The sequence below is a fragment of the Streptomyces sp. NPDC003032 genome, from assembly GCF_053591415.1.
Genome location: NZ_JBSFTT010000007.1, coordinates 56302 through 171159 on the forward strand (window position 1 = coordinate 56302; position 114858 = coordinate 171159).

Consider the following 114858-nt stretch of genomic DNA (forward strand, 5'->3'; position numbering starts at 1 on the left):
CGCGGTCGATCCACTGGGCGGTCGACTTCCCTAGGTCGGGCGGGCCGGGGTCGGGGGGCGGGGCCGCCCCGGCCGGTATCGCGGTGCAGAGGGCCGCGACGAGCGCGAGGACGATGCCGGTGACCGCCACGGTGCGGTGCCTGAGCTGCTGGGCCATGACCGGGGAACGTACCGCCGGGACCGTCTTGCAGCAAGAGATTGCAAGAATCACCGGCCAAGGAGCCCCAGGAGTCCCGCCTCCACCCTGCCCCGCTCATAAAAGAAGCCAGAAAGAGCCCTGCAAAGCCTTCCGCAAAACCTTGCAAGGCTGTTAACTTCCTGCCAGCCCGGCAGCCGTCGATGGGACGGACGGCACAGCGGGTCCACCCCTCAGGAGTTCACTATGCGACGTGGCATATCGATCGCCGCCGCGGTCTGCGCCCTTGCGCTCACCGCCTCCGCCTGCGGCAGCGACGACGACCAAGGCTCGACCGGCAAGGCCAAGGACGCCAAGGACATCTCCGGCTCCCTCACCTACTGGGACACCTCGGACGCCACGACCGAGGCGCCGGTCTACAAGAAGCTGATCGCCGACTTCGAGAAGAAGTACCCGAAGATCGACGTCGACTACGAGAACATCGAGTTCGCGTCCATCGAGCAGAAGTTCAAGTCGGCCGCGAAGACCGGCAAGGGCGCCCCCGACGTGATGCGCGCCGACGTCGGCCTGATCCCCGAGTACGCCTCGCTGCACTACATCGCCCCGCTGGACGGCACCCTCGCCCTCAAGGGCGGCACGGACGACTTCACCGAGGGCCCGCTGGACACCACCAAGTACCAGGGCAAGACGTACGGCGTCCCGTCGGTCACCGACACCCTCGCGATCCTCTACAACAAGAAGCTCTTCAAGAAGGCCGGCGTCGAGAAGGCGCCCACCACCTGGGACGAGTTCATCGCGACGTCGAAGACCATCAAGAAGAAGACCGGCGTCGAGGGCACCTACCTCAACCCCGACTCCTACTTCCTGCTCCCCTTCCTCTACGGCGAGGGCACCGACCTCGCCGACACGAAGACGAAGAAGATCACGATCAACTCGCCGGAGGCCGTCAAGGCCGTCACCGAGGCGAAGAAGGTCTACGACGAGGCGTCCGCCAAGGTCGACTTCGCCAACGCCTACGACAACATGCAGACCTCGTTCAAGAACGGCGAGGTCGCCATGCTCATCCAGGGCCCCTGGTCCGTCACCGACGACCTCTCCGGCAAGGCCTTCAAGGGCGACGAGGACAACCTCGGCTTCGCCCCGGTCCCGGCCGGCTCCGCCGGAAAGCCGCAGTCCCCCACCGGCGGCCACGACCTCACCGTCTACCAGGGCTCGAAGAACCTGGACGCCGCCTACCTCTTCACCCGGTTCATGACCTCCTCGAAGAGCCAGCAGAAGATCGCCGCCGAGACCGCGACGCTGCCGACGCGCGAGTCCGCGTACACCCCCGAGGTCACCAAGGACGCCCGCATCAAGGGCTTCCACCCGATCATGAAGACCGCGCGGCCGCGCGTGGCGCTCCCCCAGGTCGGCAGCCTCTTCACGCCGCTGGTGCAGCAGTACACCAAGATCCTCCAGGGTGACGTCTCCGTGAAGTCCGGCCTCGACGCGGCCGCCGAGGACTTCAAGAAGCTGCTCCCCGGCTACACCATCGGCAGCTGAGGCAGGCAGAGTTGATCACCGCGCTCCGCCACTCCTGGCAGAAGTACTGGTACGCGTGGGCGATGGTGGCTCCGGTCGTCATCGTCCTGGCCGTACTGGTCCTGTATCCGCTCGGCTACGGCTTCTACCTCTCGCTCACCAACGCCAACGAGGCGAACGTGGCGCGGGACATCGGGGCCTTCCACGCCCCGGCGACGTACAAGATGGTCGGGCTCGACAACTACTGGTCGATCCTCTCGGGCGCGGACGGCGACTTCTACCCGCGCCTGACCTGGACGATCGTATGGACCATCTCCTGCGTCGCCCTGCACATCGCCATCGGCATGGGCCTCGCGCTCCTGCTCAACCGCGAGATGCGGGGCAAGCTGCTCTACCGCGCCCTGCTGATCCTGCCGTGGGCGGTCCCCGCCTTCGTCGGCGTCTTCGCCTGGCGTCTGATGCTCAACTCGCAGTACGGCGTCTTCAACGAGATGATCACGGCCGTCGGCCTGCCCGCCCAGAACTGGCTGGCCACCCCGCTCGCCCAGAAGATCGCCGTCATCATGGTGAACGTCTGGATCGGCGTCCCCTTCAACATGGTGGCGCTCCTCGGCGGACTCCAGTCCATCCCCAAGGAGCTGTACGAGGCCTCGGAGATGGACGGCGCCTCCCCCTGGCAGCGCTTCGTGAACGTCACCCTGCCTGGCCTGCGACCGGTGACCAACACCGTGGTGCTGCTCGGCTGCATCTGGACGTTCAACATGTTCGCGGTGATCTATCTGCTGCTCGGCCAGAACACCACCGGCGAGGCGGACATCCTCGTGACCTTCGCCTTCCGCAAGGCGTTCACCGGAGTGTCCGACTACTCCGGCGCAGCCACCTACGGAATCGTGATCCTCGCCCTCCTCCTCGCCTTCTCGACCTTCTACCGCCGCCGCCAGCTCAAGACCGAGCAGGCCTGAGGGGGCCCGTCACCATGACCTCAGCAACCACCCACTCCCCGGCCCCCACCGGAGCCCTCGCCGACACCCCGGCGCGACCGCGCGCGAAGAAGGTCAGGGCCCGCGACGAGCGCTCGCCGCTCGCCTCTCTGGCGCTGCACGGCACGCTGATCGTGGCGAGCCTGGTCGCGGCGTTCCCCGTCGTGTGGATCCTCTTCATCTCGCTGGGCCCGAAGACGGCCTGGCAGAGCCCCGGCGAGGTGCTCGGCAACCTCAGCCTGGACAACTACGCCAAGGTGCTCACCGACACCGACTTCCCGCACTGGTTCGGCGCCTCGGTGATCGTCGCGGGCGGCACCACGCTGCTCGGCGTGTTCCTCGCGGCGACCGCGGGCTACGCGGTCTCCCGGATGCGGTTCCCCGGCCACCGGCAGCTGATGTGGAGCTTCCTGGTCACCCAGATGTTCCCGATGGCCGTCCTGATCGTGCCGCTCTACGAACTCCTGGCCCGCTTCGACCTGATCGACAACTACCTGGGGCTCATCCTCACGTACGCGACGACCGCGGTCCCCTTCTGCGCCTGGATGATGAAGGGCTACTTCGACACCATCCCGCACGAGATCGACGAGGCGGGACGCGTCGACGGCCTCACCCCCTTCGGCACCTTCTGGCGGCTCATCGTGCCGCTCGCCAAGCCGGGCCTCGCCGTGACGGCGTTCTACAGCTTCCTCACCGCGTGGGGTGAGGTCGCCTACGCCTCCCAGTTCATGGGCGCCGACCATTACACCCTCGCCGTCGGAATCCGTACCTTCGCCACCGAATCCCGGGCAGACTGGGCCATGATGACCGCCGCCTCGGTGATCATCCTGATTCCGGCGACGCTCGTCTTCCTTCTGGTCCAGCGCAATCTGGTGTCGGGCCTGACGGCCGGCGGCACCAAGTCCTGACCCGACCCCTCACCGGCAGACTCCCCGCACTCCTAAGGGACTTCATGACCCAGCACGTCACCGCCGCACCCGCCTTCACCGACTCCGTGCCGAGCCGGGAGTGGTGGCGCGACGCGGTCATCTACCAGGTCTACCCGCGCAGCTTCGCCGACGGGAACGGCGACGGCATGGGCGACCTGCCCGGCATCACCGCCCGCCTGCCGCACCTGCGCGACCTGGGCGTGGACGCCGTCTGGCTCTCCCCCTTCTACGCCTCGCCGCAGGCCGACGCCGGTTACGACGTGGCGGACTACCGCGCCGTCGACCCGATGTTCGGCACCCTGACGGACGCCGACGACCTCGTACGCGAAGCGCACTCGCTGGGCCTGCGCGTCATCGTCGACATCGTGCCCAACCACTGCTCCGACCAGCACGAGTGGTTCAAGCAGGCGCTGCGCGAGGGCCCCGGATCACCGCTGCGCGACCGCTTCCACTTCCGCCCCGGCAAGGGCACCGACGGCGAACTGCCCCCCAACGACTGGGAGTCCATCTTCGGTGGGCCCGCCTGGACCCGCGTAGAGGACGGCTCCTGGTACCTCCACCTCTTCGCGCCCGAGCAGCCCGACTTCAACTGGGACCACCCCGCCGTCAAGGACGAGTTCCGCTCCGTCCTGCGCTTCTGGCTCGACCTCGGCATCGACGGCTTCCGCATCGACGTCGCGCACGGCCTGGTCAAGGCGGCGGGGCTGCCCGACATCGGCCACGAGGAGCAGGTCAGACTCCTCGGCAGCCAGGCCGTGCCGTACTTCGACCAGGACGGCGTGCACGAGATCTACCGCGACTGGCGGCGCATCCTCGCGGAGTACACGCGCGAGGACGGCACCGAGCGCATCGCCGTCGCCGAGGCGTGGACCCCGACCGTCGAGCGCAGCGCCCTGTATCTGCGCCCCGACGAACTGCACCAGGCGTTCAACTTCGAGTACCTGACGACCGATTGGGACGCCGAGGCCCTGCGCGCCGTCATCGACCGCTCCCTGGCCGCGATGAACGCCGTGGACGCCCCCGCCACCTGGGTGCTCTCCAACCACGACGTCGTACGCCACTCCACCCGCTTCGCCGACGGCGACGAGGCCCGCGGACTGCGCCGGGCCCGTGCCGCCACGCTGCTGATGCTGGCGCTGCCCGGCTCCGCGTACATCTACCAGGGCGAGGAGCTGGGCCTGCCCGAGGTCACCGACCTGCCGGACGAGGTGCGCCAGGACCCGGCGTTCTTCCGCTCCGCCGGGCAGGACGGCACGCGCGACGGCTGCCGGGTGCCGCTGCCCTGGTCCGGTGAGCACCCGCCGTTCGGCTTCGGCCCGGCCGAGGGCGGCCCGAGCTGGCTGCCGCAGCCGGCCTCCTGGAAGGACCTGTCGGTGGCCGCCCAGACCGGCGACCCGGCCTCGACGCTGGAGTTCTACCGCACCGCGCTCGCCGTGCGCCACGAGCACCAGGCGCTCGGCGCCGGCCGCGGCATCGAGTGGCTGGACGCCCCCGAGGGCGTGCTCGCCTTCCGCCGCACCCGCGCCGGGGCCACGTTCGTCTGCACGGTGAACCTCACCTCGGCCCCCGCCGCCCTGCCCACTCCCGGCACGCTGCTCCTCGCGAGCGCCGAGGTGACGCCGGGCTCCGACGACACCGTCCTGCCGGCCGATTCAACGGTCTGGTGGGCAGCCTGAGATGCGACCGGTACAGTCCAATCCTGTGACCGCACGGCTAGCCGACATCGCAGCCCAGGCGGGTGTCAGCGAAGCGACAGTAAGCCGCGTGCTCAACGGCAAGCCGGGCGTCGCGGCGGCCACCCGCCAGTCCGTGCTCGCCGCGCTCGACGTGCTCGGCTACGAACGTCCGGTGCGCCTGCGCCGGCGCAGCGCGGGCCTCGTCGGGCTGATCACGCCGGAGCTGGAGAACCCCATATTCCCCGCGCTCGCGCAGGTCATCGGGCAGGCCCTGACCAGGCAGGGGTACACACCGGTCCTCGCCACCCAGACCCCCGGCGGCTCCACCGAGGACGAGCTGACCGAGATGCTGGTGGACCGGGGCGTGTCCGGGATCATCTTCGTCTCGGGTCTGCACGCGGACACCTCCGCCGACATGCAGCGCTATGAGCAGCTGCGGGCGCAGGGCGTGCCCTTCGTATTGGTGGACGGCTTCTCTCCGAAGGTGCGGGCGCCGTTCATCTCGCCCGACGACCGCGCGGCGATGAGCCTGGCCGTGACGCACCTTGTCTCCCTCGGTCATACGCGCATCGGGCTGGCGCTCGGCCCCAAGCGGTTCGTGCCCGTACAGCGGAAGATCGAGGGCTTCGTACGCGCGATGCGGGACCAGCTGGACCTCACCCCGGACGAGATCGAGGCGGACCTCGTCCAGCACTCCCTCTACACCCTGGAGGGCGGCCAGGCCGCCGCCGCGGCGCTGATGGACCGCGGCTGCACGGCCATCGCGTGCGCCAGCGACATGATGGCGCTCGGGGCGATACGGGCGGCCCGCCGGCGCGGCCTGGAGGTCCCGGACGACGTCTCGGTGGTCGGCTTCGACGACTCCCCGCTGATCGCGTTCACCGATCCACCCCTGACCACGGTGCGCAAGCCGGTGCCCGCGATGGGTCAGGCGGCGGTGCGTACACTCCTGGAGGAGATCGGCGGGACCCCCGCCCCGCAGAGCGAGTTCGTCTTCATGCCGGAGCTGGTGGTTCGCGGTTCAACCGCTTCGGCGCCCAGGCGCCCCTAGGGCCGTCCCGGGGCCGGACTCGTACTAGCGGTGTAGAGAATGCGGTCCGGACCCGACCAGGGGATGATCGGTCGGGGGGCGGGGATCTGGCAGACTCTGTGCCTATGGGTGAGACGATCGTGACGACACTTGAGGGCCGGCAGGCCCCCGCTGATTCACCCATCGCGGGCGAGGAAGACGCCCGTAATGGGCGGAATCCGGTGCGTCGTCTGCGCACGCCCCGCCGCCCCCGGCTCTGGTTCGAGATACTGCTGATCGCGGTGAGTTACTGGACGTACTCACTGATCCGCAACGCCGTGCCGGAGCAGAAGGCGCAGGCCCTGCGCAACGCCGACTGGATCTGGCGCGTCGAGCAGGACCTCGGGATCGCCGTCGAGAGAAGCGTCAACCACGCCGTGGACTCGGTGACATGGCTCATCGTCGGCATGAACTACTACTACGCGACGCTGCACTTCGTGGTGACGCTCGGTGTGCTGGTCTGGCTGTTCAAGTGGCATCCCGGGCGGTACGCGGCCACGCGCCTCGTCCTCTTCGCCACCACGGCGGTCGCCCTGGTCGGCTACTACCTCTACCCGCTGGCGCCGCCCCGCCTGATGAACGGCACGACCTTCATCGACACGGTCCTGGTCCACCACACCTGGGGCTCGATGGCCTCGGGCGACCTCAAGAACATGTCGAACCAGTACGCGGCGATGCCGTCGATGCACATCGGCTGGTCCCTCTGGTGCGGCCTGACGATCTTCGCCCTGGCCTCGGCGCCGTGGGCCAGGATCCTCGGCCTGCTCTACCCCACGGCGACGCTCGTGGTGATCGTGGCGACGGCCAACCACTTCTGGCTGGACGCGGTGGGCGGCATGATCTGCCTGGCGTTCGGCTTCGCGGTGACCCGCTTCTGGTACGGGGATCTGCCGTATGCGCTGCCGCGGGAGGTGGCGGTGCGGGGTGAGGCGCCGCTGTGGCCGCGGGTCAAGGTCTAGCCCCTCCGCGCGCGAAAGGGGCCGTATCGGATGCGCCGGTACGGCCCCTTTCGCGTGCCGTGCGTCATCAGACCCCTCGGTACGTGACCCGGCCTCCCGCGACCGTCAGGCGGACCGGCGCCTCGGCCACCTCGTCGGCGGGCGCGGCCACCGGGTCGAGGCCGAAAGCGGTCAGGTCCGCCCGGAACCCGGGCGCGATCCGCCCCGCCACGTCCGCCTCACCGGCGGCGACGGCGGCGTGCGTGGTGCAGCCCTCCAGGGCCATGAGCCCGGTGAGTCCTTGGGCGGGACTCGCCGCACCCCGGGGCACCCGGGCCATGGCCAGAACCTCACGCACGTCGTAGTGGGCGATCGGCCAGTCGGAGCCGAGGGCCACGAAGGCCCCGGCGTCCCGGAGGTCCCGCGTGCGCCAGGCCCGGGCGGCGCGGACGTCACCGAGCCGCTTGGACCACTCGTCGGCGTGGTCGGCGCGAGTGTACGCGGTGTGCGGCGGCTGCATCGAGGCGATGACGCCCAGCTCCGCGAAGCGCGGAATCGTGTCGTCCGGCACGGTCTCGATGTGCTCGATCCGGTGCGCGAGACGGCCGCCCGCGCCGAGTGACGCCACGGTGTCGAGTACGTGCCGCACGGCCGCGTCCCCGATGGCGTGGGTCGCCGTCCGCACCCCGGCGGCGTGCAGCCGCCGCACGGCATCCGCGTACGCCTCGGGCTCCGGCCAGAAGGCGTCCGTGCCCTGACCGTGGCAGTCCGCGTGCTCCAGCCAGGCGGTGCCGCCCTCGACGGTGCCGTCCATGAAGAACTTGGCCCCGCCGACCCGCCACAGCCGCCCGGCCTCGCTCTGCAGGCGGATGATCTCCTGGATCCCGGCCTCCCCCACCCCGGGCATGCACCAGGGGGCGAGCCGCAGCCGCAGCGGCAGCTCGCCCTGCTGCTCGACGGCGGCGAGCAGCTCCGGTACGTCGCCGCCGCCGAGATCCATGACATGGGCGCCGGTCAGCCCGGTGGCCGCCATGGCCGAGAGCAGCTCGACGAGGCGGGCGCGGCGCTCGGCGAAGGAGGGCCGGGGCAGCACGGCCTGGACGAGATCCATGGCGGCGTGCTCGACCAGATGCCCGGTCGGCCGCCCGTCCGCGTCGCACACCACGCTGGCCCGCTGGACGAACTCGCGGGGCCCCTCGACCCCGGCGGCGCGCAGGGCGGCGCCGCTGACCAGGGCGGAGTGCCCGTCGTAAAGTCGGATGAAGGCAGGCGCGCCGTCGAGCACGTCCTCGATGAGCACCCGGTCGACGGCCCGCCCCCCGAAGGCATTGTGATCGAGCCCCCACCCGACGACCCACCCCTCGGCCCGCTCGGCGCCACGCAGCGCACCGCGGAGCGCGTCGAGGTCGCGCACGGCGGAGAGGTCGATCCCGGTGGCCATCTCCAGCCCCCACACGGGGTGGCTGTGCGAGTCGACGAGCCCGGGGGTGAGGGTGGCCCCGGCCAGGTCGATCACCTCGGTGCCGGGTCCGCGCCAGTCGCGTACGTCATCGGAGTCAGCGGAGTCACCGACGGCGACGATCACGCCGTCACGGACGGCGACGGCGGTGGCGCGGGGCCGGTCGGGGTCAAGGGTGAGGACGTGGGCGCCGGTGAGGAGGAGGTCGGCTGGGGGCATGGGGGACTCCGTTCAGGTAGGGGTATTGCGCCCCCAGAGGCGGGGGCATCGAACCCGTCCGTACTGGAGGACGAGGGCTCGGGATATCAAGCCCGTCCGGCGATTGAGGACGGACTCGGCGAAGCCGGTGATCTACGGCGCCTGGAAGGGACCGCCCTACTCCCGCTCCGCAGCGAACCCCTCGTACACCTCGGGCCTGCTGCGGCGCAGCCGCCACGCGAGCGCGAAGCCGAGGACGAGCACGGCCGGGACCAGGGAGACAAGAACCGCGTTCACCAGCGGCGAGGCCCCGGTGAAGAGGTCGACGTGCGTGATGACCAGAACAAGCGCCACGCCGAGCAGCACCGTAGCCACGCCGGGGGCCACGACGGTGCGCAGCACGCCCTCTACGTGGCTGATCCGCCGGAAGTAGCACGGCACGGCGACGGCAGCCAGCAGCTGGAGCGTCAACAGGCCGATCATCCCGGGGGTGTTGACCCACAGCATCAGCTGCTGGTACGGATCCGCGCCGGCTCCGGCGAAGGCGAGGACGACGGCGGCACCGAGCACGGTCTGGGCGGCGCCCGAGACGTACGGCGAGCGGTGACGGGGGTGGATGCGGCCGAACGCCCGCGGCAGAACACCCTCTTCGGCGAGGGAGAGACCGTAGCGGTTGATCGCGTTGTGGAAGGCGAGCAGCGAGGCGAGGACGCTGGTGACGATGAGGACGTGCATCAGATCGGCGGCCCAGGGACCCACGTATGTGGTGATCGCGGAGAAGAAGAGCCCGGCGGGTTCGGAGCCCGCCGCCTTCACGACTTGCTCCTCGCCGAATGCCTGGATGACGGTCCAGACGACGAAGGCGTAGAAGAGGCCGAGGAACGCGACGGCGATGTAGGTGGCGCGCGGAACGGTCCGGTCGGGGTCGCGCGCCTCGCGGCGGTAGATGACGGTGGACTCGAAGCCGGTGAACGCGGCGAAGGCGAAGGCCAGTACGGCCGCGGTGCCGGGCACGAGGACGTTGTGGGGCGCGAGGCTCGCGAGCCCGAGGCCGTGGCCGCCACCCTTGAGGAGGACGCCACCGGCGAGGAGTACGAGGATGCCGGTCTCGGCGACGAGCAGGACTCCGAGGAGTTTCGCGCCGAAGTCGATGGAGCGGTAGCCGCCGTACCAGATGAGCAGCAGCCCCGCGAGGGAGACGGGCAGCCAGGGGACGTCGGCGCCGAAGAGGGCGTGCGTGGTGTCCTGGGTGGCGGTGCCGAGCAGTCCGTAGACGCCGATCTCCATGCCGTTGTAGCCGAGCATGGCGAGCAGCGCGGCGGCGATTCCGGCGGGGCGGCCGAGGCCGCGGGTGATGTACGCGTAGAAGGCGCCGCCGCTGCGGATGTGCCGGCTCATCGTGGTGAAGCCGATGGCGAAGACGGTGAGGGTGATGCCGGCGAGGAGGTAGCCGACGGGGGCGCCGATGCCGCCGAGCGAGATGGCGATGGGCGCGACGCCCGCCATCACGGTGAGCGGGGCCGCGGCGGAGATCACGAAGAAGGAGATGTCGGCGGTGCCGAGGGAGCCGGTGCGGAGCGAGGGTTTGGCCTCTGCGGGCGGCTTCGGGGTGGTGACGGGCATGCGGAGGGAGCCCTTCTGCGGCAGGCGGAGGCGGCAGGCGGAGGCGAATGAGAAACCTAAAGGCTTTCGGTTGCGGCAATGTAGCCTCACCTAGGGCAGTCCGGGAAGACCCACAGACTTCACAGACCCCAGAGACCCCAGAGACCCCAGAGACCCCAGAGACCCCACTGAGAGATCGGAACCATGGGCCGGCCGCGCACACCACTCCTGGACCGGGAGCGCATCACGACGACCGCGCTGGAACTCGTCGACGAGAAGGGCGACTTCAGCGTGCCGCAGATCGCGCGGCGGCTCGGCGTGCAGACGGGCTCGGTGTACCACCATGTGGACGGCCGGGACGGCATCGTCGAGCTGCTGCGGGAGCGGGTCTCCGAGGCGATCGACTCCGCGACCCTCGCCTCGGGCCGCCCCTGGGACGCCTCCCTGGCCGCCTGGGCCCGCTCCTACCGCGCGGCGTTCGCGGCCCACCCCAAGGCGATCCCGCTCCTGACGACGTCCCCGGTGCGTGCCCCACGCGTCCTGGACCAGTACGAGCGCGCGGTGACGCTGCTCCTCGACGCGGGGTTCGCCCTCACGGACGTCATGCCGGTGATCACCGGCCTGGAGAACCTCGTCCTGGGCTCGGCGCTCGATCTGGCGGCGCCGGAGACGATGTGGGTCCTGGCCGACGAGACGGCGACCCCCCGCCTGGCCGATGCCCTCGCCGCGACGCCGCAGAGTCGCGCGGAGCGGGCCTTCGAGCTGGCGCTGACGGGGTTCCTCGCGCACGCGCGGGCCATGCCGACGGCGTAGTACGAGGTGTAGACGGGCGTCAGCCCGTTACGCCGCCGATGAACTCACCCCAGGCGCCGGGCCCCACGGCGAGGGCGGGGTCTTCGGGGTTCTCGGAGTCACGTACGGCGCGGGCGCCTCCGGGGAGGTCGGAGTGCCAACGACTCCACCGGGAGTGCGGCTGCGACGATGCGCTCGAACGCGTCGGTGACGTCCGGCATCGGCCCGGGAAAGCCCACGGCGAGGCGTACCTCGGCGAGAGCGGCAATCTCCTCCGGAGAACGCGTGGTCGCGTTCGCGGCGACGGTCTCGCGCGCGTACGACGCGGTCTGCAACAGGGCCGGGATCACCAGAGGTTCGTAGGCCCTTGACGCTCTCGGCGTCGGATTCCGGCGAGATGTAGTCCGCGCAGCTGTACGGCGACGCCATCCACGCCTGCGGCGACTTCGCGCCGCTGGTCGCGGACATGGAGGCGGGGCGGGGGCCGCCGCTGATGGATCTGCTGGCCCCCGGCTGGGACGTGACACGGACGCCGGTGGGGAAACAGGTCAGGTGTCCGCTGCCGCTCGAAGGACCAGGCAGCTCGCCGTCACCCCCTGCCCGCCGTTGACCACTACGGCATATCCACCCGGCGGGACGCCGCCGGGGCGCAAGAGGTACGCGAGGTTGGCCAGGGCGTCCCCGGCTCCCAGGTGGCCGGTGGACGGATCGGGATTCACGGCACGACCGCGCAGCCGCTCGGGCAGGCCAGGCCGGACATGTGAGTCCAGGAAGGATTCCGCCAGGCGGGGCAGGAGAACACCGCTGATACGGGGATCGCCTTCGTCGAGACCGGCATCGTCGAGTGCCTGACGCACGGCGGTCCCCACATTACGACGCAGTTCCTCCACGCTGTGCAGGGCTTCGAGCAGTTGCTGCGCCGTCGCGTCCTGGGAGCGGACACCGCCCGGTTCCATCATGCGCGGGCAGGTATGACCGCTGGTGGCCAGGGACAGCAGGTCCATCGGCCCCGGGCCCGCGGCCAGCACGGCGGCGGCGGCTCCGTCGCCGAGGACCAGCACCGTCGGGTCCGACCAGCGCTGCTCCCCGTACGCCGCGAAGGTGTCCGCCGTGACGGCCAACGCGTGGCGGGTCCGGCTCTCCACGAGCATGCGTGTCACCAGGGACTCCACTGCGGCTACGCCACCGTTGCACGCTTGGACGACGCCGAGCGCGGGGCAGTCGCCGGTGTCCAGCCTCCTGGCAAGGCGGTGCGGCGGGGAAGGCGCCCCGTTCTTGCTGGTGCGGTCGATCCACGCATAGGCGAGGTAGTCCATGTCCTTCGCCGTGCGGCCCGCGGCGGCGAGCGCTTTACTGGCGGCCTTTTCCGCCATCTCCTCCGCGGTCTCACCCTGTCCGGCCGGCACGGACGCGGAGCAGGCTGGAACGCCATCACTGTCCTGGAGGATGCCGTGGGCGACGGCGTCCTCCACACTGCTGCGCCCCTCGGGCAGCCATACGGCGGCTGAAGCCACACTGACACGGGCGTCGATACGCATCGTCAGACCTTTCGTCGAGTGGGAAATGGCCGGTCAGCGCAGGGGTACAGAGACCGAGGAAGGGGCGGACGGGGCAGACGGGGCGGAGGCCAACGTCATGCCTGCCAGCGGGGGGTTGTCCGACACGTAGTGGCTGTCCGCCGCGTCCACCACCAGGGCGACGCGGTGTCCTGCAGGCACGTCGTAAGCGGTCGGCAGCAGCGGAAAGTCGGCGGTGAACGCGGTCCCCGGGGTCCTGTCGCGGAAGGAGTACGGGGCGTGCGTGATCAGGCGTCCAAGCCCCTGCCGGTCGACGTCGTACAGGTAGGCGACCAGTGTTCCGTCCTGAGCGGTGGGCGTGACGTGGAGCCGGGCCCGAGCGGTGCCCCGCACGTGCTGGCTGCGGGGCGAAGGCGCGGTCTTCCATACGGCCGCCAGGGGGCGCCGCAGGGCCGCCATCGGCACGGGCTGCTGCGCCCCCAGTGCGGCCTGCACATTCTGCTGGAGGGCCGGCACGCCGCTGTCGGCGAGGGAGTCCAGCCCGGTGCTGATGCGCTGCGCCGCCTCGCCGGGCCCGGCCGCGGAACCATCAGGTGAGTCCGCGGCACCGTCGACCAGGCTTCCGGCCGGACCGAGGGTGAGCCCCCGGTGCCGACCGGTCATCGCGGACCAGCCGGAGTGGGGCTCGAACCCGTAGCGGGCGCCGAAGTCGGGTCCGCTGTTGACCGGGCGGAGCTGGACCGGCGCCTCACGGTCGATGCCGTTCTTCTGGTCCTTGAGAAGGTGGTCGAACCAGCGGTGCACGCTGCGGAAGACCTCGTTGGACTGCCAGACAGCGGTGAGTTCCGGTCCACCGTGGTCGCCCGGCCGAAGTTCCAGGCGTTTGACCCCACGGAGGCGGTCGAAGAAGGCCCCCAGCTGGTCGGTCGTGGTGGTCAGGCTGTCGCGCCAGGGCTGGGCGATGAACACCGCTGTGCCGTGAGCGTTGATGCGGTCCACGTAGCTGATCGGTGAGCGGGGCCTCGCCCAAGCGGTCATGGCCCGGTGATTCCGCGTCAGGTAGGAGTGCGCGACATTACCCAGGGAGGGGTCCGGCCGGTCGGCGAGCGACACCCCGAGGCCGATGGCAGGTGCCCCGGTGGTGCGGGTCCCGTTGACGCGCAGCACATCTGCCATGTCGGTCCAGGTACTCATGGCTGCGACCGCGTCGATCCGCGGGTCCGCGGCCGCGGCCAGCAGGCTGGTCCCCGCGCCGTACGAGACTCCGGTCACCCCGATGCGGTGCGGGTCGGCGCCGGTGTGGGCGAGCGCCCAGTCGATCACCTGCGACACGTCCGCGATCTCTTGGGGCCTGGCCACGGCCATCCGGGCCCCCGACGGACCCTTTCCCCGCGGATGGTAGAAGAGGTGCACGTACCCGTCCTCGGCGAGGACTCGCTGCGTCCTGAGGAAGAGGACCTCTCCCCCGACCCCAGCGGCGGGCATGACGATCAGCGGGTGCGGGCCGGGTGTCGTCGGCTCGGCGACCATGCCTCGAAGCCGGGTGCCGTCCGGCATCCGCATGGTCACGGGACGGGTGGACACCGGAGTGGCGGAGGAGCGGGCGGCCGGTGTCGGGTCGCCCGCGGTGCCGGCGGTGGTACCGGCCGCGGTGCCTCCGGCCGACACCGCGCAGATCGCCAGACAGGCGGCAAGGGTCAGGGTGCGCACGCTCCGGCGCGGCTTGAGCGGGGCGGGTGAAGAATCAGGGCGTACCTGGTGGTGTGCGGTGCGGATCAACGCGTGCTCCTGTGCGTTCAGTCGTTGGTGGGAGTGGCGGCGGGCGTGTGCCCGAGGCGGGTCAGGGCGCGGCGGGCCAGGTCGGTCAGGCCGCCGGCGCCGATGATCTCCAGGGCCGGGAGTTCGCAGCCCAGGCGGCGCCGGATGGCCACGACCAGCTCGGCGGCCATGAGGGAGTCGAGCCCCAGCTGGTCGAGGGGGCGGTTGCGGTCCAGTCGGTCCGGGGATGTTTGCAGGACTTTGGCGGTCAGTACGACGACAGCTTCGGTGACAAGTTCCAGAGCCTGTTCGGGATCAGCCTGGGCCAGTTGCTCCCCCAGCGGCTCGCCGCCACCTGTGCTGTCCTGGTGGTCGCGGGCCGCGCGCGCCGCGAAGCGGGGACTGGCGAGGACTGACAGGCCCTGCCGCATCCGGGGCCAGTCGAACCGGCCGACGGCCGTGGCCTCGGCCCCCTCGGCCAGCAGAGCGTCGAGGGCGGTGCACGCTTCGTCAGCGGAAAAGGCGGTGAGTCCTCTGCGTTCCAGGCTGGTGGCCAGCCCTTCCGTACGATGCGCGAAGCCGGTGTCGCCCAGCGCGCCCCAGGCGATGGCCAGTCCGGGGTGTCCCGCACGGCGGCGACTGCGGCTGTGCGCCTCCAGAAAGAGGTTGGCGCCCCCATAGACGGCCTGCTGCCGGTTGCCGATGTGCGCGGCGATCGAGGAACAGGAGACGAAGAAGTCCAACGGCCGGTCGCGGAGATGCGTTTCCAGAAGGAGGGCTCCGTGCATCTTGGGGCCCAGCGCCGCACGGATGCGTTCCTGCCCTCCGGCCAGTTCGCACAGCGGTGCGTCGTCGTAGAGGGCGGCCGCGTGCACGATGCCCTTCAGTGGATGCCCGGTGGTGTCGATCGTCCGCAGGACGTGTTCGAGGGCACTGCTGTCGGTGAGGTCCGCCGAGTGGGCGACGGCGTGCGCGCCACTGTCGGCGAGCGCGTCGAGGAGTTCTCGGGCCCCAGGGGTCCCGGGACCGCGGCGGCCGAGGAGGGCGAGATGTCGGGCGCCGCGGGCCGCCAGGTGGCGGGCGACGGCGGCGCCGAGACCGGTCAGGCCGCCGGTGATCAGATAGGTGGCCTCTGGATCCAGGGGTCCCGGCCGAGGCTGATGTTCCACGGTGGGCGGTTCGTCGAAGGTGACGACGACCTTGCCGATGTGCCGGGAGTGCCGCAGTACCCGGAAGGCCTCGTCCACCTGGGCGGCCGAGTAGGCGCGGTGCGGCAGCGGGGTGCAGGCGCCGGTCTCGATGTCGTGCCAGAACTCCCGCAGACCGGCGGCGCGCAGCGAATGCTGAGCCAGCAGACGCAGCAGGTCCACACCGAAGAAGGCGGTGTTGTGCCGGAAGGCCCGCATCGCCAGGTGGCCGTCCGTGTGAATGTCCCGCTTGCCCAGTTCTACGAAGCGGCCGCCGTCGGCCAGAAGTTCCATGCTGCGGGCGAGCCCCTCACCGGCCAGTGAATTGAGGACGACGTCGACGCCGCGGCCGTTGGTCAGGGTCCGGACCTCGTCGGCGAAGCGCAGGCTGCGGGAGTCCAGCACATGGTCGGCGCCCAGCAGCCGCAGCAGGTCACGTTTGGCCGGAGTGCCCGCCGTGGCGAGCACCCTGGCTCCCCGTTCGCGGGCGAATCGCAGGGCCGCCAGGCCGACGCCACCCGCCGCGCCGTGCAGCAGCAGCGTCTCGCCGGGAGCCAGTCGGGCCACGTCATGCAGACTGTGCCGGACGGTCAGGGCGGCCACCGGCAAGGTGGCGGCCTCCTCAAAGCCCATTCCGTCAGGGATACGGCCCACCAGAGCGCGGTCCACCACCACGTGGGAGGCGAGGCATGCGGACGCCTCCGACATGGCGACCACCCGGTCTCCGGCCGTAAGGCCGGTGACGTCGCCACCGGTACGGATGACAGTGCCGGCGCACTCCAGTCCCAGTCCCGGCCCGGCCTCGGTGTCCGGCTCGGCCCCGGCGGGCAATAGTCCGGTGGCCAGCATGACGTCCCGGTAGTTCAGACCGGCGGCACGCACCTCGACGAGTACCTGATCGGGCCCCGGTGCCGGAAGCCGCTCCGGAACCCAGACCAGGCGGTGCTCCAGGCCGGGGTCACGGAGTTCCAGGCGGTAGGCGCCGTGTTCCGTACCCGCCGTGGCATCAGGTTCCCTGACCGGTCGCGTCCCGGCGGCTTCGCTCAACCGGGGTACGAACCGGCCCGCCCGGGTGAGGACGACCTCCAGCTCCTCGCTCGGGTCCAGCAGTTCCGCGCTCAGCCGATCGGCGTCGGCGAAGGGGTCTTCGCCAGGTTCGAGAGAGATGCATCGGACGGTGATGCCAGGGTGTTCGTTGCCCAGGCACCGGGCGGCGCCCCATGCCGCGGCGTCCCCCGGGTGGCTGGCGGAGTCTGGGGGCGGCGCGATGCCGCAGGGCCGGGTGACCAGCCACACGGACAGCGGCACGGCGGTGTCGTGGTCGAACGCGGAGGCGATGGCGGCGAAGACCGCGGTACGGCGGACCGCCAGGTCGATGGCTGTCTCCGGCCCGGCGACGGCCTGTTCCTCTTCACCCAGCACCAGGACGAGGTGAACCGGTGAGACCTGCCCGTGGAGCCACTCGGTCCAGTGGTCCGGGTCTGTGCTCGGGACGGAGCGGTGCACTTGATGCCGCTCGTCGGCGGCCAGGGCGGCGCACAGCGACTGGGGCAGCGGGGAGGCCGGGGTCTCTGCTGCCACGATCCACCGCACGTCTGCACCCGCGGTAGCCGGTCGCTGTTCGGCGGTGACGCGGTCGGGAGTGCTGCGGGGCGCATGGGTTACGGCTGCACGGCCCGCCAGCAGCAGAGAGGAAGTGCCTCCTTGATCGTCGGTCCTGCGGATGTCCTGGTAACCGCACTCCCTCAGCAGTGCGCTCCACGCGGGTGCACCCAGCAGCGGCGATTCGGGACGCCGGGAGTCGGTGGCGGTGGCGGACCAGAAGCTGTCCAGAAGGCCGAAGCAGAGCGCCAAGAGCGCGGTGTCGTGCTGTTCCAGGGCCATCAGCCGACCCCCCTCGGCCAGCAGCCATCCGACGTGCCCCAGGCTCATCCGCAGATCGGCGGTGGCATGCAGCACGTTGTGGGCGACGACCAGGTCGAAGGCGGCGCCGGTGAATCCCTGCTCGGCAGGGTGGCGGTCGAGATCGAGGCTGCGGCAGTCCAGGAACCGGTGGTCGGAGAAGCGGTCGCGCACACGAGGGAAGAACCCGGCCGAGACATCGGTGAACACGTACTGGGTCCGCTCCGGCGGCAGGATGTCCAGCAACTCCCGCGTAGCGCCCCCGGTGCCCCCGCCAACCTCCAGGACGCGCAGCGCCCGGTCGGCGGGCCAGTCGCGTACGGCGGCGGCGAGCGACTGCCGCAGGATCCGCAGTTGGTCCTGCTGGCCGGGGATCCGGCCGTACAACTCTTCCAGCAGGTGCCGGTCGGTTTCGCCGAACAGCAGATCGAGGGGGTCCTGCGCGCCGCGCAGCACCTCGCTCAGGTGCAGGCCGCACCGCCCGTAGAGAGCGAGGGCGCCCACGTACTGCGGCAGGGCGACGACTGCGGACCGGAACACCTCGTGCGGACGGGGGGTGTCGGTGAGCGACCAGGCGCCGGGCCGACCGGGAACGCGGCGAGCCAGCCCGTGTTCCTCCGACAGAGTCAACAGCAGCGCCGCGAGTTTCCGGTACGCGGGCCGCATGCCCGCCGCCACGAGACGGTCGGGGGCGTACTCGCCGCCGCAGTCGAACCGGGCGAGGGCCGCGGCCGCGAAGTGTGCGCTGACTTCCTTGCAGTACCGCCCGGCCGCGGCGGTGCCCGTGGCCGTGTGGGAGTCGGCGGCCGTCAACGTCACCGAGGCCGGGCGCTCGTCGGCGCGGGAGGGGAGATCGGATCCGTCCGACGGCAGGTGGAGGGAGAGGGCGAGGGGCGGGATGCGCGAGCCGGGGCGGGGGGCGGCGCGCAGCACGGTCTCGTAGCGTTCGACCGGCGTGCCGGTGCGTCCGCCGGCGAAACGGCGCAGTCGGCAGCCCTCCAGTTCGACCGTGACCCGCCCGTCCTCGTCCAGCACGGTCACGTCCCAGCAGACCGCATGTGCACCCGACTTCCGGGAACGCACGTGGACGAAACCAGTGGGAGTCGGGGACTCCCACATGCGCGCGGCCTCGATGAGAGCGGGCAGGTACGGCGCGGACGAGCCGGTGTCGGCGGGGAGCAGTGGGGCTCCGGCCTGCAGTGCGCCGTCCAGCAGGGCGGGGTGGGCGTGGAAGCCGTCGGAGGGCTGATCGAGGCGGTAGGCGGCGAGCACCTCGCCGTCACCCACGCGCAACTGGGTGAGCACCTGGAACGCCGGTCCGTACGGCAAACCGGTGGCCGCGGCCTGGGCGTAGTGGTCCTGTGCCGAATGCCGGCGTGGCAGTGCTTGGCCCAGGGCAACGGGATCGAGCGGGGCGGGGGCGGGGCGCAGCAGCCGCCGGGCGCGTCCCTTCGCGTGGGTGCGCCAGTCACCGCCCCCGCCGCTACGGCTGCTGACGGTCACCGTACGGTCGTCGGCCGACAGGGACACCTGCAAGAGAGTGTCCGGTTCCGCGTCCTCGTCCCGGGGCAGCGTGAGCGCCCGCGTGACAGCGAGGGCGGTGACCTCCACGGGCGTCACCTGATCGTGCTCCCGGGCGGCGGCGAAGGCCGCCTCCACATAGGCGGCGGCCGGCATCACGATGGCGCCGCCCACCGTGTGGTCGGCCAGCCACGGCAGCCGGGTGGTCGCCAGCGGGCAGGACCAGGTGGGTTCGGCCACCGCCATCCTGGTGCCGAGCAGCCGGTGCGCGGGGGCTTCGGCGTCCTCGCCACCGGTCCGGGCCCACCACTGAGGAGTTCCGTTCCAGTGCCGCTGCCGCTGCCACGGGTAGCCGGGCAGGTCGGTCACCTGCCCGGGGCGGGGGAAGTAGCTGTCCCAGTCCACCTGGGCGCCGCAGGCCAGCAGGTGGCCGACGGAACGACGCACGGCGGGGGTGCCCGCGTCGCCGTTCGAGCAGGTGCGCACGACGGTGGCCGGGACGGTCCTTTCGGCGGTCAGCCGCCGCAAGTAGGTGGCGAGTACCGGGTGCGGACCGATTTCGGCGAAGACGTCGCACCCGCTGTCGAGCAGGGCCCCGACGGCCTCGCTGAACAGCACGGGACGTCGCACATTGCGCCACCAGTAGGCCCCGTCCAGCTCCTCGCCGCCCAGGAGGCCGCCGGTCACCGTGGAGGCGAACGGAACGGCGGTGGCCGATGGGTCCAGCCCGGCGAGTGCGGTGAGCAGCGGTTGTTCGATCGGGTCCATCGCCCGGCTGTGGAAGGCGTAGGCCAGGTCCAGCGGGCGGAAGAACACGCCGTGGCCCTTGAGGTTCTTGCCGAGGGTTTCGAGGTCGGAAGCGGGCCCGGCGACGGTCACATCGCGCGGGCTGTTGACCGCGGCCAGTTCCACACTCCCGTTGAAGAGAGCCAGTTCGGCGCGGACGTCGTCCGCGGACAGCCCGACGGCCGCCATCCGTCCCCGGTCGGCGGTCGGCGCCTGTGCGTGGCTGCGGGCGGCCACCACCCGGGCGGCGTCCTCCAGGCTCAGGGCTCCGGCCGTATGGGCGGCGGCGATCTCACCGACGCTGTGACCGACCACGCCGGACGGCCGCACTCCGTAGTGGTCCAGCAGGGCGACCAGGCCCCTTTGCACGGCGAACAGCAGCGGCTGGGCGATTTCGGTGCGTTGCAGATCGGGGGGGAGTTCCTCGGCGGTGAGCCGTTCCCGGACCGACCAGCCCAGGTACGGGGCCAAGGCCGCGTCGGCTTCCTCGACCGCGGTGCGGAAGACCGGTTCCTGCGCCATGAGTTCGGTTCCCATGCCGGCCCACTGCGAGCCGTTGCCCGAGAAGACGAACCCCACTTTCCCCGACCGCGCGCCTTCGACGACGGGCGACTTGCTCAGCTGCCGGCTGCGGGCGAAGAGCCGCAGGGCGTCCGCCGCTTCATCGGGCGTCGTGGCCAGGACGGCGGCCCGCTTCTCATGACGGGTCCGGCGGCGGCAGGCGGTCCAGGCCAGGTCGTAGTAGTTCCGCGGTCCCGCATCGGACAACCGGTCAGCCATTCGCTCGGCGGCCTGGACCAGCCCCTCTTCCGTGCGTGCGGAGACCACCACCGGCAACAACCGGTTGCGGTCCCCCACCGGAGGCCGGGGAAGGGAGACAGGTGCCGCCGAGGTGAGGGCGACATGGGCGTTCGCGCCGCCGAAGCCGAAGGAGTTGACACCCACCACGGGGCGCGGGTGATCCGCGAGCGGTTCGGCGGCCATGGCCGGACGCAGGCGGCTGGAAGCGAAGTCGATGGCGGGGTTGAGGGGCTCGGCATGCAAGGTGGGCGGCACCCGCCGATGCCGGAGCACCAGCACCGCCTTGAGCAGCCCCGCGATGCCCGAAGCCGCCTCCAAGTGCCCGATGTTGGTCTTGACCGAGCCGACCGGCAAAGGTCCGACCGTGCGGTGGCTGCCCAGGGCCCGGCCGATCGCCCGGCACTCGATCGGGTCCCCCACGGGGGTTCCCGTTCCGTGCACCTCCAGGTAGGCCAGGTCGTCGGCGGTCACTTCGGCGCGGGCGTAGACCTGACGCAGCAGGGCCTCTTGCGCACTCTCGCTGGGGAGCGCCAGCGCGCTGGTGCGGCCGTCGCTGTTGACGCCCGTGGCCAGGATGGTGGCGTGCACCGTGTCGCCGTCGGCGAGGGCGTCCTTCAGGCGTTTGAGGAGGATGACGCCTCCGCCCTCGGCCCGGACGTAACCGTCCGCGTCTGCCGAGAACGTGCGGCACCGGCCGGTGGGGGACAGCATGGACGCGGCGGAGAAGCCGATGTAGGAGTACGGGCTGATCAGTACGTTGATTCCACCGGCCAGGGCTGTGCGGGACCGTCCGGCCCGCAGGTCCTCGCAGGCGCGGTGGACCGCGGTCAGCGCGGAGGAGCAAGCCGTGTCGACGGCCATGCTCGGCCCGTGCCAGTCCAGGGTGTAGGAGAGCCGGTTGGCGGTGTTCGTCGCCGCGCTGCCCGCCATCATGTAGGCGTTGATGCTGTCCGGGTCGCTCTGCTGCAGTTCGCCGTAGTCACGGCTGGACACCCCGATGTAGACACCGGTGTCCGAACCGGCCAGCGCTTCACGGGGTGTGCCGGCGTCGTCCAGCGCCTCGATCGCCATTTCCAGCAGGAGCCGTTGTTGCGGGTCCATCCGGGTCGCCTCGCGCGGCGAGATGCCGAAGAATTCCGCGTCGAACCCGGCGACGTCCGTGAGGAACCCTCCGGCGGCGGTGTAACTCCTGCCGGGCCGCCGAGGCTGCCCGCCGGTGAACCGCTCGGCATCGAATCGCTCGGCCGGCACCTCCCCCACCAGGTCCCGACCGTCCAGCAGGGCTTTCCAGAATTGCGGGAGGCTGTTGATACCGCCGGGAAATCTGCACGCGCCGCCCACGATCGCGAGGGGTTCACCGGACGGATTCGTCGCGTTGTCGGGAGAGCCGGTTTTGGGCAGCACAGAGCGCCTCCAGAGCGGAGCAGCATGGAATAGGGAGAGCGGGTGAGGGATCCCGCTAAAAGCGCCTCAAGCGCGGCGCGAATGAGTTCGACCAGTTTCGCGATAATGCGAAATGCCGGTGGGTTGCGATTTTATGACGGGTAGCGGTGAATGCTGCAACTCCAAGCCACCCATGAGGGTTTAGTGTGATATTCGGTGTGCGGGGGCGGTCTCGTTGTCAGGCGCGCCGGAAGGCCAGGACGGTGTTGTGGCCGCCGAAGCCGAAGGAATGACTGACTGCGGCGCCGACGGATTGTGTCCGGGCGGCACCGATGACCAGGTCGACGTCCATCGAGGGATCGGCGGCGGCGAGATTCGCGAGGGGCGGCGCCAGCGACCGCTCGATCGTCAGCACGGTCAGCGCGGCCTCGACGGCGCCGGCGGCACCGAGCGAATGCCCGAGGACGCCCTTGGCGGAGGTGACGCTCGGACCGTGCGGCAGCGTCCGGCCGATCACTCCGGCCTCCACGGCATCGTTGACGACGGTCGACGTGCCGTGGGCGTTGACATGGTCGACCTGCGACGCAGTGAGTCCCGCGCCGCGCAGCGCGAGCCCCAGTGCCTCCTGCGCGCCGCGCCCTTCCGGATGGGGCGCCGTCGGGTGGTGGGCGTCCGTGGCGGAGGCGCATCCGGCCATGACGGCCCGTGGGGTGGCTCCTCGGGCCCGGGCGTCCACCTCACGTTCGAGGACGAGGACGGCCGCCGCCTCGGAGAGGACGAACCCGTCGCGGTCGGCGGCGAAGGGGCGGGAAGCCGCCGCCGGGTCGTCGCGGCGTGAAGACAGTGCGCCCATTCGGTGGAAGCCTGCCACCACAGTGGTGCAGTTGACCGCTTCGGCGCCGCCCGCCAGAACGATGTCGCATGCGTCGGCCAGCAGGAGGGCGCGCCCCGTGGCGATGGCGTCGGCGCCCGAGGCGCACGCCGTCGCCGTGGCCATGCTCGGGCCGCGTGCCCCGAGGGCGAGAGCGATCTCGGCGGCCGGCCCGTTCACCATCATGCGCGGGATGAATACCGGCGAGATCTGCTCGACGCCGTGGTCCCTCAGGCCCAGGGCCGCCGCTTGCCAAGTGGCCGCACCACCAAAACTGCATCCCATGACGACGGCGACCCTCGGGCCGTCCCAGGCATCCGGGCGCAGAGCGGCGCTGTCCACCGCTTCCTGCGCGGCCGTCAGGGCGAGGATCACATGACGGTCGAGCCGCCAGGCTTTCCTCGCACCCAGCACACGCCGGGCGTCGAAGGGTGGTACGGAGCAGCAGAAGTCGACGGGGAGTCCCTGAAGGTCCGGGCTCGTGGCGGCGGTCGGCAGGCCCCTCACGACCGCCTCCCAGGTCTGCTCCGTGCCCACCCCCGCCGGGGTGACCAGGCCGATGCCCGTGACGACGGTCTCGGGTCGGCTCACGGGGCGCCGTGCCGTCGGGAGACGGTCATCCGGTCCTCCAGCACGGCGGCGAGCTGTCCCGTGGACATGGTCGCCGGAACGTCCGTGTCCTGGCACCGCACTCCCAGACGCTGACCCATGACCAGGGCGAGTTCCGCCCGCGCCAGACTGTCCAGTTCCATGTCGCGGAAGGTCGCCTGCGGTGTCACATGCTCCTCGGGCACCTCGAAGTGGGCCGTCAAAACGGTGAAGAGCGTTTCATACGGGGGCGTCACGAATGTTCTCTCTCTTTGATGGGAAAGCCGGATGAAAGCGGCCCTACAGCCGCACGAGCACGATGCCCAGACTGACGCCGCTGGCCGTGCCGATCAGCGGCACGACGTCTCCGGCGCCGACCCGTCCGGATCGCATGGCCGCGGCCAGTTGGAGCGGCAGCGTGGCGGAGGCGGTGTTGCCGTGTTCGGCGATGGTGGTGACGAGCCTTTCCTCCGGAACGCCGGAACGGCCGCAGAACACAGGGATCAGTGAGGTGGCCGCGAGGTGCACGCAGCACAGCGGCGCGTCCCGGGGGTGGTGGTCGACGCGGTCGTGCAGTTCGCTCACCACGGACGTGCTGAAGACGTCGAAGGCTTCCACGAGTTTCGCGGTGTTCGCTTCCAGCCGCGGCCGGCCGCCGCCCGCCTCGTCGAGCGGCAGCACCACGGACGGCCAGGCGGCGGAGTTCGAGAGGAACTCCGCCGCCAGGATGCCGGGTTCGGGAGAGGCTTCCAGGAGCATCGCGGCCCCGGCGTCCGACATGGTGTTCCCAGCGATCGCCTCGACGAATTCGCGGGGCCCGGCGATGTTCCTGCGGTTCAATCGGCTCACCTCCTCGCCGGTGCAGACGAGGACGGTTCGGTAGGCGCCGCACCGGATGAAGGCGTCGGCGACCTGCACCCCGTTGAGGAAACTGTTGCAGGCGTTCTTCACGTCCATGACCGGGCAGGCGGCACCCAGCTTGGCGGCGACGACGTGGGCGGTGGCCGGTTCGACCACGTCCGTACTGGCAGCCGCGAACACCAGCAGGTCGATGTCGCGCACGGATCTGCCCAGGTCGCCGAGCACGCGCTCGCAGGCCGCGACCGCGAGGTCGGATGCCCGCCAGCCTTCCGGCCGCACATGGCGGCGCTCGACGCCGGTGAGTCTCTGGATGAGCCCTCTCGGCACATCGAAATGTGGACTGTGTTCTGCGATGTCGTCTTCCAACTCGGCGGTCGAAAGGATCGTCCTGGGCAGGTATGCGTCAATGCCCGCCAACCGTGCGTACGTATGTCCCACGATTTCCCCATGATGGTTTTGCGGCGCCTCAGTACAGGCGGATTACCCATCTAAGCAGACTCCGGCGAGTATCCGACCAGTACGATAATCACACGAGCCTTAATGACCTTTCATGCCCAACGGCAGGCCGTGAACGCGGAAACGGCGCCCTTGCGTATCGCGCGGAAAATAACACGAACGGGTTTTCCGGGAATGCCCGCCGGACTCGCGCCGATAGTGTGCCGCTCATTCCCGGCAAGCATCCGCAGCGAAGCCGGAAACCCGATCGCAGGAGCCACACATGCGCACTGTCGTCGTCACCGGCGCGACCAGCGGTATCGGCATGGCCACCGCATGCGAGTTGGCTGCCGCCGGCTACGAGGTCATCGGTACCGCCCGCACCCCGGCCAAGGCGGACGCGCTCGCGGCGGCCGCCGAAGCACGGGGGTGTGCCCTGCGCACCGCCGTGCTGGATGTCACCGACAGCGATGCGTGCGACCGCGCCTTCGCCACCATCGCGGCGATGACGGACGGCGGCCCCTGGGCGCTGGTGAACAACGCCGGCGTGGCCTGTGCCGGAGCCCTGGAGGACGTCTCCGAGGAGGCGGCACGCGGCGCGCTGGAGACCAATCTGCTCGCCCCGGCCCGCCTCTCGCGCCTGGTCCTGCCGGCCATGCGGCGCCGGGGAGAAGGCCGCATCGTCAACATCACCTCCCTCGGCGGGCTGCTGGCCCTGCCCATGAACGGCTGGTACTGCGCGAGCAAGCACGGCTTGGAGGCGCTGACCGACGCGCTGCGGATGGAGACCGCCCGCTTCGGCATCCACGTCTCGCTGGTGGAACCCGGCTTCCACGACACCCCACTGGTGGCCGGGTCCGTGGCGGGGTTCCCTTCCCACGGCTCGTCCCCCTACGCCGACGGGTACGCCGCCGTCGAACGCCGTATCAGCGGGTTGAGCCCACTGCCCGGCCCGGAGAAGGTGGCGCACGTCATCCGGCGCGCGCTGTCGACGAGGTCTCCGCGTCGGCGTTACCCGGTCGGCAGGGAGGCCCTGATGACGCGGACCGCCGCCCTTCTCCCGGCGGCGGTCCGCGACCGAGTGCTCCGGACCGCCACCGGCCTCACCGCGGCGCAAAGGTCCGGCACAGCCGTCGGCCGCGACACGCCCTCCGCGGCCGGAACGCCGCCCCTGGCGTGAAACCCGTAACCCGCCACCACTCCGACTCCCACAGACTCCCGCCAGGAAGGCCCGAACATGAGCCCGCAGGATTGCCACAACGAACTCGTCACCCATCTGGAAACGCTGTTCCGCGTTCCGGCCGAGGCCGTCACACCCGACACCACCTTCGCCGACCTCGGCCTCGACTCCGTCGATGTCGTCGAACTGGCGGTCGCCGCAGGGGTCAACTCCGAAGCGGACCTGCTTGCCCACTCGCCCCGTTCCACCGTCGGGGAGATCACGGCCCGCCTGGCGGAAACCCGTGCCGTGGACGGACAGCCGCACAGCGGCAGCGGCCTGCCGGAAAGCCTCCCGGCGTCATGAGTACCCGCGCACCCGCCGTGGCCGTCACCGGCCTCGGCCTCATCACCCCCGCCGGTGTCGACCGGGACGCCACGTGGGCGGGTCTGTCCGCGGGCGTCCGGGTCGCGGCGAAGGACCCGGTGCTCGCCGGGCTTCCGGTCGACTTCTCCTGCGCCGTGCCCGAGTCCGCGGGCGTCGCGGCTCTCGTCCCCGGGCGCGCCCGGCGAATGGACCCCTATTCCCGGCTGGCGGTGCTTGCCGCCCGAGAAGCCGTCGCGGACGCGGGCCTGACACCGCGCGAGTGGCCCGCGGAGCGGGTGGGCGTCGTCCTGGGAGTCGGCAACAGTTCCATGCTGGCTTGGCCAAGTACCTTCGCCCACTTGACCGCAGGACGCCCTGAGCGGGTCGCGCCGACCGCCCTCCCCCGGTCCATGCCCAATACGCCGGTCGCCGAGGTCACGATCGACTTGGCGGCTCGCGGTCCCAGCTTCGCCGTCGCCGGAGCCTGCGCCTCCGGCGGCTACGCGATCGCGGTGGCGTCCGATCTGCTGCGCTCCGGCACCTGCGACATCGTGATCACCGGTGGGGCCGAGTCCGCCCGGTCCACCGCCGCCTCGGCCTGCCTGAGCCAGCTGACCGCTCTGTCGCGGCACCGCCACGACCCCGCGGGCGCGTCGCGCCCCTTCGATGCCCACCGGGACGGTTTCGTGCTCGGCGAGGGCGCGGGCATCCTGGTTCTGGAACGGCTGGAACAGGCCCGGGCGCGCCGGGTGACTCCGCGTGCCCTCCTTGCGGGGCACGGCTCTTCCTCGGACGCGCACCACTATGTGTCGCCCGACCCGCAGGGGGCCGGGGCCGAACGCGCCCTGCGCGCCGCGCTGTCCCACGCCGGGCTCACGGCCGACGACATCGACCATGTCAACGCCCACGCCACCTCCACACCCGTGGGGGACCTGGCCGAGGCACGAGCGCTGCGCCGGGTCTTCGGCGACTGCCCTCCCCCGGTCACCGCCGTGAAGAGCGTGATCGGGCACGCGCTCGGTGGCGCCGGCGGTATCGAAGCCGCCGTGACCGTCCTCTCCCTCCAGGAACAGGCCGTGCCCCCGACCGTGAACCTTGACCGGCTCGATCCCGAAGTGGACCTGGACATCATCCGGGACGAACGCCGTGCCGTGCGCATGCGGTCGGCGGTCAGCAACTCCTTCGGCTTCGGCGGCCACAACGTCGTGCTGGTCTTCAGCGCCGCGTGACCCTCTCCAACGCTCACTTGCGGTGAGGGCGGACACGGGCGGACAGTCCTGACGGCAACCGGGGCAGCCACCAGTTCGCGCGGCCGGTGAGCGTCATCACGGCAGGGACCAGGATGCCGCGCACCAGGGTGGCGTCGACCACAGTGGCCAGGGCCAGCCCGATTCCGATGACCTTCAGCGGTGTCAGACCGGAAGTCGCCAGGGCGCCCACGGCAGCCGCGAAGGTCAACGCGGCTGCCGTCACCAGGCGCCCGGTGCGCTGCACCCCCGTGGTCACGGCCCGCTCGGTGTCACCGAGCTCCGCGTACGCCTCGCAGATGCGCGACAACAGGAACATCTCGTAGTCCACCGACAAGGCGTAGGCGATGACCAGGACGAACACCACGATCGTTCCGTCCAGGTCACCGGTGACGGTGAAGCCGCCCACCAAGGCGCGCAGATGGCCGTCCTGGAAGACGAAGACCAGACATCCCATACAAGCGGCGAGGCTGATCGCGGCGACCACCACCGCCTTCACCGGGATCAACAGGCTGCGGGTGAACAGGGCCAGCAGCACGAAGGTGACGGATGCCACCAGCGTGCAGGCGCCGGGCAGCGCCTGGATCAGCGCCGCCCGGGTGTCGGCCGCGCGGGCCGCCTCGCCGGCCACCGGGCTGCGTCCGGCCGCAGGCAGGTCACGCAGCTCGCGGACCAGCTGCCGCGACACCGGTGTGGCAGGGCCGGTGCTGGAGAAGACCGTCAACAGCGGCCCGCCCGGGGCGAGGTGACGCCGCGCCTGCCGTTCGGGGAGCGGGCCGTGCTCACCTTGTCGGTAGGAGCCGGTGGCGGTACGCACCTCGGCGACGCCCGGCAGAGCCGCGGCCCTGCGGGCGTACACATCGAGATCGTGGGCGCCGGTGTCCCGCGGCAGGCCGACGGTCAACCGCCGGTCCGGGGGATGCGGGAAGTCCTGGGCGATGGCCCGTGCCACGGCGTGCGGTTCACTGTGTGCGGGCAGCGTCCGGGCATCGCTGAGGGCGAAGGAGGCATGCGCGAACGGGACGACGCATACTCCGAGCAGCGCGACGGCCCCCACGGCCCAGGCAAGCGGACGACGGCAGACCGTGCGGGCCACCCGCCGCCACAGCATTCCCTCCCCGGCCGGGCCGGCCGCGCCGCGCAGCCGCAGGTGCGTGAAGAGGTCGAAGCGGTCCAGGTACGGGGCCAGCACAGTCAGCAGGGCGGGCACGACAAGCACAGTGGAGGCGGCCGACAGCACCACCACGCTGATACCCGCCCAGGCAATGGAATGCAAGAAGCCGAAGGGGAAGAGGAAGAGGGAGCACAGCGACAGAGCCACTACACCGGCGGAGGCCAGAACGGTGCGTCCTGCGGCGGCCGTTCCGTGAACGATGGCCTGTGGCGTGGCAAGACCGGTGGCCTGCTCCTCACGGAACCGGGCGACCGCGAACAAGGCGTAGTCCACGGCGAGCCCGAAACCCAGGGCGGTGGTGATGTTGGCAGCGTAGACAGAGACCTCCGTCACGGAGGTGAGCAGACGCAGTACCGCCAGTGTTCCGGCCACCGCGACGGCGCCTGTCAGCACCGGGATCACGGCTGCTGCCAGAGAGCGGAAGACGAACAGCAAGATGGCGGCCGCCAACGGTACGGCGAACAGCTCGGCCCGCAGCAGATCCCCTCGGCTCTGGCGCATGACCTCGGTACTCACCCAAGCCGGTCCGGTGGCCGAAACGGTCAACGGGCCGCTGCGGCCCGTCACTTGCGGCACCAGGGTCTCGGCGGTGCGGCACGCCTGCGCCTCGTCCTCTCCCAGGTCGACTGTCATCAGGGCCGCGCTTCCGTCCCGCGACCGCAGAGAGGCGTCCCCGGTGTTCCAGTACGAGGTCGTGGAGACCACCCCGGGGAACCGTGTGACGCGGCGCTCCAGAACGCGGCTCTGCTCGGCCACCGGCCCGCTGCCGAGTCCGCCTGAGGCATCGGTGCGCACCAGCAGCACCAAGTCCGCGGTTCCGCCCGCATGGTGACGCGAGGCGAGAATGCGGTTGTCCCGCTCGGAAGCCGAACCTGTCGGTACCAGACCGCTGTTGGTGAGCCGGTCCAGTCCGCCGACGCCGACAGCCGCCATCAGGAGGACCGACACCGCTGTGGCGGCGAGCAGGTGACGAGCTCTGTGAACGCACCAATGAGTCAGCGCCAGAGGGGATGCCTTCCGCACGGGTGTCCGCTCGGCCGCCCGCCGGCGATGTGGTCGCAAGAGTGCCAAGACCATGTGCCCTCCGGCCGGACGGAGTCCGGCCGACAGACCGGCGTACCGTGCTCCAACTGTCGCGTCCAGCAACCGCCGTGCCGCGGCCAAGGACACGCCGATGAACCACATGTCCCCCATAGTGATGAGCGGAGAAGCCTTCCAGACGATGGTCGACTTATCGTGGTCGCCGCCGTCACCCGCCGGGCCGCAGCCGGCGGATCTCGGCCGCCCCGTGACAGGAGCGGACCGCGCCTGCCCTGCGGCGGGAGACGGCCGGTCATCACACCCCACGACCAGGTCAGGGATGCCATGCAACGCATCGTCGTCATCGGCGCGGGCCCCGCGGGCGCTTCCCTGGTGGAGAGCCTCGCCGCCCGGCTGCGGGAGCCGTGCGCTCTCACGGTGGTGGACGGCACCAGGCACCTGTGGCGGGGACGGGCCTACCAGCGGGACGACACGCGGGTACTGACGAACATCCCCGCCGCGCACATGTCCGTCCGCGAGGACGACCCCTCACACGCTGAACGCTGGCTGGCATCCCAGCACCCGGGTGCGACGGACGCCGACGGGCTCACCGCCCGCACCCACTACGGCGCCTACCTGGAGAACACCCTTCGGGATACCTGGCAGCGGCTGGCCCGTCGCGGCTGGCGACTACGTCTCGTACGCGAGCACGCGAGCCGCGTGTCATGGAACGGTACGCATCTCACCGTATCCACGGCACCAGGCGCCCTGGTGTGCGAACCCGCCGAACACGTGGTGCTGTGCACCGGTCCTCTCGCACCGGCCGACCCGTACCGTCTGTCCGGCACCCCGGACTATGCCGCCGAGCCCTTCCCCCTCGGCCGTAAGCGTGTGCCGCCCGGCTGCCGCGTAGGCGTCATCGGTGCCGGGCTGACCGCCGTGGACATCGTGGCCTGGCTCACCGCACATGGCCATCACGGACCCATTCGCCTCTTCTCACGCAGCGGACTGCTGCCCGCGGTCCGCAAGCGCCCCGCCGACCACCAACTGCGGCATCTGACCTTGGCTCGCCTCGATGCCCTGGCCGGTTCCGAGGGAACGGTCTCCGAGCGCCGTCTCATGTCACTGCTCCAGGCGGAGCTGACCGCGGCGGGGGTGGACCAGGCGCGCTTGGTCCGCGAGTTCCTCGCCCCCGGACCCCCTGCCGACCGGCTGCGCCGCCAACTGGCGGCTGCCGACGAGGACGGGGACCGGGGCGAAGCCGTGCTGCACAAGGCATTGCCGCGCATCGCCGGCCATGCCTGGAACCTGCTTCCCGACGCCGAGAAGGCGGCCCTGTGGCAGCGCCACCACCGCGCCATCACCAGTCTGTGCTGCCCAATGCCCCGCCACCGGGGCCAACTACTGCTGCGTCTGCTCGATAGGGGCCAGCTGCAGCTGGCCGATGGAGTCACGCGCGTCGAGCCCGGACCGGCAGGAGGCTTCACCGTCCGCGCCCGGTCCGCGCGCGTGAGCGTGGACGTGCTGTTCAACGCCGTCGGCCCGGCGACGCATCGGCCGCCACTCCCGGCGGAGCGAGGCGTCGAAACCCAGTTGGCCAGGGACTTCTCCGCTGGGCACCCGCTCGGCGGCCTGCGCACCGACCCGCGTACACACCAGGTGGAGGGCGTTCCGGGCCTCTATGCCCTGGGGCATCCCACACGCGGGGCGGTGATGTTCCACTTCGGCATGCCCAGCCTGGTCCACCAGAGCGGCTTGATCGCCCGGTGTATCGATCACCACGTCGCGCGGTCAAAGGCGCGAGCAACAATCCGGACGCCCGTGCGTCCGGCGCCCTACCCCCCGTAGAACCGCTCCTCCACCACCGCCCGCGCCCGCCGCGTAATCCGCCGATAATCATCCAGCATGTCCCCGACGTGCCCCGCGTCATATCCCAAGTACCGGCCCACCGCGGCCAGTTCACGACCCCCGGAGGGAAACGTGTCGCCCGCCCGGCCGCGTACCAGCATCACCGCGTTGCGGACGCGCGTCGCCAGGACCCATGCCTCGTCGAGGGTCGCCGCGTCCTCGGCCGGGATCAGGTCCGCCTCGCGGGCCGCGGCCAGGGCCGCGCGGGTGCGGGTCGTGCGCAGGGCCGGCACCGTTCCGCCGTGTTCCAGCTGCATGAGCTGTACGGTCCATTCGACGTCGGAGAGGCCGCCGCGGCCCAGCTTGGCGTGGAGCGTCGGGTCGGCGCCGCGCGGCATCCGCTCCGCCTCCATGCGGGCCTTCAGGCGGCGGATCTCGCGGACCGCGTCCTCGCCCAGCCCCTGCGCCGGATAGCGCAGCGGGGCGATCAGGTCGATGAAGGCGCGGCCCAGCTCCTCGTCGCCCGCGACCGGTTCCGCCCGCAGCAGCGCCTGGGACTCCCAGCCGAGGGACCAGCGGCGGTAGTACGCCTCGTACGATCCCAGCGTACGGACCAGCGGGCCGCTTCTGCCCTCCGGGCGCAGGTCGGCGTCGATCAGCAACGGCGGGTCGGCCGAGGGGAGTTGGAGGAGTCGGCGCATCTCCGAGACGATCTTCGCGGCCGCCTTCGCCGCCTCCTGCTCGTCGGCGCCCTCGCGCGGCTCGTGCACGAAGAGGACGTCCGCGTCGGAGCCGTAACCCAGCTCGTGGCCGCCGAAGCGGCCCATGCCGATGACCGCGAAGCGGGTCGGCAGCGTGTCGCCCCAGCCGTCGCGGACGACCGCGCGCAGGGTGCCCGCGATCGTGGCGGCCGTCAGGTCGGAGATCGCGTCGCCCACCCGGTCCACGAGCGCGCCGGGGTCGGCCTCGGCGGGCCGTTCCTCCGTCCCGTACGAGCCGATGATGTCGCCCGCGGCCGTGCGGAACAGCTCACGGCGGCGCACGCCGCGCGCCGCCGCCACCGCCTGCTCCGCCCCGTCCGCGCGGCGCACCGCCGCCAGGGTCTCCTGTTCCAGCTGGGCGCGGCCGCGCGGCACGAGGCCCCGCTCGTCGCCGAGGAGGGCGACCGCCTCGGGGGCGCGCAGGAGCAGGTCGGGGGCGAGGCGTCCGGCGGAGAGGACCCGGGCGAGGTTCTCGGCCGCGGCGCCCTCGTCGCGCAGCAGCCGCAGATACCAGGGGGTCTTGCCGAGCGCGTCGGAGACCTTGCGGAAGTTCAGCAGGCCCGCGTCCGGATCCGCCGAGTCCGCGAACCAGCCGAGCAGGACGGGCAGCAGCGTGCGCTGGATGGCGGCCTTGCGGGACACGCCCGAGGCGAGCGCCTCCAGGTGGCGCAGGGCGCCGCTCGGGTCCGCGTAGCCGAGCGCGACCAGCCTCTCGCGAGCCGCCTCCGCACTCAATCGCGCCTCGCCGGGGGCAAGTTGGGCTACCGCGTCGAGCAGCGGGCGGTAGAACAGCTTCTCGTGCAGCCTGCGTACCACGGAGGTGTGCCGCTTCCAGGCGCGGTGCAGCTCGGTGATCGGCTCGGTGCGCATCCCCAGGGAGCGGCCGATGCGGCGCAGGTCCGCGTCGCCCTCCGGCACCAGGTGCGTGCGGCGCAGCTTGTACAGCTGGATGCGGTGCTCCAGGGAGCGCAGGAAGCGGTACGCGTCGTCGAGCTGGGCGGCGTCCACCCGCCCCACGTAGCCGCCCGCGCCGAGCGCGTCCAGGGCCGCGAGCGTCGTCCCGCTGCGGATCGAGCGGTCGCTGCGGCCGTGCACCAACTGGAGCATCTGTACGGCGAATTCGACATCCCGCAGCCCGCCGGGACCGAGCTTCAGCTCCCGCTCCACCTCGCCCGCGGGGATGTTCTCGACGACCCTGCGGCGCATCTTCTGCACGTCGGAAACGAAGTTCTCACGCTCGGCGGCGTGCCAGACCAGCGGCGCGAGCGTGGCGACGTACTCCTCGCCCAGCGCGAGGTCGCCCGCGACCGGGCGGGCCTTGAGCAGCGCCTGGAACTCCCAGGTCTTCGCCCAGCGTTGGTAGTACGCGAGGTGGCTGGAGAGGGTCCGCACCAGCGGGCCGTTCCTGCCCTCGGGGCGGAGGTTGGCGTCGACGGGCCAGATGGTGCCCTCGACGTTCGTCTCGGAGCAGATCCGCATCATGTGCGAGGCGAGCCGGGTCGCGGCCCGCAGCGCCTCATCCTCGCCGTCGGCGGCGCCGGCGCCGCTGGTGGCTTTGCCGGTGCCGCTGGTGGCTTTGCCGGTGCCGTCGGCGGCCTCGGCGGCGCCGTCGGCGGCCTCCGCGGCTTCCCCGGCCTCCGTCGCCTCCGCCGCCTCCGCCGCCTCCGCGACGAAGATGACATCGACGTCGGAGATGTAATTCAGCTCGTGGCCACCGCACTTGCCCATCGCGATGACCGCGAGCCTGCACCGCGCGGCGTCGTCGGGGGCCGCCGCGCAGGCCATGGCGAGCGCGGCGCGCAGCGTCGCCGTCGCGAGGTCCGCCAGCTCGGCCGCCGCCTCGGCGACATCGGTGGTGCCGCACACGTCACGGGCCGCGATGGCCAGCAGGCAGCGGCGGTAGGCGACCCGCAGCGAGACGGGGTCGGTGGCGTCGGCCAGGCCGCGCTCGAAGTCCGCGACGCCCGGGTGCAGATCGGCCGACTCGTACGTGGCCAGGGCCCGCCAGTCGCGCGGGTGCCGGGCGAGGTGGTCGGCGAGGGCCTCGGAGGCTCCGAGCACACCGAGCAGGCGGTCGCGCAGCGGCTTGGCCGTGACCAGGGTGTCGAGCAGCTCGCGCCGGCCGTTCCCGTCCTCCTGCGCCTCCACGAGACGCACCAGGCCGAGCAGCGCCAGGTCGGGGTCGGCGGTGGCGCCCAGCGCGTCCAGGAGCAGCGGGTCGGAGCGGACGGCGCTCAGCTCCGGGGCGTCCAGGAACCGCTCCGCCGCGGACGGATCGGTGAAACCGTGCCGCAACAGCCGCGTGAACGTACTGCTTCTGCGCCCTTGCGGCACCGTCATTGTCTCGCGCCTCCGTTCGATCACTCCCGGCCCCGAGCCTACGGCCTGACCGACGCGTTCCGCCCGCGTGACCCCGCCCCACCTGATGTACTGCGGCCCATGGAATACACCCTTGAAGTGATCCCGCTGCCCGTGAGCGACATCGACAGATCCAAGGAGTTCTACCGTGACAAGCTCGGCTTCCACGTCGACATCGACACGGAGGTCATGCCGGGCATGCGCATCGTCCAGCTGACCCCGCCCGGCTCCGGCTGTTCCATCGCCCTCGCCGACACGCTCTGGGACACGATGGACGGGCCGACGCCGGCCGCGGGCTCCTACCAGGGCCTCCAGCTGTGCGTCGCCGACGCGAAGGCGGCCCACGCCGAGCTGGTCGCCCGCGGCCTGGACGTCACCGAGCCGGTGCAGCACGCGCCGCAGGACGGCGGCACGTTCATGTACTTCAAGGACCCGGACGGCAACGGCTGGGCGATTCAGGAGTACCGGGTGCGGGCGACCACGTCCCTGCGGGACGCGATCGTGCCCCGTTAGGGGCGCGCGCGGACGCGTCTGCCGAGTTACTGAGCAGACGCGTCCGCAGCTCTGCTGTGGTTGCTCGCACAGTTCCCCGCGTCCCTGAAGGGGCGCCGCTACAGCACCGGCAGGTTCTTCCGCAGTTCGAAGGCCGTGACCTCGCTGCGGTACTCCTCCCACTCCTGCTTCTTGTTCCGCAGGAAGAAGTCATAGACGTGCTCGCCGAGCGTCTCGGCGACCAGCTCCGACTTCTCCATGAGCGCGATCGCCTCGCCGAGGTTCTGCGGGAGCGGCTCGATCCCCATCGCGCGGCGCTCGGCGTCGGAGAGCGCCCACACGTCGTCGTCGGCGCCCGGCGGAAGCTCGTAACCCTCCTCGATGCCCTTGAGACCGGCGGCGAGCAGCACCGCGTACGTCAGGTAGGGGTTGGCGCCCGAGTCGATCGAGCGCACCTCGACGCGCGCCGAGCCGGTCTTGCCCGGCTTGTACATGGGCACGCGGATCAGCGCCGAGCGGTTGTTGTGGCCCCAGCAGATGTACGAGGGTGCCTCGCCGCCCGCGCCGGCCGTGCGCTCGGAGCCGCCCCAGATGCGCTTGTAGGAGTTCACCCACTGGTTGGTGACGGCCGAGATCTCCGCGGCGTGCGTGAGCAGGCCCGCGATGAAGGAGCGGCCGACCTTGGAGAGCTGGTACTCGGCGCCCGACTCGTAGAACGCGTTGCGGTCGCCCTCGAAGAGGGAGAGGTGCGTGTGCATGCCCGAGCCGGGGTGTTCGGAGAACGGTTTCGGCATGAACGTCGCCTGGACGCCCTGCTCCAGGGCGACCTGCTTCATGACCAGGCGGAACGTCATGATGTTGTCCGCCGTGGAGAGCGCGTCCGCGTAGCGCAGATCGATCTCCTGCTGGCCGGGGGCGCCCTCGTGGTGGCTGAACTCGACCGAGATGCCCATGGATTCGAGCATGGTGATGGCCTGGCGGCGGAAGTCCATGCCCACGTTCTGCGGGGTGTGGTCGAAGTAGCCGGAGTTGTCGGCGGGCGTGGGCCGCGAGCCGTCCAGCGGCTTGTCCTTCAGGAGGAAGAACTCGATCTCGGGGTGGGTGTAGAAGGTGAAGCCGAGGTCGGAGGTCTTCGCCAGGGCCCTCTTCAGTACGTAGCGGGGGTCCGCGAAGGACGGGGAGCCGTCCGGCATCAGGATGTCGCAGAACATGCGGGCCGTGCCCGGGGCCTCCGCGCGCCAGGGCAGTACCTGGAAGGTGGAGGGGTCCGGCTTGGCGATCATGTCCGACTCGTACACCCGGGCGAATCCTTCGATCGCCGAGCCGTCGAAGCCGATGCCCTCGTCGAATGCCTGTTCCAGCTCGGCCGGGGCCACGGCCACCGACTTCAGGAAGCCGAGGACATCCGTGAACCACAGGCGTACGAACCGGATGTCGCGCTCCTCCAACGTACGGAGCACGAATTCCTGCTGCTTGTCCATCTTCCGCTTCCACCCATCCTTGCTGGTCAGGCCACCTGCTCCCGCGCCACGGGACAGCTTGGGCCGCCTCGGGCTCACGAGCATCCCATCACCCGGTTTCGAACGCGTTGCGGACCCCGTGACACCGGGTTCCGAGCCGTGCCGGGTTCCGAGCCGTGCCGCGTACCGCTCTGTGCCCATAGTGCCTGCTGATCGGCTCCTCCGTAACAGCGGGCCGTTGCGGGGACTGGAAGACGCCCTGTGGTCCGGGCCGTCCTCGCCTTACGATCAGCGGACTCGTTCGTCGTCCCGTACGTCCCATTCGTAGAAGGACACATCATGGGTTCCGCCGAGAACACGAGCAACGCGTCCCGCAAGGCCCGGATAGAGGAGATGCGCCAGGCCCAGCGCGCCCGGGAACGCCGGGGCCGCGTCCTGACCGTCACGGCCGGCGCGGTAGTCGTCGCGGCGCTCGGCGTGGGCGGCTTCGTCCTCTTCTCCAAGGCCTCGGACGACTCCTCCGACGCGAAGGCGGGCTCGGGAGCCCGGCCCAAGTACAAGGTGGCCGAGGACGGCGAGAAGGTCTGGGGCAAGCTCGGGCGTACGCACGTCGCCAAGAAGGTCGACTACCCGATGACTCCCCCGGTGGGCGGCGACCACGACCAGGCCTGGATGAACTGCAACGGCGACGTCTACGAGAAGGAACTCCCGGAGGTGAACGCCGTGCACTCCTTGGAGCACGGCGCCGTCTGGGTCACGTACAACGACAAGGCGGACCCCGCCGACCTGAAGAAGCTCGCGGCGAAGGTCAAGGCGACGCCGTACTCGCTGATGAGCCCCGTCAAGGACCAGAAGGACCCCGTCATGCTGACGGCGTGGGCGCACCAGCGGACGGTGACCGGCGCGGACGACCCGAAGGTCAAGGAGTTCTTCGCCAAGTACGTCCAGGGCAAGCAGACCCCTGAGCCCGGCGCCGCGTGCACCAGCGGACTGGCCCGGTGAGGGTTCCGACCGGTCGGCGCCGCACGGACTGGGCCGTCGGCTCCCTCGCGGCGGCCGTCGTCGTCGCGGGCGGCATCACGGCGGCGGTCGCCGCCACGGACTCCGGCTCGGGGGCCGCCGGCACACCGGCGAACTCGTCGGCCGACGCGGGGTTCGCCCGCGACATGGCCGTCCACCACCAGCAGGCCGTCGAGATGTCGTACATCGTGCGGGACCGGACCGACGACGAGGACGTGCGGCGGCTCGCGTACGACATCGCCCAGACGCAGGCCAGCCAGCGGGGCATGCTGCTGGGCTGGCTGGACCTGTGGGAGCTGCCGAAGGTGCCCGACGGGGCGCCGATGGAGTGGATGGGCATGGGCGGCCTACCGCCGGGCGAGGACGGCGCGCTGATGCCGGGAATGGCGACGAACACGGAGCTGGCGCGGCTGGGGAAGCTGGAGGGACGGGAGGCGGAGGTGCTGTATCTGCGGTTGATGACGCGGCACCACCGGGGTGGGGCGCATATGGCGGAGGGTTGTGTGAAGCGGTGCGAGGTGCCTGTGGAGCGGAGGCTGGCCCGGGGCATGGCCGAGTCGCAGTCCTCGGAGATCTCGCTGATGGAGAGGCTGCTGAAGGCCCGCGGTGCGGGCAGGCCGTGACGACGGCGTGCCCGCCGTCCTCCATCAGGGCCGCTTCACCGGCCGCCCCAGCAGGCTGGACATCACCGCGTACGGGTGGGCGGCGCGGTCGCCTTCGTAGGGGAGGGCCGCCTCCACGAGGCTCCGCCTGATGAACCGGTACGGCGTGCTGCCGGCCCGGACCCGAACGGAAGGGTCTAGGCCAGGCGGGCGAGGTCCGCGCGGACGAGGCGGCCGCGGAGGGGTGCTCCGGCGACGTACCGTTCGACCTCGGCGACCGCGTACGCGCCGAGCCGCCGCACCTCGTCCCCCTGCGCCCCCGCGATGTGCGGGGTGACGAGCACGTTCGGGAGGTGCAGCAGCGGGTGGTCCGCGGGCAGCGGTTCGGGGTCCGTGACGTCCAGAAACGCGTCCAGGCGGCCCGTGCCGCACTCCCGCGCCAGCGCCTCCGTGTCGACCAGTGGGCCCCGGGCCGTGTTGATGACGGAGCCGCCGTCCGGGATCAGTCTCAACATGGCCTCGCTCAGGAGACCGCGGGTCTCCGGGAGCTGGGGCGCGTGCACCGTGACGATGCTGCTGCGGGCGCACAGTTCGGGGAGAGCGACCAGTTCCACACCGAGCGACTCGGCCTCGGCGGACGTCACATAGGGGTCCGTGAGCAGCACGCGGTACCCCGCGTCGGAGGCCCGCAGAGCGGCGATCACGCGGCGCCCGATGCGGGACGCCCCGATGACGCCGATGGTGCGCGCGTCACCCCCGGCGCGCTCGGTGAACGACGGCCACCCGGCCGCGTACCCCGCGGCGGTCCGCAGCGCCCCCTTCGCCGCGAACGTGATCGCCGCCAGGGTGAACGACACGACCGGGCCCGCGTTGGCGTCCGCCGCCGAGGAGACGGCGATGCCCCGCTCCCACACCGCCTCCGTCACCATCGTCTTGACCGAGCCCGCCGCGTGGATGACCGCCCGCAGACGGGGCGCGTGGGCAAGGACCTCAGATGTGAGCGGTGGGCACCCCCAGCCCGTGATCAGCACTTCCGTCGAGGCGAGGGCCGCCCGTGACGCCGCGCTGGTGAGCGGTCCGGACAGGACTGAGGGGGCCAACTGCGCGCAGGCGGCGAGCCGTTCGCGCAGATCCGGCGTGAAGACGCGGTCCGCGACCTCGGCGTCCATCGCCAGGGCCGCCATCGGCAGGGCCGCCATGGGTGGCCCACCGGCCCGCCCCGCCTGCTGTGTCCGGTCTGTCTGATCTGCCACGCGTGACCGTCCCTCGTAGTAACCGGTTACTCACCAGCGTCTGGAGGCTAGGACCTCTGGGGTCGGGGGTCAAGAGATCGCCCGGCCAAGGGGGTTGACCAAGGACAGTAACCGCTTTAGATTCCGGGCACCTTATTCCGACGACGGAGGGGCTGCCGTGCCGACGGTGACGAAGGACCGGGCGGAAACCGAGGCGGTGAAGCCGCCCGACAGGCGCGATAGCGGGTCAAGTGGCGGGAAATCGGGGCGCGACACACTGTGGAAACGGTTTCAGCGCACCCGCTTCCTGGTCCTGCTCATGGCGCCGGGGCTGGTGTACTTCCTGGTCTTCCACTACGGCGCCTTCATCGCCAACGCGGTGGCCTTCAAGGAGTACGTCCCCTTCGACGGCCTGTGGGCAAGCCCCTGGGTCGGCACCGCGAATTTCGAGCGCATGTTCGGCGACCGGGACTTCTGGCACGCGACGTGGAACACCTTGTTCATCGCGGTGCTCCAGCTCGTCTTCTTCTTCCCGGCGCCGCTCGCCATCGCCCTGCTCCTGCACAGCCTGACCTCGGACCTGCTGCGCCGCTTCACACAGTCCGTGATCTATCTGCCGCACTTCCTGTCGTGGGTCGTCGTGGTCGCTCTCTTCCAGCAAGTGCTGGGTGACACAGGCCTGTTGAACACGACCCTCAGCGACTCCGGACTGCACACCGTCGACATCATCGGCAACCCGGACGCGTACAAGCCGCTCGTCGTGATCGAGGTGATCTGGAAGGACGCCGGCTGGGGGACGATCATCTTCCTCGCCGCGCTGATGCAGGTCGACGAACAGCTGTACGAGGCGTCGGCCATCGACGGGGCCGGGCCCTGGCGGCGCTTCTGGCACGTCACACTGCCCAGCATCCGGCCCATCATCATCCTGCTGCTGATCATGCGGCTCGGCGACATCCTCTCCGTCGGCTTCGAACAGATGCTGCTGCAACGGCAGTCGGTCGGCCCGGAGGTCGGCGAAGTCCTGGACACCTTCGTCTTCTGGCAGGGCATCGTCGGCGGCGACACCGGATACGCGGCGGCCGCCGGTCTCTTCAAGGGCGTCGTCGGCGCGGCGCTCGTCTACACCGCCAACCGGGTCGCCCACCGGCTCGGCGAGCAGGGGGTCTACAAGTGAGTGCCGGCCACGTCACCAGGCCCGCCTGGATGGAGAAGCCACGGTTCGCGACCAAGGCCGCCAAGGGGGTGGCGGTCGTCGTGGTCCTCGCGCTCGTCCTGATCCCCTTCCTCGTCATCGTCTCGACCTCGCTCGCCTCCAACCGCGAGGTCGTGGACAACGGCGGCTGGGTGCTGTGGCCGAGCGACCCGACGCTGCGCGCCTACCGGACCATCCTCAGCGGCGGAATCGTCACCAAGGCGCTCGGCGTGAGCGTCGGCCTCACGGTCCTCGGCACCCTCTTCTCACTCGCGTGCACCACCTTCCTCGCGTACGCCCTGGCCCGCCCCGGTGTCTTCGGCGGCAAGCCCGTACTCCTGCTGATCCTCTTCACGTTCCTCTTCCCACCCGGCATGATCCCCGCGTTCCTGCTGGTCAAGGGCATGGGGATGATGGATACGTATGCCGCGCTCATCGCCCCCGTCCTCATCAACGTCTTCAATCTGATCGTGCTGCGCGGCTTCTTCCAGGGCATACCCGAGGAGCTGTACGAGGCGGCCCGGCTCGACGGCGCGGGCGACTGGCACATCCTGTGGCGGATCGTGCTCCCGCTGTCGAAGGCGGCTCTCGCCGTGGTCTCCCTCTTCTACGCCGTGAGCTACTGGAACGCCTGGTTCCATGCCTCGATCTACATGGAGTCGGACCACTGGCCGCTCTCCCAGGTCCTGCGTACGTACGTCATCGGCGGCTCCCAGATCGCCGACACGGGCCTGAGCGAGGCCGGCATGGTCTCCGCCCCGCAGACGACGCAGATGGCCGTCCTGGTGATCGCCACTGTGCCGATCCTGCTCGTCTATCCCTTCCTTCAGAAGTACTTCACCAAGAGCGTGCTCACCGGCGCCATCAAGAGCTGACCTCACTGAGCTACGTGAGCTACGTGAGCTACGTGAGCCAGCCGAGCTTTCCCCACCTCGTCGTAACAATCGTCGTACAGAAGGGCTCATTCACGTGTCCGGTTCCTCGATGTCGCGGCGTACGCTGCTCCGCTCCATAGCCGTCGGCGGCGCCGCCCTGGCCGCCCCGTCCGTCCTCACCGCCTGCTCGACCGACTCCGGCGGCGGTGGCAACGTGTCCAACGCGGGCAAGAAGGCGGCGCCCTGGCCGACGTACACCCCCGCCAAGGGTCCCGCCCCCGACCTGGCACCGACCACCGAGGGCGTGCAGGCCGGCTACACGAAGTACCCCGAGAAGCTCGTCCGGGCGACGGCCGAGAAGCCGGGCGACGGCAAGCAGAAGATCAAGGTCATGACCATCACCTACGGCACCCCGCCGAAGCCGGTCGGCCAGAACGAGTACTGGCAGGCGGTGAACGAGGCCCTGGGCGTGGAGATCGAGTTCAGTGTCGTGCCCGACGCGGACTTCCGCGCCAAGATGTCCACGCTGATGTCGGGCGACGACCTGCCCGACATGATCAACTTCGGTGGCGGGTACGTCCTGCCGCGCGAGTCGCAGTTCGTGAAGTCCCGGTGCGCCGACCTGAGCGAGCACCTGTCGGGCGACGCGGTCAAGGACTACCCCAACCTCGCCAACATCCCTACGTACGCCTGGGAAGGCATGGGCCGCATCGCCGGACGCGTCTACGGTCTGCCCGTCGAACGCGCCAAGGTGCAGGGCGCGATGTTCATCAACCGCGAAGCCTTCGACAAGGCCGGTTACCGGCCCGGCATGTCCGCCCCCGACTTCCGGGCGATGGCCGAGGAGGCCTCACAGGGCAGGAGATCCGCCCTCGGCGCCTCCACGGTGGGCTACTTCGGCTACCTCTACCACGCCATGTGGCACGGCGCCCCCAACCAGTGGCAGATCAAGGGCGGCAAGGTCACCGACATGTACGGCACCGACGCGTTCAAGGCCGCGCTGGAGTACATGGCCAAGCTGCGCCAGGACGGCTCGTACAACCCCGACGCCACCTCGCTCTCCCAGGTGGACCTGAAGACGCAGTTCTACAACGGAACCGTCCGCTCGATGACGGACGGCTGGGGCGCCGCCATCTCCAACGCCCAGGGCATCAAGGGCGCGTTCACCCTCGACGTCGCCGAGCCCTACGCGGTCGACGGCGTCACCCCCGTCTACCAGCAGAACCGCGGCTGCTTCGGCTACACCGTCATCAAGAAGGCCTCCAAGGACCGAGTCAAGCTCATGCTTCGCGTACTGAACTGGCTCGCCTCGCCGTTCGGTTCGAAGGAGTACGAGCTGATGCACTACGGCGTCGAGGGCACCCACTTCAAGTACGACAAGGCGGGCGACCCGGTCGCCACGGAGCTGGGCCTCGTCGACTCGCGGACCAACCTGCCCTTCCCCTACCTCATGGACGCGCCGCAGCCGCTGTACTACGCCGGCTTCCCCGACCTCACCGAGCGGCTGCACGCCTGGCAGAAGAAGGTCGTGCCGATGCTGGTGCCCGACGACCACTGGGGCCTGATGTCGAACACGTACAACCGGCAGAGCGCCACGATGGACCAGATCATCACGGACGGCGTCACGGCGGTCGTCGCAGGCCGCAAGAGGCTCTCCGACTGGGACGGCGTCTACAAGAAGTGGCGGTCCCAGGGCGGGGAGCGGTCGGCCGAGGAGTTCCTGGAGGAGTACGAGGCGGCGCGCTGAGGCGGCGGTCAGGAATTGGGGGTCGGGGTCGGGGGTCGGGGTCGGGGGTCGGGCGCGGGATGATGGTCCGGGGTGGTGGTTGTCGTGACGGGGGGCAACTCCGCTCGGGCTCGGCGCTGTTGGCGTCCGGCGGGATACCAGGTGGGCGCCAGTGGCGTTCTGTTGGGTGCTATGCGAGGGAGAGACAGTGGGTGAGCGGGTCACCATCCGCGATGTGGCCGCGCGCGCGGGGGTGTCGGTGGCGACCGTCTCGCGGGTCCTGGCGGGCAACTACCCGACGTCCACGGCGTCGCGCGCCAAGGTGCTGCGCGCCGTCAAGGACCTGGATTACGTCGCCAACGCGCACGCGCGCGCGTTGGCGGGCGCCGGACGCAAGACGATCGCGGTGCTCATGTACGACGTGGTGGGCGCGTTCTACGCGCAGGTCGCGCAGGGCGTGGAGATGGAGGCCGCCCAGCACGGCCGCCTCACGCTCGTCTCGTCCACGGGCAGCGACCCCGCGCGCGAGCTGGCCCTGGTCCAGATGATGCGGGAGCAGGCCGCCGAGGCCGTGATGCTGGTGGGCGGCGTCACGCAGGACGACGAGTACCGGCAGCGGATGGCCCGCTACGCGGAGGTCCTCGCGGCGGCGGGCTCCCGGCTCGTCCTGTGCGGCCGGCCGGCGCCGGCGCCCGACGTGCCCGCGCTGGTCGTCGAGTACGACAACGAAGCGGGCGCCCACGCCGTCACCAGCCACCTCCTGGGCGCCGGACACCGGCGGATCGCGCTGCTCGGCTACCAGCCGGGGAACACGACCGGCGAGGACCGCCTGGCCGGCTACCTCCGTGCGCTCGCCGACCACGGGGTGCCGCGCGACGACGCCATCCTCCACGGGGTCGGCTTCGGGCAGAACCACGGCTACCGGGCGATGCGGGACCTGCTGGACGCGGCGGACGGCCGCCCGGAGTTCACGGCGGTCTTCGCGGGGGACGACCGGGCGGCGGCGGCGGCGATCATCGCGTTGCGGGAGTACGGGTTGCGGGTCCCGGAGGACATGTCGGTCGTCGGCTACAACGACGATCCCGTGGCCGCGGACATCACTCCCGGTCTGACGACCGTGCGCATCCCCGCCGAGGAAATGGGCCGCACGGCGGTCCGCCGCGCCTTGGCCGGCGGGCCGCGCACGGGCCAGGAACGTCACCTTTTGGGGACGCACATCGTGATCCGCGACAGCGTACGGGGTGTGCGGGGCGGCCCTGTTGGGTGAGGGGGCATGTCCCTGCGGGGCGGGGGCTGAGCCTATGCGGGTCGGCGGGGCCGGGGCCTACGCCTGTGGGCGGGACCGGGGATGAGCTACGCCGGCTGGCAGGCTGCGGTCATGCCGGTCCGTCCAAGCCCGCCGCTTCGCGCGGATCCGTCCCACCCACTCACCCGTTTACCCACCCGTTTACCCGGCACCGAGCAGGCACCGTAGGACGGCAGGCGGCTGCCCCTACGGTCCCCGCCCGATGCGGGGCAAACGGGCGGGTGAGTGGGTGACATCCGCCGCGAAGCGGCGGGAACGAGGCCCCACTCGGCGCACGGCAAGGGGGCGGCCGGTGACCAGGAGAGGCTCACCCCGGGCTACGCCGGGCCGCTCACCCGCCCCCGAGCCCCGCGAGAACCGCCCCCGCCACATCCCCCGGCCGATCCCGCATCGGCAAGTGCCCCGAAGGCCGCGTCACGCGAAACCCCCCGCCAAGGCCGGAGGCCAGCCCCCGCTGACGAGCGAGCCATTTCCTCGAACCCCCCGCGTAAGCGGCAAGCACAGTCACAGGTGCCCCGCAAGGCAGAGGAAGGGCCCGCCGCAGCCCCGCCAGCTCCACCGCGAGGTCGCCATACGTCGCGTACTCCATGAGCGCCGCCCGCCACACCCTCCCGGCCCCGTACACCCCGGCCCACGGAGTCGGCGCCACCCGCCGCCGCAGCGCGGGCCCCACCGCCCGCGGCACCCCCACCGCGCACAGAAACGCCCCGCACGCGCGCGTGCCCGCCACCCGCGCCCCGCGAGACACCCGCACCCGGGGCCGCTCCTCGACGCTGGAGTCGACGAGGACGAGCCCCGCAGTGCGCTCGGGATACAGCCGCGCGAACGCCTCCACATGGAACCCGGCAAGCGAGTGCCCGACCACCGTGACCTTCTGCCCGCCGAAACCGACCCCGTCCAGCACCCGCAGAATCCGTTCCGCCTCACTGCGCAACGTGGGCGCCACGCGCGCGTGCCCGCTGAGTCCGAGCCCGGGGCGGTCGAAGCGGACGACGGTCCGGTGCGGCGCGAGCAGCGGCACCACCGGGTCCCAGTCGAACCAGCCGAGCCCGAGCCCGGCGCTGAGCACGCAGACCGGCCCGCTCCCGGTCACCTCGACGTGGTGCGGCACTCCTCCGATGCGTACGAAGGTCATCCGCGCCGCACAGCCGACGACGCGGCGGCGGCCACCAGGGACCACGCGAGGACCACGATCCAGACCGCGATGAACAGCACCTGCAGCCGCTGCCCGACCCCGAGCCCCCACGTCCCGCGCCCCGCCTCCAACGCGGCGACGGACGCCAGCGTCCACCCGGAGGCGGCCAGTTCGAGGACGACGAGGGCCGGGCCGGTGCGCGCGACGGCGGGCCACGCGCCGACACCGCGCCGCGCCGCGACGGTGAGCAGCACCATGCCGAGCAGCGCCCCGCCGACCGCAAGACCGCTGCTTACGGCGTGCGCGGAGTGCGTCCAGGGGACGGCGCCCGCCGCCTCCCGCGCGGCGCACCCGGCGTCGGCGGTCGGCGCGCAGCTCAGCGGCAGCCGCGAGTCGGCAGCTGTGGCCGCCCCGAACAGGGCGATCCCGGCCCAGCCCGCCACGGCCGGGCCTCGACGCGGCAGCCACACCAGCGCGCCCACCGCGCCCGCGAGGACGAGGAGCCCCGCCAGCAGGTCCGCCGTACGGAAGAACGTCCCGTACGGCTGATCATGGGCGGCGAGTTCACTGACGTACGTCTGGAGGGGTGAGAGGCCGGTCGGCAGGAACGCCTCGATGGTCCAAGTGGTGTACAGAAGCGCGCCGAGCAGCAGCAGGACAGGGAGGACGGCGTGGGCGACGACGGGCCGCCGGCGACCGCTGCCGTGCGGGTGCGTCGACTGCAAGCCGCGCGGCTCGCCGAACGCCTCGTCCGTAGTCGTCATACGTTCATGATCACCGCAGCGGTGGCAGCCCGCATGTCGTCGGATACCCGGCGGGGGTAGGGTTTGGCTCATGGTGAGGACGAGCGGCCGCAAGGGCTACGGGCAGTGGCTGCTGCTCGCCGCGCTGCTCTTCGGAATCGTCACCATGCATACGTTGGGGCATCCCTCGGACGGCCACGGAGCCGGACCTTCCGCGTCCGCCGAACAGGCGGCCATCGGGCACGGCGCCCATGCCGAGCAAGGCGCGCATTCCAGGCAAGGCACGTATGCCGGGCCCGCGTCGGAGTCCACGTCGGAGCCGCGCGGCACGACGGGCATGACTGGCATGACTGGCATGACTGGCATGACCAGCATGACTGCCATGACCGGCATGGGGATGGATCCGCTGTCCGTGTGCCTGGCGGTTCTGGGAGCCTTCACGCTCGCACTGCTGGTGCGGGCGGGGCTGTTGAGACCGGGCGGGACACTCGCCCGCGCCCCCGCGACCGGGCACCTTCCGGACGCCCCGCGGCCCGAAGCGCCGCCGCCCCGCGTTCTGCTCGCCCGTCTGTCGGTGCTGCGCATTTAGACCGCGCTCCGGCTGCTTCGCGCTGCCCGGAGGACTCGTGTTGTTCCGGTGGGAACCCACGGGCGTCGAGCGGTGTACCAGAAGCAGCGGACGCGCCCAATTCGCACGCACCACCACGACGAGGTGTCACCCAACCATGCGCCACGAGACCCCACGCACCACTCCCACGACCCCATTCACCCTTCCGACTTCACCCGCCCTTCCAGCTTCACCCGCCCTTTCGACTTCACCCACCCTGTCGAACCCACTCGCCTATTCGACCCCCCACTCCCCTTCGCGCCGCGCCCTGCTCGGCGCCGCCGCTGCTGTCGCCGGAACCGGAATACTGACGGCCTGTTCCGGTTCGGGTTCCGGTTCGGGTTCGGGCGGGCACGGCGGCAGCCATGGCCAGGGCGGCGACGCGTCCGGCTCCGGGGGATACGTGGACCCGGCCGGCCCGGAGGTCGCCGCCGCCGAGAAGAAGAGGGACCGCGGCGGCCGGGTCCGTGAAGTGAAGCTGATGGCCATGGAGACCAAGCTCGACCTGGGCGGCCCCACGGTCAGGACGTGGGCGTATGAGGAAGGGCTCCCCGGCAAGGAGGTCCGCGTCACCGCGGGCGACACCCTCGCCCTGACCCTCGCCAACCACCTCCCCCAAGCCACGTCCCTCCACTGGCACGGCATCGCCTTGCGCAACGACATGGACGGCGTCCCCGGCCTCACCCAGCAGGACATCAAACCGGGGGCGGCCTTCACCTACCGCTTCGCGGTGCCGGACCCCGGGACGTACTGGTTCCATCCGCACTCCGGCACCCAGCAGGACCGCGGGTTGTACGCGCCCTTGATCGTCGAGGACCCGAAGGAGCCGCTGAAGTACGACAAGGAGTGGGTGATCGTCCTCGACGACTGGGTCGACGGGGTGGACGGCTCGACCCCGGACGGCGTGCTCGCGGAGCTGAGCAAGGGCATGGCCGACCACGACATGGGCGGGGCGGGAGCCGGGGACCCGGACGAGGGCGGCGGCTCGGGCGGCATGGACCACGGCGGCCACGACATGTCCAACATGTCGCACGCGGCGGCGCGGACCGCACCCTCCTCGAATGCGAAGTCAAGGCCGAAGCCGGAGCCGGAGCCGGAGCCGGAGCCGAAGCGGACCGGACCCGGACCCGGACCCGGACCCTCCCGGATGATGATGGGCGCCAAGAGCGACCTGCTGGGGGGCGACGCGGGCGACGTCGCGTACCCGCACTATCTGATCAACGGCCGTACGGCGAAGTCGCCCTCCCAGTTCCGGGCCCGCCCCGGAGACCGCATCCGGCTGCGCATCATCAACGCCGGCGGGGACACGGCCTTCCGCGTCGCGCTCGGCGGCCATGAGATGACGGTGACGCACACGGACGGCTTCCCCGTGGAGCACGCGAAGACGGACGCGCTGCTGCTCGGCATGGGCGAGCGGTACGACGTCCTGGTCACCGCCAAGGACGGCGCCTTCCCGCTGACCGCGGTGGCCGAGGGCAAGAAGGCGGCGGCGCTCGCGGTACTGCGCACGGGCGGCGGGGCCGCGCCGTCCGCGTCGGCCCGCCCCAAGGAGCTGGAGGGCCGCCTCCTGACGGCGGACAAGCTGAGGTCGCACGAGTCCGTCGCCCTGCCCTCCCGCAAGCCGGACCGCACGATCAGGCTCCAGCTGACGGGCGGCATGGCCAAGTACGACTGGGCCTTCGACAAGAAGCCCTACTCCCCCGGCCGACGCCATCCGTTGCGCGCGGGCGAGCGGGTCCGCCTGGTCTTCGCCAACTCCACCTCGATGTGGCACCCCGTGCATCTCCACGGCCACACCTTCGCCCTGTCGAACGTGGCGAACGGTCCCCGCAAGGACACCGCGATCATCCTGCCGAACGGCACCCTGACGGTGGACTTCGAGGCGGACAACCCGGGCCTGTGGATGGTCCACTGCCACAACGTCTACCACTCGGAGGCCGGAATGATGACGGTGCTCGGCTACCGCGCCTGACGGCAGCGGCCGCCAGGGCGGAGTCCCGAACCGCCCCTCCCTGACCGCCGCCCTCCCGACCGCCGCCCCTCCCGGACCGCCGCCACCCGGGAGGGGCGTCACCCGGGGCCGCCGGGCATCGCGTCGCTCTGACGATTACACTGGGCGCGTGCCTCAACTACGTCTCGCCCTGAACCAGATCGACTCGACCGTCGGCGATCTCGCCGGGAACGCCGAGGCGATTGTCCACTGGACCCGGCACTCCGCCGAACAGGGAGCGCATCTCGTCGCGTTCCCCGAGATGGTGCTGACCGGGTACCCCGTCGAGGATCTCGCCCTGCGGGCGTCCTTCGTCCAGGCCTCGCGGGACGCGCTGCACGCGCTCGCCGCCCGGCTGAGCGACGAGGGCTTCGGCGAGCTGCCGGTCGTCGTCGGGTATCTCGACCGCACCGAGGAGGCCAAGCCCCGGTTCGGCCAGCCCGCGGGAGCGCCGCGCAACGCGGGCGCCGTGCTGCACAGGGGCGAGGTCGCGCTGACCTTCTCCAAGCACCACCTGCCCAACTACGGCGTCTTCGACGAGTTCCGTTACTTCGTGCCGGGTGAGACGTTGCCGGTCGTGCGCGTGCACGGTGTCGACGTCGCGCTGGCCATCTGCGAGGACCTCTGGCAGGACGGCGGCCGCGTCCCGGCCACCCGCAGCGCGGGGGCGGGGCTGCTGCTCTCCATCAACGCGTCGCCGTACGAGCAGAAGAAGGACGACCAGCGGCTCGAACTGGTCCGCAAGCGCGCCCAGGAGGCCGGCTGCACCACCGCGTACCTCGCGATGATCGGCGGGCAGGACGAGCTGGTCTTCGACGGTGACTCGATCGTCGCCGACCGGGACGGCGAAGTCATCGCGCGTGCCCCGCAGTTCGCGGAGGGCTGCGTGGTCCTGGACCTCGAACTGCCCGCCGCCGCTCCCGTGCCGCCGTCGGGCGTCGTGGACGACGGGCTGCGCATCGAGCACGTCACGCTCTCCGAGGAGCCCGTTCCCGCGTACGAGGCGGAGCTGACGGGCGGGTACGCGGAGCGGCTCGACGACGACGAGGAGGTGTACTCGGCGCTGGTCGTGGGGCTGCGGGCGTACGCCGCGAAGAACGGTTTCAGCAGCGTTCTGATCGGGCTCTCGGGCGGCATCGACTCGGCGCTGGTCGCGGCCATCGCCTGCGACGCGCTGGGCGCGGGGAACGTGTACGGGGTCGCCATGCCGTCCCGTTACTCGTCCGAGCACTCCATCGGCGACGCGGAGGAGCTGGCGCGGCGCACCGGGCTCAACTTCCGCACCGTGTCGATCGCCCCGATGTTCGACGCGTACATGGGCTCGCTCGGTCTCACCGGGCTCGCCGAGGAGAACCTCCAGTCGCGGCTGCGCGGCACGATGCTGATGGCGATCTCCAACCAGGAGGGGCACATCGTGCTGGCGCCGGGCAACAAGTCCGAGCTGGCGGTGGGGTATTCCACGCTGTACGGCGACTCCGTGGGCGCGTACGGCCCCATCAAGGACGTCTACAAGACGTCGATCTTCCGGCTCGCGCGGTGGCGCAACCGTGCGGCGCAGGAGCGCGGGCAGACGCCGCCGATCCCGGAGAACTCCATCAGCAAGCCGCCGAGCGCGGAGCTCCGCCCCGGCCAGGTCGACACGGACTCGCTCCCCGACTACCCGGTCCTCGACGGGATCCTGGAGCTCTACGTCGACCGGGACCAGGGTGCCGAGGCGATCGTGGCCGCGGGCTTCGACCGGGCTCTGGTGACGAAGACGCTGCGGATGGTGGACACGGCGGAGTACAAGCGGCGGCAGTATCCGCCGGGTACGAAGATCTCCGCCAAGGGCTTCGGCAAGGACCGCCGTCTGCCCATCACCAACCGCTGGCGGGAGTCCGCCGCCGGCGAGCCCGCCGCCGGCTGACGTGAGCCCGGACCGTTCTCCGGCGCCGAAGGCGCCCGCCCGGCGAGGGGCAGTGGCCCCACCGCCGGAGGCCCCTCTCAGTGGTGGGAGGGTTCCCGGTGGCCCGCGGTGCCCGAGGCGACCAGGCGTTCGGCGCCGGGCGCCGGCGTACCGCGGCGGTCGACCGCGTAGGCCGCCCCGGCCACCGCGAGGCCGAGCACCGCGAGAACCGCGCCCGTCAGCGCCGGAGACGTCACCCCGAAGCCCGCCGCCAGGGCGAGGCCACCGATCCAGGCACCGCCCGCGTTGGCGAGGTTGAACGCCGCCTGGTTGGCGGAGGAGGCCAGGGACGGAGCCGCCGACGCCTTCTCCATGACCATCAGCTGCAGCGGCGATCCCGTGGTGAACGCCGCCATGCCGAGCAGCGTGACCGCGAGCGCCGCGCTCCAGCCGGTGCTCATGAGGAGCGGGAAGAGCGCGAGGACGGCGGCCAGCGCGGTGAGCCCGCCGAAGAGCGTGCCCCGCAGGGAGTGGTCGGCGAGGCGGCCGCCGAGGAGGTTGCCCGCCGTGGCGCCCACACCGAACAGCGCCAGGAGCAACGTCACGCTGGATTCGGCGTAGCCCGCCGCGTCCGTCAGCATCGGCGTGATGTAGCTGTACGCCGAGAAGAGCGCTCCGAAGCCCGCGACGGTCGTACCGAGCGCGAGCCAGACAGGAACGCTGCCGAGCGCCCGCAGCTCGCCGCGCAGGCCGACCGCGTCGCCGTGGCCGTGGTCGGCGGGGACGAGGAGGGCGAGCGCGGCGATGGCGAAGAGGCCGATCGCGCTGACCGCGAGGAATGTGGCGCGCCAGCCGAGCTGCTGCCCCATCGCCGTGGCCACCGGCACGCCCACGATGTTGGCGACGGTCAGGCCGAGGAACATCAGGGAGACGGAGCGGGCCTTGCGCTCGGGGGCGACGAGCCCGGTGGCGACGACCGCGCCGACGCCGAAGAAGGCGCCGTGCGGCAGACCGCTGAGGAAGCGGGCGGCCAGCAGCGAGGTGTTGTCGGGGGCGACCGCCGACAGCGCGTTGCCGACGACGAAGAGCACCATCAGGCCGATCAGGACGCGGCGGCGCGGCAGCTTCGCGGTGACGGCGGCGAGCAGCGGGGCGCCGATGACGACGCCGAGCGCGTACGCGGAGACGAGGTGTCCGGCGGTGGGGATGGATATGTGCAGGTCGTCGGCGACGTTGGGCAGCAGGCCCATCATCACGAACTCGGTCGTGCCGATGCCGAAGGCGCCCACGGCGAGGGCGAGCAGGGCCAGGGGCATGAAGAAGTACCTTCCACGGAAGCGGGGGACGGGCCGGCGCCGGGTGTGGCCGGCGGCGGGCCGGGAGGGTGAGCGGGAATCCGAAAGTTTACGTACGGAACAAAGTCGCGCGTACCCAGTATTCCGTGAGGTCCTACGACGTCAGGTCGACCCGAGCCGCGATCGGCAGATGGTCGCTGTTCGTCTCCGGGAGCGTCCAGGAGGAGACCGGCTCGACGCCCTTGACCATGATCTGGTCGATCCGCGCCATCGGGAACGACGCGGGCCAGCTGAAGCCGAAGCCGTTGCCCGCCGCGCCCTGCGTGGACCGCATCTGGGAGGTGACCGCGTTCAGGGCGCGGTCGTTCATCGTGCCGTTGAGGTCGCCGAGCAGGACGACCTTGTCGAGCTGCTCGTCGGCGATGGCCTCGCCGAGCGCGTCGGCGCTGTTGTCACGCTGATTGGCGGTGAAGCCCGCGTCGAGCTTGACGCGCACCGACGGCAGGTGGGCGACGTAGACGGCGACCTCGCCCTTCGGCGTGTCGACCGTCGTACGCATCGCGCGGGTCCAGCCCAGCTTGATGTCGACGGGCCTGGTGTCGGCGAGCGGGTACTTGCTCCACAGACCGACGGTGCCCTCCACCGAGTGGTACTTGTACAGGCCCGACAGCGCCTTCTCGTACGTGGGGACGGCGTCCGCGGTGAGTTCCTCGAGGGCGATCACGTCGGCGCCGGACGCGGCGACGTCCTGGGCGGTGCCGGTCGGGTCGGAGTTCTCCGCGTTGACGTTGTGCGTGGCCACGGTGAGGTCGCCGCCGGTGCCCGACTTGTCGCTGATCAGGCCACCGAACGAGTTGAGCCAGACGATCACCGGAAGGAGCAGGGCGATCAGCGCGGTGGCGGACTTGCGCACCACGGCGATGACGAGCAGCACCGGGACGAGGACGCCGAGCCACGGCAGGAACGTCTCGGTCAGACTGCCGAGGTTCCCGATGTCGTTGGGGATCTGCGCGTGGAAGAGCATCACCAGCGCGATGAGGACCGCCGCGCCCGCCGTGACCAGCCCGCGCTTCCAGATGCCCGGGTCGCCGCGCCAGCCGTCGAGCAGGCGCCGGAACCGGGACCCGGGACGCTCGGGCCCCGAGCCGCCGCTGCCCGTCTCCGTCATATACGCCTGCGCCATACCGTCGTCGCCTCACTGCCTGCTGCCGTGCACACCGTTGGTCCGCCCCTGGAAACACTAGGGGATGAACGGTGTCCTCCCTGCCGTCCACGACGGCCGTACAGGCACCAGGACGATCGGGGCGGCGCGGCAGGTTCCTGAACAGGCCGTCATGGCGTGCGCTGTGACGAAACGCGCATACTCACGGCGCGGCGTCCGCGCCGCGCATACCCCGTACCCCGTACCCCGCGTCGCCGCGCTAGCCCATGCTCTTGGCGCCGTCCAGGGACTCGCGGACGATGTCGGCGTGGCCCGCGTGCTGAGCGGTCTCGGTGACGATGTGCAGCAGCACCCGGCGGGCCGACCAGCGCCCGCCCGGCTCGGACCACGGGGCCTCGGGCAGCGGCCACGTACTTCCCAGGTCGGGCAGCGTGGCCACCAGGTCGTCGGTGCGGCGGGCCGCTTCCGCGTACTCGGCCAGCACACCGGCCAGCGTCTCACCGGGCAGCAACCGGAACTCGTCCTGCCGACGGGCCCGGTCCGCGTCGGTCATCGCCATGAAGTCCGGCATCGCCGACGGCCCGCGCAGGATGAAATCCGCCCAGACCCGCTCGACCGCGGTGACGTGCTTGATGAGACCGCCCAGGCACAACTCGCCCGCGGTGGTCCGCAGGCGGGCCTGTTCGTCGGTGAGGTCACGCGTGGTGAGGCGCAGGAAGTGCCGCCGCTCGGCCAGCGCCTCAAGCCACTCGGCACGCTCACCGGTCACGGTCGTATCCGTCACGGTCGTATCCGTCACGGTCGTATCCGTCACGGTCGTATCCGTCATGGTCTCCGCCTTTGCGTGCTGTCGCGTGCTCTTCCGTCGGTCAGGAGCACGCACGCTAGAGGCCATATAGGTCAGATCCTGTCCGCGGGCCGCAGCCCTTCGAGCACGGTGTCGACGATCCGCTCGGGCAGGTCGTCGCCGAGCGGGGCGTCGGGCCGCATGACCGTGCGCAGCAGCATCGGGCCGACGAGGAGGTCGTTCGCCATCTCGATGTCGACGTCCGCGCGCAGCTCACCGCCCGCGACGCCCCGCCGCAGCACGTCGTAGGTGAGGCGGCGACGGGGGTCGACGACCGTGGCGTGGTAGGCCTCCCACAGCTTGGGCAGCGCCTTCATCTGCGCGAAGACGTTGTGCAGCATCGCCGAGGAGCGCATGTTCAGGCCGCGCCGCCGCAGCCCCTCCAGGAGGCAGACGAGGTCGTCGCGCATCGAGGTGCCGGGCAGCTCCGGGTCGGGCTCCTCGAAGACACGCAGGACATCGACGAAGAGGGCTTCCTTGCCGTCCCAGCGCCGGTAGATGGTGGCCTTGCCGACGCCGGCGGTCCGGGCGATCCGCTCGATGGAGAGTTCGGTGAGGGGCACGCCGTCCTCCAGGAGCCGCACCACGCCCTCGATGATGGCCTGCTCCACGGCCTCGCTGCGGGGGCGGCCCCGGCCGCCCTTGGCGAGCGGCACCCCGTTCGCGGCGTGCGCGTCCCCCTTGGCGATGTGGACCACGTCATCTCCGTTCCGTCTGTCTCCGCGCCGGCCGGCGGACCGGCTGCCGGGCCGATTCTCCCTCAGCGCCCGGCGGCGCCCACCGGCTCGGCCTCCTTCTCCTCAGGGCCGGTCTCCGGCGGCGTACGTCCCGGCAGGAACAGGAAGACGACCACCGAGCCGATCACGGCGACGCCCGCGCCCCACAGGGCCGTGACGTGCATGGCGTGCAGGAACGAGTCGTTGGCGGCGGCCACCAGGGGCTCGCCGCGGGGTCCGAGCTTCGCGGCGACGCCGAGGGTGGCCTCGATGGACTCGCCCGCGGTGTGCCGGGCGCTCTCGGGGAGCAGGGTCAGCTTGTCCTCGACGCCCGTGCGGTACGCGGTGGACAGCACCGAGCCGAGGACGGCGATGCCGAGCGCGCCGCCGACCTGCCGGAAGGTGTTGCTCAGCGCGGAGGCGGAACCGGCCTTCTCGCGCGGCAGGGCCTGCATGATCACGACGCTGGTGGGCGTCATGATGTGCGCCATGCCGGTGCCCATCAGGAAGAAGATGACCTCCAGGATCCAGATCGGCGTATCTGCGTCGAGGGTCGTGAAGGACGCCAGCGTCGCCATCACCAGGAGCAGGCCGCCGGTGCACACGGCCCGTACGCCGAAACGGTCGACGACCAGGCGGGCGCGCGGCGCGAAGATGAGCTGGGCCGCGGCCAGCGGCAGCATCAGCAGCCCGGTCTGAAGCGGCGAGTAGCCCCGCACGCTCTGGGTGTAGAAGACCGAGAAGAAGGTCACGCCCATCAGCGCGAAGAAGACGAGCGCGATGGCGCTGATCGCCGCCGAGAAGACCCGGTTCTTGAAGTACGAGATGTCGACGGACGGGTGGTCGCAGCGCTTCTCGTACAGCACGAAGGCGACGAGGACGGCGAGGCCCGCGAGGACGGTGATAAGGACGGCCGGGTCGGTGAAGTCGGCGAGCTGGCCGCCCTTGATGATGCCGTAGACGAGCAGGACGAGGCCGACGACGGAGAGCGCGACGCCGACGAGGTCGATGCGCCCGGGCCTGGGATCGCGCGAGTCGGGCACGAGCCAGACCATCAGGGCGACCGCGATGATCACGATCGGTACGTTGATGAGGAAGACCGAGCCCCACCAGAAGTGGTCGAGCAGCACGCCGCCGGTGATCGGGCCGATCGCGATGGCGAGGCCGACACCGCCCGCCCAGATTCCGATGGCCTTGGGCTGCTCGTCGCGTTCGAAGACGTTCATCAGGACGGCGAGCGTGGCCGGCATGACGAAGGCCGCGCCGAGGCCCATCAGCGCGCGGAACGAGATGAGCTCGACGGGTGAGCCGGACTGCGCGGCGAACGCCGAGCCGATACCGAAGACGACGAGCCCCGCGAGCAGGACCTTCTTGCGGCCGAGCCGGTCGCCGAGCAGGCCCGCGGTGAAGAGCAGCCCCGCGAAGACGAGCGTATAGGCGTTGATCGCCCACTCCAGCTCGCCCTGGGTCGCGCCGATGCCGGTCGGTTCCGGGGTGGAGATCGTCTTGATGGCGACGTTCAGGATGGAGTTGTCGAGTACGACGATCAGCAGGCTCAGCATCAGCACGCCGAGGATCGCCCAGCGGCGCCGGTGCACGGCTTCCGGGATGCGGGGAGGGGTGGGTATGGCGGGAGTTGACATGTGATCCAGCGTAAGCCCATTTCGATACGAGACCGTCTCGTATTGTAATTTCTTTACCCGACTGCCCGACCGCCCGACCGCTCGACCGATGGGCGGCTGGGCGGCTGGGCGGCTCGTCCTGGAGGGCCACTAGCCTCCGGGCGGTACCTGGTGCCACCATGGGAGTGATCCGGGGACGCCGTCAGGGCGCCTCGAGATGACAGAAGGAGCCGTTGCGATGACGCAGCTTTCGGCTGCCCGGAAGAGCGCCGACGCCCAGCGAAGCCCCGACAGCAGCAAGGCGCTGTACGGCGGCAAGGGCACACGGCGCATCACTGTGCGCGACATCACCGCCGCCAAGGAGCGCGGCGAGAAATGGCCGATGCTCACCGCCTACGACGCGATGACCGCGTCCGTCTTCGACGAGGCGGGCATTCCCGTCATGCTCGTCGGCGACTCGGCGGGCAACTGCCACCTCGGGTACGAGACGACCGTGCCCGTCACCCTCGACGAGATGACCATGCTGTCGGCGGCGGTCGTACGGGGCACGAGCCGTGCGCTGATCGTCGGCGACCTGCCGTTCGGCTCGTACCAGGAAGGCGCCGTGCAGGCGCTGCGCTCGGCGACCCGCCTGGTGAAGGACGCGGGCGTCGGCGCGGTGAAGCTGGAGGGCGGCGAGCGTTCGCTGGCCCAGACCGAACTCCTGGTCCAGTCCGGCATCCCCGTCATGTCCCACCTCGGTCTGACCCCGCAGTCCGTGAACACGATGGGCTACCGCGTGCAGGGCCGCGGCGAGGAGGCGGCCCAGCGGCTGCTGAACGACGCCAAGGCCGCGCAGGACGCCGGCGCCTTCGCCGTCGTCCTCGAACTGGTCCCCGCGGACCTGGCCGCCGAGGTCACCCGCTCCCTCCACATCCCGACCGTCGGCATCGGCGCGGGCGCCGAGTGCGACGCGCAGGTCCTGGTCTGGACGGACATGCTGGGCCTCACCGGCGGCAAGATGCCGCGCTTCGTCAAGCAGTACGCGGACCTGCGGGGCGTCATGGCCAACGCGGCGAAGGCGTTCGCGGATGATGTGGTGGGCGGGGGGTTCCCGGCAAAGGAGCATGCGGTCCGGTAGCCGGCGTTTGCCGGCGGCGCTGGGGCGGTGACGTCGCCTTGGCCTGACGGCGCTTGAGCGGTGACGTCGCTTTGCCGGGGCGGTATATGGACCAACGCGGCACCATGGCAGCCCGTCGATCTTCCCCCGTCGGCGGGCTGCCCTTTCTCGCCCCTGGGCGGTCCGGGCGGGCCTTTCGGCTGTCGGCCGGTTCGCCTGCCTGGCCCGCCGCTTCGCGGCGGATTCTCTCCCACCCACTCGCCCACCCGCCCGTTTACCCCGCATCCCGCCGGAGGTGGGATGTCAGGGCTGTCGGTGGGATGTCGGTGGTTTGTCGGTGGCGGATGGCACTGTCTACCTCATGACGCGAATCGACAAGAACCCCGGCGGCGCAGGGAGCGCGGTCACCGTAAGGGGACTGGTCAAGCACTACGGCGAGACCAAGGCACTGGACGGCGTGGACCTGGACGTACGCGAGGGCACCGTCCTCGGCGTGCTCGGACCCAACGGCGCCGGCAAGACCACCCTCGTACGCTGCCTGTCCACCCTGATCACCCCGGACGCGGGCACCGCCTTCGTCGCCGGTTACGACGTGGTCCGCCAGCCCCGCCAGCTCCGCCGGGTGATAGGCCTGACCGGCCAGTACGCCTCGGTGGACGAGAAGCTCTCGGGCCGCGAGAACCTGTACATGATCGGGCGCCTGCTCGACCTGTCCCGCAAGGAGGCCAGGTCCCGGGCCGACGGCCTGCTGGAGCGGTTCTCCCTCACGGAGGCCGCCAAGCGCCCCGCGAACACGTACTCCGGCGGTATGCGCCGCCGCCTCGACCTGGCCGCGTCGATGATCGGCAGCCCGGCCGTCCTCTATCTGGACGAGCCGACGACCGGCCTCGACCCCCGTACCCGCAACGAGGTGTGGGCCGAGGTGAAGCGCATGGTCGGCGACGGCGTCACCGTGCTGCTCACCACGCAGTACATGGAGGAGGCCGAGCAGCTGGCGTCCGAGCTGACGGTCATAGACCGCGGCAAGGTCATCGCCAGTGGCGGCATCGACGAGCTGAAGGCGAAGGTCGGCGGCCGCACGCTGCGGGTCCGCCCGGCCGACCCGCTGGAGCTGCGCCCGCTGGCGAACGCCCTGGACGACCTGGGTCTGACCGGCCTCGCCACGTCGACGGTGGACATCGAGTCCGGCACGGTCCTGGTGCCGATCCTCAGCGACGAGCAGCTGACGGCCGTGGTCGGCGCGGTCACCGCGCGCGGCATCACGATCGGCTCGATAGCCACCGAACTGCCCAGCCTGGACGAGGTGTTCCTCTCCATCACCGGCCAGAAGGCGAGCGCCCCGCAGGACGTCCGCCCCGAACTCGAGGAGGTTGCCGTATGAGCAGCACCACTCTCACGCCGCCCCTCGCCAAGGGGCGGGCGGACGACGCCCGCATCGGCCTGCGCGGCCACGTGCGTCACACCAGCGCGCTGGTCCGCCGCAATCTGCTGTGGATCCGCCAGGACCCGGAGTCGATGTTCGACGCGGTCCTGATGCCGATCGTCTTCACGCTCCTGTTCGTGTACGTCTTCGGCGGCTCGATCGGGCAGGCGCTCGGCGGCGGTCAGGACCAGTACGTGCAGTACGTGGTCCCGGGCATGATGGCGATGATGAGCATGAACATCGCCATGGCGGTCGGCACCGGCTTCAACCAGGACTTCCAGAACGGCATCATGGACCGCTTCCGGACCCTGCCGATCGGCCAGGGCTCGGTCCTCTTCGCCAAGATCGTGGTGGAGGTGATGCGGCTGCTCATCGCGACGACGATCATGATGATCGTCGGTGTCCTGGTGGGCTTCGACATCACGAACTGGGGCGGCCTGTTCGCCGCCGTGGGCCTCTCCGCGCTCTTCGGCACGTCCATCATGTGGATCTTCCTGGTCCTCGGTGTCTCGATGAAGAGCGCCCAGTCGGTGCAGGCCATGGGCTTCCTGGTCCTGATGCCGCTGCAGTTCGGTTCGTCGATCTTCGCGCCGACGCAGTCCATGCCGGGCTGGCTGCAGGGCTTCACCGACTACAACCCGCTCTCCTCGCTCGCGGACTCCGCGCGCGGCCTGATGGTCGGCGGTCCCGTCGCGCACGACGTGTGGGTGACGGTCGGCTGGTCGGTGGTGCTCACGCTGGTGATGGCGCCGATCGCGATCCACAAGTTCCGCACCAAGAGCTGACCGCCGGGTTCATACGGTGCACAGGGCGGCGGCCTCGTCGAGGGTGAGGCCGCCGCCCTCGGCGTACGCGGCCTCGTACGCTGCGTCGCCGAGTGCGGCGCGGGCGAGCCGGGCGGCGTCCTCGTGGATCTCCCGCTCCATCGCGTTCGGGAAGTGGCCCGCCGGATGCTCGCGTTCGGCGACGGCGAGGAGCCGGGCGGCGTCCTCCGCGCGGCTGCCGCCGTCGAATCCGGCCAGTGCGCGTGCCGCGATCCGCAGCTGGACGGCGACGCCCTGCGGCGCGACCATCAACGACAGGGGCGCGCGGGACTCCTCGATGGCGGCGCGCGCGGCGGTGACGCCGTCGGCGCATCGGCCGTCCAGCGTGTCGAGCCAGGCCTGGAGGCCGAGTACGAAGCTGTCGAAGACCGCGTAGCCCACCACGGTGAACTCCTCGCGCAGCCGCCGGACGTGCTCGCTCGCCTCGTCGAGGCGGCCGGTGCGGCCGAGCACTCCGATGAGGAAGAGCCGGGCGGCGGGCACGGCTTCGCCGGTGTGCGCGCGGCCGCTGCCCGCGAGGACGTCGCGGAGGATCGCCTCGCCCCGGTCGAAGCCGTCCGGCGATTCCGTCAGGACCGAGCCGAGGCGGGCCTTGAGCACGGCCGCCTGGCTCTGGGCGCCGAGCCGTTCGGCGTAGGTGACGGCGGCTTCGAAGTCCTCGGCGGCCAGGGCGAACTCGCCGCACCGCTCCCGTGACTCGCCGCGCGCGGAGAGCGCCTCGGCGATGCCCCACGCGTCACCGAGCCGCTCGAAGCCCCGCAGCGCCTCGTCCGCGTCGCGGCTCGCCTCCCCCGCCCAGTCGGCGTGGTTGGCGAGGACGTTGGCGCGCATCTGCAGGGCCGAGGCCAGCTCCCATGCGTAGCCGAGGTCACGGCAGGTGCGGACGGTCTCGTCGAGGGTGGCGCGCAGCAGGTCCGCGTCGCCGCCGAGCATCACGGCGAAGAACCAGAGGCTGCCCGGCATGCGGCAGGTCTGCGGCAGGCCGGGGCGGTAGGCGTTCCTGATGCCGCGCAGCCGCTCCTCGCCCTGCCCCGTCTGCCACGCCTCCATGTCCATGTCCATGCAGGCGAGATCGAGCAGGCGCACTCCGCGGCGCGCCTCTTCGAGGACGTCGGGCCGCATCGGCGGAGGTGCGGCGGTGCACGCCTCGTACAGCGGTGGCACGGGGGCGACGGGTGGGGTGAAGGGGTCGGGGCCGAGGGCCATGACGTCGCGGGACCAGGCGCGGGTCTCCAGGCGCAGGCCGCGGATCTCCCAGAACCAGCACAGCGACAGGACGAGGCAGAGCGCTTCCTGTTCGTCCTCGGCGGCCACGGCGTGCCGCAGGGCGGTGCGCAGATTCTCGTACTCGACTTCGAGGCGTGCGACGGCGGTGAGCTGTCCGTGCCCGCGCAGTTGGGGGTCGGTGGTCCTGGCGGTCTCGCGGTAGTGCACGAGGTGCGCGCGCTCGGCCTCGGGCCGGTCACCGGCCTCGTCGAGCCGTTCGGCCGCGTACTCGGCGACGGTTTCAAGCAGCCGGTAGCGCATGCCCGCGCCGGCCACGGGTGACGGGGCGGCGACGACGAGGGACTTGTCGACCAGGGAGCCGAGCGAGTCGGCTATGCCGTACGAAGAGCTGTCCCTGCCCGCGCAGACCGCTTCCGCCGCCGCGAGGTCGCAGCCGCCCGCGAAGACGGAGAGGCGCCGCAGGACGGCGCGTTCGGGTCCGTCGAGCAGGTCCCAGGACCAGTCGACGACGGCCCGCAGGGTCTGCTGGCGGGGCAGCACCGTGCGGGCGCCGTTGGTGAGCAGCCGGAAGCGGTCGTCGAGGCGGTCGGCTATCTGGCGCGGGGTGAGCATCCGCAGACGGGCGGCGGCCAGTTCGATGGCGAGCGGCAGGCCGTCGAGGCGCCGGCAGATCTCGGCCGCGGCGGCCGGGTCGTCGTCGACGGTGAACCCGGGCCTCGCGGCGGCTCCGCGTTCGGCGAGCAGGCGCACGGCGACCGGTTCGGGCAGCGGCTCGACGGGGCGGAGCAGTTCGCCCGGCACGTTGAGGGGTTCGCGGCTGGTGGCGAGGACCGTCAGGTCCGGGCAGCGGGCGAGGAGTTCGTCGGCGAGGCGGGCGGCGGCCTCCACGACGTGTTCGCAGTTGTCGAGGATGACCAGCATGCGGCGGGCGGCGCAGTGTTCGACGAGCCGGACGAGGGGGTCCTCGCCGTGCCGCTCCGACATGACGCGCATCTCCTCGGCGCCCGCGCCGCGCAGCACGGTCTCGCGGGCGCCGAGCGCGGTGAGCACGGCTTCGGGCACGTCGTCGGGGCCCTCGACCGGGGCGAGTTCGACCAGCCACACGCCGTCCGGGAAGCCCGTGCCGACGCTCTCGGCGGCCTCCTGCGAGAGCCGCGTCTTCCCGGCGCCGCCGGGCCCGAGCAGTGTGACGAGCCGGGCCCGCGCGAGGTCGCCCCGCAGCGCGTCGATGTCGGCCTCGCGCCCGACGAAGGAGGTGAGGCGGGCGCGGAGGTTGCCGCGGGCGCGGGGCACCGGCCCGTCCGGCGGCGCGCGCAGCAGCTCCTCGTGCAGGGCGCGCAGTTCCTCCCCCGGGTCGGTCCCGAGCCGGTCCGCGATGTCGCGTCGTACGCCTTCGTACGCGGCGAGTGCCTCCGCCGGGCGTCCGGCGTCCCGCAGCGCGCGCAGCCGCAGGGCCTGCAGCGGCTCGTCGAGGGGGTGGGTGTCGCAGAGCGCGGTCAGCTCGGGCAGGGACTGTTCCGCCTGCCCCAGGGCGAGGGCCGCGGTCAGTCCGGCGCGGCGGGCGTCGAGGTGGCGCGCCTGCCAGCGGGCGGCGTCCGCCGTGCGGTCCGGCAGGTCGGCGAGAGGCTCGCCGCCCCACAGGGCGAGCGCGTCGTCCAGCAGGGCGGCCGCCTTCGCCGGGTCGCCGTCGGCGAGGGCGCGGCTGCCCTCGCCCGTGAGCCGGTCGAAGCGGAACACGTCTATGTCGTCGGGGCCCGCCCGGAGCCGGTAGCCGCCGTCAACCGAGACGACGGCGTCCGCCCCAAGGGTTCTGCGGAGCCGGCCGACCAGCGCCTGCAGGGCGCCGGCCGCGTCGGCGGGCGGCTCGGCGGCCCATACGTCGTCGACCAGGACCGGCGCGGGCACCGCGCGGCCCGCCCGCAGGGCGAGCGCCGCAAGGAGGGCGCGGAGGCGTGCGCCGCCGACGGGAACGAGGCTCCCATCGGGACGGACAGCTCGGGCCGGACCCAGAACGCGATAACGCACCGCCCCATTGTCCCCGCCCCCGGCGCGAAGCCCCGCCCGGCCCCCGGCCCCCGGCCCCGGACGCCCGGGAGCAAAGCCAGGCGAAGCTCTCATACTCTCCGGAACTCGGCGGCACGTGCGAGACGTTCCCGGCATACACCCACTACGGTCGGGCACACCGCACACTCAGTACAACCCGCACGACCCGTGGCACAAGCATCCCAGGAGACCCATGACCACCGCCCCTCTCCGCGGCAGCGACCGGCGGATCAGTCCCGTGTTCCTCGGGATCGCCGCCGTCACGGCGGTCTCCGGCTGGGCCACCTGGAGCGGCTTCGCGGACTTTCCCGGCCTCGCCGTCTTCTTCTTCGTGACGGGCGCCTGGATCGTCTCGCTCTGCCTGCACGAGTACGCGCACGCCCGCACCGCCCTGCACAGCGGCGACATCACGATCGGCGCGAAGGGCTATCTGACCCTGAACCCGCTGAAGTACACGCACGCCCTGCTCAGCATCGTGCTGCCCGTACTGTTCGTGATCATGGGCGGCATCGGCCTGCCCGGCGGCGCGGTCTTCATCGAGCGGGGCCGGATCCGGGGCCGCTGGAAGCACAGCATGATCTCGGCGGCGGGCCCCCTGACGAACGTGCTGTTCGCGGTGGTCTGCACGGCGCCGTTCTGGCTGGACGCGCTGGACGGCGTGCCACCCGCGTTCCGCTACGCGCTCGCGTTCCTCGCCCTGCTCCAGGTGACCGCGGCGATCCTGAACTTCCTGCCGATCCCGGGCCTGGACGGCTACGGCGTGATCGAACCCTGGCTCTCCCACAAGATCCGCCGCCAAGTGGAGCCGTTCGCGCCGTTCGGGCTGCTCGCGGTCTTCGCCGTGCTGTGGATCCCGGAGGTCAACCACGCGTTCTTCGACGCGATCGACGCGGTCCTGCGCGCCCTCGGCGTCAGCGACTGGGACAGCTACTGGGGCCGGGACCTGTACCGCTTCTGGGGCGGCTCGCAGGAGGCCCCGCCGGCGCTCAGCTCGTAGGCACGGCTCCGTCGCGCCCCGCGTCCCGCTGCATCTTGGCGCGCCGCAGGTAGAACCACGCCATGTTCGACGAGAGACCCGCGAGCAGCACCCACACGATGCCGAGCCAGCTGCCCTGCGCGAAGGAGATCACGGCGGCGGCGACGGCGAGCGCGCAGACCACGAGGGCGTACAGAGCGAGGCGGGGCATGGGGGTCGGCTCCTGTCCGGGTGAAGCGTCTGTGACGTACCCGTCCAGTGTCCCCCATGCCCACGCCCGTCCTACACGTCGGTGACCCGGAGCCCCGCGTGCGCCTTGTAGCGGCGGTTGACGGAGATCAGGTTGGCCACGAGGGACTCCACCTGGTGGGCGTTGCGCAGCCGGCCCGCGAAGACGCCGCGCATGCCGGGGATGCGGGCGGCGAGCGCCTGCACCACGTCCGTGTCGGCGCGCTTCTCGCCGAGGACCATGACGTCGGTGTCGATCTCCTCGACGCCGGGGTCCTGGAGCAGCACGGCCGACAGATGGTGGAAGGCGGCGGTGACGCGGGATTCGGGCAGCAGGGCGGCGGCCTGCTCGGCGGCACTGCCCTCCTCGGGCTTGAGGGCGTACGCGCCCTTCTTGTCGAAGCCGAGCGGGTTGACGCAGTCGATGACGAGCTTGCCGCTCAGCTCCTCGCGCAGGGATTCGAGAGTCTTGCCGTGACCCTCCCACGGCACGGCGACGATCACGATGTCGCTGCGCCGCGCGCACTCCGCGTTCTCGGCGCCCTCGACGCCGAGACCCAGCTCGTCGGCGGCGGCCACGGCCCGCTCCGCCGCACGGGAGCCGATGATCACTTTCTGTCCGGCGCGGGCCAGGCGGTAGGCGAGGCCGCGGCCCTGGTCGCCGGTACCGCCGAGGACACCGACGACGAGCCCGGACACGTCGGGCAGCTCCCAGGGGTCCTTGGCCGGGGCCTTGGCGGGGGCGTCTGCGGAGGTGTTCCGCGCACTGTCTGTAGAGGTCATGGGGCGACCTTAGGCGGTGGCAGAAGTTCCCCCAACGGGATCCGCCGGAAGGTGATCGTCTCGTACGCGCTGAAGTCCCCCGTCTCGTAGAGGAGCCCGACGCTCCCCTCGTCGAGGCGTACGAGATCGGAGTAGGCGGCCGGGAGTCCGTCGACCGTGTGGGCGGGCTGCCAGGTGGTGCCGCCGTCGGTGCTGCGGCGCACGGTCATCAGGGCCCGGAAGCCCGGGTCTGCGGGGCCGGAGAAGAGGAGCACGTCGGGGTCACGCAATTGCAGGACGCTGCCCTCGACGACGGGGCCGGTGAGGGACGCCTGCGGGCGGAAGGGCCGGACGAGGCTCCGGCCGCCGTCGCGCGAGTGGGCGTCGGCGCGGTTGCCCGGTGCCGGGGAGTCGTTGCGGGTGTTGAAGTAGAGGCGTCCGTCGGGGAGTTCGGCGGCGGTGGTCTCGTTCACGTTGATGTAGCCGTTGACGTTGTCGTCGATGTAGCCGATGCGCCAGGTGGTGCCTGAGTCGTCGCTGAGCAGGCAGTGGCCGCCGTTGTACTTGCCCTCGGTGCCGTTGTCGGTGCCGGTCGGCGGCAGCGAGTGGTTGGCGGGGACGACGACGCGGCCGCCGGTCAGCTGGATGGCGTGCCCGGGTGTGGTCGCGTACCACCGCCAGCCCGGCTTCTTCACCGAGCCGGTGATCTCGCGCGGGGCGGACCAGGTGAGGCCGTCGTCGTCGCTGTGCCGCACCCACACGCGCCGTCCGGCGGCCGCGGAGACCTTGCCGCGGCGGATGGCGTCCTCGGTGGCCGCGGCGGCGTTCCTGACGTGGACGAGGAGGATCCGGCCGCTGTCCAGGACGACGGGGGCGGGGTTGCCTGCGAGGTCGGCGCCGTTCTTGCCGACGACCTGGAGCGGGCCCCAGGTACGGCCGCCGTCGGCGGAGCGCTTGAGGACGATGTCGATGTCGCCGAAGTCCTCCTGTGATCCGACGCGGCCCTCGCAGAAGGCGAGGACGGTGCCGGGAGCGGTGGAGCCAGGGGCGGCGGTGGTGACGACGGCCGGTATGCGGAAGCTCGCGTATCCCTCGCGGCCCGCGCGGAAGGGAACAGACGTCTCATAAGTCATCCTCCGCCCTTCCCCACCCAGGGGGAAATCCGGGTGAACTCCCGGTGTCGATTGGCACGTTCGGGCAGGATGCGGCGCCATGGACGCCGTACGGGTGGCGCTGCTGCGCGAAGTGCTCGCGGGGACCGAGTGGCTCGGGGCCACGCGCCGCTTCGCGGGGGCCCTGCGTTCGTCCGTGGTGCCGCACGGCGGCGGGCTCCTCCTTGTGGGCACGCGGGCGTACGAACCCTGGCATCTGACCGCGCACCTGGTGGACGAGGCGGCCTGGTCGGGCACGCCGGAGCTGACACCGACGCTCGTACGGCACCGGGTCCTCGCCTCGGACCCCGCGCACCTGTCGACCGGGCTCGGCCGGATCGAGGCCGTGCGGCGCGGCGAGACACTGCTGGTCGTGGCGCCGGGCACGCCGGACGCGGAGCTGCTCACGCGCGTGCATGACGCGCGGCGGGCCGGGGCGACGGTGCTGGCGCTCGGCTCCGGGGACCGGGACCTGAGCGCTCTGTCGCACGAGGCGCTCGCGGCGCCAGTGGGGTCCGAACTCGACCTGGACACGGTGCAGCACCTGGTCAGCGCGGCGGCCGGGGAGAACGCGCTGCCCGCGGCACGCGGGCGCCGCCGCTTCCGTGACCGGCTCTCCCGCCTCGCCGATCATCTGACGGCACCGCCGCCGATGAGGTGGTGAGCGAGTCGATCGCGGGGCAAACAGGCGGGTGGAGATCCACCCCTACTCCTCCTCGCTCCGCGGGGCCGAGTCATGCCAGCGAGGGTCGTTCTCCCACTCAAGATTCCGCTCCGCGGCCGTCCGCATCGCGTGCTCCGCGTCCGCACGCGAGCCATAGGGCCCCATCCGGTCCTTGCCGGGGCACTCGGGGCCCTCCTCCACCGTCCGGTGCTCCAGGCAGTAGTACCACTCGCCCGGCTTGCCGACCGTCCGCTTCTTGAACAGTGCCATGACCGCCGCTCCTCTCGTCCCCGGTTCCCGTACCCGATCCGGTCCCGCTCTCTGACGCCATGCTGCCCCACGACGGCTGGCTAGACTCGCTGGTATGTCTGGCCAGTCACTGCTCGTTCCAGGGGAGCTCTCCCCCATCCGTTCCGTACCCGGCAACATCAGGCGCCCGGAGTACGTGGGAAAACCCGCCCCCACCCCGTACACGGGGCCCGAGGTGCAGACCCCCGAGACCATCGAGCTGATGCGCACCGCGGGCCGCATCGCCGCCCGCGCCATGGAAGAGGCCGCGAAGCACATCGCACCCGGTGTCACCACCGATGAGCTGGACCGTGTCGCGCACGAGTACATGTGCGACCACGGCGCCTACCCCTCCACGCTGGGCTACCGCGGCTTCCCGAAGTCGCTGTGCAGCTCGGTCAACGAGGTCATCTGCCACGGGATCCCCGACTCCACCGTCCTGAACGACGGCGACATCATCAACCTCGACGTCACGGCGTACATCGGCGGCGTGCACGGCGACAACAACGCCACCTATCTCGTCGGCGACGTCGACGAGGAGTCGAAGCTGCTCGTCGAGCGGACCCGCGAGTCCCTCAACCGCGCCATCAAGGCCGTCAAGCCCGGCCGCCAGATCAACATCATCGGCCGCGTCATCGAGTCGTACGCCAAGCGCTTCGGCTACGGCGTGGTCCGTGACTTCACCGGTCACGGCATCAACTCGTCCTTCCACTCCGGCCTGATCGTCCCCCACTACGACAGCCCGCACGCGACGACCACCATCCAGCCCGGCATGACGTTCACGATCGAGCCGATGCTGACGCTCGGCACGCACGAGTACGACATGTGGGAGGACGGCTGGACCGTCGTCACCAAGGACAGGAAGCGGACCGCGCAGTTCGAGCACACGCTGGTGGTGACGGAGAGCGGGGCGGAGATCCTCACGCTGCCCTGAGCACAGCCCTGAGGTGCCCTGAGACACAGCGATGGTTGCTTGATCCGGGAGCGGGTAGCGTTTTTACCGACAGGACGTCGGGAACCAGTTGACTTAGGTAAGCCTAACTTGCCATGATCTCCCTACGGGTCGCACTGGTTCCCGCCATCCCGTCCCCCCGGCTCCCTGGAGGTCCCTCATGGACACGCCGCTCACGCCGTTCTCGACAGCCATCCGCACCGCGTCACACGAGCAGCACACCGAGGCCGAGACCTCGACCTTCATGAGCGACCTGCTCGGCGGCAGGCTCGGCGTCGACGCGTACGCGCGCTACACGGAACAGCTGTGGTTCGTGTACCGCGCCCTGGAGGACGGGGCCGAGGCCCTCGGCGGCGACCCCGTCGCGGGGCCGTTCATACGGCCCGAGCTGCTGCGCGTGAGCGAGCTGGAGCGCGACCTCGCGCATCTGCGTGGCGCGGACTGGCGCGAGGGACTCACGCCGCTGCCCGCCACGGCGGCGTACGCGGCACGGGTCGAGGAGTGCGCGCGCACCTGGCCCGGCGGCTATGTCGCCCACCACTACACCCGCTACCTCGGCGACCTCTCCGGCGGACAGATCATCCGCGGCAAGGCCGAGCAGACCTGGGGCTTCGCGCGCAAGGGCGACGGCGTGCGGTTCTACGTCTTCGAGGGGATCCCCAACCCGGCCGCGTTCAAGCGCGGCTACCGCGAACTGCTCGACGGGGTCGACCTGGTCGTCGCGGACGAGTTGGAGAGGAAGCGGATCGTGGACGAATGCAAGCGCGCTTTCGCTTTGAATACGGCGGTTTTCCGGGAGCTCGGGCAGGAGTTCCCGCTGAGCGCGTGAGTGGGCTGAGGTACGGGCACGGGGGCTCTGCTCCCGGACCCCCCGCTCCTCAAACGCCGGAGGGGCTTGATCCCTGTCCGAGGCGGACCCTTCCGGCCACCTCGATCCAGCCGTCCGGGCCCGGTGCCGTCAGGATCTGTGAGCCCCGGCCCTGCGTGATGTTGAGGGCACGGCCCAGTTCGTGGGTGAGCAGCAGCGCCGCCGCGCCCGTCGCCTCGTCCTCGTCGATGCCGTCGTCCCGGCCGGGGAAGGCCCTCGCGCGGACCCGCCCGGCGGCCTCGTCCTCCCACGCCCAGGCGTAAAGCCACTCCCCCGGCGGCGGCACGTCGAGCGCGCCCACCTCCGCCGCCGTCCCGTACCTCCGCAGCGTCCTCGGCGGCGCCCACTCGGGGCGCGCCGTGATCCAGCTGAACTCGCCGTCCTGGCGGGCCTCGACCACCCCCGCCCGTGTGACGAGTTCGGGTACATCGAGCAGCCACGCCGTGCCGACGCAGGGGTGGCCCGCGAAGGGCAGGCGCAGCGTCGGGGTGTAGATGTCGATGACGCCCCGCTCGGGGTCGTCGACGAACACCGTCTCGCTGAAGCCGAGTTTGCCCGCGAGCGCCTGGCGGTCCTCCGTGGCACGCATGCGGGCCCCGTCGCGCACGACACCGAGTTCGTTGCCGTGCCGACCGTCGGGCCCGCAGAAAACACGCAGTACGTCGAGTACGTCCAGAGCGTCGAGTGGTTCAGTCACTCCCGCATTGAAGCATCAGACCGCTTCGGCGCCCCGCTTGCGCCGCGCGACGTACACCGCGCCCGCGCCCGCCGCGATGGCCGCGCCCGCCGCGCCGAACAGCGCGGCCGAGGGGACGTCGGAGCCGGTGGCCGCCAGTGAACCGGCATCGCCGGCCGAACCGCCGACCGAGCCTCCGCCCACGGAGCCGGAACCGGTGGTGCCGGTGCCGCCGCCCGCGTCGTCGCCGTTCCGGCCGCCGTCGGTCGAGAGTCCGGCGCCCTCGGAGAAGGAGAGGGCGACCGTCACCGGGTCGAGCTTCTGGCCCGGCTTGTAGATGGAGCCGACGGCGCCGTTGGCGAACTGCTTCGCGCCGGCCGCCGTGAAGACCGCGGGGACCTTGTCGAGCCGTACGACATCGCCCTTCGCCCCGTACGAGGCCTTGGAGAGGTCGAGCGTCGCGAACTTCACGTCGTTGTTGGTGCCCTTGGGCGTGGTGACGTCGACGATCAGGGTGCCCTTGGAGCCGTTCGCCCGCACCTTGAAGTCGCTGAACCTCATGTCGATGCCGTGCGCCTTGTACGCGAAGCGGACGCTGCCGCCGAAGGACGCGTCGATCTTCTTGGCGTCGGAGTCCACGTCCGCCTTGGCGTGGGGGAACGTATAGCCGCCGGTGACCTTCTTGGCGCCGCCCGCGACGGTCACCTTGCCGCCACTGGAGATATAGGTGCGGAAGGTCTTCTTCAGGCCCCAGGAGAGGGTGCCGTCGACGACGTCGCCCGAGGGCCGCTCCGTGCCGGGCTCACGGGTGGGCGTGCCGGTCGGCTTCGGGGTCGCGTCGGGCTTCTGGGTCGGCTTCTGGGTCGGCTTGTCCGTGGGCTTGTCGGTCGGCTTGTCCGTCGGCTCCCCGGGGAGCGGCGCGCCCGCCTTCACCGTGAGCGTGGCCGGGTCGAGCTTGTCGCCTTCCTTGTACATGCCGTTGAACGCCTTGGCGCCGTCCGCCGTGAGTGTCGCCGGGATGTCCTTGAACACCATCGCGCCGCCCTCCCCCTGGCCGGGCCTGATCCCGGTCAGGTCGAGGGCGGCGAGGTCGATGTCGTTCTGGACGGCGCCGTTGAGCGTGACGTCGGCCTTGATGGCGCCGGCGTTGCCCTCGGTGCGGACCTTCACGTCGGTGACGCCGATGTCGAAGCGGTGGGCCGTGGAGGTGAAGCGGACGCTGCCCTTGAAGGCGGTGTCGGTGGCGTGTGTGCCGGTGTCGTATGTCCCCTTGCCGTCGGAGAACGTGAACGCCCCGTTGTCCGCGGCCTGCTGGGCGCCGTCCTTGGCCTCGATCCTGCCGTGGGCCATGCCCACGACGTACTTGCGGAAGGACTCCTTCAAGCCCCACTGCAGCGTGCCGTCCTTGAGCTCCAGCTTCGGCGGGGCGGCCTTGCCGGTGTCGGCGGCGATCGCCGGCAGCGTGAGGGCGCTCGCGCCGAGTGCGACGGCGGTCGCGACGGCTGCCGCGAGAGTGAGGGGACGACGGGTGGCGGCCATGATCAGGCTTCTCCTTGGGGATGAGGGATTGGGGGTGGGGGACGAGCGGTCAGGGGCTTGTGGAGGTGGACGTGGAGCTGGCGGTGTCCTTCGCCGCGCGCTTCTTGCGTACGACTCCGAAGGCGACCGCCGCGGCGAGCAGCACCGCGACACCCGCGCCGACACCGACCGGCACGGCGTTCGACGTGGAGCCGGAGGAGTCCGAGGAGTCGGAGGACTTGGAAGAGCTGGAGGAGTCCGCGGCTTTCTCGGTCCCGCGCTGTGCGGACCCCGCCTGCTTCGGGTCCGGCTCCGCGGACGAGCCGAGGTCGGGCAGCGCGGGCAGCTTCGCGTCGGTGTCGAGGGCGACGGCGAGCGACAGCGGGTCCATGGCGGAGCCCGCCTTGTACATGCCGCCGAACGCCTTGGCCCCGTCGGCGGTGAGCTTCGACGGCACCTCGGTGAGGGAGACGAGTCCGTCCTCCGGCCTCAAGTCACGTGCGGGGAAGGTGATCAGCGGGGCGTTCTTCAGGGTGGTGCCGCGGTCCCCCTTGCTGTCGACGTCCGCCGTGAGCGTGCCCTTGCCGTCCCGCACCTCGACGGCGATCCCGGAGAGCGTCAGGTCGAGGCCGTGCTCGCCGGTGAAGCGGACGGATCCCGCGAAGTCCGCGGCGAGGGTCCGCCTCTTCTCGTCGTACGTCCCCTTGCCCCGGGGGAAACGGAAGAGCGCGCCCCCGTCCTGGGCGCCGGCGGACAGTTTCCACTCGCCCTTGGCGATGGATCCGGTGACGTACTCGCGGAAGGTGCGCCGCACGCCCCAGTCGACGGCGGCGTCCGCGATGCGGCCCGCCTTCGCCTCTTTCCCGCCGCCGCCGGACTCCTCGCGCTCACCCGGCCGAGCGGCCTCGTCCTTCTCAGCAGCCTTGCCGACGAGGTCCGTCGACAGGCTCACCGGGTCCAGCGCGGTGCCCGCCGTGTAGTACCCGGCGAAGGCCCCGGCGCCCTGTGAAGTGAGCGTCGCGGGCAGGTTGTTGAGGGCGATGGGCCCGGCGCCGCCCTTCATGTTGATGCCACTGACATTGAGCGAGGCGAGCGGCACCTGCGCCTTCGTGGTGACCTTGCCGCTGCCCTTCTCCTTGCTGACCATGTCGGCGTAGAGCGTGCCGGAGCCGCCGGAGACCTTCACCGTGGGGCGGCTGATCGTCAGGTCCAGCTCGTACGAGCCGCCCTTCTTGTGCCCGGTGAACCGCACGCCTCCGGAGAAGCCCGCCCTGAACGTCCCGCTCTCGGGGTCGTACGAGCCCTTCGCCGAGTGGAAGCGGAACTGGCTGCCGCCGACCGTGGCGGCCCCGCCCCGCAGGGTCGAGGCGCCGTGGGCGATGGGCCCGGTGACGTAGCTCTGGAAGGAGGACTTGATGCCCCAGTCGAGCCGTCCGCCCTGGACCGTGCGGTCATCGGCGTGCGCGGTGGCCGCCGGGAGCAGTGCTCCGACGAGTGCGGTGAGCATGGCCGCTGCTCCGACGTGGGCGGTGGCGCGTGACGACGGCATGGGGGACCCCCTCCAGGGCTAGCCAGTTAGGTAAGGCTAACCTAAACTATGATCACCCAACAGCACGACAGGACGGTGGATTTCGGTGCGTATGCCGCGCTCACTCCGTATCGCCGGCGCGTGGGCCGCCGTTCTCGCCCTCGGCCTCACGGGGTGCGGAACATCGGACGGCGACACGAACGCACGGCCGCAGAAGGCCAACACGCGGGCCGCCCCGCCCGACCGGGTCGAGCCACTGAAGAGTCGGCCGAAGAACGCACGGAACGGCGGCGCGGCCCCCGCACTGCCCGCCACCGTCACCTCGGCCGACGGCCACAAGGTGACCGTGCAGGACACCAGCCGCGTCGTGCCGCTCACCGGCAGCCTCAACGAGATCGTCTTCACCCTCGGGCTCGGCGAGAACGTCGTCGCGCGCGACATCACCGCCACCTTCGAACAGGCGAAGAGGCTGCCGGTGGTGACACGCGCCCACGACGTCTCGGCGGAGAGCGTGCTCTCGCTCCGGCCGACGGTCGTCCTCGCCGACACCACCACCGGGCCCGCCGAGGCCATCGACCAGATCCGTGACGCGGGCGTCCCCCTCGTCGTGTTCGACCCGGCGAAGGGTCTCGGCGACGTGAGCCCGCGGATCGAGGCGGTCGCCGAGGCCCTGGGTGTCGGGAAGGCGGGCGCCGAGCTGACGGAGCGTACGGAGCGGCGGATCGCCGCCGTCCGCGCCGACATCCCCGCCGGGGCCCGGAAGAAGAAGCCGCGGGTCGCCTTCCTCTATCTGCGCGGCTCGGCCTCCGTCTATCTGCTCGGCGGCCGTGAGTCGGGGGCAAGTTCGCTCCTGGAGGCGGCGGGCGCGGTCGACGCGGGCAAGGAGTCGGGGCTGAAGAAGGACTTCACGGCGATCACCAGCGAGGCGCTCGCCAAGGCCGCGCCCGACGCGATCCTCGTGATGACGAAGGGCCTGGAGTCGGTGGACGGTGTCGACGGGCTCCTGAAGGTCCCGGGCGTCGCCGAGACCCCGGCCGGCCTTGACCGCCGCGTCGTCTCGATCGACGACGGCGTGCTCCTCAACTACGGGCCGCGCACCGACCAGGTCCTGAAGTCCCTGGTGGAGCAGTTGTACGGGGAGACGCACGGGGACGCCAAGTGAGCCTGATGACCAAGTCCGCCGACCGGATCGCCCCTGAGACCCCGGCCGGAGCGGCCCCGCGCCGCCCCGGCACCACCCTCCCCCTGACCGCCGGGCTCCTCGCCGCACTCGCCCTCCTCTGCCTCCTCTCCGCCGGCATCGGCGCGTACGACATTCCCCTCGGGGATGTCATCTCCTCCGTCCAGCACCGCATGGGGCTCGGCGGGTCCGCGCTGGACCGGGTCGGTGAGAGCGTGCTGTGGAACGTGCGGCTGCCGCGCGTGGTGCTCGCGCTGCTCGTCGGCGCCTCGCTGGGGTGCGCGGGCGCGCTGATGCAGGGCGTGTTCGGCAATCCGCTCGCCGAGCCCGGCGTCATCGGGATCTCCTCGGGCGCGGCGGTCGGCGCGGTCGCCTCCATCGCGCTCGGTCTGAGCTTCTTCGGGAACTGGACCATCACCGTCTGCGCGTTCGTCGCCGGGCTCGTGACCGTGCTCCTCGTGTACGTGATGTCGCGCGAGGGGGGCCGTACGGAAGTCGTCACGCTGATCCTCACCGGCATCGCGGTGAACGCCTTCGCGGGGGCGCTCATCGGCCTGTGCGTCTTCTTCGCGGACAACGCGCAGATCAGCCAGATCACCTTCTGGCAGCTGGGTTCGCTCGCGGGGGCGACCTGGCCGAAGGTGCTCGCGGTGCTGCCGTGCGCGCTGCTGGGCCTGGCCGTCGCGCCCTTCCACTCACGGAAGTTGGACCTCCTCGCCCTCGGTGAGCGGCCCGCCCGGCATCTGGGCGTGGACGTGGAGCGGCTGCGGCTGATGCTCGTTCTCGTGGTGGCGCTGCTGACGGCGGCCGCCGTGGCCGTCGCCGGGATCATCACTTTCGTAGGCCTTCTCGTGCCGCATCTGCTGCGGATGGCCGCGGGCCCCGGGCACCGCTTCCTGGTGCCCGGCAGCGCGCTCGGCGGGGCGCTGGTGCTGGTCGCGGCCGACCTGGCCGCGCGTACGGTGGCCGCGCCCGCCGAGCTGCCGCTGGGTGTGCTCACCGCTCTCTTCGGCAGCCCGTTCTTCTTCTGGCTGCTGCGCAGGACCCGTCGTAGGCAAGGTGGTTGGGCGTGAGCGTGATCGGGCAGGTCGGCAGGAGGCTCTTCGCGGGGCGCGAGCGGGTGGTGCCGGGGCCGAGCGCCGCCGGTGACGTGCTCGCCGAGGCCGAGGAGCTGCGGGTGCGGCTCGGCGGGCGGGAGGTTCTCGCGGGCGTGTCGGTGGCGGCCCGCGCGGGCGAGGTGCTGGCCCTGGTCGGGCCGAACGGAGCGGGGAAGTCGACGCTGCTTGCGGCGCTCGCCGCGGATCTGCCGGCCGACGCGGGCGTCGTACGCGTCTGCGGCCGCCCGGCAGCCGACTGGCCGGCGCCCGACCTGGCCCTGCGCCGGGCGGTGTTGCCGCAGTCCGCGGCGCTGTCCTTTCCCTTCCCGGTCGAGGACGTCGTACGGATGGGCCGCGCGCCCTGGGCGGGGACGCGCCTGGCGGACGACGACGACCGGGTGGTGCGCGAGTCGATGGCGGCCACCGAGGTGAGCGGGTTCGCCGTACGTCCCTTCTCGGCGCTCAGCGGTGGCGAGCGGGCCCGGGTCGCGCTGGCCCGCGTCCTCGCCCAGCGTGCCCCGCTGCTGCTGCTCGACGAGCCGACGGCCGCGCTCGACCTGCGCCACCAGGAGCTGGTCCTGCGGATCTGCCGGGAGCGGGCCGCCGCCGGTGACGCGGTCGTGGTGGTCCTGCACGACCTGGGCCTCGCGGCGGCGTACGCGGACCGGGTCGCGGTGCTGCGGGGCGGGGTCCTCGCGGCGGAGGGCGCCCCCGGTGACGTGTTCGAGGAGGGGCTGCTTTCGGAGGTGTACCGGCAGCCGGTGGAGGTCTTCCCGCATCCGCGTACCGGGGCGCCTGTGGTCGCTCCGCTCAGGGGCGCGCCTGTGCCGCACACCCTGCTTGACCGGCGCTTTACCTGGTCATGGGCGGTCCATCAGCCGCCCGTGATCGGTCCGTGAGCGGTGGCGCCGCTTGAGAGCTGAATCACGGAACGGGCGGGTATCGCCGAGGTAAGGGTCGGTTAAGTTAGGTCCGCCTCACCGGGCTGTGTGGGGTTCGATGCTCGTCAGTGACCCGTCTTGGAGCCCTCTATGCGACCCGTGCGACCTGCCCGCCTGTCCGTCGTCACCGCTGTCGCCACCGCGGCGGCCCTGACCGCCGTCACGGGCTGCACGGAGAAGAGCGACGCCAAGGGCGGCGGCGCGAACAGCGTGAGCGTGACCGCCACCGACGACACGTGCGAAATCTCCAAGAAGGAGCTGACCGCCGGGCACGTCGAGCTGGCCATCGAGAACAAGGGTTCCAAGGTCACCGAGGTCTACATCCTCTTCCCCGACGACCGCATCGTCAGCGAGCGCGAGAACATCGGCCCGGGCACGAAGCAGAAGCTCACCGCCGAGGTGAAGGCCGGTTCGTACGAGATCGCCTGCAAGCCCGGCATGAAGGGCGACGGCATCCGCCAGAAGATCACGGTCACCGGCGGCGGCAAGTCCGCGAAGCGCGACCCGCGCCTGGACAAGGCCGTCGCCGCCTACCGCGCCTACGTCCAGGCCCAGGCCGACGAGACGCTGCCGAAGACGGAGACCTTCACCGACGCCGTGCGCGCGGGTGACCTGGAGGCCGCGAAGAAGGCGTACGCCGACTCCCGCATCGGCTGGGAGCGCACCGAGCCGGTCGCCGAGTCCTTCGGTGACATCGATCCGAAGGTCGACGTCCGCGAGGACGGCCTGGAGAGCGGTCAGGACACGGAGAAGGACTGGACGGGCTGGCACCGTCTGGAGCGGGCCCTGTGGAAGGACAAGAAGATCGGCAAGCGGGAGAAGGAGCTGGCCACCCTTCTCGACAAGGACCTCAAGGACTGGCAGAACCGGGTCGGCAAGGCCGTGATCACCCCGACGTCCATGGCCAACGGCGCCAAGGAGCTGCTCGACGAGGTCGCCACCGGCAAGGTCACCGGTGAGGAGGAGCGCTACTCCCACACCGACCTGGTCGACTTCAAGGCCAACGTCGAGGGCGCCGAGAAGTCGTACGAGCTGCTGAAGCCCGTCGCCGCCGAGAACGACCCGAAGCTGGCGAAGGAGCTAGACAAGCAGTTCGCGGCCTTGGACGAGCTTCTGGAGAAGTACCGCGAAGGTGGCGAGGACTCCTACGACTTCACCTCCTACGACAAGGTCGGCAAGGCGGACCGCAAGCAGCTGTCCGACGGTGTGAACGCGCTCGCGGAGCCGCTGTCGAAGCTCGCCGCGGCCGTCGTGACGGCCAAGTAGCGGCAAGGGGCAACGATGGCTGACGACGACAACGCCCGTCCGCCGTCCCGGCGTTCGCTGCTCGGCTGGGGCGGCGCCGGGATCGCGCTCGGCGCGGCGGCGGCGGGCGGCGCGGTGGCGATGGCCCGCTCCGGCGACGAGGCGGCGCCCGCCGGGGACGCTGGGGCCGCCGTGCCCTTCCACGGCGCGCACCAGGCCGGCATCGCGACCGCCGTGCAGGACCGGCTGCACTTCGCGGCGTTCGACGTGAAGACGGACGACCGCGAGGAGTTCGTCCAGCTCCTCAAGGACTGGACGAATGCCGCCGCGCGCATGACGGCGGGGCACACGGTCGGCGAGGGCGCGTACGGCGGGCTCGCCGAGGCGCCGCCGGACGACACCGGTGAGGCGCTCGGCCTCAAGCCGTCGCGGCTGACGCTGACGATCGGTTTCGGGCCCTCGCTCTTCGAGAGGTTCGACCTGTCCGGCAGGCGCCCCGAGGCCCTGGTGGAGCTGCCGAGGTTCCCCGGCGACAACCTCGACAAGGCCCGCAGCGGCGGCGACCTGTGCGTGCAGGCCTGCGCGGACGACCCGCAGGTCGCGGTGCACGCCATCCGCAATCTCGCCCGCATCGGCTTCGGCAAGGTCGCCGTGCGCTGGTCGCAGCTCGGCTTCGGCAAGACCTCGTCGACGACGCCGGACGCGCAGACCCCTCGTAACCTCTTCGGTTTCAAGGACGGCACGCGCAACGTCTCCGGGCAGGACGGCGCGGCGCTCGCCGAGCACGTGTGGGTCGGCGGGAAGGACGGGCCCGCCTGGATGGCGGGCGGCTCCTACCTCGTGGCGCGCCGCATCCGGATGAACGTCGAGACGTGGGACCGCACTTCGCTCGGCGAGCAGGAGGACGTGTTCGGGCGCGACAAGGGCGAGGGCGCCCCGGTCGGCAGGGCCAAGGAGCACGACGAGCCGTTCCTGAAGGCGATGAAGCCCGACGCGCACGTGCGGCTCGCGCACCCCGACGCGAACGGCGGGGCGACGATCCTGCGCCGCGGCTACTCCTTCACGGACGGCACCGACGGTCTCGGCCGCCTGGACGCCGGTCTTTTCTTCCTCGCCTACCAGCGGGACGTGCGCACCGGTTTCATCCCGGTCCAGCGAAATCTGGCGCGCTCCGACGCGCTCAACGAATACATCCAGCACGTGGGTTCCGCGGTCTTCGCGGTCCCGCCGGGCGTCCGCGACAAGGACGACTGGTGGGGCAGGGGCCTGTTCACCGGGGAGGCGTAGCCGATGTTCGGCAACTATCTGATCGGCCTGCGCGAGGGCCTGGAGGCCAGTTTGGTCGTCTGCATCCTCATCGCGTACCTGGTGAAGACGGAGCGGCGGGACGCGCTGGCGCCCATCTGGATCGGCATCGGCGTCGCGGTGGCGCTGGCGCTCGGCTTCGGCTGCGCGCTGACGTTCGGCTCGCAGGAGCTGACGTTCCAGGCGCAGGAGGCGCTCGGCGGCTCGCTGTCGATCGTCGCCGTGGGCCTGGTGACGTGGATGGTCTTCTGGATGCGGCGCACGGCGCGGCACTTGAAGGCGGAGCTGCACGGCAAGCTGGACGCGGCGCTGCAAATGGGCACGGCCGCGCTGGTCGCGACCGCGTTCCTCGCGGTGGGGCGCGAGGGCCTGGAGACCGCGCTGTTCGTCTGGGCCTCGGTGCGGGCGTCGAACGACGGCTCGCACGGCCCGCTGACCGGCGTGGTCCTGGGGCTGCTCACCGCGGTCGCCCTGGGCTGGCTGTTCTACAAGGGCGCGGTCCGCATCAACCTCGCGAGGTTCTTCACCTGGACCGGCGCGATGCTGGTCGTCGTGGCGGCGGGCGTCCTCGCGTACGGCGTGCACGACCTCCAGGAGGCGGAGTTCGTCGGCGGGCTGCGGGACAAGGCGTTCGACATCAGCGCGACGATCCCGCCGGACAGCTGGTACGGCACGCTCCTGAAGGGCGTCTTCAACTTCCAGCCGGACCCGACGGTCGTCCAGGTCGTCGTCTGGCTGCTGTACCTGGTCCCGACGCTGGTGTTCTTCTTCGCCCCGACGCGGTCCCCGAAGGCCGCCGACGACGCCGTGAGAGGCCCCGGTAGGGTTCGGGCCCGGTAAGGGCGTAGGTGAAGGGACCCCATGAGTAAGGTGCGCAGGCTTCCCGGTCTCAGCCGTCCGGTCGCGGCGGCGGCAGCGGTGACCGCCTTGTCGATGACGGCGGCCGGTTGCGTGACGGTGCACGGCGAGCGTGAGGTCGTTCCCGCGGCGACGGAGGCCGAGGCGGCCAAGGCGCTGAAGGACTTCCTGGCCGCGTACAACAAGGCGGAGAAGACGTACGACCCGGCCGCGGACGCCGCCCGGGTCACCGGCCCGCTCGGCGCCATCAACCAGGCGGGCCTGAGGTCACGGCAGATCCAGCACCCGGGCGGCAACCCGAGGGCGACGCCGCTGAAGCTCACGGACGTGACGTACGCGATACCCAGGAAGGCCGGCTGGCCGCGCTGGTTCGTCGCCGACACCAAGGCGAACCGGAAGGTCGGCGTCGACACGCGCTGGCTCTGGGTCTTCACCAAGGGCGGCCCCGACCAGTCGTGGCAGGCCTCCTATCTGAACCTGGTGGCGCCCTCCAAAGTGCCCGAGCTGAAGAAGGACAAGGACGGCTGGGCGGTGCCCGTCGAGGCCGGCGCGGCGGATCTGGCCGTGGCGCCCAAGGATCTGGGCAGGACGTACACGGCGTTCCTGAAGGCGGGCGGCGACACGTTCGCGCCGGGTGACCACACCACGAAGTGGAAGGCGCTGCGCGACCGGAACACCAAGCGGCTCGGTGTGGGCGTGCAGTATCTGGACTATCCGCAGAACTCCGGTACGTTCGCGCCCGTGGGGCTGCGGACGCGGGACGGCGGGGCGATGGTCTTCTTCGCCACGCACCACTACGAGAAGCAGACGGCCGCGAAGGGGATCGACCTCAACCTCGACCCGGACGTGAAAGCGCTCCTGAAGGGCGACGCGAAGCAGTCGGTGACGCTGGAGCGCGTCTCGAACCAGGTGGTCCTCGACCCGGCGAAGTCCGGCGGCGACAAGGTCGCCTTCCTGGGCCGCATCCAGGGGCTCACGGGAGCCAAGGGCGACGACTAGGGGGTCCCTAGCCCCGCGACGGCCAGGCGGCGATGTCGTGGTGGGGCTCCCCCGCGACGCGGGCGCATTCGTCGGTGAGGGTCTCCAGGAGCGTCAACGGGTCCGGCAGCGGGTGCTCGGGGCCGCGCACCCAGCGCACGTCCAGGTCACCGGGGAGCTTGGCGGGCGGCACCAGGACATAGGAGCCGCGGCAGTGCCAGCGCAGGCCCGGGTGCTCGTCCATCGTCTCGGGGTGGCAGTCCAGCTCGCAGGGCCACCACTCGTCCTCGTCCTCGGGGGTGCCCCGGGTGGCGGTGTAGAAGAGCATCCGGTCGTCGCCGGACTCGGCGACGGGGCCGACGTCGATGCCGGCCGCGAGCAGCCGCCGCAGGGCCTCGCGCCCGGCGTCCATGGGCACGTCCAGGACGTCGTGGACCATGCCGGTCGCGGTGATGAAGTTCGCCTGCGGCTGGTGGCGGGCCCAGCGCTCGATCTGGCCGCGGTCGGTCGTGGACTGCGTCTGCCAGGCGAAGGAGACGGGGTGGCGGGCGGGGGTGGGGCAGCCGATGCGGTCGCAGGAACATCGGTACCCCGAGGGATACGCGGCCGGGGCGAGCGGCAGCCCGGCGCCCGCGGCGGCGGTCAGCAGGTCCTCGCGGGCCCGGTCATCGGCCGCCGTGTCCTTGGGACGACGTCGAAGCCACTGGGAAATCCTGCCCTGCCCGCCGGACCGGCTGCCGAACTCCGCGCCCATCTAGCCCCTCACCTCGCCGTTGTGCCGAAACGCATGACCCATGGTCCCACCATCCTGCGCCTCAGGGGGCCGGAGCCCACATCCGGGGTGGCCCGGGTGATGCCGACCACTGGGGGATATTGCTCCTCATTTCCCCCTAAGTGGTGGTCTGCCCCTTACCCCCCTACGGTGTCGCCATGGCCATTAGGACTGCGCTGACAGGCCTCACGGCGCTGACCCTCACCGCGCCGTACGGCTTTCTCGGCCCGATCGAGTGGGGCCGCGACCCCCTGACCCTGGACGCGCTTCCGCGCGTCGTCTACACCGCGCACCGCGGCGGCGCCCTGGAGGTGCCGGAGAACAGCATGGCGGGGCTCCTGGCGGCGTACGAGCGCGGCACCGCCCAGGTCATCGACTTCGATACGCGGATACTGCGCGACGGCACGCTGGTGGTCATGCACGACCGGACGCTGGACCGCACCACCTACGCGGCGGGCCCGGTGCGGCTGCTCGACCGGCACGAGTGGCACCGCGTCCTGCTGCGGCCGGACACCTCCGTGCCCGGCCGGTGGCGCCCGGAGCGGCCACCGACGGTCGAGGAGGTCCTTGACCGGTTCGGCGGACGGATCATGCTGATACTGGAGGCCAAGGACCCGTCGAGCGTCACGAAGCTCGCCGAGATGATCCGCGCCCGTCGTCTGGCCCGCTCGGTCTTCGTGAACTCCAACCGGCCCGACATCGCGCGCCGCGCCCACGAGCTGGGCATGCTCACGCAGCTGTGGCGCTCCAAGGCACAGATGCGCACCGACCGGCCCGAGCGCTGGGCCGCGTACGTGGACGTCCTGGACGTGGACTACAAGGCGCGCGACAGCGATCTGCTGCGCGCGGTGAACTCCGGCGTCCCCCGGGTGTGGGCACACACGGTGACCACGCCGCGGCAGCGCGACCGGGTGCTGCGGCTCGGCTGCAACGGCGTCATCACGGACGCTCCGGGACTTCTGTCGCGTACGCCTAGGGGCGCGGGGTGATGCCGTGGAGGGCGTACTCGACGAGCTTGTCCACGTAGTCGTGGGTGAGGGGGCCCGAGCGCATCAGCCAGCGCTGGGCGAGCGGGCCGGCCCACAGCTCCAGGGCGACGCGGGGGTCGACGTCGGGGCGGACGTGCCCCGCGTCCTGGGCCTGGCGGACCCGCTTCACGAAGAGCTGGAGCTGCGGTTCGAGGAGCTTCTCCACGAACTCCGCGCCCAGGTCGGGGTTGAGCAGGCCCTCGGCGGCGAGGGCGCGGTAGGGGGCGTCGTACTTGGGGTCGTTGAACTCGTCGACGGTGGCCCGCATCACGAACTTGAGGTCGGCCTCCAGGTCCCCCGAATTCGTGATCTCGGTCTGGGTGACGCCCTCGCCCGCCTGTTCGCTCGCGGCCTCGGCCGCCTGCTCGCCGAGGTCGAGGAAGGCGTCGAGCAGCACGGCGCCCTTGGACGGCCACCAGCGGTAGATCGTCTGCTTGCCGACGCCGGCGCGGGCCGCGATGGCCTCGATCGTCAGCTTGGCATAGCCGACCTCGCCGACGAGGGCGAGGGCGGCGTCGTAGATCGCGCGGCGCGAGCGTTCGCTGCGGCGCGTGGAGTCAGGGGCGGTCTTCTGGGCCATGCCGTCGAATGTAGCAGCGACCGAACCGATACGTACCGTCTTGGCAATACGTGGCGTCTCGCTCAAAGTCGCCGGGTGTCGGTGGCTCCCGCGGCAACCTCCCCCACGGGGGACGGCGACTGCTCCACCATGGGCTGCAGCTGACCCACCCGGGGCAGCATCTGACCCTGCGGTACGTGAGGAGCCTTCGTTGTCCCGTTTTCCTCGCTCTCCTCGGCGCGCCACACCCCGGCGCTATCTGATGTGCCCACCGGCACACTTCAAGGTCACGTACTCCATCAACCCCTGGATGGATCCCGCCAAGCCCGTCGACGTCCCGCTCGCCGTCGCCCAGTGGGAGGACCTGCGTGACCGCTACCGCTCCCTCGGCCACACCGTCGAGGAGCTGACCCCCCGCCGCGAACTGCCCGACATGGTCTACGCGGCGAACGGCGCGACCGTCGTCGAGGGGCGCGTGCTCGGCGCGCGCTTCGCCTACCGGGAGCGCGAGGGCGAGGCGGCGGCCCACCTGGAGTGGTTCCGCGCCCACGGCTTCACCGAGATCCACGAACCCGCCCACATCAACGAGGGCGAGGGCGACTTCGCCGTCACCTCCTCCTACGTCCTGGCCGGGCGCGGCTTCCGGGCCAGCCCGCTCTCGCACGGCGAGGCGCAGGAGTTCTTCGGCCGCCCGGTGATCGGGCTCGACCTCATCGACCCCCGCTACTACCACCTGGACACCGCGCTCGCCGTCCTGGACGACGCGGCGGACGACGTCATGTACTACCCGCCCGCCTTCTCGCCCGGCAGCCGGGCGGTCCTGCGCCGCCTGTTCCCCGACGCGGTGATCGCCGAGGAGCCCGACGCCGAGGCGCTCGGGCTCAACGCCGTCTCCGACGGGCTCCATGTGCTGCTCCCCCAGGCCGCGTTGGGCCTCTTCGAGCCGCTGAGGGCGCGCGGCTACGAGCCCATCGGGATGGACCTGAGCGAGCTGCTCAAAGGCGGCGGCAGCGTGAAGTGCTGCACGCAGGAGCTGCGGGGCCGGCCAGTTGGGCCGGCTAGTCCTTGTGGAGTTCCGCCGGGCAGAGCCGGCGCGGCGCGTCGTCGCCCTTGAGGCGGGCGTCGACGCAGCCGCCCGGCAGTCCCTCGTACGCCTTGTCCCCGAAGTTGGCCGTCACCTTCAGCGTGCCCTTGCCGAAGACCGTGCGCTGGACGGTGCGGTCCTTCGTCAACTGCCGGAAGGAGGTGAGCTGTTCGGTGCCGGCCGCCTTGTGCAGGGGCGAGAAGTACTTCTGGAGCGCGGCGAGTTCGGCGCCGTGCTTCTTCAGCGACGGGCCGTCCAGAACGTAGTTGAGGGGGGTGTTGTAGAGCATCGCGAGCAGGGCGCGGGTGGTCTTCTGCGCGGGGAGCTTCTCGTACGAGAGTTCCCAGCGTTCGGTGTTGACGAGGGAGCCGTGCAGCGCGGTCTCGTAGAGCGGGACGCGGTAGCGGGGGTCGTACATCGCCTTCGCCAGATCGGCGGGGAGGCCGACCGGCTTGAAGAAGACGCCCGGGGCGTTCTCCGGGTAGTAGCCGCCCCACTTCTCGCGGTCCTTCTGGAGCTTCCACATGCCGTCGGCGACCGGTGTCGCCCCGCCGTGGTCGAAGGCCAGCGCCTTGTTCGCCCACGCCTGTGCGGTCTCCGAGCCGAGGACGAGGCCCTGGTCCGCGATGCGCCGCATCCGCGCGAGGCGGTTCTCGCGGCCCTCGGCCTTGGTCATCCGGTGGCCCTTGCCGTGGTCGCGGAAGAGTTCGCCGGTGGCGTCGACGTCGAGGAAGTAGCTGTCGGCGCCGTTGGCGACCATCGCGCGGGTGCGGTCGGCGAGGTAGTGGTGCTTCTTCTCCGCCTGTTCGAAGGCCTGCGAGCTGAGGTAGCAGCCGCGCCCGCCGAAGCCGGTCTCGGGGCCGCCCTTGGCGTCCCGTACGCAGAAGTCCGGGTAGACGGTGCCCGGCCAGACGGCGTTCGGGGCGTCGGCGGCCTTCGGGTCCTGGCCGTTGGCGAAGGAGTCGTAGGGGCCGACGAGGTACCCGGCCTTCTTCGTGGCGCCCACCGCCGCCTTGTCCGGGTACGGCTCCCCGTCGTAGCCGAGCCACATCCGGTCGACGCCGAGCTTGCGGAGCTGTTCGACGGCGGGGGCCTTGCGGGCGTCGCCCCAGGTGTAGGCGTGGAAGGCGCCGAGGAGGCGGCCGGTGGCGGGGTTCTTCGCGATCTTCCGCTTCAGGCTGCCGAGCCGGCCGCGCTCGGCGAGGTAGGAGCGGTAGTCGGCGGCGGGCGCGACCGGGTCGCCGTCGGTCAGGGCGAAGGTGACGGAGTAGTCGCGGGTGCCTTCGCCGCCGTCGAAGGCGTGCTCGGCGGTGGCGCGCAGCCGGCCTCCGGGGGCGGTGAGGCCGAGGGTGGTGCCGATGTCGGTGGGAGTGAGGTAGCTGACGCCGGTGCGCCTGCCGAGGGAGTAGCCCCACAGCGGCAGCGTCAGGTCGGCGCCGACGTCGACGGTGCTGCCCGCGAGGGCGCCCTTGCCGGTGGTCCAGAAGGCGTCCTTGACGGGGATGTCCATACCTTCCCCCCTCGGGAGTTGGAGGGACGAGGCGGTGGTGTCGGTGCCGGTGACGGGCCAGCTGACGGAGGTGTCGCGGTGCGCCTTCAGGCTCATGGAGAGGCGGCCGTGGTCGGTGCGGGCGGTGACGTCGATGCCGCGCTCGGGGTAGCTCCAGCGGGCCCGCCCCTTGCCGGTGCGCGTCACCGGGCCCGGTCGGCCGAGGTCGGTGCCGGAGGCGTCGGAGAGGGTGACGTCGCGGCCGTCGCGGGTGTGGGCGCGTACGGCGAGCGACGCGGTGTCGACGACGGCCGTGCCGCCGGTGACGGCCAGTTCGACCCGCTTGCCGTGCGGGGGCTCGGCCCCGGCGGTGAAGGCGTAGGTGGTGGCTCCGGCCGCGGCGAGGGCCAGGGCGACGGAGAGGGCGAGGAAACGGCTCTCCGACCGCCTGCGGGCGTGGCCGGGGGAGCTGATCTTGGTTGTCATAGGGATGTGAATAGTCACATCACTTAAGAAGCTTGTAAGAAGCGCGTCAACTCCACTTACCGGTGGTCCTCGTGGTACCAATACGGGCGCACGGGAACCGCAGACGGCTCCCTTGCGTCGCACCACGACAACCGAACAGTGGGCCCACCCGGGCCCAGGGGGAAGAAGAGGTATCAGCGCAGTGAACCGCATGCGCACGTCCGTCGCAGTCCTGGCCACCGCAGGGGCACTCACCGCCGCTCAGCTCGGCACGGCGGGGGCCGCGTCCGCGTCGCCGAAGCCGACGCCGCGAGCCGCGTCGGCCGCTCCGAGCGCCGCTCCGCGGAGCTCCGGCTGCCCGATCGACATCGTCTACACCTCCCGTTTCCAGATCGACCGGAACGGCTGGGTGACCAACGGGGGCCTGTACTTCGGGCTGAAGAACAAGAGCACCAAGAGTTTCAAGAAGGTCAGCTTCACGGTGACCAACGTCAAGAACATCCGCTTCGGCAAGGCCACGCCGAAGGGCGGCAAGGTCACCCGCAAGACGTCGAAGACCGTCACCGTCTACGACAAGAGCCTCGCGGGCAAGGCCAAGCTCGGCGTCAAGGTGCGCACGCACCTGCTGAACACCAGGTCGTACAAGGTGAAGTTCAGCGTGCGCGGCAACGGCTGGAACTGCTCCGTCGACCAGGGCACCTGGGGCGCCTGAGTCACTCCTCGGACGCGGACGGGGGCGGCCACGCGTCGCCCCAGTCCGCGTCCCGCGCCGCGCGGTAGAGCGCGCCGTGGCGCTTGGTCACGGTCTGCCGGCGCAGCTGCTCCTCGGCCCCGCACAGGTCGAGGAGCACCTGGCCCTTGCGGATCTGGGGCCGGCGCACCACCCGGTCCCGCGGCAGGGCCGGCTCGAAGCGGGTCGCCGCGACGTAGCTGAACTTCTCGTCCTCGTACGCCAGTGAGCCGCCCTTGACCTGGCGGTGCAGGGACGACCGGCTGACGCGCGCGGAGAAGTGACACCAGTCCGTGCCGGGCTCGATGGGGCAGGCCGCGCTGTGCGGGCAGGGCGCGGCGACCCAAAAGCCCGCCGCGATCAGCCGGTCGCGCGCCTGAAGGACGCGGGTGTAGCCGTCGGGGGTGCCCGGCTCGACGATGACGACGGCCTGCGTGGCCGCGTCGGCCGCCGCGTCGACGACCGAGCGCCGGTCGGCCTCCGTCAGCTCCTTGAGGACGTACGAGACGGTGACGAGGTCGGCGCCGTCGACGGCGAGCGACGCGCCGATACGCTCCCGCCGCCACCGCACGGAGCGCAACTGCGGCGCGGCGGCCGCCAGTTCACGCCCCAGCGCGAGGGCGGGCTCCGCCCAGTCGAGGACCGTGACCGGGCGCTCGCCCTCCCAGGTCGCCGCGGCCGCCCAGACCGCCGCGCCGGTTCCGCCGCCCACGTCGGCCTGGCTGCCCGGCGCCCACCCCTCGGGCGCCGCGTCCGCGAGCGCGCCCAGCGCGGAGCGCACCGCTTCGAAGGTCGCGGGCATGCGGTAGGCCGCGTATGCGGCGACGTCCGCGCGGTCCCGCAGGATCGGGGCGTCGGTCGGGGTCCGCCCCCGGTAGTTCTCGATCAGCCGCGCCACGGCCTGCGAGGCCTGCGTGGGCGGCATCCCGTCGAGCAGCCCTGCGAGGGCGCCGCGCAGGGTATCGGCCGGGGAGTTCAGGTCGTTCACCCAGCGAGTCTACGGGGGCCGGGCCCCGTCAGGGGCGCGGGGAACTGCGCGAGCAACCACGACGCACCCGCGGTCGCCCCAGACCCGCGCCCCTACGGCGCGACCGCGTCTGCCAGAGGGCGCGTCACGCCAGGCCCCTTAAATCCGCGCCCCGCGAGCCAACCGCGTGGCCGCCCTCGCACGAGGAGAGCTGTCCCCGGGCCGCCGCCGGGGATGCACCGTGTTGGCCAGCAGCACCAGGAACGTATCCGTGGCGGGGTCGAGGACGAGTGACGTCCCCGTGAAGCCCGTGTGGCCCGCCGCACCCCGCCCCGCCAGCTCGCCCATGAACCACGGCTGGTCGATGCCGAAGCCGAGGCCGTCGTCCATCAGCATCAGCTCGACGAAGTCGGGGCCGAGGACGCGGGCCCTGCCGTACGAGCCGCCGCACAGCAGCGTCCGGCAGAACACCGCGAGGTCACGCGCGGTGGAGAAGAGGCCCGCGTGCCCGGCCACGCCACCCAGCGCCCAGGCGTTCTCGTCGTGCACGACACCCCGCAGCATCCCGCGGTCGGCCTTCGCCCACGGCTTGCGCTGGTCCTCCGTGGCGGCGGCGTCCGGGCGGGGACCGAAGCCGGTGTCGGCCATGCCGAGGGGGCGGGTGATGCCCTCGCGTACGAGGACGTCGAGGGGCAGGCGGGTGACGCGCTCAAGGACGTGCTGGAGCAGCAGCATGTTCAGGTCGGAGTAGACGTACTCGCCGGGCTCGGTGACCGGCGCCTGGGCGCGCAGGGCCGCGAGGCGCGAGGCGTCGTCCGGGCAGTCGTACAGCGGCAGCTCGGGCCGTAGCCCGGAGGTGTGCGTGAGCAGCTGGCGGACCGTGATGCCGTGCTCGGCGGCGGCCCTGAACTCGGGGACGTACGCCCCGACGAGCGCGTCGATGCCGAGCGTGCCCCGCTCCAGCTGCTGCACGGCGGCGACGGTCGTGAAGAGCTTGGTGAGCGAGGCCAGGTCGAAGGGCGTGTCCGTGCGCGTCGGGACGCGCCATTCGCGGGGCAGCTCGACACCGGCGTCGCTCTCGGCGTCGTAGGAGGCGTACCGCACCGCCCAGCCCACGGCCTCCTCGGCGGCGATGACCGGCCCGCGGCCCGCGATCACCACGGCGCCCGCGCACCAGGGGCGCGGCCCGCTCGTCAGGCCGCGCACCTCAGCGACCAGGCCGTCGATCTCGTCCGGGTCGAGGCCCGCGCGCTCGGGGGTGCCGGGGCGCAGAAGTCTGGGTGCGCTCAGTGGTCCGCCTCCTCCGTGGGCGTGTGCTGCCAGGGGCGGCACAGTCCCACGAAGCAGGCGATGGCCGCCAGCGCGCAGACCAGCTGGACGACGGCCATCGGGACGGCGGTGTCCTCGCCCGCGATGCCGACGAGCGGCGAGGCGATGGCGCCGATGAGGAAGGAGGACGTACCGAGGAGCGCGGAAGCGGAACCGGCGGCGTGCGGGGTGCGGGTGAGGGCGAGCGACTGGGTGTTGGGCATCGCAAGGCCCATCGCCGACATCAGGACGAAGAGCCCGGCGGCGACGGGGAACAGGCCGGCGTCGCCGAAGACGCCGGCCGTCATGAGCAGCAGTGCCGTCGCGGCGACGGCGATGGCCGTCAGGCCGAACGCGAGCACCTTGTTCAGGCTGACACGGCCGACGAGGATCTTGCCGTTGAGCTGGCCGACGGCGATCAGGCCGATGGAGTTGACGCCGAAGAGGAGGCTGAAGGTCTGCGGGGACGCGCCGTAGATCTCCTGGATCACGAAGGGCGAGGCGGAGATGTACGCGAAGAGCGCGGCGAACGCGAAGCCGCCCGCGATCATGTAGCCGGTGAAGACGCGGTCGGCGAGGAGCGTCCTCATGGTGCGCAGCGCCTCGACGGTGCCGCCGCTGTGCCGCTTCTCGGGGGCGAGGGTCTCGGGCAGGCACCGCCACACCAGGAGGGTCAGCGCGATGCCGACGCCGGTGAGGACGACGAAGATGCCGCGCCAGTCGGTGAAGCGCAGGACCTGGCCGCCGATGAGGGGCGCGACGACCGGGGCGACGCCGGAGATCAGCATGAGGGTGGAGAAGAAGCGGGCCATCTCCACGCCGTCGTACAGGTCGCGGACGACGGCGCGGGCGATGACGATGCCGGCCGCGCCCGCGAGGCCCTGGAGGAGGCGGAAGCCGATGAGGAGTTCGGCGGTGGGCGCGAAGGCGCAGATCGCGGTGGCGGCGATGTAGACGAGCAGGCCGATGAGGAGCGGGCGGCGCCGTCCCCACTTGTCGCTCATGGGGCCGACGACGAGCTGGCCGAGGGCCATGCCCATCAGGCAGGCGGTCAGGGTCAGCTGCACGGTCGCGGCGGGGGCGTGCAGGGCGTCGGTGACCTCCGGCAGGGCCGGGAGGTACATGTCCATGGAGAGCGGGGGGACGGCGGTGAGGCCGCCGAGCACGAGGGTGACCAGGGCCCCGGTGCGGCGGAGGGCGGCGGAACGCTCGGGCTCCGCCGCCTTCGCTATCAGGTGCTCTTCCGTGGTCTGCCCGCGCTCAGGCATCGCGCCCCTCCCGGTTGATCGGATACGCCGTCCATGGTCGCAGGTCCGGGTGGGTGGAGAGCACCGACGTGTATCCGGCCGCCGAGGCGCTCAGCGGCCGGACCGGCGGCTACGCGGGCCGCAGCCCCGGGTCGCCCGCCTCCGTCACGAAGGACGCCGCCGTCTTGAGGGGGGCACCCGGCGTCGTGACCGCCGAGACCGTCTTGAAGTCCGCCCGTGCCGCGTCGGCGCCGAGCGCGACCGTCACGTATCCGCGTCGCCCGTTGTAGAACTTCAGATGCGGGTTGGCCTTGGTGTACGTGTCCCAGTTGGCCGGCTTGTCCGCGCCGTCCTTGCCGCTCGCGATGGATGTCGCGACGATCTCCGTGCCGACGGTCCTGGACGACGGGTCGTCGAAGTCGGCCTTGATGTCGAAGGCGTAGCCGACGTGCACGTCGCCGGTGAGGACCATGAGGTTCTCCAGGCCCGCGGCCTTCGCGCCCGCGAGGACCCGCCGCCGGGAGGCGCGGTAGCCGTCCCAGGCGTCCATGGAGAGCTTCGCGTTCGCGGTGAGGTCCAGCTTGCGCTGGGAGAAGGTGACCTGCTGCGGGACCACGTTCCACAGGGCGCGCGAGCGGCGCCAGCCGTCGATGAGCCAGCGCTCCTGCGTGGCGCCGGTGATGGTGCGCTTCGGGTCGTCCGACTCGGGTCCTGGGGCGTGCGCCTTGTCGCCGTACGCCTGGTCGGAGCGGTACTGCCGGGTGTCGAGGATGTCGAACTGGGCGAGGCGGCCCCACGTCAGGCGCCGGTAGAGCTGCGCGTCGGGGCCCTTCGGCTGCTGCGGGCGGCGCAGCGGCAGGTTCTCCCAGTAGGCGCGGTAGGCGGCGGCGCGGCGCAGCAGGAACTCGGCGGGCGGGTTGCCGTTCTCGTCGATGTCGTCGGCGTAGTTGTTCTCGGCCTCGTGGTCGTCCCAGGTGACGACGAAGGGGTGCGCGGCGTGTGCGGCGCGCAGGTCGGGGTCGGACTTGTAGAGCGCGTACCGCAGACGGTAGTCCTCCAGGGTCTGCGTCTCCTTGTTGTAGTGGGCGGGCAGCGTCCGGTCGGTGTAGCCGCGGGCGCCGCCGGCCGCGTTGACCGCGTACTCGTAGAGGTAGTCGCCGAGGTGGAAGACGACGTCGACGTCGTCCTGCGCCAGGTGCTTGTACGCGGTGAAGTAGCCGTCGTGGTACGCCTGGCAGGAGACGGCGGCGAGGGTGAGGGCGCCGGTGCGGCTGCCCGGCGCGGGCGCGGTGCGGGTGCGGCCCGTCCCGCTGACCCAGCGGCCCGTACGGAAGCGGAAGTAGTAGCCGCGGCCCGCCTCCAGGTGGTCGACCTCGACGTGCGCGGTGTGGTTGAACTCGGGGTGCGCGGTGGTCACGCCTCGTCTGGCGATCCGCCGGAAGCGGGCGTCGTGGGCCAGCTCCCAGTGGACGGGGACGCGCTTTTTGGGCAGGCCGCCGCCCGGCTCGTAGGGGGCGGGGGCGAGCCGGGTCCAGAGCAGGACCGAGGAGGGCAGCGGGTCACCGGAGGCGACGCCGAGAGTGAAGGGGTCGTCCTTGATGCGGCGGGTGTCCAGCTCGGCGGCGCCGGCGACGCCCGCGGTGGGCAGTTCGGTGGCGAAGGCGAGCGCGGCGGCGGCGCCCGTGACGGTGAGGAAACGGCGGCGCCCCAAGTGGCGGGCGGCGGCCCTTAGCTCGGGCGAGTGCTGCTGGGCTGCGAGTGTCATGTGGCCCTCCCCTGACGATTGGTGTCAGGGGCATGTAAGTGGCGGGGGACGACGTCCGCCTGTCACGTACACAACAGCCGCATGGCGGTCGGATGATGTCCGCGTGGACGGCCCTCCCGTACGCTGCGGGGCCATGAACGCTGAGCGAACTGCCTCATCCGACGCGCCGGGAACCGTCGCGAAGACCGCCGTGATCACCGGAGCCGGCTCCGGGATCGGCCGCTCCGTCGCCGTCGAACTGCTGGCCGCGGGCTGGTCGGTGGCGCTCGCGGGCCGCCGCGTGGAGACCCTGGAGGAGACGGCCTCCCTCGCCTCCGCGAAGGACGGCGCCGTCCTGTGCGTACGGACCGACGTGTCGTGGCCGGACGACGTGGCCGCGCTCTTCACGGCCGTACGCGAGCGCTTCGGGCGCCTGGACCTGCTCTTCAACAACGCCGGTACGTTCGGTCCCGGTGGCGTCCCGGTCGAGGAGCTGCCCTACGACGCGTGGCGCCACGTCGTCGACACCAACCTCAACGGCGCGTTCCTGTGCGCGCAGGCGGCCTTCCGGCAGATGAAGGAGCAGGTCCCGCAGGGCGGCCGGATCATCAACAACGGGTCCATCTCGGCCCACACCCCGCGCCCGAACTCGGTGGCGTACACGGCGACCAAGCACGCTCTGACCGGCCTGACGAAGTCCCTCTCCCTGGACGGGCGCCCGTACCGGATCGCCGTCGGGCAGATCGACATCGGCAACGCCGCGACCGACATGACCGAGCGCATGCAGTCCGGGATCCTCCAGGCCGACGGCCGGCTGGCGAGCGAGCCGGTGATGGACGTCGCGGACGTGGCGCGCACGGTGCGGCACATGGCGGAGCTGCCGTTGGAGGCGAACGTCCAGTTCGCGACGGTGCTGGCGACGAACATGCCGTATGTCGGGCGGGGCTGACGCCGGAGGGAGGGCGAGGTCGAGGGCGAGGCCAAGGGCGCGGTCAAGGGTGAGGCCAAGGGTGAGGCCAAGGGTGAGGCCAAGGGTGAGATCTCCACAAGTGGAATAGGAAGTACCGCCTCAATCCAGGGCAGTGCGCGCCGTATGCTCAGCTCCTCTCCACGCGAAATTCACACTTGGAGCACTCCTTGCGCATACGCACCATGGCCCCCGCGATCCTCGCCACGACCGCCCTGTCGGTGTCCCTGCTCGCCGCGTCGCCCGCCTCGGCGGCGACGGCGCGCCACCAGGGCGGGCTGCACCTCGGCTACATCCAGTACGACAGTCCGGGCCGGGACACCCGTTCGAACTCCTCGCTGAACGCGGAGTGGGTGAACATCCACAACAGCGGCCGGTCCGCGGTCCAGCTCAAGGGCTACAAGCTCAAGGACAACACCGGCTACACCTACACCTTCGGCAGCTACAGGATCGGCGCCGGCAAGACCGTCAAGGTCCGCACGGGCAAGGGCACCAACGCCTCCGGCGTGCGCTACTGGGGCCGCGGCAGCTACGTCTGGAACAACACCTCCGACAAGGCCCGCCTGGTCAGGCCGAGCGGCTCGCTCCAGGACTCCTGCTCCTGGACGCGGAGCGACCGCGGGACCAAGAACTGCCACTGACCACCGCCGAGGGGGAGGCAGGGTGACCGCTCCGCGGTGGACGGGCCCGCGGTTGGGGCCGCGGGAATGACCCGGGCCGCGGAACGGTTGCCCTGCGACATGACGACGAAGAGCCCCGCCGACGCCTCCCCCGCCCCCTCTGCCGCTCCCACTCCCGAGGTGCTGCGCTACACGGCGTTCGCGAGCGATCCCGCGGGCGGCAATCCGGCGGGGGTCGTCCTCGACGCGGCCGGGCTCGACGACGGGGCGATGCTCGCGATCGCGGCGCGGCTCGGGTACAGCGAGACGGCGTTCCTCACCAGGCCCGCCGACGCCCGCGCCGAAGGCCCTTATACGGTCCGCTACTTCAGCCCCAGAACCGAGGTCCCGTTCTGCGGGCACGCCACCGTCGCCGCCGCGGTGGCCCTCGCCGAACGGGACGGGGCGGGTGACTTCGTCTTCGGGACGCGGGCGGGCACGGTGCCCGTGACCGTCTCCGCCGAGGGCGGGACGGTGCGCGCGACGCTCACCGGTGTCGCGCCGTACGTCGAGGAGGCCGCGCCGGACGACGTGACCGAGGCGCTCGCCGCGCTCGGCTGGGGCGCCGGCGAACTGGACGCCGGGCTGCCGCCGCGCGTCGCGTTCGCGGGCGCCCGCCATCTGGTCCTCGCGGCGGCGACCCGCGCGCGGCTCGCCGACCTCGACTACGACTTCACCCGCCTGGAGACGCTGATGCGGCGCCTCGACCTCACGACCGTACAGCTGGTGTGGCGGGCCTCGCAGCTCGTCTTCCACGCACGCGACCCGTTCCCGGTGGGCGGCGCCGTGGAGGACCCGGCCACGGGCGCGGCAGCGGCGGCCTTCGGCGCGTACGCCCGCGAACTCGCCCTGGTCCCCAACGAATCGGTCCTCACTCTCCACCAGGGCGAGGACATGGGCCGCCCCGGCGTACTGACGGTGACGCTGCGGGCCGGGGACGAGCGGGTACGGGTGAGCGGGACGGCGACGCGGATCCCGTGGTGAGCGCCACCGTCAGGCCTGGCCCGTTTCGAAGCGGGCGATCCTGCCTGCGTCGTCGATCGTGAAGTACCACTTCGTCCGCATCTCGCCCCATGTGTCGTTGCGGTAGCTGACGAGGAGGGTGCGGCCGGCGTCGGACTCCGATTCGACGTCCATGTGGCCGTTGGAGGAGAAGATCTCGCGGTCGGTCCACTCGGCGATGTTCCGGTCGGAGCCGTCGTCGGACATGGTCGCGCCGGGAGCGAGCAGCGCCTCGAAGGCGTCCTTGTCGTGGGCGTTCACCGCGGCGACGAAGGCTCGGACCGTGGGGTCGCCGAGCCGGTTTACCTGGATGCTCATGGGCCCACGGTCACACCGGGCCGAACGCCCCGCCACCGGGAAGGCCGGGGGCGCGGGGGCCCTCACCCGGACGGCCGCGCGGGCCGGGTGCCCGGCGCCGGTCCGGCGGACGGTGGGAGAGGACCGTACGGCGCGAGCCGACCCACCGACCTGGGAGCCCTGATGACCTGCTCATGCCTGGACCGGCGCGACCTCGGACTGCTGCTGCTGCGCGTGGGGACCGGAGGCGTGCTCGCCGCGCACGGCGCCCAGAAGCTGTTCGGCTGGTTCGGCGGCGGCGGTCTCCGGGGCACGGGCGCCTGGATGGAGTCCATCGGATACGTGCCCGGCAAGGTGAACGCCGTGATCGCGGGGGTCGCCGAAGCGGGCGGCGGCACACTGCTCGCCCTCGGCCTCGCCACGCCCGCGGCCGGCTCCGCGGCGGCGGGCGCGATGGCGGGCGCCTCCGCCGTGCACACGCCGAACGGCTTCTTCAGCCAGGGCGGTGGCTACGAGTACCCGGCGTTCCTCGGCATGGTCTCCGCGGCCCTCGCCGTCACGGGCCCCGGCCGCTACTCCGCCGACCACGCGCTCGGCCACTCCCTCAACCGCGGCTGGATGGTGCCGGCCGCGCTCGGCGGGACGGCGGTGGGGGTGCTGGCGACGCTGGGCGCCAGGAACAAGAACGTCCGCGAGCAGGGCGAGGGCGTCTCGTCCGAGGGCTAGGGCGGACACGGCCCGGCCGCCGTGGCAGGCTGCGGGCCATGAACGACTCCCCCGAGCTGTGGGACACCATCGGCCGTCTGCACGACTGGCTGGAGTCCCACAATGACCGCGCGCCTCAAGAGGCGCTCCTGCTCCGCGTGTTGAAGCTCTCCGAGGAGGTCGGCGAGGTCGCGCAGGCCGTCATCGGCGCGACCGGCCAGAACCCGCGCAAGGGCACCACCCACACCTGGGACGACGTCCAGGCCGAACTCTGCGACGTCGTCGTGACGGCCATGGTCGCGCTGCGCACCCTCACCCCGGACGCGGAGGCCGTGTTCGCCGCGCGTCTGCGCCGCGTCGCCGAGCGCACCGGGGCGAGCTGAGAGCGCCGTGCGGTCGAAAATCCTTGTACGGAAGGGCTGTTGCAGGGCTAGCGTCGCCCGCCATGACCACTGACTCCGGACTTACGCCGCGGCTCACCCGTCTCTCCTTCCACGGCCCCCTCTCCGAGGCCCGCGCGCGGCGCATCGTGGAACGGCTCGCGGCGACAGGGCCCCGTACGGTCCTCGACCTCGGCTGCGGCTGGGGCGAGCTGCTGCTCCGTGTCCTCGAAGCCGCGCCGGACGCCACCGGCGTCGGCGTGGACATCAAGGCCGAGGACCTGGCGCGCGGTCGCGTCGCCGCCAAGGAGCGCGGCCTCGACGGACGGACCGTCTTCGCCGAGGAGTCGGCGACGGACACCACGCGCGGCCCGGCCGACATCGTGCTCTGCCTCGGCGCGACGCAGGCACTCAGCGCCGCCGCGCTGCCCCGCGTGGCGACGGTCGAGGCCCTGCACGCGCTGCGCGGCCTGGTGAATCCCGGCGGCCGGGTGGTCCTCGGCGAGGGCTTCTGGCAGCGCACGCCCACCGAGGACCAGCTCGCCGCGATGTGGCCGGACGCCCGCGCCGACGAGCATCTGCTCCTCGGCGATCTGGTGGACGCGGCGATCGAGGCGGGGTTCCGCCCGCTGTGGGTGGAGACGGCGAGCGAGGAGGAGTGGGAGGAGTTCGAGTCCGGCTACCGCTGTGACGCCGAGGAGTGGCTCGCCGCACACCCGGACCACCCGTCGGCGGCCGCGACACGGACGAGCGTCGACGTACAGCGCTCCGCCTGGCTGCGCGGCTACCGCACCGTGCTCGGGATCACGTATCTGACCTTGGCCCCGGTCGGCTGAGGCGGGTTAGGGTCGCGCGGTAACGGCGGCACGGAAAGTCACGAAAAGCCACGGCGGTCACGGCAGTCACGGCAGTCACGGCAGTCACGGCAGTCACGGCAGTCACGGAAAGAAGAGGGCCACGCACGATGGGCGCGAGGGTCACGGCGGTCAGCAGCAACGCGACGTACTCCTTCAGCAAGCCGAACCGCGAGAGCGTCACGCTGCTCGCCGGGCTCGGCGTCGAGGGGGACGTGCACGCCGGGGAGAAGGTCAAGCACCGCTTCCGCGTACGGCAGAACCCCGACCAGCCCAACCTGCGCCAGGTCCACCTCATCCACGAGGAGCTCTTCGACGAGCTGGCGGCGGACGGCTTCGCCGTGGCGCCTGGTGAGCTGGGCGAGAACATCACCACGCGCGGCGTCGACCTCCTCGGCCTGCCCACGGGCGCGCTCCTGCGCATCGGCGGGTCCGCCGTCGTGGAGGTCACGGGGCTGCGCAACCCCTGCCGCCAGATCGACGACTTCCGGGCCGGGCTGATGAAGAAGGTCGTCGGACGCGGCACGGACGGCGCCGTCGCCCACAAGTCGGGCGTCATGAGCGTGGTCCGGCAGGGCGGTGAGATCCGCCCCGGCGACGCGGTCGAGGTCGTCCTCCCGGATGGCCCGCACCGTCCTCTGAAGACGGTCTGAGGCACCGCTCTCCGGAGCCGGGCCAGAGCCCCTGCCCGAACCACGTCTCGGCGAGCGCCTCCAGCGTCGGCTCGGGCGGAGCGGGCAGTTCCCGCATGTACCAGGGCAGGTGGCTGTACACGTGGAGCAGCGTGTACGCGAGGAGTTGGCGCGGATCGTACGTCGTGCCGTACTCCTTCATGAAGCGCGGCAGGAGTCCCGGCTCGGCCCGGGTGACGAAGACTCCGACGCCCACGAAGTCGTACGCCGGGTCGCCGATCATCGCGGGCTCGAAGTCGAAGAGGCCGGTGAGCCGCCAGTGGTCGGCCCGGTCGACGACCAGGTGCTGGCGCATGAACTCGGTGTGCAGCAGGGAGCGCCCACCGCGCCCGTCGGCGGGCAGCGGCACGGAGTCCAGGAAGTCGGGGATCTGCTCCAGCCAGCTCTCCGGCAGCGCGCGCTTGCGCTGGCGGTCCACCGCGCCGACACGCTGTCCGGCGAGGAAGGCGTCCCAGTCGCCCGGCCCGAGGACGTCGGAGAGCGGCTCGGGGTCCAGGGCGTGCAGCGCCGCGAGGGCCTCCGCCGCGTCGGCGACGATCCGCTCCCGGTCGGCGCGCGGGATGTCCGGCCAGGCGGTGGCGAGGCCCTCGCCGGGCAGGCGGGACATCAGGACGTAGCGCCAGCCGTTCTCGTACGCGCCGGCGTCGCGCATCTGCGGGGTGGGGACCGGCAGCCTGCCCTGGACGTGGCTCAGCACGCGGGCCTCGGTGGTGGCGTCGTCGGCGTCCACCGCGGGGAAGAGCTTCAGGACATGCCGGTCGCCGACCGCGTAGACGGGCATGGAGCCCTCCGGGTAGCGCGTCAGGGGCGCGCCGGCCAGCCCCAGCCTCGCGCACAGGTCCTCGGCCCCGGGGCGCATGACCGCTTCGTCAGGGATGACACGGTCAAATTCTTCGTCGGTGTTCACCTCGGGCAGCATGACCGGCACCGTAGTGTCCGGCGAAGCCCGCGGCGACCGGCTTTCGGCGACGGTCCCGGCACCGCCGCCCATGAAACCCAGCCGCTCAGCCCTCGCCTTCCCCCTCCCCCGCTTCCGCGACGCCTTCCGCCAAGAGTTCGACGTACGCCGTGGTCCACGCTTCGACCGTGTCCCGGTCCCACAGGTCGGTCGAGTACTCCAGGTAGCCGGAGAGGACGTCGCCCGTCGGGATCAGACCGAAGTTGAACTCGGAGCGCGCGCCGGGCACCGCGAGATCCTCCACCCCCGTGGTCAGACCCGGCAGTTCGATGTCCGTCTCCAGCGAGCTCTGGTACTGGAAGCCGAGCGGCAGCCGGTCGGGTATCTCGGTGCCCAGCGCTTCCCCCAGCTCCTGCGCCACGACCCGGATCGGCGCGGCATGGTCGATGGCCTCGACCGCGCTGCGCGCCACCTGGTCCACCAGCGCGCCGAACGAGTCGGCGTCGCCGCCGCGAATCCGCAGCGTGAAGGATGACACCGTGCAGGCAGCGAGCGCCTCGAACTCCCGCCGCTCGCGGTTGGCGTAGGAGATGGCGAGGACGACGTCCGGCTCGTCCGCCACCTTCGCGACCATGCGTGCCATGGCCGCCGCCGTCACCACGAAGGGCGTCGTACGGTGCCGTCGCGCCACCGCCTCCACGCCCGCCCGCACGGACCGCTCCACCGTGAACAGCACCACGTCACCCGCCCCGCTCAGCTCCTTCGGGCGGGGCCGGTCCAGCGGCAGCGGGAGCGCGAAGGGGGCGCCCGCCAGCTGCCGTGCCCAGTAGTCGACCAGGCGGCCCTTGTCCTGGGTCCGGCCGCGCTCGCGCTGCCAGCGCGCGTACTCGCCGGGCTGCGGTACGCCGTCCGCCAGACCGTGCGGCTCTCCGGTGGCCGCCGCCCGGTACAGCGCGGCCAGTTCGCGCAGCAGGATGCTGACCGACCAGCCGTCGCAGGCCGCGTGGTGCAGGACGAAGAGCAGCACCCAGCGGTCGCGGTCGGTGCGCAACAGGCGGAAGACGGGGGCGAGTTCCGCCCGTATGTCGAACGGGACCGCCGCCGTCTCCGCCGCCAGGCGCTCCGCCTCCGCCTCCGCCTCGCCCACCGAGCCGTGGCGCGCGAGCAGGTCCTCCTCCGGCAGCTCGACCGGCCGGGGGCGCAAGGTCTGCTGCCGCCACTCCCCCGCGTCCTCGTCCTCCACGAGACGGGTGCGCAACCCCTCGTGCCGGGCGACCAGTTGGGTCAGCGCGGTGCGCAGGGCCGGTACGTCCAGCGCCCCAGTGAGGGTCAGGCGCATCGCCACGTTGTAGATCTGCGGGCGGGGGTGGGTCAGGTGCCGGGTGATGAAGGCGCTCTGCTGGGCGGTGACGGGGGCGGCGCCGATCACGTCGTCGCTCGGGCCTTCGCCCGCCGCACCGCCCGAAAGGTACGCCGCCATCGCGCGCAGCGTGGGCTCCTCGTAGAACCGGGCGACGGGGTACTCGACGCCGAACTCCTCCCGCACGCTGTTGGCGAGGCGGATGGCCGTGATGGAGTGACCGCCCAGCTCGAAGAACGAGGCATCGGCGCCGACTGCCTCCGCCTCGGTCTCGAACTCCTCGGCCCACAGCTGCCGCAGCCGCGCTTCGACGTCCTGCCGCCGAGCGGGACGCGTGGGGGCGACGGGCGAGGTGGCCGGGGGTGAGGTGATCGGGGGTGAGGTAGTCAGGGAGGGCGCGGGCAGCGCGGACCGGTCCAGCTTGCCGTTGGCGGACAGCGGGAGCGCGGGCAGTACGGCCCAGGCGCGCGGCACCAGGTGGTCGGGCAGCCGTACGGCCAGTTCCGCCGTGAGCCGGTCGGCCAGCTCCTGAGACCGCGCCGCCACCGCCACCGTCGCCCCCACCGGGACGACATAGGCGACGAGCCGGGCGTCGCCCCGCCGGTCGCGGCGGGACAGGACGACCGCTTCTGCGACCCCCGGCAGACCGTTGAGGGCCCGCGCGACCTCCTCGGGCTCGACGCGGAAGCCCCGTATCTTCACCTGGTCGTCGGAGCGGCCCCGGAACTCCAGGACCCCCGCCTCGTCCCAGCGCACCAGGTCACCGGTGCGGTACATCGGCTCGGCGCCGCCCAGCGGATCGCGGACGAAGCGCTCGGCCGTCAGGTCGGGCCGGCCCAGATAGCCGGTGGCCACGCCGGGCCCGCCGACGTACAGCTCCCCCACCTCCCCGGCGGGCACCTCACGGCCGCCGGCGTCGAGCACCCGCAGCGTGACGTTGTCCACGGGCCGGCCGATCGGGATCGGGTCCGGGGCCTCGGAGGTGCCATGAGCCTCGGAGTCGCCGTGAGTACGGGAGGTGCCGGAGGGCTCCACCGTGTGGGCCGTGCAGAGCACCGTCGCCTCGGTGGGGCCGTACACGTTCACCGTCTCGTACGGAGCGCCGCGGCGCGGCCGGGTGCGCAGCACGTCGCCGCCGAGCAGCAGGTACCGCAGCGGGGGCTGCCGGTCGTCCGGCAGCGCGAGGACCGCCTCGCCGAGCGCGGTCGGCACGATGGAGAAGGTGATCCGGTGGTCCGCGTACCAGCGGGCCAGCGCGGCCGGGTCCTTGCGGACCGTCTCGTCGGCGACGACGACCGTGGCGCCGGCGGTCAGCGCGGGCCAGATCTCCAGCACGGCGGCGTCGAAGCCCTGACCGCAGACGGCCGCGGCGCGGTCGTCCGCGGTGAACCCGAAGCGCTCGTGGTGCCACTGGCACAGGTCCACGACGGCCCGGTGCGGGATGGCCACGCCCTTGGGGGCCCCGGTGCTGCCGGAGGTGTAGATGGCGAGGCAGAGGGAGCCGGGGTCGGGGTCGTCCGCCAGGACCTCCGCGGAGGCGGGCGACACGGCGCCGACATCCACCACCGCGGTGCCCTCCGGCGGCACCGGCCGCTCGTCCGCCCGCCCGTCACCGTTGACCACCAGGACCCGGGCGCCGCTCTCCGCGAGGATCGCCTCGGCGCGGGCCCGGCCCTGGCCGGGGTCCAACGGCACGTAGCCGCGGCCGGACTTGAGGGCGGCGAGCATGGCGACGATCAGGTCGATGCCGCGCGGCAGCCACAGGGCGACCGGTGCTCCGCTCCCGGCCGATCCGCGCAGGACGGCCGCGAGCCGCTCGGCGCGCTCGTCCAACTCGCGGTACGTCAGCGTCTGTTCGCCACTGATCACGGCGGTGCGGCCCGGGGCCACCTCGGCCCACCGCGACACCAGGGAGTGCACGGTGGCGCGGGTCCGCTGCCGTACGGGCCCGCGCCGCCACGCGTCGGGCACCGTGCCGCCGCCGCCCACCGCCTCCGCGAGGACGTCGCGGAACGTACCGAAGAGCGCGTCGACCGTCGCCTCGTCGAACAGGTCCGAGTTGTACTCCAGGTGGCAGCGGACGCCGTCCGGCTGATCGGTGAAGTACACGCTGAGGTCGGTCAGCGCCTTGTCGGGACCTGAGTCCAGCGGGGTCGCCCGCACCCCGGGCAGGTCGAAGCGGAAGGGGTCGCCGGTCTCGAACTCGGCGAGCGTCTGGAAGACGGGGGTCCGGTCGAGTGCCCGCGCGGGCGCCAGCTCCCGGACGACCGCTTCGAAGGGCACGTCGGCATGGTCGTACGCGTCCAGGGCGACCGCGCGCACCCGGTCGAGGAGCGTGCCGAAGTCCGGGTCCCCGGAGAGGTCGATCCGCAGCGCCAGGGTGTTCACGAAGAACCCGACGACGTCCTCGTACGGGGGCCTGCGGTCGGACATGGGGGTGCCGATGACGAGGTCGTCCTGGCCGGTGACGCGGCGCAGCGCGGCCGCGTATCCGGCGAGCAGTGTCATGAAGAGGGTGCTGCGCCGCTCGCGGCTGTACTTCTTCACCGCCGCCGTCAGTTCGGGGGTGAGCGTGCGGAACAGGGCGCGGCCGTTCGACGTCATCACGGCGGGCCTCGGCCGGTCGGTGGGCAGGCCGAGGACGGGGAGGTCGCCGTCGAGCGCCTTCTTCCAGTACGCGAGATCCTCCGCCGCCTTCGTGTCGGCGAGGTCGGCGAGGGAGTCGAGCCGGCGGCGGGCGTGATCGGCGTACGTATGGGTGAGGTCGGGGAGGTCGGCGGCCGGGGCGCCCGTGAGCCGCGCCCGGTAGAGGGCGGAGACGTCGCGGGCGAGTACGGCGGCCGACGCCGCGTCCATCACGATGTGGTGCAGGGACAGGACCAGGACGTGCCGCTCGGCGCCCAGCATGACGAGGCGGGTGACGAACAGGGGCCCGTCCGCCAGGTCGAAGCGGCGCTCGCTCTCCGCCTTGAGGGTGTCGGCGACCGCTCCGCCACCACCCGCCGTGCCGTCGACGACCGCGAAGTCCACCTCACCCGGCGCCTGAGCGAACTGCCGCGCCTCGCCCGCCACCTCGCGGAAGACCGTACGCAGCTGCTCGTGCCGCGCGGTCAGCGCGCACAGGGAGGACCGCAGCGCGTCGACGTCGACCGGGCCTTCCAGCTCGATGGCCTTGACCTCGTTGTACGCGGTACGGCCGGGGAGCATCCGCTCCAGGAACCAGATCCGCTGCTGGCCGGGCGACAGGGGCGCGCCGGGGCCGGGAGCCGGGGCCGGTGCGGGCGTGGCCTCCGTGCAGGAGCGGCGCAGCGCGTCGAGGTGGACGAGGCCCGCGCGCATCGCGGCCGGCTCCACACCGAAGTCGACCAGCGCGACGACCTCGTCGGCGCCCGCGCCACGCACCTCCTCCACGACCGGCCGCACGCTCTCGGGGCTGCCGATGAGGGCGCGGTGGTCGCAGTAGCGGTCGTAGGCGCGGCGGAATACGACGTCCAGGTCGTCCTCCGTCATCGCCGACAGGTCGACCTGCTGACCCAGGCTGTTCGCGACGCCGCCGAACAGGGACAGGGACGCCCGCATGTACCGCGACAGCGGCTCGCGGGCCTCGGCGCGCGCCGCCGCGTGGTCCTCGGCGAGGTAGGTGTGCAGGAGCACGGCCACGTGCCCCGCGTCCGGGTCCAGGCCGTGCTCGGCGCGCGTACGGCGGTAGAGCGCGATGTTCTCCCGGAGCTGGTCGACGCCCTGCGTCATGAGGTTGGTGACGATGCCGAGGTCGTGGCGTGCGGCCAGCTCGTACGAGGCCGGGTTGCCGACGACGGCCGTGTACATGGGCGGGGCGTCCTGGACGGGGCGCGGGAACAGGCGCAGGTCGCTCTCCCCGTCACCGGTGGTACGGCGCACGGCGTCGCCGCGCCACAGCTTCCGCACCTCTTCGACCTGTTCGTACATCGTCTCCTTGTGGGAGCCGAAGCGTTCGGGGAAGAAGACGAAGTCGTTGGAGTGCCAGCCGCTGGCGCAGCCGATGCCGATCCGGCCTCCGGAGAGGTTGTCGACCATCGACCACTCCTCGGCCACGCGGATCGGGTCGTGCAGCGGGAGCACGACGGAGCCCGCGTTGATGCGGATGCGGCCGGTCTCGCGGGCGAGCGCGGCGGCGAGCACGACCGGGTTGGGGAAGAGGCCGCCGAAGGAGTGGAAGTGCCGCTCGGGGATCCACAGGGAGTGGAAGCCGTTGCGGTCGGCGAAACGGGCGGTCTCCACGAGGTGGTCGTACTTGCCGTGCCCGGCGGCCGTCTCCTCTTCCTGCGGGTAGTCGCCGAAGAAGTAGACGCCGAAGTCGAGGGGGCGGGTGGGGGGCGGCGGGGCCTTCACCTCGGCTCGCGGGGCGGCGGCGGCAGCGGCGCCGTTCCAGGCCATGGCCTGGGGCTTGGGCCTCGGCTCCGGCTTCGGCTCCGGCTCCGGCTTCGGTGCTGTGGTGACTGGGGACCCCTTCGTCGCCGTACGGAAGAAGCCCGCGTCGCGCAGCTCCCGCAGGGAGCCCTTCACCGCGTCCACGATGAACTCGACGTCACCGTCGGAGTGTTCGGTGGAGAGGAAGAAGTTGCGCCACTCCCACACATGGACGCCGCGCAGCATCAGATGGTGGTAGAGCAGCTCCATGTCCGCGCGGTGCTCGAACCGGAACATCGAGCCGAAGTGGCTCATGCTCAGGGCGAACTCCTCCGCCTCGAAGAAGGCGTTGAGCGTGCCCGCCAGCTCGTCGGTGCGGGCGTTCAGCCGCTCCTGGAGCCGTGGGCTGTGCTCCTTGAGGTGGGCGAGCACGGCGCGCGTGGCGACCATCGACACGGGGTGCTGGATGTACGTACCGCCGAAGAACGTCGTGTCGGCCGCCGGATAGCTGTCGTCCCCGTAGCTCCAGTGGCCGCCGTCGATGCCGTCCATGATGTCGGCGCGCCCGGCGATGGCCCCGATGGGGAAGCCGCCGCCGAGCAGTTTGCCGTAGGTGGCGAGGTCGGGGGTGACGCCGTAGAGCTCCTGGGCGCCGCGCGGCGCGGGGCGGAAGCCGGTCAGCATCTCGTCGAAGAGCAGCACGATGCCGTGCCGCCGGGTGACCTCGCGCAGCCGCCGTACGAACTCGGCGGGCCGCAGCGAGGGGTGTCGGCTCTGCACCGGCTCGACGACGACCGCCGCGATGTCGCCCGCCTGCTGCTCGATGACGGCGAGGCTCTCCTCGCTGCCGTACGGCAGGACGAGCAGGTCGGCGACGGCGTTGTGCGGGACGCCCGCGGACATCGGGACGGTGGTGAGGCCCTCGCCGCCGGTGCGCGGGGAGCGGCCGAGGACGTTGTCGTTGTGGCCGTGGTAGGCGCCCTCGAAGGTGATGATCCGGGAGCGGCCGGTGGCGGCGCGGGCGAGGCGGATGGCGGCGGAGTTCGCCTCCGTGCCGGAGTTGGCGAAGGCGACGCGCTCCATGCCGGTCAGCTCGGCGAGCAGTTCGGCGGCCTCGCCGGTCTCGACGTTGCGGGGGCCGAGCTGGATGCCGCGCGAGAGGTGCTCGCGTACCGCTTCGGAGACGAAGGCGGGCTCGTGGCCGAAGAGCAGTACGCCGAAGCCCATGGTGATGTCGACGTAGCGGTTGCCGTCGATGTCCTCCAGCCACGAGCCGCGCGCACGCCGGCCCGCGATGGGGTACAGCATCTCCTTCGTGCTGCTGCGGAACCCGACCGCCGCCCGGCTGTCGGCGAGCACCCGGCGGTAGCGCTGGGCGATCCGCTTCGACGTCGGCGTCTTGGCGGTGTAGCGGCGCACGAGGTCGTCGAGGTGGGCCCGCTGGGTCTCGGGCGAGCCGCCGCGGACCATGCCGGAGGCGCGGGGCACCTCCAGGCGGGGCCCGTGCTGGGCGGGCCGGGCCGCGGGCCGCTCCTCCTCGGGTGCCGCCGGGGCCCCCATCTGGCGGGCGATGCGCTGCGAGAGCTGGGCCATCGCGGCGAGGTCCTGGTCGACCGCCGCGGAGACGGAACTCCGGGCGCCGCCGCTCATCGGTCGGTCCGGGTGGTCTGGGTGGCCTGGGCCGTCTGTGCCGCCAGCAGTTGAGAGAGCTGGCCCATCAGTTGGAGCTGCATCTGGGAGAGCTGATGGACCTGGCGTACGAGGTCCTCGACTTCGCGGCGAGTGGCGTACTCGGCCGGGGAGGGGGCGGTGACCGGGGCGGGGGCGGCCACAGCGGGCGCGAGCGGCTCAGGCACGGAGGGCGTCGGGACGACCGGCGCGGGCGCGAACGACACAGGCGGTGCCGGGGCCGATGACGCGCTCTGCGCGGTCACCGCCGCGCCCGCACCCCCCATCTTCCGTACGATGATCAGCGCGAGCCCCTTCGCCGAGCCCGCCTCCTCGAAGAGCTCCCGCATCGACACCTTGACCCGGTGCTCCTCCTCCAACTCGCGCAGCACGCCGATCATCTGCAGCGAGTCCGCGCCGAGGTCGAAGAAGGACGCGTCCTCGGCTATCTCGCTCGTGTCGTAGCTGAGGTGCTTCGCGGTGACCTTGATGATGTGCTGGAGCACACGCTCGACCGCTGCCCCTGCCTCGTCCTGTGCCACTTCGGCCCCATCCCTTGCCGGTTGTGCGGACCGGAGAAGGTGGTTCTCCGGCCCTGTCCAGTAGTCCTTGTGCTGGAATCGGTAGCCGGGCAGGGGGATTCTGCGGCCCGCCCCGCCCATGAAAGTCCGCCAGTCGACCGGCGCCCCGCCCCGGTAGAGGCCGGCGGCCGCGTCCCAGAGCGGTCCGAGTCCGGCGCCGCGCCGCAGCGTCGGATACGCGGCCCGGTCCGGCAGCTCGCGCCGCGCGAGCCCGCTGAGCGTGGTGTGCGGGCCCAGCTCAAGGAGCGCGCCGACGCCCGCGTGCGACGTGCCGATCTCTCGCAGGGCCTCGGCGAACCGCACCGGTTCACGCGCCTGTCGTACGAGGTAGTCGGCGTCCGGGAGCCAGCCGGGCGGCCGGGTGCGCCCGTCGAGGCCGCTCACGAACGGCACCTCGCACGGCCTGAACCCCACCTCGGCGCACAGCTCGCGCAGCCCGTCGAGCACGGGGTCCATCAGGGCGGTGTGGAACGCGTGCCGCACCGGCAGCTCCCGCGCCGGAATCCCGCGCCCGTCCAGCAGAGCCGTGAGGGTCTCCACGGCCGCGACCGGGCCCGCGAGCACCTGGCTGCGGACGCCGTTGGTGACGGCGATCTCGATGCCGGGCACCTCGGCGGCCAGTTCCCGCGCCACCCGCTCTTCGACCGGCACCGCGACCATCGCGCCGGGCGCGCAGTGGCGGCGCATCAGCGTGCCGCGCCCGGCGGTCAGGCGGAGCCCGTCCTCCACGGAGAGCGCTCCGGCCGCGTACAGCGCCGCGTACTCCCCCACGCTGTGCCCCGCCACCACGCGCGGCGCGATCCCGGCCGCGTCCCACAGGCGGACGAGGGCGCACTGCAGGGCGAAGAGCGCGGGCTGCGCCACCTCGGTGGGCCAGACGGGCTCGGTACCGGGCTCAGGCCCCGCCCCGAGCAGCGGGGCCAGCAGGCTGTCGCCACCGGTGAGTGCGGCGTACTGCCGTTCGCATGCGTCCAGGACCTCTCGTACGACGGTGAAACGCCCGTGGAGGAGGCGTGCCGTGCCGCGGTGGAGGCTGCCCTGCCCCGTGAAGAGGAACCCGGTGTCGACCGCGTCCGTGCCGCTCGCACCCGGCCGCGGGTCCGCGAGCCAGGCGTCGAGGGCGCCGGTGAGCGCGGCGACGGTGTCGCCCCGTACCGCCAGGCGGTGCCTGCGGTGGGCGCGGCCGAGCGCCAGCGTCGTCACGAGGTCGGCGGGGTGCGTGCCGGGGTGGGCGCGCAGGTGGTCGCGGACGGCGAGGGCGTTGTCGGCGAGCGCGGCCTCGGTGTGGCCCGCGACGACCAGGACGCCCGGGGGCGGTGGAGTGTCGCCGGCGGGGCGGGGCGCGGGCTCGGGGGCCTCTTCCAGGACGACGTGGACGTTGGTGCCGCCGACGCCGAACGAGCTGACGCAGGCCCGGCGCGGACCGTCGCCGCGCGGCCAGGGCCGTGCGGAGTCGGGGATGTAGAAGGGGCTGGCCGCGAGGTCGAGGGCGGGGTTGGGGCGGCGGAAGTTGGCCATCGGCGGGATGACGCCGTGCCGCAGCACGAGCAGCGCCTTGATCAGGCTCGCGAGCCCCGAGCACACGTCCAGGTGCCCGATGTTGGCCTTGACCGAGCCGAGCGCGCAGTAGCCGGTGCGGTCGGTGTCGGCGCGGAACGCGGCGGTGGCGCCCTCGAACTCGATCGGGTCGCCCTTGAACGTGCCGGTCCCGTGCGTCTCCAGATAGCCGACGGTGCCCGCGTCGACGCCCGCCCGCTCCAGGGCGCGCCGGATGGCACCCCGCTGGCCGTCGGCGCTGGGGGCGGTGAACGCCCGCTTGTCCGCGCCGTCGTTGTTGGCGCCCCAGCCCCGGATGACACCGTGGATGTGGTCGCCGTCGGCGATGGCCCGGTCGAGGCGCTTGAGTACGACGGCCGCGACACCGGTGCCGCCGACGGTGCCGTCCGCGTCGGCGTCGAAGGGCCGCAGAGAGCCGCTCCTGGAGAGAATGGAGCCCTTGACGTACTGGTATCCGAGGACCTGCGGCACATGGATGGCGGTGGCGCCCGCCACCGCGATGTCGCACTCGCCGTAGGCCACGGACTGCGCGGCGAGGTACACGGCCGTCAGCGAACTGGAGCACGCCGTCTGGACGTTGACGGCCGGGCCGGTCAGGCCGAGGCGGTAGGCGACGCGGTTGGCGGTGAAGTCGGTGAAGTTGCCGACGGTGATCTGGAGCCCGGCGACCCAGTCCGTGACGCCCTCCGGCAGGACGTTGTTCTGGAGGTAGGTCTGGAGGGAGTAGAGGTGGTAGCCGGTGCTGGCATAGACGCCGACCTCGGGGCCGCCGCCACCGGCCCCGTTGCCGCCCTGTCCGCCCGCGTACCCGGCGTTCTCCAGGGCGTGGTGCACGCACTCCAGGAACAGCCGGTGCTGGGGGTCGGTGATGCGGGCCTCGTGCGCGCTCATCCCGAAGAAGCCCGCGTCGAAACCGGCGATGCCCTCCAGTACGCCGCTCGCTCCGACGAAGTCGTCGGCGCGGTACCGCTCCTCGGGCACACCCGCGGCGGCGAGTTCGGCCTCGGTGAAACGGCGGACGCGGTCGGCGCCGTCGTGGATGGTGCGCCAGTACTCCTCGGGGGTGTCCGCGCCGGGCAGCCGGAAGGACATCCCGACGACGGCGACGGCGTCACGGGCGGCGGCGCTCATCGGGCCTCACTCTCGACGGGCGGCACGTCACGGTCCGCCGGGTCGGGCGCGGTGGGCGCGTCGGGCGCGGCGGGCGAGCCCCTGTCCCTTCGGCGGCCGTACCTCACAAGGACGACGAACATCCCGAGGCACAGCGTGATCGCAAGACCGTGCAGCAGACCGACCACTTGAAGCGGGCTGAACCGATCCAGAAGCGCGCCGCTGACCAGCATCCCGAGGCCGAAGCCGGTGTTCTCGACGGAGGCGGACAGGCCGAAGAGCCGGCCGCGCTGCTCGTCGGGGGCCGCCTGGAGCCGGCTGACGTAGGCGATCTCGGTGAGGCCGTCCGCCATGCCCGCCACCAGGGCGGCCACGACGGCCACGCCCGTCGGCAGCCCGGCGAAGACCATGATGAACGCGGCCGACATCACACAGGCCCCGATCGCGAAGGCCCGCTCCCCCGGCCCCTGCCGCCCGCCGCGCCCCGCCCAGCGCCCGCACACCTGCTGCATGACGATGCTGCCGATGGCCCACGTGGCCCAGAACTGGCTGACGAACGTGGCGGGATGGGACGGATCGAGGGCGCTGGAGTAGACGGGCAGGGCCACGTTGTGCGACGACGACCCGAGGCCGTCGGCGGCCCGGACCGCGATCATCACGGCGAGGACGGGCGCGGCACGCAACAACACCAACGCCCCGACACCACGCGCCCCACGCCCGGCCTTCTGGCCCGAGCCCGCCGCCCCTCCGGAAACCTCGCCGGATGTCTCCCCGGATGCCTTCCCGGATACCTCCCCGGACGTCTGCTCCTTCGTACGGATCGGCAGCGCGAGCAGCACGCTCGCCGACACCGCGAAGGAGGCGGCGTCGAGGGAGATGGCGGCGACGTACCCGAGCTCCGCGACGATGACACCCGCCGAGGCGAACCCGGCGATCATCGCCAGCGAACGCCCGGTGGCCAGCAGCGAGTTGGCACGAACGCGCAGCTCACCGCCGACGATCTCCGGGATGCTGCTGCGCAGGGCGACGCCCGAGAGGGTCGAGCAGAACCCGGTGACGACGGCGAGGACGTACAGAAGCCCGGCCCGTCCGCCCGCAGGAGCGATCAGCAGCGCTACCATGGCGAGGCACTGTGTGAGATCGGCGCCGACCATCAACCTCTTGCGGTCGTACGCCGAGACCAGCCGTCCGCTCACAAAGCCGGATACGACGCTGGTCAGCAACCGCACGGCCATGAAGAGCCCGGCGGCCAGGGCACTGTCGGTCACCTCGTAGATGAAGACGTTCAGGGCGACCATGTTCAGGTAGCTGCCGTACGCCGAGACGCCGTTACCCACGACGAGCAGGCGAAAGTGCCTCACGTTCCCCCCGGTCCGCCTCTGTGCTGATCTGTGCTGATCTGTGCTGATCTGTTGCTGTCACTCATCGGCCATGCACGGCTGTGCTCAGCCGAGACGGCTTCACACTCACGCGCTCCGAAGCGCGCCTAAAGTCACCCGAGTTGGTGACTTGACAACGTCATGCGCTTTCTGTTTCCGCATGGCCATGGTTAGATCAAGTCGCGCTCACAGCCTCGTAGAAGTCGCCAGTCCCTCCCGGAGGGAACATGCCAGCAATCAGCCGCCCGCAGACCCCACCGGCGTTGTCCCACAGAGAACGTCAAGTGCTGGCGCACATCGCGGAGGGCCTCTCCCACAAGCAGGTGGCCAGGCGGCTGGGCATCAGCGTGCACACGGTGAGCACATATCTGCGCCGTATCCGCACCAAGCGCACGGCGCCGACGGTGGCCCATCTGATCCACCTGAGCCTCGCGGAGAACGCGACACCCACGCCGGGCCCCCGGCCGGTGTCCTGAGACAGCTCGGGACTTTCAGGCCAGGCGGTCCAGAAAAAGACTCCTCGCTTGACGAAATGTCAGTACCACCTTCATAGTTTCTTCACTTTGAACACGAAGATGTCACGCACCAAGAGACTCACCGAACGTCTGCTGCCCGCCCGCGTCCGCGAAGAACGGGCCCGACAGAGCGAGGAACTGGCCCGAGAGAACAAGGCGGCGCAGGCCGCGGCAGCGGAACAGAAGCGGCAGGAGAAGATCGCGGCCCGGCGGCTCGCCCTTCTCGAGTCGGACCCCGAGGTCCGAGAAGTCCGCTTCGAAGGACGTACGTACTACGGGCGCACCGTCGACCACTTCACGGCCACCGGCGCCTCCGCCCGCAACCTCGGCCTGGTGGCCGACGCCCTGGAGCGCGCGGGCGTCGACTACTTCCTGGTCCCGGGCCGCTCGCAGACCCGCCATGTCGTCGCCATCCGCTTCGCCGACCGCAAGAGGCTGCTGGACGAGCTGCGCGCGATGTACGGGGCCACCGCGCTGTACGCCGTGAAACCCGGCACCGTCCCGCTGCCTTCCGACGCGGTGCTGTACGCGGACGGCTCCCTGCCCACCGCGCTGAAGCGCCAGGACGTCATCCGCTTCGGGGAGATCCTGCTCGGCCCGTCCGGCCGGATACTCGCCGACCTGTCCTACGGGTGCGACGTCGAGTTCTGGCGCGACGGAGGCCGCCTGCTCGACGACGAGCGGGAGACCGAGCGCGTCGACGCCCTGCGTACGCAGGCACCGCCCGCCGTGCTCACCGACGCTCTCGTCGCCCCCCGCCCCAACGCCGTGACGGACACGCTTCCGCTCCAGGCCCGTGATCCCTCCCGCCGCACCGTCGGGAGCCGCGACTACCCGACCTACGAGGCGTTCTCGCTCCCCCGCATCGACGCCGTCGACTTCCCCGTCGACCTCGTCTACACCTGGGTGGACGGCGCGGACCCCGAACTGCGGGCCCGCCGCGAGTCCTGCCGCGACGACTCGCACACGGCCCGCATTCACGCACGCGAGACCGGAGCCTCCCGCTACACCAGCCGCGACGAGCTGAAGTACTCCTTGCGTTCGGTCGAGATGTACGCGCCGTTCGTACGGAACGTCTACCTCGTGACCGACGGGCAGACCCCCGCCTGGCTGAACACGAGCGCCCCGGGCATCCACGTCGTGGACCACAAGGACATCTTCACCGACCCCTCGGTGCTTCCCGTCTTCAACTCCCACGCCATAGAGACCCAACTGCACCACATACCGGGCCTGTCGGAGCACTACCTCTACCTCAACGACGACTTCTTCTTCGCCGGACCGGTCACCGCCGGGCACTTCTTCCACGGCAACGGCATCGCCAAGCTGCCCTTCTCCTCCTTCCAGCTCGGCCTGGGCGAACCGCACCCCGACGAGCCGGCGCCCAACTCCGCCGGGAAGAACGCGCGGAGGCTGTTCCTGGACACCCGCGGCCGTCTGACGGTGAGCAAGTTCAAGCACGCCCCGCAGCCCCAGCTCCGCTCCGTGATGGCCGAGTTGGAGCAGCTGTTCGCGGAGGACGTGACGCGCACGAGCCGCTCCCGTTTCCGCTCCGTCACGGACATCGCGATGACGACCGCCCTGCACCACCACCACGCGTACCTCACGGGCCGTGCCGTGCCCGGCAGGTACAGGCAGCGTTACGTGGACATCGGGAAGGCGGGCACGCGGGAAGCTCTCGCGGAGTTCGGCCCCGGGCACAAGTACGACTTCCTGTGCCTGAACGACGTCGACACCCCGGCGGCCGACCAGGAACGGGTCACGGCCGAACTCCAGACGTTCTTCGACTCCTTCTTCCCCTTCGCCAGCCGGTGGGAACGTGGGTGGAGAGCCGATGGTGAACGGCATGGATGAACCCGAAGCCGTCATCGCCCTTCCCCTCACCCTGCGCCCCTGGTGCGAGGACGACGTCAGCGCGCTCGTGGAGGCACACCGCGGCGCACCGGCAGAGGCGCCGACGGCGGCGGCCCGACGGGCCTGACCCGGCCGACGGCCACCGGCACGTGCGCCGCGCCGACGGCTGAGCAGCCCGGATCGGCCGCCCGCCCGGCTTCCCGCAGGCCCTCAGAAGACCGGTCCGGATCCCTGGCGGGCCGCGACCGGCGCGCCCTCCAGGCGGCGCGTGCGGTAGCTGTCGGCGTCGAGGGTGATGACCTCCGCGTGGTGGGCCAGACGGTCCACCGTCGCGGAGGCCGTCGCGCTGTCGCCGAACACCTCGTCCCAGCGGCCCAGCGGCCGGTTGCCGGTGACGATCAGCGAGGCCCGCTCGTAGCGGTGCGAGACGAGCTGGAAGAGGAGGTGGGCGACCTCGGAGTCGAAGGGCACGTAGCCGACCTCGTCCACGACGAGCACCGGGTACGCGTCAAGGCGGGCCAGCTCCTTGCGCAGCCGCCCCGCGGCCTTGGCGTCCGCGAGCCGGGTGCCCCACTCGGCGGCGGTCGCGAACAGCACCTGGTGGCCGGCCTGACAGGCCCGTACGCCGAGAGCGACCGCCAGATGCGTCTTGCCGGTGCCGGGGCCGCCGAGCAGCACCACGTTCGCCCTGCGGGTGACGAAGTCGACCTTCCCGAGCCGGGTGATCACATGCGGCTCGGGCGCCCGCAGATGCCCCTCGTCGAACATCTCAAGGACCTTCCTGGCCGGGAACCCGGCGGCCTCGATACGCTCCTCGGCCTCGCCCCCCGGCTCCGCCGCCTCGATGCGCTCCTCGGCCGCCCTGCCGTCCCGCTGGGCGGGAATGACCACGGCGGGCTGCGGGTCCTCCTTCACGGTGCGCGCTCGGACCTCGTGCGCCGCCATGGGCCCGGACATGTAGGCGAGGATGGCCGCGGAGGCGATGAACGCCATGTGGATGACCGTCCCCCACAGCAGGTCGTGCCGGGGCGTGTGGTGGACGTCGACGAACATCTGGAGCAGATGCACCGAAGAGATCCCCACGATGGCGGTGGCCAGCTTGACCTTCAGCACGTTGGAATTGACGTGCGACAGCCACTCGGGCTGGTCCCGGTGGCCCTGCAGACCGATCCGCGAGACGAACGTCTCGTACCCCCCGACGATCACCATGATCAGCAGATTGGCGATCATCACCACGTCGACGAGCTTGAGGACGGCGAGCATGACGTGCGTCTCGTCCGCGTGCCCGCTGATGACGTGGTGGACGAGGTGCCACAACTCGTTGAAGAACTTGTAGACGTAGACGCCCTGCGCGGCCACCAGGCCGAAATACAGGGGCGCTTGGAGCCAACGGGTCGCGAAGAGGGCACACCCCAGGGTGGTCATGTTCGGCGGGGACAAGGCGGAGCGGGACACGAGACCTCCAATGGCCGTGAGGTTCGTCATTCTTGTGGGCCGCCGCCGACAATCTGAATTCGAGCCACTCGTTGGGATTAATAGAAATCCAGTCGGACAGGTCTTCCCACCCGAACGCCACACCCCACGCCCCAGCGTTGACCGGCAAGGTTGACCGGCAGGGGAGCTGCCGGGATCGGACGGCACTCCATGAAAGGGAGCGCCCCGGTCACCACTGGCCGATGGGCGGGGCGTCGGGTCCGTGCTGCCGCCACTCCCCTGTGAGGCGGGCGAGCCGTCCCGCGGCGGCGAAGCCGTGCAGCGCCGCCACCTTGCCGTCGCTGATCTCGAACGCCACTGCGCCCACGATCCGGTCCTCCAGCACGGCGAGCACGGCGGGCCAGCCGTTGACCTGCCCGATGTGGAAGGCGGGCGAGCCACCGGCCAGGCGCCGCTTCGCGGGAGTGGGTCTGAAGGCGGTCCGCATCATGGCGGCGACGCGCTCGGGCGTCTCGTAGCGCCACAGCGTCCTGGCGAGGCCCGCGCCGTCGGAGACCGCGGTCGCGTCGTCGGTGAGGAGCGCCAC

At 71.6% G+C, this 114858-nt stretch carries 91 protein-coding genes and 1 pseudogene (2 of these 92 cut by a window edge); 48 read left to right on the plus strand and 44 right to left on the minus strand.

Annotated elements, in window-relative coordinates; all coding sequences use genetic code 11:
• A protein-coding gene (gene pulA / locus ACWDZ7_RS12115) for a pullulanase-type alpha-1,6-glucosidase (protein ID WP_451796578.1) crosses the window boundary here: on the minus strand, positions 1-157 show its 5' end (the start). Its footprint begins 2549 nt before the window's first position; 157 of the gene's 2706 nt are visible here — the first part of the coding sequence; it begins with the start codon at positions 155-157; its stop codon lies off the left edge, out of view.
• A 225-nt stretch (positions 158-382) separates the two neighbouring features.
• Here pulA and ACWDZ7_RS12120 point away from each other — a divergent pair, with 225 nt between their 5' ends.
• The 6 genes from ACWDZ7_RS12120 (at position 383) to ACWDZ7_RS12145 (ending at position 7270) form a co-directional block, all read left to right on the plus strand.
• Positions 383-1678 carry an extracellular solute-binding protein gene (locus ACWDZ7_RS12120; RefSeq protein WP_451796579.1) on the plus strand — a complete coding sequence of 432 codons (1296 nt, stop codon included), beginning with the start codon at positions 383-385 and terminating at the stop codon, positions 1676-1678.
• A 62-nt stretch (positions 1679-1740) separates the two neighbouring features.
• A complete protein-coding gene (locus ACWDZ7_RS12125) occupies positions 1741-2619 on the plus strand; it encodes a carbohydrate ABC transporter permease (RefSeq protein ID WP_451796781.1) in 879 nt (292 codons plus the stop codon).
• A 14-nt stretch (positions 2620-2633) separates the two neighbouring features.
• Positions 2634-3545, plus strand: a complete 912-nt coding sequence (locus ACWDZ7_RS12130) for a sugar ABC transporter permease (RefSeq protein ID WP_451796580.1) — start codon at positions 2634-2636, stop codon at positions 3543-3545.
• Between the two features lie 44 nt (positions 3546-3589).
• Positions 3590-5242, plus strand: coding sequence for a glycoside hydrolase family 13 protein (locus ACWDZ7_RS12135; RefSeq protein ID WP_451796581.1), 1653 nt, complete (start codon positions 3590-3592; stop codon positions 5240-5242).
• Positions 5243-5267: 25 nt separating this feature from the next.
• Positions 5268-6293 carry a LacI family DNA-binding transcriptional regulator gene (locus tag ACWDZ7_RS12140; protein WP_451796582.1) on the plus strand — a complete coding sequence of 342 codons (1026 nt, stop codon included), beginning with the start codon at positions 5268-5270 and terminating at the stop codon, positions 6291-6293.
• A 104-nt stretch (positions 6294-6397) separates the two neighbouring features.
• Positions 6398-7270: a phosphatase PAP2 family protein gene (locus tag ACWDZ7_RS12145; protein ID WP_451796583.1), complete on the plus strand. Its 873-nt coding sequence runs from the start codon at positions 6398-6400 to the stop codon at positions 7268-7270.
• A 67-nt stretch (positions 7271-7337) separates the two neighbouring features.
• Here the strand turns inward: ACWDZ7_RS12145 and ACWDZ7_RS12150 are convergent, their stop codons facing one another.
• Both ACWDZ7_RS12150 and ACWDZ7_RS12155 read right to left on the minus strand, forming a co-directional pair.
• Positions 7338-8927, minus strand: a complete 1590-nt coding sequence (locus ACWDZ7_RS12150) for an amidohydrolase (RefSeq protein ID WP_451796584.1) — start codon at positions 8925-8927, stop codon at positions 7338-7340.
• 156 nt (positions 8928-9083) lie between these two features.
• On the minus strand, positions 9084-10529 hold the full coding sequence (locus tag ACWDZ7_RS12155; RefSeq protein WP_451796585.1) for an APC family permease: 1446 nt from the start codon (positions 10527-10529) through the stop codon (positions 9084-9086).
• A gap of 183 nt (positions 10530-10712) precedes the next feature.
• On the opposite strand from ACWDZ7_RS12155, the gene ACWDZ7_RS12160 reads away from it, so the two are divergent.
• Entirely contained in the window at positions 10713-11321 is a 609-nt protein-coding gene (locus ACWDZ7_RS12160; RefSeq protein WP_451796586.1) for a TetR/AcrR family transcriptional regulator C-terminal domain-containing protein, read from the plus strand.
• A 19-nt stretch (positions 11322-11340) separates the two neighbouring features.
• Here the strand turns inward: ACWDZ7_RS12160 and ACWDZ7_RS12165 are convergent.
• The 8 genes and pseudogenes from ACWDZ7_RS12165 to ACWDZ7_RS12200 form a co-directional block, all read right to left on the minus strand.
• Positions 11341-11403, minus strand: a pseudogene (locus ACWDZ7_RS12165) (hypothetical protein); the annotation flags it as partial.
• A 16-nt stretch (positions 11404-11419) separates the two neighbouring features.
• Positions 11420-11650, minus strand: a complete 231-nt coding sequence (locus ACWDZ7_RS12170; RefSeq protein ID WP_451796587.1) for a Scr1 family TA system antitoxin-like transcriptional regulator — start codon at positions 11648-11650, stop codon at positions 11420-11422.
• A gap of 198 nt (positions 11651-11848) precedes the next feature.
• Complete coding sequence (locus tag ACWDZ7_RS12175) at positions 11849-12838, minus strand: hypothetical protein (RefSeq protein WP_451796588.1); 990 nt, start codon at positions 12836-12838, stop codon at positions 11849-11851.
• Positions 12839-12871: 33 nt separating this feature from the next.
• Positions 12872-14596, minus strand: a complete 1725-nt coding sequence (locus ACWDZ7_RS12180; RefSeq protein ID WP_451796589.1) for a CocE/NonD family hydrolase — start codon at positions 14594-14596, stop codon at positions 12872-12874.
• A gap of 17 nt (positions 14597-14613) precedes the next feature.
• Entirely contained in the window at positions 14614-22176 is a 7563-nt protein-coding gene (locus ACWDZ7_RS12185; protein WP_451796590.1) for an SDR family NAD(P)-dependent oxidoreductase, read from the minus strand.
• A 217-nt stretch (positions 22177-22393) separates the two neighbouring features.
• On the minus strand, positions 22394-23617 hold the full coding sequence (locus ACWDZ7_RS12190) for a beta-ketoacyl-[acyl-carrier-protein] synthase family protein (RefSeq protein WP_451796591.1): 1224 nt from the start codon (positions 23615-23617) through the stop codon (positions 22394-22396).
• The gene (locus ACWDZ7_RS12195) at positions 23614-23871 is read right to left on the minus strand and encodes an acyl carrier protein (protein ID WP_451796592.1); all 258 of its coding nucleotides are present in this window, start codon (positions 23869-23871) and stop codon (positions 23614-23616) included. The genes ACWDZ7_RS12190 and ACWDZ7_RS12195 overlap by 4 nt, the downstream gene beginning before the upstream one ends.
• A 43-nt stretch (positions 23872-23914) precedes the next feature.
• Positions 23915-24802 (minus strand): 3-oxoacyl-ACP synthase III family protein, encoded by an 888-nt coding sequence (locus ACWDZ7_RS12200; RefSeq protein ID WP_451796593.1) that lies wholly within the window; start codon positions 24800-24802, stop codon positions 23915-23917.
• Between the two features lie 391 nt (positions 24803-25193).
• Here ACWDZ7_RS12200 and ACWDZ7_RS12205 point away from each other — a divergent pair, with 391 nt between their 5' ends.
• Genes ACWDZ7_RS12205 through ACWDZ7_RS12215 form a run of 3 tightly spaced genes read left to right on the plus strand, consistent with a single transcriptional unit; the run spans position 25194 to position 27664 of the window.
• Positions 25194-26090 carry an SDR family oxidoreductase gene (locus ACWDZ7_RS12205; protein ID WP_451796594.1) on the plus strand — a complete coding sequence of 299 codons (897 nt, stop codon included), beginning with the start codon at positions 25194-25196 and terminating at the stop codon, positions 26088-26090.
• Positions 26091-26147: 57 nt separating this feature from the next.
• Positions 26148-26435, plus strand: coding sequence for an acyl carrier protein (locus tag ACWDZ7_RS12210; protein WP_451796595.1), 288 nt, complete (start codon positions 26148-26150; stop codon positions 26433-26435).
• Positions 26432-27664: a beta-ketoacyl-[acyl-carrier-protein] synthase family protein gene (locus ACWDZ7_RS12215; RefSeq protein WP_451796596.1), complete on the plus strand. Its 1233-nt coding sequence runs from the start codon at positions 26432-26434 to the stop codon at positions 27662-27664. The genes ACWDZ7_RS12210 and ACWDZ7_RS12215 overlap by 4 nt, the downstream gene beginning before the upstream one ends.
• A gap of 13 nt (positions 27665-27677) precedes the next feature.
• Here ACWDZ7_RS12215 and ACWDZ7_RS12220 read toward each other — a convergent pair whose 3' ends face one another.
• Positions 27678-29789, minus strand: coding sequence for an MMPL family transporter (locus tag ACWDZ7_RS12220; protein WP_451796597.1), 2112 nt, complete (start codon positions 29787-29789; stop codon positions 27678-27680).
• A gap of 432 nt (positions 29790-30221) precedes the next feature.
• On the opposite strand from ACWDZ7_RS12220, the gene ACWDZ7_RS12225 reads away from it, so the two are divergent.
• The gene (locus tag ACWDZ7_RS12225) at positions 30222-31724 is read left to right on the plus strand and encodes an FAD/NAD(P)-binding protein (RefSeq protein WP_451796598.1); all 1503 of its coding nucleotides are present in this window, start codon (positions 30222-30224) and stop codon (positions 31722-31724) included.
• Here ACWDZ7_RS12225 and ACWDZ7_RS12230 read toward each other — a convergent pair.
• Positions 31712-34825 (minus strand): bifunctional [glutamine synthetase] adenylyltransferase/[glutamine synthetase]-adenylyl-L-tyrosine phosphorylase, encoded by a 3114-nt coding sequence (locus ACWDZ7_RS12230; protein WP_451796599.1) that lies wholly within the window; start codon positions 34823-34825, stop codon positions 31712-31714. The two genes, ACWDZ7_RS12225 and ACWDZ7_RS12230, sit on opposite strands and share 13 nt — an antisense overlap.
• Before the next feature lie 99 nt (positions 34826-34924).
• Between ACWDZ7_RS12230 and ACWDZ7_RS12235 the strand changes: the two genes are divergently transcribed.
• Complete coding sequence (locus ACWDZ7_RS12235) at positions 34925-35356, plus strand: VOC family protein (protein WP_451796600.1); 432 nt, start codon at positions 34925-34927, stop codon at positions 35354-35356.
• A 98-nt stretch (positions 35357-35454) separates the two neighbouring features.
• On the opposite strand, the gene ACWDZ7_RS12240 is transcribed toward ACWDZ7_RS12235, so the two are convergent.
• Positions 35455-36816 carry a glutamine synthetase family protein gene (locus ACWDZ7_RS12240; RefSeq protein ID WP_451514502.1) on the minus strand — a complete coding sequence of 454 codons (1362 nt, stop codon included), beginning with the start codon at positions 36814-36816 and terminating at the stop codon, positions 35455-35457.
• Between the two features lie 318 nt (positions 36817-37134).
• Between ACWDZ7_RS12240 and ACWDZ7_RS12245 the strand changes: the two genes are divergently transcribed.
• Together ACWDZ7_RS12245 and ACWDZ7_RS12250 are read left to right on the plus strand one after the other, a co-directional pair.
• The gene (locus ACWDZ7_RS12245) at positions 37135-37797 is read left to right on the plus strand and encodes a DUF3105 domain-containing protein (protein ID WP_451796601.1); all 663 of its coding nucleotides are present in this window, start codon (positions 37135-37137) and stop codon (positions 37795-37797) included.
• Positions 37794-38438 (plus strand): DUF305 domain-containing protein, encoded by a 645-nt coding sequence (locus ACWDZ7_RS12250; protein WP_451796602.1) that lies wholly within the window; start codon positions 37794-37796, stop codon positions 38436-38438. The genes ACWDZ7_RS12245 and ACWDZ7_RS12250 overlap by 4 nt, the downstream gene beginning before the upstream one ends.
• A gap of 176 nt (positions 38439-38614) precedes the next feature.
• Here ACWDZ7_RS12250 and ACWDZ7_RS12255 read toward each other — a convergent pair whose 3' ends face one another.
• The gene (locus tag ACWDZ7_RS12255) at positions 38615-39616 is read right to left on the minus strand and encodes a hydroxyacid dehydrogenase (RefSeq protein ID WP_451796782.1); all 1002 of its coding nucleotides are present in this window, start codon (positions 39614-39616) and stop codon (positions 38615-38617) included.
• Positions 39617-39968: 352 nt separating this feature from the next.
• Between ACWDZ7_RS12255 and ACWDZ7_RS12260 the strand changes: the two genes are divergently transcribed.
• From ACWDZ7_RS12260 to ACWDZ7_RS12275, 4 genes are all read left to right on the plus strand, one after another.
• Complete coding sequence (locus ACWDZ7_RS12260; RefSeq protein WP_451796783.1) at positions 39969-40823, plus strand: ABC transporter permease; 855 nt, start codon at positions 39969-39971, stop codon at positions 40821-40823.
• 29 nt (positions 40824-40852) lie between these two features.
• Positions 40853-41716 carry a carbohydrate ABC transporter permease gene (locus tag ACWDZ7_RS12265; protein WP_451796784.1) on the plus strand — a complete coding sequence of 288 codons (864 nt, stop codon included), beginning with the start codon at positions 40853-40855 and terminating at the stop codon, positions 41714-41716.
• A 109-nt stretch (positions 41717-41825) separates the two neighbouring features.
• Positions 41826-43463: an extracellular solute-binding protein gene (locus ACWDZ7_RS12270; RefSeq protein WP_451796603.1), complete on the plus strand. Its 1638-nt coding sequence runs from the start codon at positions 41826-41828 to the stop codon at positions 43461-43463.
• A gap of 187 nt (positions 43464-43650) precedes the next feature.
• On the plus strand, positions 43651-44709 hold the full coding sequence (locus ACWDZ7_RS12275; RefSeq protein WP_451796604.1) for a LacI family DNA-binding transcriptional regulator: 1059 nt from the start codon (positions 43651-43653) through the stop codon (positions 44707-44709).
• Positions 44710-45079: 370 nt separating this feature from the next.
• Here the strand turns inward: ACWDZ7_RS12275 and ACWDZ7_RS12280 are convergent, their stop codons facing one another.
• A complete protein-coding gene (locus tag ACWDZ7_RS12280; RefSeq protein ID WP_451796605.1) occupies positions 45080-45883 on the minus strand; it encodes an alpha/beta fold hydrolase in 804 nt (267 codons plus the stop codon).
• On the minus strand, positions 45880-46647 hold the full coding sequence (locus ACWDZ7_RS12285) for a DUF998 domain-containing protein (protein WP_451796606.1): 768 nt from the start codon (positions 46645-46647) through the stop codon (positions 45880-45882). Before ACWDZ7_RS12285 ends, ACWDZ7_RS12280 begins: the two co-directional genes overlap by 4 nt.
• Before the next feature lie 70 nt (positions 46648-46717).
• On the opposite strand from ACWDZ7_RS12285, the gene ACWDZ7_RS12290 reads away from it, so the two are divergent.
• The 3 genes from ACWDZ7_RS12290 to ACWDZ7_RS12300 all read left to right on the plus strand — a co-directional run bounded on the left by ACWDZ7_RS12290 (position 46718) and on the right by ACWDZ7_RS12300 (position 51129).
• Positions 46718-47215: a hypothetical protein gene (locus tag ACWDZ7_RS12290; RefSeq protein ID WP_451796607.1), complete on the plus strand. Its 498-nt coding sequence runs from the start codon at positions 46718-46720 to the stop codon at positions 47213-47215.
• A 235-nt stretch (positions 47216-47450) separates the two neighbouring features.
• Positions 47451-49205: a multicopper oxidase family protein gene (locus ACWDZ7_RS12295; protein WP_451796785.1), complete on the plus strand. Its 1755-nt coding sequence runs from the start codon at positions 47451-47453 to the stop codon at positions 49203-49205.
• A gap of 148 nt (positions 49206-49353) precedes the next feature.
• Positions 49354-51129, plus strand: coding sequence for an NAD+ synthase (locus ACWDZ7_RS12300; protein WP_451796608.1), 1776 nt, complete (start codon positions 49354-49356; stop codon positions 51127-51129).
• A 77-nt stretch (positions 51130-51206) separates the two neighbouring features.
• Here the strand turns inward: ACWDZ7_RS12300 and ACWDZ7_RS12305 are convergent, their stop codons facing one another.
• From ACWDZ7_RS12305 to ACWDZ7_RS12325, 5 genes are all read right to left on the minus strand, one after another.
• A complete protein-coding gene (locus tag ACWDZ7_RS12305; RefSeq protein WP_451796609.1) occupies positions 51207-52424 on the minus strand; it encodes an MFS transporter in 1218 nt (405 codons plus the stop codon).
• 133 nt (positions 52425-52557) lie between these two features.
• Positions 52558-53586: an endonuclease/exonuclease/phosphatase family protein gene (locus ACWDZ7_RS12310; RefSeq protein ID WP_451796610.1), complete on the minus strand. Its 1029-nt coding sequence runs from the start codon at positions 53584-53586 to the stop codon at positions 52558-52560.
• Positions 53587-53824: 238 nt separating this feature from the next.
• Positions 53825-54394 (minus strand): DinB family protein, encoded by a 570-nt coding sequence (locus ACWDZ7_RS12315; protein WP_451796611.1) that lies wholly within the window; start codon positions 54392-54394, stop codon positions 53825-53827.
• Between the two features lie 71 nt (positions 54395-54465).
• Positions 54466-55101, minus strand: a complete 636-nt coding sequence (locus ACWDZ7_RS12320; protein ID WP_451796786.1) for a TetR/AcrR family transcriptional regulator — start codon at positions 55099-55101, stop codon at positions 54466-54468.
• 71 nt (positions 55102-55172) lie between these two features.
• On the minus strand, positions 55173-56771 hold the full coding sequence (locus ACWDZ7_RS12325; RefSeq protein ID WP_451796612.1) for an MFS transporter: 1599 nt from the start codon (positions 56769-56771) through the stop codon (positions 55173-55175).
• Between the two features lie 217 nt (positions 56772-56988).
• Here ACWDZ7_RS12325 and panB point away from each other — a divergent pair, with 217 nt between their 5' ends.
• The 3 genes from panB to ACWDZ7_RS12340 all read left to right on the plus strand — a co-directional run bounded on the left by panB (position 56989) and on the right by ACWDZ7_RS12340 (position 60057).
• Entirely contained in the window at positions 56989-57870 is an 882-nt protein-coding gene (panB, locus tag ACWDZ7_RS12330; RefSeq protein WP_451796613.1) for a 3-methyl-2-oxobutanoate hydroxymethyltransferase, read from the plus strand.
• A 340-nt stretch (positions 57871-58210) separates the two neighbouring features.
• Positions 58211-59230, plus strand: coding sequence for an ATP-binding cassette domain-containing protein (locus ACWDZ7_RS12335; RefSeq protein WP_451796614.1), 1020 nt, complete (start codon positions 58211-58213; stop codon positions 59228-59230).
• Complete coding sequence (locus ACWDZ7_RS12340) at positions 59227-60057, plus strand: ABC transporter permease (RefSeq protein ID WP_451796615.1); 831 nt, start codon at positions 59227-59229, stop codon at positions 60055-60057. Before ACWDZ7_RS12335 ends, ACWDZ7_RS12340 begins: the two co-directional genes overlap by 4 nt.
• Before the next feature lie 9 nt (positions 60058-60066).
• Here ACWDZ7_RS12340 and ACWDZ7_RS12345 read toward each other — a convergent pair whose 3' ends face one another.
• Positions 60067-63348 carry an ATP-binding protein gene (locus ACWDZ7_RS12345; RefSeq protein ID WP_451796616.1) on the minus strand — a complete coding sequence of 1094 codons (3282 nt, stop codon included), beginning with the start codon at positions 63346-63348 and terminating at the stop codon, positions 60067-60069.
• Between the two features lie 211 nt (positions 63349-63559).
• Between ACWDZ7_RS12345 and ACWDZ7_RS12350 the strand changes: the two genes are divergently transcribed.
• Positions 63560-64363, plus strand: a complete 804-nt coding sequence (locus ACWDZ7_RS12350; protein ID WP_451796617.1) for a site-2 protease family protein — start codon at positions 63560-63562, stop codon at positions 64361-64363.
• Here the strand turns inward: ACWDZ7_RS12350 and ACWDZ7_RS12355 are convergent.
• The 3 genes from ACWDZ7_RS12355 to ACWDZ7_RS12365 form a co-directional block, all read right to left on the minus strand.
• Complete coding sequence (locus ACWDZ7_RS12355; RefSeq protein WP_451796618.1) at positions 64353-64553, minus strand: hypothetical protein; 201 nt, start codon at positions 64551-64553, stop codon at positions 64353-64355. The two genes, ACWDZ7_RS12350 and ACWDZ7_RS12355, sit on opposite strands and share 11 nt — an antisense overlap.
• A gap of 71 nt (positions 64554-64624) precedes the next feature.
• A complete protein-coding gene (npdG, locus tag ACWDZ7_RS12360; protein ID WP_451796619.1) occupies positions 64625-65353 on the minus strand; it encodes an NADPH-dependent F420 reductase in 729 nt (242 codons plus the stop codon).
• Positions 65350-66465, minus strand: a complete 1116-nt coding sequence (locus ACWDZ7_RS12365; RefSeq protein ID WP_451796620.1) for a sialidase family protein — start codon at positions 66463-66465, stop codon at positions 65350-65352. Before ACWDZ7_RS12365 ends, npdG begins: the two co-directional genes overlap by 4 nt.
• 79 nt (positions 66466-66544) lie before the next feature.
• On the opposite strand from ACWDZ7_RS12365, the gene ACWDZ7_RS12370 reads away from it, so the two are divergent.
• Positions 66545-67147, plus strand: coding sequence for a hypothetical protein (locus ACWDZ7_RS12370; RefSeq protein WP_451796621.1), 603 nt, complete (start codon positions 66545-66547; stop codon positions 67145-67147).
• Positions 67148-67189: 42 nt separating this feature from the next.
• On the opposite strand, the gene ACWDZ7_RS12375 is transcribed toward ACWDZ7_RS12370, so the two are convergent.
• The gene (locus tag ACWDZ7_RS12375) at positions 67190-67417 is read right to left on the minus strand and encodes a hypothetical protein (RefSeq protein ID WP_451796622.1); all 228 of its coding nucleotides are present in this window, start codon (positions 67415-67417) and stop codon (positions 67190-67192) included.
• Between the two features lie 94 nt (positions 67418-67511).
• Here ACWDZ7_RS12375 and map point away from each other — a divergent pair, with 94 nt between their 5' ends.
• Positions 67512-68369 carry a type I methionyl aminopeptidase gene (gene map / locus ACWDZ7_RS12380; protein ID WP_451796623.1) on the plus strand — a complete coding sequence of 286 codons (858 nt, stop codon included), beginning with the start codon at positions 67512-67514 and terminating at the stop codon, positions 68367-68369.
• Positions 68370-68547: 178 nt separating this feature from the next.
• Positions 68548-69216: a biliverdin-producing heme oxygenase gene (locus tag ACWDZ7_RS12385; RefSeq protein WP_451796624.1), complete on the plus strand. Its 669-nt coding sequence runs from the start codon at positions 68548-68550 to the stop codon at positions 69214-69216.
• 49 nt (positions 69217-69265) lie between these two features.
• On the opposite strand, the gene ACWDZ7_RS12390 is transcribed toward ACWDZ7_RS12385, so the two are convergent.
• The 3 genes from ACWDZ7_RS12390 to ACWDZ7_RS12400 are packed head-to-tail and all read right to left on the minus strand — an operon-like array spanning position 69266 to position 72998.
• Positions 69266-69952 carry a PhzF family phenazine biosynthesis protein gene (locus ACWDZ7_RS12390; RefSeq protein ID WP_451796625.1) on the minus strand — a complete coding sequence of 229 codons (687 nt, stop codon included), beginning with the start codon at positions 69950-69952 and terminating at the stop codon, positions 69266-69268.
• A 15-nt stretch (positions 69953-69967) separates the two neighbouring features.
• On the minus strand, positions 69968-71470 hold the full coding sequence (locus ACWDZ7_RS12395) for an HtaA domain-containing protein (protein WP_451796626.1): 1503 nt from the start codon (positions 71468-71470) through the stop codon (positions 69968-69970).
• A gap of 49 nt (positions 71471-71519) precedes the next feature.
• A complete protein-coding gene (locus ACWDZ7_RS12400) occupies positions 71520-72998 on the minus strand; it encodes an HtaA domain-containing protein (protein ID WP_451796627.1) in 1479 nt (492 codons plus the stop codon).
• A 91-nt stretch (positions 72999-73089) separates the two neighbouring features.
• Here ACWDZ7_RS12400 and ACWDZ7_RS12405 point away from each other — a divergent pair, with 91 nt between their 5' ends.
• The 7 genes from ACWDZ7_RS12405 to ACWDZ7_RS12435 all read left to right on the plus strand — a co-directional run bounded on the left by ACWDZ7_RS12405 (position 73090) and on the right by ACWDZ7_RS12435 (position 80602).
• The gene (locus ACWDZ7_RS12405) at positions 73090-74139 is read left to right on the plus strand and encodes a heme/hemin ABC transporter substrate-binding protein (protein WP_451796628.1); all 1050 of its coding nucleotides are present in this window, start codon (positions 73090-73092) and stop codon (positions 74137-74139) included.
• A gap of 5 nt (positions 74140-74144) precedes the next feature.
• Positions 74145-75230 carry a FecCD family ABC transporter permease gene (locus ACWDZ7_RS12410; RefSeq protein WP_451796787.1) on the plus strand — a complete coding sequence of 362 codons (1086 nt, stop codon included), beginning with the start codon at positions 74145-74147 and terminating at the stop codon, positions 75228-75230.
• The gene (locus tag ACWDZ7_RS12415; RefSeq protein ID WP_451796629.1) at positions 75227-76153 is read left to right on the plus strand and encodes a heme ABC transporter ATP-binding protein; all 927 of its coding nucleotides are present in this window, start codon (positions 75227-75229) and stop codon (positions 76151-76153) included. The genes ACWDZ7_RS12410 and ACWDZ7_RS12415 overlap by 4 nt, the downstream gene beginning before the upstream one ends.
• 141 nt (positions 76154-76294) lie before the next feature.
• Positions 76295-77461: an iron uptake system protein EfeO gene (efeO, locus tag ACWDZ7_RS12420; protein WP_451796788.1), complete on the plus strand. Its 1167-nt coding sequence runs from the start codon at positions 76295-76297 to the stop codon at positions 77459-77461.
• 15 nt (positions 77462-77476) lie between these two features.
• Positions 77477-78727, plus strand: a complete 1251-nt coding sequence (gene efeB, locus ACWDZ7_RS12425; RefSeq protein WP_451796630.1) for an iron uptake transporter deferrochelatase/peroxidase subunit — start codon at positions 77477-77479, stop codon at positions 78725-78727.
• Between the two features lie 3 nt (positions 78728-78730).
• Complete coding sequence (gene efeU, locus ACWDZ7_RS12430) at positions 78731-79585, plus strand: iron uptake transporter permease EfeU (protein ID WP_451796631.1); 855 nt, start codon at positions 78731-78733, stop codon at positions 79583-79585.
• Between the two features lie 21 nt (positions 79586-79606).
• Entirely contained in the window at positions 79607-80602 is a 996-nt protein-coding gene (locus ACWDZ7_RS12435; protein ID WP_451796632.1) for a hypothetical protein, read from the plus strand.
• 7 nt (positions 80603-80609) lie between these two features.
• Here ACWDZ7_RS12435 and ACWDZ7_RS12440 read toward each other — a convergent pair whose 3' ends face one another.
• Positions 80610-81335, minus strand: coding sequence for a bifunctional DNA primase/polymerase (locus tag ACWDZ7_RS12440; protein ID WP_451514535.1), 726 nt, complete (start codon positions 81333-81335; stop codon positions 80610-80612).
• 176 nt (positions 81336-81511) lie between these two features.
• Between ACWDZ7_RS12440 and ACWDZ7_RS12445 the strand changes: the two genes are divergently transcribed.
• The gene (locus tag ACWDZ7_RS12445) at positions 81512-82342 is read left to right on the plus strand and encodes a glycerophosphodiester phosphodiesterase (RefSeq protein ID WP_451796633.1); all 831 of its coding nucleotides are present in this window, start codon (positions 81512-81514) and stop codon (positions 82340-82342) included.
• Here ACWDZ7_RS12445 and ACWDZ7_RS12450 read toward each other — a convergent pair.
• On the minus strand, positions 82326-82961 hold the full coding sequence (locus tag ACWDZ7_RS12450; protein ID WP_451796634.1) for a TetR/AcrR family transcriptional regulator: 636 nt from the start codon (positions 82959-82961) through the stop codon (positions 82326-82328). The genes ACWDZ7_RS12445 and ACWDZ7_RS12450 overlap by 17 nt on opposite strands.
• Before the next feature lie 190 nt (positions 82962-83151).
• Between ACWDZ7_RS12450 and ddaH the strand changes: the two genes are divergently transcribed.
• Entirely contained in the window at positions 83152-84054 is a 903-nt protein-coding gene (gene ddaH, locus ACWDZ7_RS12455; RefSeq protein ID WP_451796635.1) for a dimethylargininase, read from the plus strand.
• Here ddaH and ACWDZ7_RS12460 read toward each other — a convergent pair.
• Positions 83999-85999: a glycoside hydrolase gene (locus tag ACWDZ7_RS12460; protein WP_451796636.1), complete on the minus strand. Its 2001-nt coding sequence runs from the start codon at positions 85997-85999 to the stop codon at positions 83999-84001. The two genes, ddaH and ACWDZ7_RS12460, sit on opposite strands and share 56 nt — an antisense overlap.
• 190 nt (positions 86000-86189) lie before the next feature.
• Here ACWDZ7_RS12460 and ACWDZ7_RS12465 point away from each other — a divergent pair, with 190 nt between their 5' ends.
• On the plus strand, positions 86190-86690 hold the full coding sequence (locus ACWDZ7_RS12465; protein WP_451514540.1) for a hypothetical protein: 501 nt from the start codon (positions 86190-86192) through the stop codon (positions 86688-86690).
• Position 86691: 1 nt separating this feature from the next.
• On the opposite strand, the gene ACWDZ7_RS12470 is transcribed toward ACWDZ7_RS12465, so the two are convergent.
• The 4 genes from ACWDZ7_RS12470 to ACWDZ7_RS12485 all read right to left on the minus strand — a co-directional run bounded on the left by ACWDZ7_RS12470 (position 86692) and on the right by ACWDZ7_RS12485 (position 91995).
• A complete protein-coding gene (locus ACWDZ7_RS12470; RefSeq protein ID WP_451796789.1) occupies positions 86692-87633 on the minus strand; it encodes a small ribosomal subunit Rsm22 family protein in 942 nt (313 codons plus the stop codon).
• A gap of 201 nt (positions 87634-87834) precedes the next feature.
• Positions 87835-89007, minus strand: coding sequence for a serine hydrolase domain-containing protein (locus ACWDZ7_RS12475; protein WP_451796637.1), 1173 nt, complete (start codon positions 89005-89007; stop codon positions 87835-87837).
• Entirely contained in the window at positions 88962-90251 is a 1290-nt protein-coding gene (locus tag ACWDZ7_RS12480; protein ID WP_451796638.1) for a multidrug effflux MFS transporter, read from the minus strand. The genes ACWDZ7_RS12475 and ACWDZ7_RS12480 overlap by 46 nt, the downstream gene beginning before the upstream one ends.
• Before the next feature lie 109 nt (positions 90252-90360).
• The gene (locus ACWDZ7_RS12485; RefSeq protein WP_451796639.1) at positions 90361-91995 is read right to left on the minus strand and encodes an alkaline phosphatase D family protein; all 1635 of its coding nucleotides are present in this window, start codon (positions 91993-91995) and stop codon (positions 90361-90363) included.
• Positions 91996-92128: 133 nt separating this feature from the next.
• On the opposite strand from ACWDZ7_RS12485, the gene ACWDZ7_RS12490 reads away from it, so the two are divergent.
• From ACWDZ7_RS12490 to ACWDZ7_RS12500, 3 genes are all read left to right on the plus strand, one after another.
• Positions 92129-92923, plus strand: a complete 795-nt coding sequence (locus ACWDZ7_RS12490; RefSeq protein WP_451796640.1) for an SDR family oxidoreductase — start codon at positions 92129-92131, stop codon at positions 92921-92923.
• 188 nt (positions 92924-93111) lie between these two features.
• Positions 93112-93582 carry a lamin tail domain-containing protein gene (locus ACWDZ7_RS12495; RefSeq protein WP_451796641.1) on the plus strand — a complete coding sequence of 157 codons (471 nt, stop codon included), beginning with the start codon at positions 93112-93114 and terminating at the stop codon, positions 93580-93582.
• 99 nt (positions 93583-93681) lie between these two features.
• Complete coding sequence (locus ACWDZ7_RS12500) at positions 93682-94584, plus strand: PhzF family phenazine biosynthesis protein (RefSeq protein WP_451796642.1); 903 nt, start codon at positions 93682-93684, stop codon at positions 94582-94584.
• Positions 94585-94593: 9 nt separating this feature from the next.
• Here the strand turns inward: ACWDZ7_RS12500 and ACWDZ7_RS12505 are convergent, their stop codons facing one another.
• Positions 94594-94920, minus strand: a complete 327-nt coding sequence (locus tag ACWDZ7_RS12505; protein ID WP_451796643.1) for a nuclear transport factor 2 family protein — start codon at positions 94918-94920, stop codon at positions 94594-94596.
• A gap of 162 nt (positions 94921-95082) precedes the next feature.
• Here ACWDZ7_RS12505 and ACWDZ7_RS12510 point away from each other — a divergent pair, with 162 nt between their 5' ends.
• The 4 genes from ACWDZ7_RS12510 (at position 95083) to ACWDZ7_RS12525 (ending at position 97491) form a co-directional block, all read left to right on the plus strand.
• Entirely contained in the window at positions 95083-95625 is a 543-nt protein-coding gene (locus ACWDZ7_RS12510) for a DoxX family protein (RefSeq protein ID WP_451796644.1), read from the plus strand.
• A 38-nt stretch (positions 95626-95663) separates the two neighbouring features.
• The gene (locus ACWDZ7_RS12515) at positions 95664-95987 is read left to right on the plus strand and encodes a MazG-like family protein (protein WP_451796645.1); all 324 of its coding nucleotides are present in this window, start codon (positions 95664-95666) and stop codon (positions 95985-95987) included.
• 62 nt (positions 95988-96049) lie between these two features.
• Positions 96050-96820 (plus strand): SAM-dependent methyltransferase, encoded by a 771-nt coding sequence (locus ACWDZ7_RS12520; protein ID WP_451796646.1) that lies wholly within the window; start codon positions 96050-96052, stop codon positions 96818-96820.
• Between the two features lie 128 nt (positions 96821-96948).
• Positions 96949-97491 (plus strand): MOSC domain-containing protein, encoded by a 543-nt coding sequence (locus ACWDZ7_RS12525; protein ID WP_451796647.1) that lies wholly within the window; start codon positions 96949-96951, stop codon positions 97489-97491.
• On the opposite strand, the gene ACWDZ7_RS12530 is transcribed toward ACWDZ7_RS12525, so the two are convergent.
• The 4 genes from ACWDZ7_RS12530 to ACWDZ7_RS12545 form a co-directional block, all read right to left on the minus strand.
• Positions 97394-98449: an aminoglycoside phosphotransferase family protein gene (locus ACWDZ7_RS12530; protein ID WP_451796648.1), complete on the minus strand. Its 1056-nt coding sequence runs from the start codon at positions 98447-98449 to the stop codon at positions 97394-97396. The two genes, ACWDZ7_RS12525 and ACWDZ7_RS12530, sit on opposite strands and share 98 nt — an antisense overlap.
• Positions 98450-98534: 85 nt before the next feature.
• A complete protein-coding gene (locus ACWDZ7_RS12535) occupies positions 98535-105827 on the minus strand; it encodes a MupA/Atu3671 family FMN-dependent luciferase-like monooxygenase (RefSeq protein WP_451796649.1) in 7293 nt (2430 codons plus the stop codon).
• Positions 105824-109114: a type I polyketide synthase gene (locus tag ACWDZ7_RS12540; RefSeq protein ID WP_451796650.1), complete on the minus strand. Its 3291-nt coding sequence runs from the start codon at positions 109112-109114 to the stop codon at positions 105824-105826. The genes ACWDZ7_RS12535 and ACWDZ7_RS12540 overlap by 4 nt, the downstream gene beginning before the upstream one ends.
• Entirely contained in the window at positions 109111-110454 is a 1344-nt protein-coding gene (locus tag ACWDZ7_RS12545; protein ID WP_451796651.1) for an MFS transporter, read from the minus strand. Before ACWDZ7_RS12545 ends, ACWDZ7_RS12540 begins: the two co-directional genes overlap by 4 nt.
• A 245-nt stretch (positions 110455-110699) precedes the next feature.
• Between ACWDZ7_RS12545 and ACWDZ7_RS12550 the strand changes: the two genes are divergently transcribed.
• The 3 genes from ACWDZ7_RS12550 to ACWDZ7_RS12560 all read left to right on the plus strand — a co-directional run bounded on the left by ACWDZ7_RS12550 (position 110700) and on the right by ACWDZ7_RS12560 (position 112965).
• On the plus strand, positions 110700-110948 hold the full coding sequence (locus ACWDZ7_RS12550) for a response regulator transcription factor (RefSeq protein WP_451796652.1): 249 nt from the start codon (positions 110700-110702) through the stop codon (positions 110946-110948).
• 99 nt (positions 110949-111047) lie between these two features.
• On the plus strand, positions 111048-112838 hold the full coding sequence (locus tag ACWDZ7_RS12555; RefSeq protein WP_451796653.1) for a stealth family protein: 1791 nt from the start codon (positions 111048-111050) through the stop codon (positions 112836-112838).
• On the plus strand, positions 112831-112965 hold the full coding sequence (locus tag ACWDZ7_RS12560; RefSeq protein ID WP_451796654.1) for a hypothetical protein: 135 nt from the start codon (positions 112831-112833) through the stop codon (positions 112963-112965). Before ACWDZ7_RS12555 ends, ACWDZ7_RS12560 begins: the two co-directional genes overlap by 8 nt.
• Before the next feature lie 83 nt (positions 112966-113048).
• Here ACWDZ7_RS12560 and istB read toward each other — a convergent pair whose 3' ends face one another.
• Both istB and ACWDZ7_RS12570 read right to left on the minus strand, forming a co-directional pair.
• Positions 113049-114293, minus strand: coding sequence for an IS21-like element helper ATPase IstB (gene istB / locus ACWDZ7_RS12565; protein WP_451796655.1), 1245 nt, complete (start codon positions 114291-114293; stop codon positions 113049-113051).
• A 208-nt stretch (positions 114294-114501) separates the two neighbouring features.
• Positions 114502-114858: the 3' end of a sigma-70 family RNA polymerase sigma factor gene (locus ACWDZ7_RS12570; protein ID WP_451796656.1), read on the minus strand. It continues 582 nt past the right edge of the window; 357 of the gene's 939 nt are visible here — the last part of the coding sequence; the start codon falls outside the window, past its right edge; its stop codon occupies positions 114502-114504.

Excerpts from the sequence above, each read along its gene's own strand:
- ACWDZ7_RS12220 (WP_451796597.1), bottom strand. The coding sequence starts at position 29,789 with ATGGCGGCTGTCGGCGTCGGCGGACTGGACCGGCTCACCAACAGCGGT.
- ACWDZ7_RS12355 (WP_451796618.1), bottom strand. The coding sequence starts at position 64,553 with ATGCCCCGCCTCGCTCTGTACGCCCTCGTGGTCTGCGCGCTCGCCGTC.
- ACWDZ7_RS12450 (WP_451796634.1), bottom strand. The coding sequence starts at position 82,961 with ATGGCCCAGAAGACCGCCCCTGACTCCACGCGCCGCAGCGAACGCTCG.
- ACWDZ7_RS12525 (WP_451796647.1), top strand. The coding sequence starts at position 96,949 with ATGGGCGCGAGGGTCACGGCGGTCAGCAGCAACGCGACGTACTCCTTC.
- ACWDZ7_RS12370 (WP_451796621.1), top strand. The coding sequence starts at position 66,545 with ATGGACGCCGTACGGGTGGCGCTGCTGCGCGAAGTGCTCGCGGGGACC.
- ACWDZ7_RS12135 (WP_451796581.1), top strand. The coding sequence starts at position 3,590 with ATGACCCAGCACGTCACCGCCGCACCCGCCTTCACCGACTCCGTGCCG.
- ACWDZ7_RS12400 (WP_451796627.1), bottom strand. The coding sequence starts at position 72,998 with ATGCCGTCGTCACGCGCCACCGCCCACGTCGGAGCAGCGGCCATGCTC.
- ACWDZ7_RS12245 (WP_451796601.1), top strand. The coding sequence starts at position 37,135 with ATGGGTTCCGCCGAGAACACGAGCAACGCGTCCCGCAAGGCCCGGATA.
- ACWDZ7_RS12150 (WP_451796584.1), bottom strand. The coding sequence starts at position 8,927 with ATGCCCCCAGCCGACCTCCTCCTCACCGGCGCCCACGTCCTCACCCTT.
- ACWDZ7_RS12535 (WP_451796649.1), bottom strand. The coding sequence starts at position 105,827 with ATGAGCGGCGGCGCCCGGAGTTCCGTCTCCGCGGCGGTCGACCAGGAC.
- ACWDZ7_RS12255 (WP_451796782.1), bottom strand. The coding sequence starts at position 39,616 with ATGGCGGCCCTGCCGATGGCGGCCCTGGCGATGGACGCCGAGGTCGCG.
- ACWDZ7_RS12440 (WP_451514535.1), bottom strand. The coding sequence starts at position 81,335 with ATGGGCGCGGAGTTCGGCAGCCGGTCCGGCGGGCAGGGCAGGATTTCC.
- ACWDZ7_RS12435 (WP_451796632.1), top strand. The coding sequence starts at position 79,607 with ATGAGTAAGGTGCGCAGGCTTCCCGGTCTCAGCCGTCCGGTCGCGGCG.
- npdG (WP_451796619.1), bottom strand. The coding sequence starts at position 65,353 with ATGACCTCTACAGACAGTGCGCGGAACACCTCCGCAGACGCCCCCGCC.
- ACWDZ7_RS12145 (WP_451796583.1), top strand. The coding sequence starts at position 6,398 with ATGGGTGAGACGATCGTGACGACACTTGAGGGCCGGCAGGCCCCCGCT.
- ACWDZ7_RS12510 (WP_451796644.1), top strand. The coding sequence starts at position 95,083 with ATGACCTGCTCATGCCTGGACCGGCGCGACCTCGGACTGCTGCTGCTG.
- map (WP_451796623.1), top strand. The coding sequence starts at position 67,512 with ATGTCTGGCCAGTCACTGCTCGTTCCAGGGGAGCTCTCCCCCATCCGT.
- ACWDZ7_RS12550 (WP_451796652.1), top strand. The coding sequence starts at position 110,700 with ATGCCAGCAATCAGCCGCCCGCAGACCCCACCGGCGTTGTCCCACAGA.
- ACWDZ7_RS12310 (WP_451796610.1), bottom strand. The coding sequence starts at position 53,586 with ATGGCGCAGGCGTATATGACGGAGACGGGCAGCGGCGGCTCGGGGCCC.
- ACWDZ7_RS12500 (WP_451796642.1), top strand. The coding sequence starts at position 93,682 with ATGACGACGAAGAGCCCCGCCGACGCCTCCCCCGCCCCCTCTGCCGCT.
- efeU (WP_451796631.1), top strand. The coding sequence starts at position 78,731 with ATGTTCGGCAACTATCTGATCGGCCTGCGCGAGGGCCTGGAGGCCAGT.
- ACWDZ7_RS12210 (WP_451796595.1), top strand. The coding sequence starts at position 26,148 with ATGAGCCCGCAGGATTGCCACAACGAACTCGTCACCCATCTGGAAACG.
- ACWDZ7_RS12515 (WP_451796645.1), top strand. The coding sequence starts at position 95,664 with ATGAACGACTCCCCCGAGCTGTGGGACACCATCGGCCGTCTGCACGAC.
- ACWDZ7_RS12155 (WP_451796585.1), bottom strand. The coding sequence starts at position 10,529 with ATGCCCGTCACCACCCCGAAGCCGCCCGCAGAGGCCAAACCCTCGCTC.
- ACWDZ7_RS12490 (WP_451796640.1), top strand. The coding sequence starts at position 92,129 with ATGAACGCTGAGCGAACTGCCTCATCCGACGCGCCGGGAACCGTCGCG.
- ACWDZ7_RS12235 (WP_451796600.1), top strand. The coding sequence starts at position 34,925 with ATGGAATACACCCTTGAAGTGATCCCGCTGCCCGTGAGCGACATCGAC.
- efeB (WP_451796630.1), top strand. The coding sequence starts at position 77,477 with ATGGCTGACGACGACAACGCCCGTCCGCCGTCCCGGCGTTCGCTGCTC.
- ACWDZ7_RS12270 (WP_451796603.1), top strand. The coding sequence starts at position 41,826 with ATGTCGCGGCGTACGCTGCTCCGCTCCATAGCCGTCGGCGGCGCCGCC.
- ACWDZ7_RS12285 (WP_451796606.1), bottom strand. The coding sequence starts at position 46,647 with ATGACGACTACGGACGAGGCGTTCGGCGAGCCGCGCGGCTTGCAGTCG.
- ACWDZ7_RS12280 (WP_451796605.1), bottom strand. The coding sequence starts at position 45,883 with ATGACCTTCGTACGCATCGGAGGAGTGCCGCACCACGTCGAGGTGACC.
- ACWDZ7_RS12485 (WP_451796639.1), bottom strand. The coding sequence starts at position 91,995 with ATGACACTCGCAGCCCAGCAGCACTCGCCCGAGCTAAGGGCCGCCGCC.
- ACWDZ7_RS12375 (WP_451796622.1), bottom strand. The coding sequence starts at position 67,417 with ATGGCACTGTTCAAGAAGCGGACGGTCGGCAAGCCGGGCGAGTGGTAC.
- ACWDZ7_RS12335 (WP_451796614.1), top strand. The coding sequence starts at position 58,211 with ATGACGCGAATCGACAAGAACCCCGGCGGCGCAGGGAGCGCGGTCACC.
- ACWDZ7_RS12290 (WP_451796607.1), top strand. The coding sequence starts at position 46,718 with ATGGTGAGGACGAGCGGCCGCAAGGGCTACGGGCAGTGGCTGCTGCTC.
- ACWDZ7_RS12125 (WP_451796781.1), top strand. The coding sequence starts at position 1,741 with ATGGTGGCTCCGGTCGTCATCGTCCTGGCCGTACTGGTCCTGTATCCG.
- ACWDZ7_RS12120 (WP_451796579.1), top strand. The coding sequence starts at position 383 with ATGCGACGTGGCATATCGATCGCCGCCGCGGTCTGCGCCCTTGCGCTC.
- ACWDZ7_RS12260 (WP_451796783.1), top strand. The coding sequence starts at position 39,969 with ATGGCGCCGGGGCTGGTGTACTTCCTGGTCTTCCACTACGGCGCCTTC.
- ACWDZ7_RS12460 (WP_451796636.1), bottom strand. The coding sequence starts at position 85,999 with ATGACAACCAAGATCAGCTCCCCCGGCCACGCCCGCAGGCGGTCGGAG.
- ACWDZ7_RS12130 (WP_451796580.1), top strand. The coding sequence starts at position 2,634 with ATGACCTCAGCAACCACCCACTCCCCGGCCCCCACCGGAGCCCTCGCC.
- ACWDZ7_RS12365 (WP_451796620.1), bottom strand. The coding sequence starts at position 66,465 with ATGACTTATGAGACGTCTGTTCCCTTCCGCGCGGGCCGCGAGGGATAC.
- ACWDZ7_RS12325 (WP_451796612.1), bottom strand. The coding sequence starts at position 56,771 with ATGTCAACTCCCGCCATACCCACCCCTCCCCGCATCCCGGAAGCCGTG.
- ACWDZ7_RS12240 (WP_451514502.1), bottom strand. The coding sequence starts at position 36,816 with ATGGACAAGCAGCAGGAATTCGTGCTCCGTACGTTGGAGGAGCGCGAC.
- ACWDZ7_RS12265 (WP_451796784.1), top strand. The coding sequence starts at position 40,853 with ATGGAGAAGCCACGGTTCGCGACCAAGGCCGCCAAGGGGGTGGCGGTC.
- ACWDZ7_RS12175 (WP_451796588.1), bottom strand. The coding sequence starts at position 12,838 with ATGCGTATCGACGCCCGTGTCAGTGTGGCTTCAGCCGCCGTATGGCTG.
- ACWDZ7_RS12405 (WP_451796628.1), top strand. The coding sequence starts at position 73,090 with ATGCCGCGCTCACTCCGTATCGCCGGCGCGTGGGCCGCCGTTCTCGCC.
- panB (WP_451796613.1), top strand. The coding sequence starts at position 56,989 with ATGACGCAGCTTTCGGCTGCCCGGAAGAGCGCCGACGCCCAGCGAAGC.
- ACWDZ7_RS12560 (WP_451796654.1), top strand. The coding sequence starts at position 112,831 with ATGGATGAACCCGAAGCCGTCATCGCCCTTCCCCTCACCCTGCGCCCC.
- ACWDZ7_RS12340 (WP_451796615.1), top strand. The coding sequence starts at position 59,227 with ATGAGCAGCACCACTCTCACGCCGCCCCTCGCCAAGGGGCGGGCGGAC.
- ACWDZ7_RS12395 (WP_451796626.1), bottom strand. The coding sequence starts at position 71,470 with ATGGCCGCCACCCGTCGTCCCCTCACTCTCGCGGCAGCCGTCGCGACC.
- ACWDZ7_RS12540 (WP_451796650.1), bottom strand. The coding sequence starts at position 109,114 with ATGAGCGCCGCCGCCCGTGACGCCGTCGCCGTCGTCGGGATGTCCTTC.
- ACWDZ7_RS12410 (WP_451796787.1), top strand. The coding sequence starts at position 74,145 with ATGACCAAGTCCGCCGACCGGATCGCCCCTGAGACCCCGGCCGGAGCG.
- ACWDZ7_RS12480 (WP_451796638.1), bottom strand. The coding sequence starts at position 90,251 with ATGCCTGAGCGCGGGCAGACCACGGAAGAGCACCTGATAGCGAAGGCG.
- ACWDZ7_RS12505 (WP_451796643.1), bottom strand. The coding sequence starts at position 94,920 with ATGAGCATCCAGGTAAACCGGCTCGGCGACCCCACGGTCCGAGCCTTC.
- ACWDZ7_RS12225 (WP_451796598.1), top strand. The coding sequence starts at position 30,222 with ATGCAACGCATCGTCGTCATCGGCGCGGGCCCCGCGGGCGCTTCCCTG.
- ACWDZ7_RS12520 (WP_451796646.1), top strand. The coding sequence starts at position 96,050 with ATGACCACTGACTCCGGACTTACGCCGCGGCTCACCCGTCTCTCCTTC.
- ACWDZ7_RS12350 (WP_451796617.1), top strand. The coding sequence starts at position 63,560 with ATGACCACCGCCCCTCTCCGCGGCAGCGACCGGCGGATCAGTCCCGTG.
- ACWDZ7_RS12530 (WP_451796648.1), bottom strand. The coding sequence starts at position 98,449 with ATGCTGCCCGAGGTGAACACCGACGAAGAATTTGACCGTGTCATCCCT.
- ACWDZ7_RS12215 (WP_451796596.1), top strand. The coding sequence starts at position 26,432 with ATGAGTACCCGCGCACCCGCCGTGGCCGTCACCGGCCTCGGCCTCATC.
- ACWDZ7_RS12205 (WP_451796594.1), top strand. The coding sequence starts at position 25,194 with ATGCGCACTGTCGTCGTCACCGGCGCGACCAGCGGTATCGGCATGGCC.
- ACWDZ7_RS12445 (WP_451796633.1), top strand. The coding sequence starts at position 81,512 with ATGGCCATTAGGACTGCGCTGACAGGCCTCACGGCGCTGACCCTCACC.
- ACWDZ7_RS12305 (WP_451796609.1), bottom strand. The coding sequence starts at position 52,424 with ATGCCCCTGGCCCTGCTCGCCCTCGCCGTGGGCGCCTTCGGCATCGGC.
- ACWDZ7_RS12555 (WP_451796653.1), top strand. The coding sequence starts at position 111,048 with ATGTCACGCACCAAGAGACTCACCGAACGTCTGCTGCCCGCCCGCGTC.
- ACWDZ7_RS12315 (WP_451796611.1), bottom strand. The coding sequence starts at position 54,394 with ATGACGGATACGACCGTGACGGATACGACCGTGACGGATACGACCGTG.
- ACWDZ7_RS12470 (WP_451796789.1), bottom strand. The coding sequence starts at position 87,633 with ATGCCGCCCACGCAGGCCTCGCAGGCCGTGGCGCGGCTGATCGAGAAC.
- ACWDZ7_RS12230 (WP_451796599.1), bottom strand. The coding sequence starts at position 34,825 with ATGACGGTGCCGCAAGGGCGCAGAAGCAGTACGTTCACGCGGCTGTTG.
- ACWDZ7_RS12385 (WP_451796624.1), top strand. The coding sequence starts at position 68,548 with ATGGACACGCCGCTCACGCCGTTCTCGACAGCCATCCGCACCGCGTCA.
- ACWDZ7_RS12160 (WP_451796586.1), top strand. The coding sequence starts at position 10,713 with ATGGGCCGGCCGCGCACACCACTCCTGGACCGGGAGCGCATCACGACG.
- ACWDZ7_RS12465 (WP_451514540.1), top strand. The coding sequence starts at position 86,190 with ATGCGCACGTCCGTCGCAGTCCTGGCCACCGCAGGGGCACTCACCGCC.